Source organism: Desulfovibrio legallii, assembly GCF_004309735.1.
GTDB lineage: Bacteria > Desulfobacterota > Desulfovibrionia > Desulfovibrionales > Desulfovibrionaceae > Desulfovibrio > Desulfovibrio legallii.
Map to the genome: position 1 here is coordinate 57,672 of NZ_SIXC01000004.1, position 115,343 is coordinate 173,014.

91 protein-coding genes and 1 riboswitch (2 of these 92 cut by a window edge) are annotated in these 115,343 nt (G+C 62.7%); of the genes, 62 read left to right on the forward strand and 29 right to left on the reverse strand.

The genetic code is table 11. The features are described from left to right. The 5 genes from eno to EB812_RS03930 form a co-directional block, all read left to right on the forward strand. Positions 1–776, forward strand: partial view of a phosphopyruvate hydratase gene (eno, locus tag EB812_RS03910; RefSeq protein ID WP_118229329.1) — the 3' portion only. 526 nt of this gene lie to the left of the window's left edge; only the last 776 of its 1,302 coding nucleotides appear in the window; the start codon falls outside the window, past its left edge; the stop codon is at positions 774–776. Positions 777–918: 142 nt separating this feature from the next. Then, the gene (gene folD, locus EB812_RS03915; RefSeq protein WP_118229330.1) at positions 919–1,779 is read left to right on the forward strand and encodes a bifunctional methylenetetrahydrofolate dehydrogenase/methenyltetrahydrofolate cyclohydrolase FolD; all 861 of its coding nucleotides are present in this window, start codon (positions 919–921) and stop codon (positions 1,777–1,779) included. Further along, complete coding sequence (gene uvrA, locus EB812_RS03920; RefSeq protein ID WP_118229331.1) at positions 1,776–4,730, forward strand: excinuclease ABC subunit UvrA; 2,955 nt, start codon at positions 1,776–1,778, stop codon at positions 4,728–4,730. The genes folD and uvrA overlap by 4 nt, the downstream gene beginning before the upstream one ends. A gap of 248 nt (positions 4,731–4,978) precedes the next feature. Then, the gene (locus tag EB812_RS03925) at positions 4,979–6,181 is read left to right on the forward strand and encodes a saccharopine dehydrogenase family protein (RefSeq protein WP_118229332.1); all 1,203 of its coding nucleotides are present in this window, start codon (positions 4,979–4,981) and stop codon (positions 6,179–6,181) included. Positions 6,182–6,256: 75 nt separating this feature from the next. After that, the gene (locus EB812_RS03930) at positions 6,257–7,879 is read left to right on the forward strand and encodes a gamma-glutamyltransferase family protein (RefSeq protein WP_130957843.1); all 1,623 of its coding nucleotides are present in this window, start codon (positions 6,257–6,259) and stop codon (positions 7,877–7,879) included. A gap of 90 nt (positions 7,880–7,969) precedes the next feature. Here EB812_RS03930 and EB812_RS03935 read toward each other — a convergent pair whose 3' ends face one another. Together EB812_RS03935 and EB812_RS03940 are read right to left on the reverse strand one after the other, a co-directional pair. After that, positions 7,970–9,007 (reverse strand): CNNM domain-containing protein, encoded by a 1,038-nt coding sequence (locus EB812_RS03935; RefSeq protein ID WP_118229441.1) that lies wholly within the window; start codon positions 9,005–9,007, stop codon positions 7,970–7,972. A gap of 339 nt (positions 9,008–9,346) precedes the next feature. Next, the gene (locus EB812_RS03940; protein WP_130957844.1) at positions 9,347–10,147 is read right to left on the reverse strand and encodes a DNA/RNA nuclease SfsA; all 801 of its coding nucleotides are present in this window, start codon (positions 10,145–10,147) and stop codon (positions 9,347–9,349) included. 86 nt (positions 10,148–10,233) lie between these two features. On the opposite strand from EB812_RS03940, the gene EB812_RS03945 reads away from it, so the two are divergent. Then, positions 10,234–11,427, forward strand: coding sequence for a pyridoxal phosphate-dependent aminotransferase (locus EB812_RS03945; protein WP_118229335.1), 1,194 nt, complete (start codon positions 10,234–10,236; stop codon positions 11,425–11,427). 289 nt (positions 11,428–11,716) lie between these two features. Here EB812_RS03945 and EB812_RS03950 read toward each other — a convergent pair whose 3' ends face one another. Beyond that, the gene (locus tag EB812_RS03950; RefSeq protein ID WP_242621184.1) at positions 11,717–12,178 is read right to left on the reverse strand and encodes a nuclear transport factor 2 family protein; all 462 of its coding nucleotides are present in this window, start codon (positions 12,176–12,178) and stop codon (positions 11,717–11,719) included. Between the two features lie 242 nt (positions 12,179–12,420). On the opposite strand from EB812_RS03950, the gene cysK reads away from it, so the two are divergent. Further along, entirely contained in the window at positions 12,421–13,335 is a 915-nt protein-coding gene (gene cysK / locus EB812_RS03955) for a cysteine synthase A (RefSeq protein WP_118229443.1), read from the forward strand. A gap of 132 nt (positions 13,336–13,467) precedes the next feature. Here cysK and EB812_RS03960 read toward each other — a convergent pair whose 3' ends face one another. Further along, the gene (locus EB812_RS03960) at positions 13,468–13,692 is read right to left on the reverse strand and encodes a hypothetical protein (RefSeq protein WP_118229336.1); all 225 of its coding nucleotides are present in this window, start codon (positions 13,690–13,692) and stop codon (positions 13,468–13,470) included. Positions 13,693–13,875: 183 nt separating this feature from the next. Beyond that, positions 13,876–15,375, reverse strand: a complete 1,500-nt coding sequence (locus EB812_RS03965; protein ID WP_130957845.1) for a M23 family metallopeptidase — start codon at positions 15,373–15,375, stop codon at positions 13,876–13,878. Between the two features lie 240 nt (positions 15,376–15,615). Here EB812_RS03965 and EB812_RS03970 point away from each other — a divergent pair, with 240 nt between their 5' ends. The 12 genes from EB812_RS03970 to EB812_RS04025 all read left to right on the forward strand — a co-directional run bounded on the left by EB812_RS03970 (position 15,616) and on the right by EB812_RS04025 (position 32,990). Then, positions 15,616–16,941 carry a helix-turn-helix domain-containing protein gene (locus tag EB812_RS03970; RefSeq protein WP_118229338.1) on the forward strand — a complete coding sequence of 442 codons (1,326 nt, stop codon included), beginning with the start codon at positions 15,616–15,618 and terminating at the stop codon, positions 16,939–16,941. Positions 16,942–17,086: 145 nt separating this feature from the next. Then, complete coding sequence (gene dnaN / locus EB812_RS03975) at positions 17,087–18,241, forward strand: DNA polymerase III subunit beta (RefSeq protein WP_118229339.1); 1,155 nt, start codon at positions 17,087–17,089, stop codon at positions 18,239–18,241. Beyond that, positions 18,241–20,646 (forward strand): DNA topoisomerase (ATP-hydrolyzing) subunit B, encoded by a 2,406-nt coding sequence (gyrB, locus tag EB812_RS03980; RefSeq protein ID WP_118229340.1) that lies wholly within the window; start codon positions 18,241–18,243, stop codon positions 20,644–20,646. The genes dnaN and gyrB overlap by 1 nt, the downstream gene beginning before the upstream one ends. A gap of 81 nt (positions 20,647–20,727) precedes the next feature. Further along, the gene (gene gyrA, locus EB812_RS03985; protein ID WP_130957846.1) at positions 20,728–23,274 is read left to right on the forward strand and encodes a DNA gyrase subunit A; all 2,547 of its coding nucleotides are present in this window, start codon (positions 20,728–20,730) and stop codon (positions 23,272–23,274) included. A 51-nt stretch (positions 23,275–23,325) separates the two neighbouring features. After that, positions 23,326–24,102 (forward strand): tetratricopeptide repeat protein, encoded by a 777-nt coding sequence (locus EB812_RS03990; protein ID WP_242621185.1) that lies wholly within the window; start codon positions 23,326–23,328, stop codon positions 24,100–24,102. 6 nt (positions 24,103–24,108) lie between these two features. After that, complete coding sequence (purF, locus tag EB812_RS03995) at positions 24,109–25,512, forward strand: amidophosphoribosyltransferase (protein WP_118229343.1); 1,404 nt, start codon at positions 24,109–24,111, stop codon at positions 25,510–25,512. Between the two features lie 243 nt (positions 25,513–25,755). Next, on the forward strand, positions 25,756–27,015 hold the full coding sequence (gene hisS, locus EB812_RS04000; protein WP_130957847.1) for a histidine--tRNA ligase: 1,260 nt from the start codon (positions 25,756–25,758) through the stop codon (positions 27,013–27,015). After that, positions 27,008–28,882: an aspartate--tRNA ligase gene (gene aspS, locus EB812_RS04005; RefSeq protein WP_242621186.1), complete on the forward strand. Its 1,875-nt coding sequence runs from the start codon at positions 27,008–27,010 to the stop codon at positions 28,880–28,882. The genes hisS and aspS overlap by 8 nt, the downstream gene beginning before the upstream one ends. A 159-nt stretch (positions 28,883–29,041) precedes the next feature. Next, positions 29,042–29,560 carry a peptide deformylase gene (def, locus tag EB812_RS04010; RefSeq protein WP_118229345.1) on the forward strand — a complete coding sequence of 173 codons (519 nt, stop codon included), beginning with the start codon at positions 29,042–29,044 and terminating at the stop codon, positions 29,558–29,560. Beyond that, entirely contained in the window at positions 29,533–30,525 is a 993-nt protein-coding gene (gene fmt / locus EB812_RS04015) for a methionyl-tRNA formyltransferase (protein ID WP_118229346.1), read from the forward strand. The genes def and fmt overlap by 28 nt, the downstream gene beginning before the upstream one ends. A gap of 213 nt (positions 30,526–30,738) precedes the next feature. Beyond that, entirely contained in the window at positions 30,739–31,602 is an 864-nt protein-coding gene (locus tag EB812_RS04020) for a DUF116 domain-containing protein (protein ID WP_118229347.1), read from the forward strand. Beyond that, positions 31,602–32,990 carry an RsmB/NOP family class I SAM-dependent RNA methyltransferase gene (locus EB812_RS04025; protein WP_130957848.1) on the forward strand — a complete coding sequence of 463 codons (1,389 nt, stop codon included), beginning with the start codon at positions 31,602–31,604 and terminating at the stop codon, positions 32,988–32,990. The genes EB812_RS04020 and EB812_RS04025 overlap by 1 nt, the downstream gene beginning before the upstream one ends. Before the next feature lie 129 nt (positions 32,991–33,119). Here the strand turns inward: EB812_RS04025 and EB812_RS04030 are convergent, their stop codons facing one another. Continuing rightward, entirely contained in the window at positions 33,120–34,034 is a 915-nt protein-coding gene (locus tag EB812_RS04030) for a sirohydrochlorin cobaltochelatase (protein ID WP_118229349.1), read from the reverse strand. Positions 34,035–34,068: 34 nt separating this feature from the next. After that, a riboswitch (cobalamin riboswitch) is annotated at positions 34,069–34,270 on the reverse strand. A gap of 288 nt (positions 34,271–34,558) precedes the next feature. Here EB812_RS04030 and EB812_RS04035 point away from each other — a divergent pair. From EB812_RS04035 to EB812_RS04065, 7 genes are all read left to right on the forward strand, one after another. Continuing rightward, positions 34,559–36,274 carry a 30S ribosomal protein S1 gene (locus EB812_RS04035; RefSeq protein WP_118229350.1) on the forward strand — a complete coding sequence of 572 codons (1,716 nt, stop codon included), beginning with the start codon at positions 34,559–34,561 and terminating at the stop codon, positions 36,272–36,274. A 160-nt stretch (positions 36,275–36,434) separates the two neighbouring features. After that, the gene (locus tag EB812_RS04040; protein WP_130957849.1) at positions 36,435–37,001 is read left to right on the forward strand and encodes a helix-turn-helix domain-containing protein; all 567 of its coding nucleotides are present in this window, start codon (positions 36,435–36,437) and stop codon (positions 36,999–37,001) included. A gap of 216 nt (positions 37,002–37,217) precedes the next feature. Next, positions 37,218–38,903, forward strand: a complete 1,686-nt coding sequence (locus EB812_RS04045) for an AMP-binding protein (RefSeq protein ID WP_118229352.1) — start codon at positions 37,218–37,220, stop codon at positions 38,901–38,903. A gap of 356 nt (positions 38,904–39,259) precedes the next feature. Further along, complete coding sequence (locus EB812_RS04050) at positions 39,260–39,859, forward strand: MarC family protein (protein ID WP_118229353.1); 600 nt, start codon at positions 39,260–39,262, stop codon at positions 39,857–39,859. A 51-nt stretch (positions 39,860–39,910) separates the two neighbouring features. Next, the gene (locus tag EB812_RS04055) at positions 39,911–41,221 is read left to right on the forward strand and encodes an NCS2 family permease (protein WP_118229354.1); all 1,311 of its coding nucleotides are present in this window, start codon (positions 39,911–39,913) and stop codon (positions 41,219–41,221) included. A gap of 211 nt (positions 41,222–41,432) precedes the next feature. Beyond that, positions 41,433–42,056 (forward strand): signal peptidase I, encoded by a 624-nt coding sequence (gene lepB, locus EB812_RS04060; protein WP_118229355.1) that lies wholly within the window; start codon positions 41,433–41,435, stop codon positions 42,054–42,056. Between the two features lie 15 nt (positions 42,057–42,071). Continuing rightward, positions 42,072–43,601, forward strand: coding sequence for a YifB family Mg chelatase-like AAA ATPase (locus EB812_RS04065; RefSeq protein ID WP_118229356.1), 1,530 nt, complete (start codon positions 42,072–42,074; stop codon positions 43,599–43,601). A gap of 639 nt (positions 43,602–44,240) precedes the next feature. Here the strand turns inward: EB812_RS04065 and aroL are convergent. From aroL to EB812_RS04080, 3 genes are all read right to left on the reverse strand, one after another. Next, entirely contained in the window at positions 44,241–44,789 is a 549-nt protein-coding gene (gene aroL / locus EB812_RS04070) for a shikimate kinase AroL (RefSeq protein WP_118229357.1), read from the reverse strand. A gap of 210 nt (positions 44,790–44,999) precedes the next feature. Further along, positions 45,000–46,073, reverse strand: a complete 1,074-nt coding sequence (locus EB812_RS04075) for a M24 family metallopeptidase (protein WP_118229358.1) — start codon at positions 46,071–46,073, stop codon at positions 45,000–45,002. Between the two features lie 103 nt (positions 46,074–46,176). Next, on the reverse strand, positions 46,177–48,267 hold the full coding sequence (locus EB812_RS04080; RefSeq protein WP_165450885.1) for a methyl-accepting chemotaxis protein: 2,091 nt from the start codon (positions 48,265–48,267) through the stop codon (positions 46,177–46,179). Between the two features lie 630 nt (positions 48,268–48,897). On the opposite strand from EB812_RS04080, the gene EB812_RS04085 reads away from it, so the two are divergent. Then, positions 48,898–49,761, forward strand: coding sequence for a pirin family protein (locus EB812_RS04085; protein ID WP_118229360.1), 864 nt, complete (start codon positions 48,898–48,900; stop codon positions 49,759–49,761). A gap of 244 nt (positions 49,762–50,005) precedes the next feature. On the opposite strand, the gene purE is transcribed toward EB812_RS04085, so the two are convergent. The 3 genes from purE to EB812_RS04100 form a co-directional block, all read right to left on the reverse strand. Then, the gene (gene purE, locus EB812_RS04090) at positions 50,006–50,503 is read right to left on the reverse strand and encodes a 5-(carboxyamino)imidazole ribonucleotide mutase (RefSeq protein WP_118229361.1); all 498 of its coding nucleotides are present in this window, start codon (positions 50,501–50,503) and stop codon (positions 50,006–50,008) included. A gap of 90 nt (positions 50,504–50,593) precedes the next feature. Continuing rightward, on the reverse strand, positions 50,594–51,874 hold the full coding sequence (purD, locus tag EB812_RS04095; RefSeq protein WP_118229362.1) for a phosphoribosylamine--glycine ligase: 1,281 nt from the start codon (positions 51,872–51,874) through the stop codon (positions 50,594–50,596). Positions 51,875–51,945: 71 nt separating this feature from the next. Continuing rightward, complete coding sequence (locus EB812_RS04100) at positions 51,946–53,613, reverse strand: FG-GAP repeat domain-containing protein (RefSeq protein ID WP_130957851.1); 1,668 nt, start codon at positions 53,611–53,613, stop codon at positions 51,946–51,948. A gap of 158 nt (positions 53,614–53,771) precedes the next feature. Between EB812_RS04100 and EB812_RS04105 the strand changes: the two genes are divergently transcribed. Next, positions 53,772–55,136, forward strand: coding sequence for an RsmB/NOP family class I SAM-dependent RNA methyltransferase (locus tag EB812_RS04105; RefSeq protein WP_417038527.1), 1,365 nt, complete (start codon positions 53,772–53,774; stop codon positions 55,134–55,136). 133 nt (positions 55,137–55,269) lie between these two features. On the opposite strand, the gene EB812_RS04110 is transcribed toward EB812_RS04105, so the two are convergent. From EB812_RS04110 to EB812_RS04140, 7 genes are all read right to left on the reverse strand, one after another. Then, entirely contained in the window at positions 55,270–56,190 is a 921-nt protein-coding gene (locus tag EB812_RS04110) for a DUF2333 family protein (RefSeq protein WP_130957853.1), read from the reverse strand. 487 nt (positions 56,191–56,677) lie between these two features. Next, complete coding sequence (locus EB812_RS04115; protein ID WP_130957854.1) at positions 56,678–57,388, reverse strand: precorrin-8X methylmutase; 711 nt, start codon at positions 57,386–57,388, stop codon at positions 56,678–56,680. A 40-nt stretch (positions 57,389–57,428) separates the two neighbouring features. After that, complete coding sequence (locus EB812_RS11810) at positions 57,429–59,282, reverse strand: nucleotide-binding protein (protein WP_242621187.1); 1,854 nt, start codon at positions 59,280–59,282, stop codon at positions 57,429–57,431. An 11-nt stretch (positions 59,283–59,293) separates the two neighbouring features. Further along, complete coding sequence (locus EB812_RS04125; RefSeq protein ID WP_130957855.1) at positions 59,294–60,247, reverse strand: chemotaxis protein; 954 nt, start codon at positions 60,245–60,247, stop codon at positions 59,294–59,296. Between the two features lie 78 nt (positions 60,248–60,325). After that, positions 60,326–61,279, reverse strand: a complete 954-nt coding sequence (locus EB812_RS04130) for a PP-loop family protein (RefSeq protein WP_130957856.1) — start codon at positions 61,277–61,279, stop codon at positions 60,326–60,328. Between the two features lie 189 nt (positions 61,280–61,468). Then, positions 61,469–62,767 carry a glycosyltransferase gene (locus EB812_RS04135; RefSeq protein ID WP_130957857.1) on the reverse strand — a complete coding sequence of 433 codons (1,299 nt, stop codon included), beginning with the start codon at positions 62,765–62,767 and terminating at the stop codon, positions 61,469–61,471. Between the two features lie 165 nt (positions 62,768–62,932). After that, positions 62,933–63,979, reverse strand: a complete 1,047-nt coding sequence (locus EB812_RS04140; RefSeq protein WP_118229370.1) for an aspartate-semialdehyde dehydrogenase — start codon at positions 63,977–63,979, stop codon at positions 62,933–62,935. Positions 63,980–64,279: 300 nt separating this feature from the next. Between EB812_RS04140 and sqr the strand changes: the two genes are divergently transcribed. From sqr to EB812_RS04175, 7 genes are all read left to right on the forward strand, one after another. Then, complete coding sequence (gene sqr, locus EB812_RS04145; RefSeq protein ID WP_130957858.1) at positions 64,280–65,521, forward strand: type III sulfide quinone reductase, selenoprotein subtype; 1,242 nt, start codon at positions 64,280–64,282, stop codon at positions 65,519–65,521. A 14-nt stretch (positions 65,522–65,535) separates the two neighbouring features. After that, on the forward strand, positions 65,536–66,204 hold the full coding sequence (locus EB812_RS04150) for a DUF1641 domain-containing protein (RefSeq protein WP_130957859.1): 669 nt from the start codon (positions 65,536–65,538) through the stop codon (positions 66,202–66,204). A gap of 150 nt (positions 66,205–66,354) precedes the next feature. Next, positions 66,355–66,999, forward strand: coding sequence for an HDIG domain-containing metalloprotein (locus tag EB812_RS04155; protein WP_130957860.1), 645 nt, complete (start codon positions 66,355–66,357; stop codon positions 66,997–66,999). Further along, positions 66,962–67,876, forward strand: coding sequence for a D-alanine--D-alanine ligase family protein (locus EB812_RS04160; RefSeq protein WP_130957861.1), 915 nt, complete (start codon positions 66,962–66,964; stop codon positions 67,874–67,876). The genes EB812_RS04155 and EB812_RS04160 overlap by 38 nt, the downstream gene beginning before the upstream one ends. A gap of 191 nt (positions 67,877–68,067) precedes the next feature. Then, positions 68,068–69,306, forward strand: a complete 1,239-nt coding sequence (locus tag EB812_RS04165; protein ID WP_118229375.1) for a glycosyltransferase — start codon at positions 68,068–68,070, stop codon at positions 69,304–69,306. Positions 69,307–69,308: 2 nt separating this feature from the next. Continuing rightward, positions 69,309–71,831, forward strand: coding sequence for a peptidase domain-containing ABC transporter (locus tag EB812_RS04170; RefSeq protein WP_118229376.1), 2,523 nt, complete (start codon positions 69,309–69,311; stop codon positions 71,829–71,831). Next, positions 71,828–73,420 (forward strand): HlyD family type I secretion periplasmic adaptor subunit, encoded by a 1,593-nt coding sequence (locus tag EB812_RS04175; RefSeq protein WP_165450886.1) that lies wholly within the window; start codon positions 71,828–71,830, stop codon positions 73,418–73,420. The genes EB812_RS04170 and EB812_RS04175 overlap by 4 nt, the downstream gene beginning before the upstream one ends. A gap of 899 nt (positions 73,421–74,319) precedes the next feature. Here the strand turns inward: EB812_RS04175 and EB812_RS04180 are convergent. Beyond that, the gene (locus tag EB812_RS04180; protein ID WP_130957863.1) at positions 74,320–75,183 is read right to left on the reverse strand and encodes a hypothetical protein; all 864 of its coding nucleotides are present in this window, start codon (positions 75,181–75,183) and stop codon (positions 74,320–74,322) included. Between the two features lie 238 nt (positions 75,184–75,421). Here EB812_RS04180 and EB812_RS04185 point away from each other — a divergent pair, with 238 nt between their 5' ends. The 13 genes from EB812_RS04185 (at position 75,422) to EB812_RS04245 (ending at position 92,684) form a co-directional block, all read left to right on the forward strand. Further along, on the forward strand, positions 75,422–79,030 hold the full coding sequence (locus EB812_RS04185; protein WP_118229378.1) for an FAD-binding and (Fe-S)-binding domain-containing protein: 3,609 nt from the start codon (positions 75,422–75,424) through the stop codon (positions 79,028–79,030). Positions 79,031–79,255: 225 nt separating this feature from the next. Next, the gene (locus EB812_RS04190; RefSeq protein ID WP_118229379.1) at positions 79,256–79,513 is read left to right on the forward strand and encodes a hypothetical protein; all 258 of its coding nucleotides are present in this window, start codon (positions 79,256–79,258) and stop codon (positions 79,511–79,513) included. 94 nt (positions 79,514–79,607) lie between these two features. Beyond that, complete coding sequence (locus EB812_RS04195) at positions 79,608–80,417, forward strand: iron-sulfur cluster-binding protein (protein WP_130957864.1); 810 nt, start codon at positions 79,608–79,610, stop codon at positions 80,415–80,417. Positions 80,418–80,657: 240 nt separating this feature from the next. After that, a complete protein-coding gene (locus tag EB812_RS04200; RefSeq protein WP_118229381.1) occupies positions 80,658–81,587 on the forward strand; it encodes a dihydroorotate dehydrogenase in 930 nt (309 codons plus the stop codon). 2 nt (positions 81,588–81,589) lie between these two features. Then, positions 81,590–82,750, forward strand: a complete 1,161-nt coding sequence (locus tag EB812_RS04205; RefSeq protein ID WP_118229382.1) for a hypothetical protein — start codon at positions 81,590–81,592, stop codon at positions 82,748–82,750. Further along, positions 82,747–83,937, forward strand: coding sequence for an NAD-dependent epimerase/dehydratase family protein (locus EB812_RS04210; protein ID WP_130957865.1), 1,191 nt, complete (start codon positions 82,747–82,749; stop codon positions 83,935–83,937). Before EB812_RS04205 ends, EB812_RS04210 begins: the two co-directional genes overlap by 4 nt. Beyond that, positions 83,934–85,949, forward strand: coding sequence for an ABC-F family ATP-binding cassette domain-containing protein (locus tag EB812_RS04215; RefSeq protein WP_130957866.1), 2,016 nt, complete (start codon positions 83,934–83,936; stop codon positions 85,947–85,949). Before EB812_RS04210 ends, EB812_RS04215 begins: the two co-directional genes overlap by 4 nt. A gap of 215 nt (positions 85,950–86,164) precedes the next feature. Next, positions 86,165–86,593, forward strand: a complete 429-nt coding sequence (locus EB812_RS04220) for a (deoxy)nucleoside triphosphate pyrophosphohydrolase (RefSeq protein ID WP_130957867.1) — start codon at positions 86,165–86,167, stop codon at positions 86,591–86,593. Positions 86,594–86,690: 97 nt separating this feature from the next. After that, positions 86,691–87,788, forward strand: a complete 1,098-nt coding sequence (aroC, locus tag EB812_RS04225; RefSeq protein WP_118229387.1) for a chorismate synthase — start codon at positions 86,691–86,693, stop codon at positions 87,786–87,788. Positions 87,789–87,795: 7 nt separating this feature from the next. Further along, on the forward strand, positions 87,796–90,057 hold the full coding sequence (gene recD2 / locus EB812_RS04230) for an SF1B family DNA helicase RecD2 (protein WP_130957883.1): 2,262 nt from the start codon (positions 87,796–87,798) through the stop codon (positions 90,055–90,057). 439 nt (positions 90,058–90,496) lie between these two features. Further along, a complete protein-coding gene (gene rnhA / locus EB812_RS04235; protein WP_118229389.1) occupies positions 90,497–90,967 on the forward strand; it encodes a ribonuclease HI in 471 nt (156 codons plus the stop codon). Positions 90,968–91,315: 348 nt separating this feature from the next. Next, positions 91,316–92,284, forward strand: coding sequence for a hypothetical protein (locus EB812_RS04240; protein WP_130957868.1), 969 nt, complete (start codon positions 91,316–91,318; stop codon positions 92,282–92,284). A gap of 127 nt (positions 92,285–92,411) precedes the next feature. Next, positions 92,412–92,684 (forward strand): hypothetical protein, encoded by a 273-nt coding sequence (locus EB812_RS04245; protein WP_118229390.1) that lies wholly within the window; start codon positions 92,412–92,414, stop codon positions 92,682–92,684. A 386-nt stretch (positions 92,685–93,070) separates the two neighbouring features. On the opposite strand, the gene EB812_RS04250 is transcribed toward EB812_RS04245, so the two are convergent. From EB812_RS04250 to EB812_RS04265, 4 genes are all read right to left on the reverse strand, one after another. Beyond that, complete coding sequence (locus EB812_RS04250; protein WP_118229391.1) at positions 93,071–93,646, reverse strand: MerR family transcriptional regulator; 576 nt, start codon at positions 93,644–93,646, stop codon at positions 93,071–93,073. A 584-nt stretch (positions 93,647–94,230) separates the two neighbouring features. Beyond that, positions 94,231–94,725, reverse strand: coding sequence for a C40 family peptidase (locus EB812_RS04255; RefSeq protein ID WP_118229392.1), 495 nt, complete (start codon positions 94,723–94,725; stop codon positions 94,231–94,233). A gap of 964 nt (positions 94,726–95,689) precedes the next feature. After that, entirely contained in the window at positions 95,690–96,487 is a 798-nt protein-coding gene (locus EB812_RS04260; protein WP_118229393.1) for a DsbA family protein, read from the reverse strand. A 407-nt stretch (positions 96,488–96,894) separates the two neighbouring features. Then, the gene (locus EB812_RS04265; protein WP_118229394.1) at positions 96,895–97,320 is read right to left on the reverse strand and encodes a response regulator; all 426 of its coding nucleotides are present in this window, start codon (positions 97,318–97,320) and stop codon (positions 96,895–96,897) included. A gap of 57 nt (positions 97,321–97,377) precedes the next feature. Here EB812_RS04265 and EB812_RS11655 point away from each other — a divergent pair, with 57 nt between their 5' ends. Beyond that, entirely contained in the window at positions 97,378–97,542 is a 165-nt protein-coding gene (locus EB812_RS11655) for a hypothetical protein (RefSeq protein ID WP_165450887.1), read from the forward strand. Between the two features lie 693 nt (positions 97,543–98,235). Next, positions 98,236–99,024, forward strand: coding sequence for a ParA family protein (locus tag EB812_RS04270; protein WP_118229395.1), 789 nt, complete (start codon positions 98,236–98,238; stop codon positions 99,022–99,024). 606 nt (positions 99,025–99,630) lie between these two features. Here EB812_RS04270 and EB812_RS04275 read toward each other — a convergent pair. Then, a complete protein-coding gene (locus EB812_RS04275; RefSeq protein ID WP_130957869.1) occupies positions 99,631–100,035 on the reverse strand; it encodes a hypothetical protein in 405 nt (134 codons plus the stop codon). A gap of 271 nt (positions 100,036–100,306) precedes the next feature. On the opposite strand from EB812_RS04275, the gene EB812_RS04280 reads away from it, so the two are divergent. Then, the gene (locus EB812_RS04280) at positions 100,307–101,227 is read left to right on the forward strand and encodes a ParB/RepB/Spo0J family partition protein (RefSeq protein WP_118229397.1); all 921 of its coding nucleotides are present in this window, start codon (positions 100,307–100,309) and stop codon (positions 101,225–101,227) included. A 34-nt stretch (positions 101,228–101,261) separates the two neighbouring features. Here the strand turns inward: EB812_RS04280 and EB812_RS04285 are convergent, their stop codons facing one another. From EB812_RS04285 to EB812_RS04300, 4 genes are all read right to left on the reverse strand, one after another. Next, entirely contained in the window at positions 101,262–101,693 is a 432-nt protein-coding gene (locus EB812_RS04285; protein WP_165450888.1) for a DMT family transporter, read from the reverse strand. Positions 101,694–102,017: 324 nt separating this feature from the next. Beyond that, positions 102,018–102,968 (reverse strand): carbohydrate kinase family protein, encoded by a 951-nt coding sequence (locus tag EB812_RS04290; RefSeq protein ID WP_118229398.1) that lies wholly within the window; start codon positions 102,966–102,968, stop codon positions 102,018–102,020. Between the two features lie 40 nt (positions 102,969–103,008). Continuing rightward, on the reverse strand, positions 103,009–103,329 hold the full coding sequence (cutA, locus tag EB812_RS04295; RefSeq protein WP_118229399.1) for a divalent-cation tolerance protein CutA: 321 nt from the start codon (positions 103,327–103,329) through the stop codon (positions 103,009–103,011). A gap of 61 nt (positions 103,330–103,390) precedes the next feature. Beyond that, complete coding sequence (locus EB812_RS04300) at positions 103,391–104,086, reverse strand: aspartate/glutamate racemase family protein (protein ID WP_118229400.1); 696 nt, start codon at positions 104,084–104,086, stop codon at positions 103,391–103,393. A gap of 330 nt (positions 104,087–104,416) precedes the next feature. Here EB812_RS04300 and nth point away from each other — a divergent pair, with 330 nt between their 5' ends. From nth to ureC, 11 genes are all read left to right on the forward strand, one after another. Next, positions 104,417–105,109 carry an endonuclease III gene (nth, locus tag EB812_RS04305; protein WP_118229401.1) on the forward strand — a complete coding sequence of 231 codons (693 nt, stop codon included), beginning with the start codon at positions 104,417–104,419 and terminating at the stop codon, positions 105,107–105,109. 171 nt (positions 105,110–105,280) lie between these two features. After that, positions 105,281–106,234, forward strand: a complete 954-nt coding sequence (locus tag EB812_RS04310) for a chemotaxis protein (RefSeq protein WP_118229402.1) — start codon at positions 105,281–105,283, stop codon at positions 106,232–106,234. A 600-nt stretch (positions 106,235–106,834) separates the two neighbouring features. Then, complete coding sequence (gene urtA / locus EB812_RS04315) at positions 106,835–108,115, forward strand: urea ABC transporter substrate-binding protein (protein ID WP_118229403.1); 1,281 nt, start codon at positions 106,835–106,837, stop codon at positions 108,113–108,115. A gap of 136 nt (positions 108,116–108,251) precedes the next feature. Next, complete coding sequence (gene urtB / locus EB812_RS04320; protein ID WP_207287311.1) at positions 108,252–109,937, forward strand: urea ABC transporter permease subunit UrtB; 1,686 nt, start codon at positions 108,252–108,254, stop codon at positions 109,935–109,937. 1 nt (position 109,938) lies between these two features. Further along, on the forward strand, positions 109,939–111,123 hold the full coding sequence (urtC, locus tag EB812_RS04325; protein ID WP_130957870.1) for an urea ABC transporter permease subunit UrtC: 1,185 nt from the start codon (positions 109,939–109,941) through the stop codon (positions 111,121–111,123). Beyond that, positions 111,120–112,010, forward strand: coding sequence for an urea ABC transporter ATP-binding protein UrtD (gene urtD, locus EB812_RS04330; protein WP_118229405.1), 891 nt, complete (start codon positions 111,120–111,122; stop codon positions 112,008–112,010). Before urtC ends, urtD begins: the two co-directional genes overlap by 4 nt. Before the next feature lie 5 nt (positions 112,011–112,015). Continuing rightward, positions 112,016–112,711 (forward strand): urea ABC transporter ATP-binding subunit UrtE, encoded by a 696-nt coding sequence (urtE, locus tag EB812_RS04335; RefSeq protein WP_118229406.1) that lies wholly within the window; start codon positions 112,016–112,018, stop codon positions 112,709–112,711. A 9-nt stretch (positions 112,712–112,720) separates the two neighbouring features. Beyond that, on the forward strand, positions 112,721–113,773 hold the full coding sequence (locus tag EB812_RS04340) for an urease accessory protein UreD (RefSeq protein WP_207287312.1): 1,053 nt from the start codon (positions 112,721–112,723) through the stop codon (positions 113,771–113,773). 43 nt (positions 113,774–113,816) lie between these two features. Next, positions 113,817–114,119: an urease subunit gamma gene (gene ureA / locus EB812_RS04345; RefSeq protein WP_118229407.1), complete on the forward strand. Its 303-nt coding sequence runs from the start codon at positions 113,817–113,819 to the stop codon at positions 114,117–114,119. Positions 114,120–114,134: 15 nt separating this feature from the next. Continuing rightward, entirely contained in the window at positions 114,135–114,473 is a 339-nt protein-coding gene (locus EB812_RS04350; protein ID WP_118229408.1) for an urease subunit beta, read from the forward strand. Next, positions 114,470–115,343, forward strand: the 5' portion of a protein-coding gene (gene ureC, locus EB812_RS04355; RefSeq protein ID WP_207287313.1) for an urease subunit alpha. It continues 848 nt past the right edge of the window; 874 of the gene's 1,722 nt are visible here — the first part of the coding sequence; its start codon is at positions 114,470–114,472; its stop codon lies beyond the right edge, outside the window. Before EB812_RS04350 ends, ureC begins: the two co-directional genes overlap by 4 nt.

Below are 115,343 nucleotides of genomic sequence, written 5' to 3' on the forward strand. Positions count from 1 at the left end.
GCGACTCCCTGCGCATGGGCGCGGAAATCTTCCACACCCTGCAGGCCATCCTCAAAAAGGACGGCCACGTCACCAGCGTGGGCGACGAGGGCGGCTTTGCCCCCAACCTCAAAAACCACGACGAGGCCTTCACCTACATTATCAAAGCCATTGAAGAAGCGGGCTACAACCCCGGCCGTGAAGTGGCCCTGGCCATAGACGCCGCGGCTTCAGAATTTTACAAGGACGGCGCTTACGTGCTGGCCGGTGAAGGCAAAACCTTCAACAACGCCGAAATGAGCCAGTGGTTGGCCGAGTTTGCCGACAAATACCCCCTTATCTCCATTGAAGACGGCATGGCTGAAGGCGACTGGGACGGCTGGGGCATGCTCACGGGCGCTCTGGGCGACCGCATCCAGCTGGTGGGCGACGACGTTTTCGTCACCAATCCGGCCATTCTGGCCGAGGGCATTGACGCGGGCGTGGCCAACGCCATCCTCATCAAACTGAACCAGATCGGCACAGTCACCGAAACCCTGGACACGGTGGAAATGGCCAAGGAGGCCTCCTACAGTACGGTCATCTCCCACCGCTCCGGCGAAACCGAAGACAGCTTCATTGCCGACCTGGCCGTGGGCCTCAATGCCGGGCAGATTAAAACCGGCTCCCTCTGCCGTTCGGAGCGTATGGCCAAGTACAACCAGCTGCTGCGCATTGAAGAAGAGCTGGACGAGGACGCCGAATTCTTCGGCCCCATCATGGCGGAATACTACCTGCAGGAAGGGGGGGACGAGTAGCCTCGTCCGGTTTGCCCCTGTCGGCAGGGTACCAGCATCTTGTGCAGGGAAGACAGTTGCGGGGGAGGCGGCCCTTTTGCAAAAAGGGCTTCTTTCCCCGCAAAATTTTCGCCGCGCACGTTCCTTGTGTTCTGGAGACGACATGATTCTGATTGACGGCAAAGCAACGGCGGCGGCCCTGCGGGCCGAACTGGCCGAGGCCGTGGCCGCGGCGCGGTCTGACGGCGCGCGCGCGCCAGGCCTGGCGGTGATTTTGGTAGGCGAAGACCCGGCCTCGCAGGTCTATGTACGCAATAAGGAGCGAGCCTGCGCCGAGGCGGGCATAGTTTCCTTTCCGCACCATCTGCCCGCCCAGACCAGCCAGGCGGACCTGCTGGCCCTGATCCGCGCCTGCAATGCAGACGCCAACGTGGACGGCATCTTGCTGCAGCTGCCCTTGCCCGGCGGCCTGGACGCCCAGGCCTGCCTGCTGGCCATTGATCCGGATAAGGACGTGGACGGCTTCCACCCCATGAATGTGGGGCGGCTTTCCCTGGACCTGCCGGGATTTGTTTCCTGCACGCCCGCCGGGGTCATGGAGCTTTTGCGGCGCTACGAGCTGCCCACGGCGGGTCAGCGGGCCGTGGTGGTGGGGCGCTCCAACATCGTGGGCAAGCCCCTGGCCATGCTCTTGTCCCGCCCCGGCCCCTACGGCGACGCCACAGTCACCGTGTGCCACTCCCGCACGCCCGACCTGGCGGCGCAGTGCCGGCAGGCGGACTTTCTGTTTCTGGCCCTGGGTCGGCCGCGCAGCATCACCGCCGACATGGTGCGCGAGGGCGCTGTAGTTATTGACGTGGGCATCAACCGCACCCCGGAGGGCCTTTGCGGCGACGCGGACTTTACCGCGGTGAGCAAAAAGGTCCGGGCCATCACCCCGGTGCCCGGCGGCGTGGGGCCCATGACCATTGCCATGCTGCTGGCCAATACCGTGCAATCCTGGCGGCAACGCCTTTCCTTATGAGCGAAGCAAAAAAGCCCTGCATCCACATCGTCAAGGCCCGGCAGCACAATCTGCGCAACATCAGCCTGGATATCCCCAGAGACGAGCTGGTGGTGGTCTGCGGGCCTTCGGGTTCCGGCAAGTCCACCCTGGCCTTTGACATTGTCTATGCCGAAGGCCAGAGGCGCTATGTGGAATCCCTCTCCACCTACGCCCGCCAGTTTCTGCCCCAGATGGACAAGCCCGATGTGGAAAAAATTGAGGGCCTTTCTCCGGCCATTTCGCTGGAGCAGCAGAGCGTTTCGCGCAATCCGCGCTCCACAGTGGGCACGGTGACGGAAATCTACGACTTTCTGCGCGTGTTCTACGCCCGGCTGGGGCGCATGTACTGCCCCCAGTGCGGACGGCCCATTGAGGCCCGCGCCGCGGACGAAATCATTGCGGACATTCTGGCCCTGCCCCAGGGCGAAAAGTTTATGGTGCTGGCGCCGCTGGTAGAACTGCAGAAGGGCACGCATCAGGACAAGTTTAAAAAACTCAAGGCCGAAGGCTTTGCCCGTGTGCGGGTGGACGGCGCGTTTCATACTCTGGACGCCCTGCCGGAGCTGGACAAGAATAAAAAGCACAGCATTGACCTGGTGGTGGACCGCCTGGTCAACAAAGAGGGCCTCCGCGGGCGGCTGGCCGATTCTGTGGAACTGGCCCTGCGCTTCGGCGACGGGCGCCTGGTGGTGCACCGCCCCGGCCTGCCGGAAGCGGAGCAGGACGCGGTGCAGTCCACTACCTCGGTCTGCCCGCACTGCCATATTTCCCTGCCGGCCTTGAGTCCGCAGCTGTTTTCCTTCAACGGGCCGCAGGGGGCCTGCCCCCGCTGCGTGGGCCTGGGCGGGGTGGACTACTTTGAGCCGCGCCTCATTGCTCCCAACATGGGCCTGGCTCTCAATGCCGGGGCCCTCTTGCCTTGGACGGGCAAGTCCTTTGCCCGCTATGCGGCGGCCCTCAAGGCCCTGGGCAAACGCTTCCGGTTCAGTCTTGACACGCCGCTGGAAAAATTTTCCGAAGACGCCCTGGCCGCCCTGTTTTACGGCGAGGACGAGCATGGCCGCCCGGCGCGGACCTCGCTGGGCCTGCGCCGCAACTGGATGGGCGGCAGCGTGGCCCTGGGCGCGGCGGGCGACTACCAGAGCGAGCATTTTTCTGAAGTTCTCAAAACACAGGGCCGGGTGCAGGCCGACGAACACCGCTGGCCCGGCGTCATCCCCCTGCTGGAAAGCGGCATGCAGTACGGCGAAGCCTGGCGCGAGGCGCTGGCGCGCTTTCGCCAGACCATGGCCTGTCCGGACTGCCGCGGCGCGCGCCTCAACCCCGGCGCTCTGGCCGTACGCGTAGACGACCTGAACATCGCCCAATTCTGCGCTCTTTCCGTGGAACGCGCCCTGGACTGGCTGGCCCGGCGTCGCTTTACGGGCCGCCACGCCCTCATCGCCGAACCACTTTTGAAAGAACTCACCCACCGTCTGTCCTTCATGCGCAATGTGGGGCTGGAGTACCTCTCTCTGGGCCGCTCCATGGCCACCCTTTCCGGCGGCGAGGCCCAGCGCATCCGTCTGGCCTCACAGCTGGGCTCCGGCCTGGTGGGCGTCACCTATGTGCTGGACGAACCCTCCATTGGCCTGCACCCCCGCGACAACGAACGCCTGCTGGGCACCCTGCGTTCTCTGCAGGCCCGCGGCAACACCGTGCTGGTGGTGGAGCACGACGAGGCCACCATCTGCGCGGCGGACACAGTTATTGAGTTGGGCCCCGGCTCCGGCGCGCAGGGCGGCGAAATCATGTTCCAGGGCTCTGTGGACCAGCTCCTGCGGGCGGACACGCTCACGGCCCGCTACCTGCGCGGCGACGCCAGCATCCCCCTGCCCGACCAGCGCCGCGAGGGCAAGGGCGCGCTGCTGCTCCACGGCATTACCACCAACAACCTGCAGAACATCGACTGCCGCATCCCCCTGGGCGTGCTCACCTGCGTTACGGGGGTTTCCGGTTCGGGCAAAAGCTCGCTGGTGGTGGATACCCTCTACAAACATCTGGCCCTGAGTCTGGGCCAACGCGTGGATCAGCCCGGCAGCATAGCGGGCCTGAGTTATACCAAGGACGCCGCCCCTGTGGAGCGCATTGTGGCCATTGACCAGACCCCCATCGGCCGTACCCCGCGCTCCAACCCGGCCACCTACACCAAAATCTTTGACGAAATCCGCAACATCTTCGCCCTGACGCCCGACGCCCGCAAACGCGGCTACAAACCGGGGCGCTTCAGCTTCAACGTGCGCGGCGGCCGCTGCGAAGCCTGCGGCGGCGACGGCCAGATCCGGGTAGAAATGCACTTTCTGCCCGATATCTACGTCACCTGCGACGTCTGCAAAGGCCGCCGCTATAATCACGAAACCCTGGAAGTGCGCTACAAAGGCCTGAATATCGCCGACGTGCTGGAGCTTACCGTGCGCCAGGCGCGGGAGCTTTTCAGCAGCTATCCCGCCCTGGAGCGCCGCCTGGCCGTGCTGGAAGAAGTGGGCCTGGAGTACCTGCGCCTGGGCCAGCCCGCCACCACCCTTTCCGGCGGCGAAGCCCAGCGCATCAAAATCTCGCGCGAACTGGGCAAACGCTCCCTGCCCGGCACCATGTACATTATGGACGAACCTACCACCGGCCTGCACATGCACGAGGTGGGCAAGCTCATCAAGGTGCTCCACGCTCTGGTGGACCGGGGCGCCAGCGTGGTGGTCATTGAGCATAATACAGATATGATCCTGGCCGCGGACCATGTGCTGGACATGGGCCCCGGCGGCGGCGAAAACGGCGGGCGCATCGTGGCTGCGGGCACACCTGAGGCCATTGTGGCCGACCCGAACTCCGTCACCGGGCGCTTTCTCATGCAGGAACGCCTGGACAGGACCAAACGCCGGCCGCAGCCCGCGTAGCTGCAGCCAGAGAAAGAAAAGCCGCCGGAGGCGGCTGGGGGACACAGGCCCCGCTCTCCCCCTCCCCGGCGCGCAGGGCCTTGCGGTCAGCGCCATAGCAACATGAATGCCCGGCGACCCTCTTCCGCAGGCGCACAGGACGTTTCACAGACCTCCGCCCATTGCCTTCACGGGCTGCGGCGGTGTAGCCTGCGGGGCAGGCGCTTTCCTGTCCCAGGCAACCTTTGCAACAGATGAGGTTAGACATCATGGCCAATCTTCTGATCATCGGCGCGGGCGGCGTGGGCAGCGTGGTGGCCCACAAGTGCGCCCAGGCAGCCAAATACGAGCAGGCCTTCAGCAGCATCACCCTGGCCAGCCGCACCCGCGCCAAGTGCGACGCCATTGCCCAAAGCGTCAAAAAACGCCTGGACGTGGACCTCAGCACCGCGCAGGTGGACGCGGACAATGTACCCGAACTCTGCGCCTTGCTGCGCGACGTAAAGCCCGACCTGGTCTGCAACGTGGCCCTGCCCTACCAGGACCTGCACATCATGGACGCCTGCCTGGAATGCGGCGTGCACTATGTGGATACGGCCAACTACGAGCCCTTGGACACGGCCAAATTTGAATACAAATGGCAGTGGGCCTACAACGAACGCTTCCGCGACGCGGGGCTCACGGCCCTGCTGGGCTCCGGTTTCGACCCCGGCGTCACCAACGTCTACGCCGCCTGGGCCCTCAAGCACCAGCTGGACGAAGTGCACGTACTGGACATTATCGACTGCAACGCCGGCGACCACGGCCAGCCCTTTGCCACCAATTTCAATCCGGAAATCAATATCCGCGAAGTCACGGCCAGGGGCCGCTACTGGGAACGCGGCGAATGGGTGGAAACCGACCCCCTGTCCTGGTCCATGACCTACGACTTCCCCGACGGCATCGGCCCCAAAAAATGCTACCTCATGTACCACGAGGAACTGGAATCCCTGGTGCGCAACCTCAAGGGCGTCCGCCGCGCCCGCTTCTGGATGACCTTTTCGGAAAACTATCTCAACCACCTCAAGGTGCTGGGCAACGTGGGCATGACCCGCATTGATCCCGTCAAATTCCAGGGGCAGGACATCGTGCCCATACAGTTTCTGGCCAAGCTGCTGCCCGACCCGGCTTCCCTGGGCCCGCTCACCAAGGGCAAGACCTGCATCGGCGACGTGCTGCGCGGCGTAAAAAACGGCAAAGAAAAAACGGTCTATATCTACAATATCTGCGACCACGAAGTCTGCTACGCCGAGGTGGGTTCCCAGGCCATTTCCTACACCACGGGCGTACCCGCCATGATCGGCACCAAAATGGTGGCCTCAGGCCAGTGGCGCAAGCCCGGCGTCTGGAACATGGAACAGATGGACCCGGACCCYTTTATGGAAGACCTCAACCGCTACGGCCTGCCCTGGCAGTGCGTGGAGGTAAAATAACCCGCCAACGGCTTTGCGCGAACACGGGCGGCCCTTGTGCCGCAGGGGCCGCCCGCAAGACCAGGAAGTCCCGCCATGCGCCATCCCTTTGATTTTGACCCCCTTTACGCGCCCCACCCTTCCCGCAGAATACCCATCTACGCCCGCAACGGCATGGTGGCCGCTTCTTCCGCCCTGGCCTCCGCGGCGGGTCTGGCCATGCTGCGCCAGGGCGGCAATGCCGTGGACGCCATTGTGGCCACGGCCGCAGCCCTCACCGTGCTGGAGCCCACCTCCAACGGCTTGGGTAGCGACGCCTTTGCCCTGGTCTGGCAGAACAACGCCCTGCACGGGCTCAATGCCAGCGGCCCCGCGCCCCAGGCCATTTCCATCGAAAAGGTTCTGGCCCGCCACGGCGGCCCCGCCATGCCGCGCTACGGCTGGACGCCCGTGACCGTGCCGGGCGCGGTGGGGGCCTGGGCCGCACTCTCCGCCCGGTTCGGCAAACTGCCCTTCGCCACGCTGCTGGAACCGGCCATCGCCTACGCCAGTGAGGGCTACCCCGTGCCGCCCATGCTGGCCTTTCTGTGGGGCGAAGCCTTCCAGACCCTGCGGGAACACTGCACCGGGCCGGAATTTGCCGCCTGGTACAGCACTTTTGCGCCCCAGGGACGGGCCCCGCTGGCGGGCGAAATTGTGCGCCTGCCCCACCACGCCCGCAGCTTGCAGGCCATAGCCCAAAGCCGCGCCGAAGATTTTTACCGCGGCGACCTGGCGGCCCGTATAGCAGCAGAAAGCGCCGCCTTTGACGGCTACCTCTCGGCCGCGGACCTGGCGGCCTTCCAGCCCCAATGGGTAGACCCCATCAGCGTGAGCTACCGCGGCTGCGAACTGTGGGAAATACCGCCTAACGGCCAGGGCATCACAGCGCTCATGGCCCTGAACATCCTCAAGGAATTTCCCCTGGAAAGCCTCGACGCCGTGGAGGCCCGCCATCTGCAATGGGAAGCCATGAAGCTGGCCTTTGCCGACGCCCGCCACTACGTCACCGACAACCGCCACATGACCGTGGACTACCACAACTTTCTCGAGCCGGCCTTCGGCGCGGCCCGCGCCCGCCAGATCACCAGCCAGGCCGCCCTGCCCGCGCCTGTGCAGCTGCCCAAAGGCGGCACGGTCTATCTGTGCGCAGCCGACGCACAGGGCAACATGGTTTCCTACATCCAGAGCAACTATATGGGCTTCGGCTCCGGCATTGTGGTGCGCGACACGGGCATTGCCCTGCAGAACCGGGGCGCGGATTTTTCCCTGGACCCCCAGCACGCCAATTGCCTGCAGCCGGGCAAAAAAACCTACCACACCATCATCCCGGCCTTTATCACCAAGGGCGGCCGCCCCATAGGGCCCATGGGCGTCATGGGGGCCTACATGCAGCCGCAGGGGCACGTGCAGGTCATGTGCAATCTTGTGGATTTTAAGCTCAATCCGCAGCAGGCCCTGGACGCGCCGCGCTGGCAGTGGGTGGGCGACCGCCGCTTTCTGGTGGAGCCGTCCTTTCCTGTGGAAACGGCCCGCCAGCTGGCGGGCAAAGGCCATGAGGTGGAAGTGGCCCTGCAGAGCACGTCCTTCGGACGGGGCCAGCTTATCCTGCGCCTGGACAACAACGTGCTGGTGGGCGCTGCGGAACCGCGCACAGACAGCAATATCGCCTGTTATTAAGGTGGAATAGCTGTGGGGGGAAGGGGACTTTTGTGAACAAAAGTCCCCTTCCCCCCACGCCCCCCATCCCTCAAAAAACTTTTTTCTGCTCTAGATTTTGCCGCGTGTGGCGGCCTCCCTGCGGCGACGGGCCAGGGCGCGCAGGTCTTCCACATTGTCGCTTTCGTCCACAATTTCGCTGCCCAGAATCTCTTCCACCACATCCTCCAGCGAAACCACGCCCGCAAGGCCGCCGTATTCGTCCAGCACGGCAAACAGATGCTCGTGCGCCTCCAGCATCTCACGCAAAAGCACGTCCAGCGTCTGATTTTCCAGAATAAAATTAATGGGCCGCAGAACAGCCGCAAGCGGCAGCCCGCCCTGACCATCACGCAGGTTGCGGGCCAGGGCGCGGCGCTCCACAAAGCCCACAATATCCTCGTTATCGTCCCCGTACACCGGCACGCGGCTGAAATGCCAGATGCGCGGGTCATTATAGGCCGCTTCCACCGTTGCGTTTTCCGGCAGCGAAAAAACCACGGTACGCGGGGTCATGACGTCATAGACGCGCTTCTGGTCCAGGGCCAGCACGTTGCGGATAAAGGCTTCCTCATAGGGCTTGATGCGCCCGGCCTGGCGCGACAGGCTGGCGACGGCGCGGATGTCGTCCTCCGAAACCATCGGCCCGGAAGCGCGCGGCCGCACCACCAGGCGGCTGATACAGGTCGTGACCCACAACAAGGGCGCCAGCAGCCGGGTAAGCACAGCCAGAGGTCGGGCCATGACCACGGCCAGGGCCTCGGTATGGGCCACCCCCAGGCTCTTGGGCAGAATCTCGCCCAGAATCAGCAGCAAGCCCGTAAAGCCCACGGCAAACAAAGCCGTGAAGTCCGGCCCGAATTGCGCCAGAAAAGCCGCGCCAGCCACCGTGGCCCCGGCCGTATTGGCAATGGTGTTAAGGGTAAGAATAGCGGCAATGGGCCGGTTGACCTCCAGCCGCAGCTTGTAGAGCACCGCGCCCGCTGGCCGGCCGGACCGCCGCAGCCGCTCAATGGCAGACCACGGCAGCGTATAGAGCACGGTTTCCGCCAGGGAACACAAAAAACACACGGCAATGGCCAGAGTGATGGAAAGAACCAGGGTCAGCATAACGTCTTCCTGCATGAAGCCTGCGGGGCGCACGCGCCGCCGTCCGCCCAGCATAAGCCGCGCCCGGTCCGCTGGCAACGGCCTTCTTGCGGCCTCCGGGCGCATAAGCCCCGACCGCTGCGCGGTCATGGGGGGGCTCGCAATCCCTTTCAGAACACTGTGAAGCGCGGGAGAGATTGGGCTGCCAAGACGGCTTTGGGCAGGCAGGATACAGGAAGGCCGCGCGCAAGTGCGGGAGAAATTTTACGTTCAGACAAGGAATGGACTGCCCGCAACGGGTCTGGACCAAAGAGCGTTGTCCCCGTTTTGACGCCGCCTGAGCACAAAAGCCCCCCGCGCTCAGGCCAGGGGAAGCGCCTCCCCCAGATCCACCCCATTCTGACCAACCAAAGCGCGGAAGGGATATATTTCCACCCCGCTCCGCCTAGCGGCCGCATACAGGGCGGCGTACTCCGGGTCAATGCAGTCCGCCGGGGCAAAGCAACGGCCGTCGGGCCGCTGCACCAGATAAAACATGGCGGCCCTTTGACCGTGGGCCACAATATCCATGAGCTCCCGCAAATGCTTGCGCCCGCGTTCGCTGGCCGCATCCGGAAAACAGGCCGCATCGTCTTCCACCAGGGTGACGTTTTTGCACTCTACCCAAAGAGGCGGCAGGCCCGGCCCGCTGAACAGACCGTCCAGGCGGCTCTGGCCGCGCCGGGCCTCGCGGGTCAGCTGCGTATAGCCGATGGCAAAAGGCAGCCGACCGGCCTTGAAGGCCGCTTCAAGCATTTTGTTGGGCACGGAGGTATTGACGCCCACCCAAAAGCCGTCTTCCGCACCCGGCGGCAGATCAGGCGGCGGCGGACAGGCCGTACGGGCCAGCCAGACGCCTTCCTGGGTATATTTGAGCTTGCGGGCGGGATTGGCCGCCGGCGAGGCCAGCACAGGCGCGCCAGGCCGGGTCAGGCCCAGCATGCTGCCGGAATTGTTGCTGTGGATCCAGAGCGGCCCTTGCGCCGTACGTATTTCCACGCTAAAGCGGTTACGCCGCTGCACAAAGGCCCCCACCACGCAGCCGGACGGCAAAGGCAGCAAAGGCGGTCTGTCCGCGTCTGCTGGCGGCGCATTGCCGGTTCTGTTCTGGTTCTGGCGCATTTACACCCTGGGCTGAAATTGATAAAACTCTTCACGGTCCGCAGGCGCGGGCCGCAATCGCCCCCTTTGTGCCGCAAGGAGCCCCCATGCAGATATCGCACCGTCTGAGCAATATCAAACCTTCCCTGACCCTCAGCGTCAACAGCCGCGCGCTGGAGCTCAAAGCGCAGGGCGTATCCGTCACCAGCCTGGCCGTGGGCGAACCGGACTTTCCCACTCCTCCGCACGTCTGCGCTGCGGCCAAGGCCGCCATAGACGCCAACTTCTGCCACTATACCGCCGTGCCCGGCATCCCGGAGCTGCGCAAGGCCGCAGGCGACTACTTCGGACGCGCCTACGGCGTGCCCGTACCGCGAGAATCCATCATCATCGGCGCGGGCGGCAAACACTGCCTGTATAATTTCATCCAGACCACCATCAATCCCGGCGACGAGGTGCTTTTGCCCGCCCCCTACTGGCTGAGCTACCCGGACATGGTCATGCTGGCCGAAGGCGTACCCGTGCCCGTGTCCGCCGGGCCGGAGCAGAACTTCAAGGTCACCCCGGCCATGCTGGAGGCCCACCGCACGGCCAAGACCCGCCTGCTCATCCTCAATTCGCCCAGCAACCCCACCGGGGCCGTCTACACTGAGGCGGAGTTCACGGCCATCATGGACTGGGCCCTGAGCCAGGGCATCTTTGTACTCTCGGACGAAATCTACGACCAGCTCGTGTTTTCGCCGGCCACCATGACCAGCGCCATTGGCTGGTTTGCCGAATACCCCCGGCAGGTGGCCGTGCTCAACGGCCTTTCCAAAAGCTATGCCATGACCGGCTGGCGCGTGGGCTTTCTGGCCGCGCACCCGGATTTGATCAAAAAAATCTCCTCCATGCAGGGGCACAGCACGTCCAATATCTGCTCCATCGCGCAAAAGGCGGCCCTGGCGGCCCTTACCGGCCCCATGGACGGTGTGCGCGAAATGTGCCGGGCTTTCCAGCGCCGCCGCGACCTGGCCATGCATATTATCGAGGACTGGCCCTTTGCCGTCTGTCCCAGGCCGGACGGAGCCTTCTACCTCTTTGTGGACGTGCGCAAATGCTTCGGCCGCCTGGCCGCCAATTCCACAGACATCTGCACCCGGCTGCTGGACAAGGCCCATGTGGCTGTGGTGCCGGGAGCGGCCTTCGGCGACGATAACTGCATCCGCTTTTCCTACGCCGTGGCCGACGACGTGCTGGCCAAGGCCCTGGACAGGATTGGCGCGGAACTGGCCGTGCTGGCCGAAGCCGCTCAGAACTGATCCGCCGAACCGCATTGCGGTTATGCGAAAATCAAGGGCGCGGCACCGACTTACGGCCCCGCGCCTTTTTCATTGTACCGCCGCAGCAAGGAAAACGAGAGCAGATTACCTTTGAGAATATGCATTCTCCAAGGTTACGGCACGCTCGTTCCAGCGCTTCACCGCGCAACTACATAGCGCTGCTGTCTTGGCCCGTAACTTCCTTCGTCGTAACGGGCCAAGCTCCTGCGTCGCAACGGCTGAAGCTGTGCTTGCGCAACCGCCAGGGCATTGCAACGTTGCAATGCCGCTACTGGATTTTGCAGTTGCCGTCGGCGCAGTCCACCGAAGGAATGACCGGCGTGGCCTGGAACAACACCACTTCATCCCGCCCCTTGTCTTTGACCAGCACCAGCGTAAAGCGCATCAAGCCCTGCGGTAGTGGGGGTTCGGCGCGGCCCCTGAGGGTGCCGTTGCCGGTGATCAGCGTGGCGTCGCCGATAATGGTCGTGCGGGCATTGGTGAAGGAAAGGCGGTCGATGACCATTTCCTTGTTTTTAATGGTGGCGATAAAGTGCTCTTTGTCCTGAATATGCCCATTGGCGTTGATATGCCAGTAGTTGGGGGCCAGCAGGGTTTCCAGTGCCGGAATATCACCCGTCATGACGGCTTCCGTGTACAGCGCCACCGTGTCTGCCCTGGCCTGGGCCGCTACGGCCGAACCCAGCATAAGGGTAAAAATCAAGGCGGCGGCAGAAAAAATCTTCATCATATACGCTCCGGTGTTCCGCCGCGCAGTCGGCGCGGCACAAGGTGAAACGGCCCCGCCCCTGACGCCCGTACGCTCACGGCAGAGACCGCGCGTCTGCCAAACCCCGGTAGGGGAAAATTGCCAAGGCGGACGCTTTCCTCTATTCTACCCTTCAAGTTTCGGGTAAAAAACGTCCAATGTAAAGCAATCCCGAATTTTTCGGCGGCGTGCGCGCCGCCTTTGACGCAATGCGAGGCTTCACCATGCTGACCACAATTCTTCAAACCATCGGCAATACACCCATGCTGCGCGTGGAGCGCTCCAGCGATCTGCCGGGCACTGTCTGGCTCAAACTGGAAAACCGCAACCCTGGCGGGTCCATCAAAGACAGAGTAGCCTTCCATCTTATTGAAGACGCCCTGCAGGAAGGCAAAGTGGAACCGGGCGGCCTGCTGGTAGAACCCACCAGCGGCAATATGGGCATCGGCATCGCCCTGGTGGCCGCCGTGCGCGGCCTGCGCTGCATCCTGACCATGCCGGAATCCATGAGCATAGAACGCCGCAACCTGCTCAAGGCCCTAGGAGCCTCCGTCGTCCTCACCCCCGCCGCCCAAGGCATGAGCGGCGCCGTGACCGAAGCCCAACGCATCGCCGCCGCTGAAGACGGCTGCATCCTCGGCCAGTTCACCAACCCTGAAGCCGTCCAGGCCCACTACAAAACCACCGGGCCGGAAATCTTCAAAGACAGCGTGGGCCACATGGACGCTCTGGTGGCCGGCGTGGGCTCCGGATCCTCCATTACCGGCACCGGGCGTTTTCTCAAAGAACATATCAAAAACTTCCGGGTTATCGCCGTGGAACCTGCGGCCTCGCCCGTACTCTCCGGCGGCAAGGCCGCACCCCACCTCATCCAGGGCATCGGCGCGGGCTTTATTCCCAAAATCCTCGACCGCACCCTGCTGGATGAAATCATCCTCGCCGACGGCGAGGAAGCCATGCGAACCTCCCGCGAGCTCATGAAACAGGGCGTCGTGGCCGGCATCTCCACCGGCGCCAACGTCCGCGCCGCCCTCAGCGTGGCCGCCAGACCGGAAATGCAGGGTAAAAACATCGTTACCTTCGCCTGCGATACCGGCGAACGCTATATGTCTACCCGCTTGTTTACGGATATGCAGTAAACATCGTGTATTGTGGGGGAAGGGAACTTTTGTGCACAAAAATTCCCTTCCCCCCACACCCCATCCTTCAAAAAACCCCATTCTCCCACAGAACCGCGCCGGGCCTACCCTGACTGAAAAATAAAGATCTCCCTACGCCCAGCCGCCCGCTACTACCCCAATACCCAGAATATTGGCGGCAGCCAGACGCCACTGGGTCTGCATAAAAGAGGTGGCGCTGTCCTGAGAAAGCAGCTCATCCGCAGCTGCGGTACTGTCATTGATGATGGAAGGATAAAAACCGATGACCTCGGTGCTGTCCGGCGGCGTGTTCTGCAACACCAGTGTCAGCCCTGTCATGGGGACGAAGACGGTCATACGTCCTCCGAAGATGGAAATTCCGCGTAATTAAAGCCGAAACTTCCTAGAGCAGTTAACGAATGAAATGAGCTAACTGCTCTGCAAGGATTTTCTTGAAAATCCTTGCCACGAAATGCGAGAAGGCAGGCTTTTGCCTGCAGTAATCGAGCATTTTAAGTGTTAAATGCTCTAAAGACAACTTCAGCGATGCCGGCGGCGCGGCTTATCCCGCTGCGGCTCTTTGTCGGCGTCCTTATCCTGACTGATGACTACGGGAGCTTCCGGAACCAGACTGTCCACCGTGTAAAGCCCCAACGACTGTTCGCCATTGAGATAGGCCAGTTCCTGTTCCATCACCTTGTGAAAGGCGGACAAGGATTTTTTGCTCACCGGCGCGCCGCGAGGGTTAATGGCCTTGACCGGATTAATGAATTTGCCCCCCTGGCGTAGACGGAAATCCAGATGCGGCCCGGTGGAAAGCCCGGTGCTGCCCACAAAGCCGATAACCTGCCCCTGTCGCACGCTCTGCCCCTTACGCAGGCCGCGCGCAAACCCAGAAAGGTGGGAATACAGCGATTCCAGCCCGGAACCGTGCCGCACTATAATCTGGTTGCCATAGCCCCCGGCCCAGCCCTTATGCGTAACCACCCCACGACCCACGGCCTTGACGGGCGTGCCCGTGGGCGCGGCGTAGTCCACACCCTGGTGGGGACGACTATACCCCAAGATGGGGTGTTTCCGGCTGTTTGTAAAGCGGGAGGTAATTCGGGTAAAGGCCAAAGGGGCCTGCAGCAAAGTCTTACGCAGATTTTCGCCCTTGGCGTTGTAGTACTGGGCGGGATTATCGCCGTCGTGGAACAGGTAGGCTTCGTAGGTGCTGCCCTTGTTGGTGAAGTGGGCGGCCAGAATGCGCCCATAGCCCTTGTAGTCGCCATCGCGGTAGCGTTTTTCCACCAGGACGGAAAAGCTGTCTCCTGGCTGCAGATCGCGGATAAAGTTGATTTCTGCGCCAAAAAGTTCAGCCAGCCTGAGGGCCATTTGCGGGCTTTCGCCCACATCCGCCACGGCCTGAAAAAGGTTGTCGGTGATGGTGGCCGTTACCGTGTTCAGCAAGGTGACGTATTCAATGGCCTCTACCCTGGCGGAAGGCGCTTCCTGCCCTTCCACAACCAGACGGCGGCGGCTGTCGATCTCATATTCAAACCGCTTGACCCGGCCCGTACCCGCATCCGTGACAATGACATAGGGTTGCCCTTCACGGAAGGCCCGCATGGAAAACACCCGCCGGGCGGCGCTCACATATTCCTGTGCGCCGTCGCTGCCCGCCTCGGCCAGCAGCTTACCCACCGTATCCCCTTTTTCCAGGGTGCCGCGCACCACAGCTTCCCCCGGCGCAGCCCCCGCGTCCGCAGCGTCGGCCGCAGCATCCGCGGCTGCAGCGGCATTTTCCTCAGAATCGGCAGCAGACACGGCAGCATCCGCCGAAGGTCTGGCTGCCCCCTCCGGCGCTTCTGCAGGCTGTTCCGACGGCCCTTCCTCATTCTGTGCAGGGACCGATGAAGTGGGCGCATCCTGCACTGCCTCTGATACGGCAGTCTTGTGAATCTGCGGCCGCTGGCCGGCGTATCGCACCAGCACAACGGCCAGCAAAACCACAGCCGCCGCCAGTACCAGCCAGACCTTTTTCTTGGGGAACCACATCGTTGCAGCATACCCGCATCAAAAACCCTTGTCCAGATGTCCTTATGCCGATCCAAACGCCATAGCCCGGCACTGTGCGGCCCAGCGCTTCCCGCAGGCTGCAAGGGGCCACAAGAGCACACACTTGTTTCATGACTTCTTCTATGCTATGTGCTATCTTTGTTCTTCCAGACCGACGCCGTGCGGACAAAGGAAAAACACGACTTTTGCGCAGGGCCGCGGGCAGGGCCCGACCATCGTATGTTAAAACAATCATTGCGGGATATACTGGCGCGCCATCCGGCTCTGGCCGGGGAAACCTGGCTGGAGTGCCTTACCCTGCGCCAGGAGGAAGATATTCTGCGGGTGGGCTTTCCCCACAAATATTTCGCACTTTGGTTCGGCCAGCACAAACAGGCACTGTTTGAAGAGGTCTGCAAACGCTGTTTTACCGCGGGCAACAACCCTGCCATTGTCTACGAGCACGCTGCCCCGCACGCGCCGGCCGCCCGGCATGAATTTCAAGAATACAGGCCGCTGAACGAAACCGCCGCTTCCATAACCAACGGCATGGCCCAAGAGGAAGAAGACGTTTTTACGGCTTTTCTCTGCAACAACAAAAACGCTTTTCCCCTTACCGCGGCACGCCAGATAGCCGCAGGCCGCGCGGGGCGCAGCTATAACCCCTTTTTACTTTGCGGGCGCAGCGGTACGGGCAAAAGTCAGCTTTTACGCGCCATGGCCGCCATGCTCAGCAGAATCTGGGGCAAAACCAGAGTAATGCACGCCGATGCAGCCCGCTTTTGTACCGAAAATCCGGCCTGGGCCCGCAAGCCGGAACTGCTCTGGGAGCGCTACCAGGTTCTTTTGCTGGACGATATTCAGGATATTACCAATGAAACGGCCTGGCAAAACAAACTTATCGTCTGTATGGACGCCTGCCCCCGGGCCGTTACGACTTCAGACGTCGGCGCCGCTCCGCAAATGGTTTTTGCCTGTTCCGGCAGGCCGCAAACCCTCAAAGCCCTGGACGAGCGTCTGCGCTCCCGCCTGGAAAGCGGGCTGGTGGTGGAGCTTATGGAACCGGACCTGGACGTGCGCCTGCGCTATCTGCAGATCAGCTGCAAGGAGCGCGGCCTGCGCCTCACCCGCGACCAGCTGCTTTTTCTGGCCCAGCGCTGCACTCAGTTCCGTTTGCTGCAGGGGCTGTTGCTCAAGGTGGAGGCCTTTGCCACCGTCAAGGGATGCACCCTGACCCGCACGGACCTGGAAAATATCGTGCGCACGGGCCTGGTGGACAAAACTCCGGACTGCCGGGAAATTATTAATGAAGTGGCCTTTGCCCTGAATCTTGACCCAAAAGAGACCCTGACCGGAAAACGCAGGCCGGACCTGGTTCTGGCCCGGCAGGTGGCCATGTACGTTTGCCGCCGCAAACTGGGCCTCTCCTACCCGGAACTTGGCCGGGCTTTTGGCGGAAAAGACCACAGTACTGTCATCCATGCCATTAAAAAAATTAACAAACTTTTAGTTAGTGACAAAAGCGTCAGGCAATTGGTGACAAAGGTGGAAGCAAAGCTGCCCTGAAAGGAAAAAAACAAGTACAGCCGCGCAAATTGTGCCTTCCGTTCCTGGCCAGAGCGGTGGAGTGTTCCAAAAAAAATAAATAATTGTCAGTTGTTATATGGCTTACGCACAAACTGACAGCCCTAATAACAAGTAAGGAAATTTTATGAAACTTACTGTAAACAAAGAGCAGATCATCGAAGGTCTGCTGAAGGCCGCAGCTATTCTTCCTGCCAAAGCCGGCACGCAGTATCTGCGCTCCATCTGGCTCAAGGCCGAGGACGGCCGTCTGGAAGTGATGGCTACGGACGCCACCTTGGAATTTACGGGCCGGTATCCTGCGGAAGTGGAGGAACCCGGCCTGGTGGGCGTGCAGGGGCGCGCCTTTGTGGACTTGGTGCGCCAGCTGCCTGGCGGTCTGCTGCGCCTTTCTCTGGATGCGGCTTCGGGCAACCTGCACCTGGAGCAGGGTCGGCGCAGCTACAAGCTGCCCGTGAGCGGGGCGGAATGGTTTCAGAATGTTTCTGCCTTTCCGGAAGAAAACGCCGTGGCCTGGTCCGGGGATTTTCTGCAGGACGTGTTGGACAAGGTTTCTTTTTGCATTGACGATGACGACAGCCGCGACGCCATTGCCTGCCTCTGCATGAAGCCGCAGGAAAATGGCCGTATTGACGTCTGCGGGCTCAACGGCCACCAGTTTGCCCTGGTTTCCTTTACCCACGATGACTTGGCCGCCCGCCTGCCGCAGGAAGGCATGCTCATTCAGAAAAAGTATTTACAGGACATCAAAAAATGGCTGGGCGTGGACGAAATTGAGCTGAACCTCACGGACAAACGCCTTTATCTGCGCACGGTCAACGGCGATGAAACGCTGAGTCTGCCCCGGGCCGGTCACCAGTATCCGGACTACAATGTTTTTCTTGGCCGCCTTACGGACGAAAGCATGCGGCCCATGAGCCTGGATCGCAAAGAGCTCATGGAGGCCCTGGGCCGCATCCTCATTTTTAATACGGAAAGCGACCGCTGCACCTACATGGACCTGAGCGCCGCGGAAGTGCAGCTTTCCGCCCAGGGCCAGGACGTGGGTTCGGCTAATGAAAGCCTGGAAGTAAGCTACACGGGCGATATTCAGCGTATTGCCTTTCCTACCCGCAATCTTTTGGATATTCTGGGGCATTTTGTTTCCGCCAAGGTAGAGATGCTGCTTACCGGCACGGAAGGCCCCTGCGGCATCCGCGGTGCGGAAGACCCGGACTATACGGTCATCATCATGCCCATGCGCATTTCTGAAACGACCTATTACAGTGAGGAAGACGTTTAATGGCTCCTGACACCTCCGGCAACGGCGGCTACAACGCCTCTTCCATCACCATTCTTGAGGGCCTGTCGGCCGTGCGCAAGCGCCCGGCCATGTATATCGGCTCCACGGACGGGCGGGGCCTGCACCATCTGGTTTATGAGGTGGTGGATAACTCCATTGACGAGGCCATGGCGGGCTATTGTTCGCACATTACCGTCATTCTGCATGCGGACAACAGCGTTACCGTGCGGGACGACGGCCGCGGCATTCCCGTGGACCTCCATCCCAAGGAAGGCGTGCCTGCCGTTCAGGTGGTCATGACCAAGCTGCACGCCGGCGGCAAGTTTGACAATTCGAGCTACAAGGTTTCCGGCGGTCTGCACGGCGTGGGCGTGTCCTGCGTTAACGCTCTTTCTGAAGAGCTCACCGTCACTGTGCGGCGTGACGGCAAGCGCTATCGGCAGCACTATTCCCGTGGGGTGCCGCAGGATGAGCTTGCGGTCATCAGCGAGGGCGTGGAAGGTCACGGCACTACCGTGACCTTCAGGCCGGACGAAGAAATTTTTGAAGTCCTGGAGTTTTCTTACGAGACGCTCAAAAAACGCTTTGAAGAGCTGGCCTATCTCAACAAGGGCCTGACCATCGAATGCGTGGACGAACGTACCGGTGAAAACCACATGTTTCACGCCGAAGGCGGTATCCGGCAGTTTGTGGGCGACCTCAATTCCGGCGAACAGGGCATTCACCCCATTATTTTCGGCGAAGGCATGGTGGACAATGTCACCGTGGACTTTGCCCTGCAGTACAATGCGGGCTACAAAGAAAATATCCTCACCTTTGCCAACAACATCCGCACCAAGGAAGGCGGCACCCACCTGGTGGGCTTTCGCACGGCCCTGACCCGCGCCATCAACGCCTACATCAAGAGCCAGCCGGATCTTTCTAAAAAAATGAAAAACACGGCCCTTTCCGGCGATGACGTGCGCGAGGGCCTTACTGCCGTGGTCAGCGTCAAGCTGCCCCAACCCCAATTTGAGGGCCAGACCAAGACCAAGCTCGGCAACAGCGAAGTGGCCGGCCTGGTGGCCGGTGTGGTCTACGACCGCCTCAATGTGTATTTTGAAGAAAACCCCAAGGATATCCGCCTGATCATCGACAAGGCCGTGGACGCCGCCCGTGCGCGCGACGCGGCCCGCCGCGCCAAGGAGCTGGTGCGGCGTAAGGGAGCGCTTTCAGACAACGCCCTGCCCGGCAAGCTGGCCGACTGCCAGAGCAAAGATCCCGGCGAATCTGAATTGTTTATCGTGGAGGGCGACTCCGCAGGCGGTTCGGCCAAGCAGGGCCGTAACCCCAAAAATCAGGCTATTTTGCCTTTGCGCGGCAAAATTCTGAATACCGAGCGCACCCGTTTTGACCGCATGCTGGCCAACAAGGAAGTAAAGGCCCTCATCACGGCTATGGGCGCGGGCATTGGCGAAGAAGACACGGATCTGGACAAGCTGCGCTACCACAAAATCATCATCATGACTGATGCCGATGTGGACGGCGCGCATATCCGCACTCTGTTGCTGACCTTCTTTTTCCGGCAGTATCAGGAAATGGTGGAGCGCGGCTTTGTCTACATTGCCCAACCGCCTCTTTACCGCGTGCACAATTCCCGCATGGAACGCTTTATCAAGGATGACCCGGAACTGAACGAGTTTCTGCTTTCCCGCGTGAGTGAAGACGTGGCTGTGCTGGCCGCCAACGGCAAGGTTTACAGCGGCAAGGTCATGGTGGAGCTCATGGAGCGCATTGAAAAGCTGGAAAACCGCATCAACGATGCGGAACTGGGCGGCAACCCGCGCGAGCTCTTCCTCACCTTGGTCACCTATTCCCGGCAGATAGACCCGGAACTGCTCCAGAACAAGGACGAAGACCTGCTCCGGTGGCTCAACGAACACGATTATATGCTTACTCTGGAACGGGAACAGAGCGAAGACGAAGAGGAGCGCCTCTTCGCTGTCTTTGAAAATTCCGGCGGCCACCACACCAGGCGCGGTATGGAATTTTTTAACTCGCGCCTCTACCGCCAGACCTGGCAGATGTTTGACGACCTGCGCCAGGAATGCGGCGGGCTCAATTTCCGCCTGCGTCGTAAAGACGGCGAAGCTGAAGCGGAAAGCCTTTTTGCCCTCATGGGCATGGTGCTGGACGAAGCCCGCAAGGGCATCAATATCCAGCGCTATAAAGGCCTGGGCGAAATGAACCCGGAACAGCTTTGGGTCACCACTATGAACCCTGAAAACCGTGTGCTTCTTCAGGTTTCTGTGGAAGACGCCAATGAAGCCTCCGACGCTTTTGAAGAACTCATGGGCGACCGCGTGGAACCCCGCCGGGAGTTTATCGAGCGCAACGCCCTGGCTGTGCACGATTTGGATATTTAAGAATTGCGGAGGAAGAGCCTTTTTTAAAAAAGGCTTCTCTCCCATAAAAAGCATTGCAATTATCAAGCAGCGAGGCCTGTAGTGGCAGAAACGCAGCAGCAAGTCAGTATTGAGAAAGAGCTCCGCAAGTCCTATTTGGAGTATTCGCTTTCTGTAATCATCGGACGCGCCATTCCTGACGCGCGCGACGGTCTCAAGCCTGTGCACAGGCGCATTTTGTATGCGCAGTACGAGCTTTCCAACGCTTACAATCGGCCGCACAAAAAGTCGGCGCGCATTGTGGGTGATGTGATCGGTAAGTATCACCCGCACGGCGATTCGGCGGTATACGATGCTCTGGTGCGTATGGCGCAGGATTTTTCCATGCGCGATCCCCTGGTGGACGGACAGGGCAACTTCGGCTCCATTGACGGCGACGCCCCGGCGGCCATGCGTTACACAGAAGTGCGCATGTCGCGTCTGGCGCAGGAGTTTTTGAACGATATCGATAAAAACACCGTCGATTTCCGGCCCAACTACGACAATACCCTGCAAGAACCGGCGGTCATGCCCACCAAGGTGCCCAACCTGCTGCTCAACGGCAGTTCGGGCATTGCCGTGGGCATGGCCACCAATATTCCGCCGCACAATCTGGGCGAGCTCTGCGAGGCCCTGCTCTATTTGCTGGACAATCCCCAGTGCGGGGTGGACGACCTCATGGATTTTGTCAAGGGGCCGGATTTTCCCACCCGTGGCTTTGTCTATGCGGGCAAGGGTCTTTACGACGCCTACCATACGGGGCGCGGCACGGTGAAGGTGCGCGGCCGGGTGGAAATTGAAGACCGCAAAAAGGGCGCGCAGGCCATTATTATCCGCGAAATCCCCTTTGGACTGAACAAGTCCTCTCTGGTGGAAAAGATCGCCGCATTGGTCAACGACCGCAAAATCGACGGTGTTTCCGACCTGCGGGACGAATCGGACCGTAAGGGCATCCGCGTGGTTATTGACCTCAAGCGCGGCACCATTCCGGATCTGGTCGTCAATGCCCTGTACAAGTTCACGCCGCTGGAGACGAGCTTCGGCATCAACATGCTGGCAGTGGTGGACAACCGGCCGCAGCTGCTTACTTTGAAGACAGCGCTGGCCTGCTTTGTGGACCACAGGCGCGAGGTGGTTATCCGCCGCACGCGCTATGATCTGGAAAAAGCCGAGGCCCGGGCCCATATTCTGGAAGGCCTGCGCATAGCCATTGACAATATTGACGAGGTGGTGGCGCTGATCCGCGCTTCGGCCAATCCGGACGAAGCCAGGGCGGCCTTGATGGCCCGGTTTGAACTTTCAGAGTTACAGGCCAGGGCCATTCTGGATATGCGTCTGCAGCGGCTCACGGGCCTGCAGCGCGATGAGCTTATGGCCGAGTACAAGGATTTGCTGCAGAAAATCCAGTTTTATAAGTCTGTGCTGGACAATGCGGAAGTGCTGCGCGGGGAGCTTAAAAAAGAGATTACGGAACTCCGCGATACCTTTGCCACGCCCCGGCGTACGGAAGTGCTGCGCGAGGCCCTCAACAGCATAGACATTGAGGACCTGATTCCGGACGACGAAATGGTCATTACCCTTTCGCGGCGCGGGTACATGAAGCGTACGGCGCTGGAAAACTACCAGCAGCAGAAGCGCGGCGGCAAGGGCATTGCGGCCCTGCATACGTCGGAAGACGACTATGTGCAGGAATTTCTCACCACCACCAACCACCAGTATCTTTGCCTGTTTACTAACAAGGGGCGCATGCACCAGCTCAAGGTGCACCAGGTGCCCGAGGGCAGCCGCACGGCCAAGGGCGTGCATATCAACAATCTGCTGCCGCTGGAGGAAGGGGAATGGGTCACCACGGTGCTGGCCCTGCGGGAATTTGCCGAAGACAAGTTCTTCCTCTTTATCACCAAGCGCGGCATGGTCAAGCGCTCCTCGGCTTCGCTCTACGCCCGCTGCCGCAAAACCGGCCTTATGGCTGTGGGGCTGCGTGAGGATGACGAACTGGTGGTGGTGCGCTCCATCCGCGACAACAGTCATATTGTGTTGGTCACGGCCGACGGCTTTGCCATCCGTTTTGCCTGCCAGGACGTGCGGTCTATGGGCCGCGTGGCCACGGGCGTCAAGGGCATTGCCCTGCGGCGGCACGATGCGGTGGTGGCCGGGGTCATCCTCAAGGATGTGGACCAGACCACGGAAATTATGTCCATTTCGGCCAATGGCTTCGGCAAACGCACCAGCGTCAAGCTCTACCGCGTTCAGAGCCGGGGCGGCAAGGGCATTATCAACTTCAAGGTGACCGCCAAAACCGGCCATGTGGTGGGCGCCATGCCCGTGCGGGACAATGACGGCCTCATTTTGCTCACCTCCACCAACAAGGTGGTGCGCATCGGGGTGGAAGACGTGCGCAGCAAGGGCCGGGCCACCATGGGCGTCATGCTGGTGCGCCTAGACGAAGGCGCGCGCGTGGTGGGCTTTGACCGTGTGGACGAGGGCGGTCAGACCGGGCGCGATGTGAGCGAGGATATGGACGACGCCCCCGCCATGGCGGAACATCCCGCTGCGGATGGCAGCACGCCGCAAGCGCCGCAGAGCGAACCCGGAGATGGGGAGAACTAGCTCGTGAGGGCAGGGTCGGTCGGCGCGCCGGGTCTCCCCGTTCGGCAGGTTTTGTGGGCGCTGCTGGTTTTGTGCGGCTTTGCGTTGCTGACGGGCTGCAACCGGGATCTGACCGGAGACGATCTCACGGAGGCCCGCGCCGCCGTGGCCCGACAGGACTGGTCTTTGGCCGAACGGCTGCTGGAGCGGTTTTTGCGGGAAGAACAGAACCCGGATCAGCGTTGGGAAGCCTGGCGGCAACTGCTGGAGGTGGTCAACGCCGCGGGGCAGGAACCCAGGGCCAGTCTGGAGCTGCTGGAAACCATGCTTGAGGAATATATGGACAACGACGCCCGCGCTGCCGTGATTTTGCGGCGCATGGGTGAAGTGAACGAAAGCCTGCACCGGCACGAGGCCGCGGCCGACGCCTGGAATGCCTATGTAGGCCTGGCTGGTCTTTCTCCGGAGCAGAGCGTGGAAGGGTACCGCAGGCTGTCGGGCATGCAGTTCAAGTTGCGGCGCTTTGACGCGGCCGAAGACACCCTGCAGCAGTGTCTGGCCCTGCCCGTGGCGGAAAAGGAAACCCTGCTTTGCGCGTATGATCTGGCGGACCAGAACGTGGCGCGGCAACGCTGGCAGGAGGCTGCGGACCTTGCGCAGCAGATTCTGGACAGCGCGCCGGACACGCCTTTGAAGGGGCTGGCGGGCTATGTGCTGGCGGACGCTCTGGAACAACTGGGCAAAACCAGAGAAGCCCTGAAACAGTTTGAACTTGCGCGGGACGCGTATCCCAACCCCCCGGTCATTGACAACCGGATTATGCACCTGCGCGGGAAAATGAAGAAGTAACAGTGTATGATCAAGCACGAATGTGGCGTTTTCGGCATTTATGATCATGACGAGGCAGCGCGCCTGGCCTATTTTGCCCTTTATGCGCAGCAGCACCGGGGGCAGGAAAGCGCGGGCATTGTCACCTGTGACGCCGACGGCGTGCACGAGCACAAAGGTATGGGGCTGGTGCCGGACGTGTTCGACGAAGCGGACCTGCAGGCCCTGACCGGGCGCATGGCTGTAGGGCATGTGCGCTACTCCACCACGGGCCGTTCGGTCAGCGCCAACGCCCAGCCCTTTCTGGTGCGCTACAAAGGCCACGACGTGGCCCTGGCCCACAACGGCAACCTGGTCAATGCCGGGCAGCTGCGTCAGGATCTGGAAGACGAAGGGGCCATCTTTGCCACAGGCAACGATACGGAAGTGTTTATGCACCTGCTGGTGCGCGCCCTGCGCCACAACGATATGCCCGGCGCCATCAAGGAGGCCTGCGCCCGCGTGCGCGGGGCCTACTGTCTGCTGGTCATGATGGACGGCGTGCTGGCGGCCGTGCGCGATCCTTTTGGCTTCCACCCCTTGGCTATGGGGCGCAAAAACGGCAGCGTGGTTTTTGCTTCCGAGACCTGCGCCTTTGATTTGCTGGAAGCCGAATACGAGCGCAGCGTGGACCCGGGCGAGATCGTCATTGTAGACCAGACCGGTGTGCACAGCGACCGTTTGCTGGGCCAGCCCCCCGCCTGCAGGCGGCAGTGCATTTTTGAATTGGTTTATTTTGCCAGGCCCGATTCCTATATTTTTGACGAGCAGGTCTACCTTTGCCGCAAAAAAATGGGCTGGAATCTGGCGGGAGAATCCACTCCAGAGGTGGATTACGTCATGCCATTCCCCGATTCCGGCGTATATCCGGCTCTGGGTTTTGCCCAGCGTTCCGGTCTGCCTTACGAACACGCCATGATCCGCAACCACTACGTGGGCCGTACCTTCATCCAACCTTCCCAGAGCATGCGCAGCTTTGGCGTGCGGGTCAAAATAAACCCCGTGCGCGAAATGATCGAAGGCAAGCGCATCTGCATTATTGACGATTCCATCGTGCGCGGCACCACCATGACCACCAGGGTGAAAAAACTGCGCGAACTGGGCGCCAAAGAAGTGCACATCCGCATTTCCTGTCCGCCCGTGAAGTTTCCCTGCCACTATGGCATAGACTTTTCTTCGCGTGGCGAACTCATTGCCGCCCAGCACAGTCTGCCGGAGATAACCAGCAGTCTGGGCGCGGATTCTTTGCACTATCTGAGCGTAGAAGGCCTGCTGGGTTCCGTAAGTCGTCCGGACGATTACTGTCTGGCCTGCTTTACCGGCGACTACCCCGTGCCCTGCGAGGATTGCGGCGACAAATTCCGCTTTGACGCCCCTTGCGGCCAGCGCTAGTCCACGGTAACTATACCCCGTTTTGCAGGAGAAAAATCCTCAAATCTGCTGCAGAGGCCTGACGGAAAGCTGTCTTCGGCGGTTTTTTGGGCATGACCCTCAAAAAAATTTGCATTTTTTTGCGGCTTTTTTTGATATATTGGAGCACCAGAAAAAGTTTCAGGAGGCGGGGGCGCGGGGGAGGAGACCCTTTTACAGGAGTCCCTTCCCCGCACTTCTCCCTTCCCTTCCCCAGGGGACAGTATGAGCATTACGCGCATCAAGGGTTTTGCGGATATGTTTCCGCCGGAAAGCGATACGTTCACGCGCCTGGAAAACACGGCGCGGGAGGTGTTTTTTCGCTACGGTTTTGTGGAGCTACGCACGCCCATTGTGGAGTTTACGGAGCTGTTTCAGCGCTCCATCGGCGAAGAAACCGATGTGGTGCAGAAAGAAATGTATACCTTTGCGGATAGGAAGGGGCGTTCACTGACCTTGCGGCCTGAGGCTACGGCCGGGGTTATGCGAGCCTATATTGAGGCAGGTCTGGTCAACAGGGAGGCCGTCAGCCGTCTGTTCACCACGGGCCCCATGTTCCGTTACGAACGGCCGCAAAAGGGGCGCATGCGCCAGTTTCATCAGATTAACTGCGAGTGCCTGGGCAGCCACAGTCCGTACACGGATGCGGAGCTGATCAGCATGCTGCTGCGTTTTCTGGGCGCGTTGGGCCTGCGGGATCTGACCCTGAAGCTCAATTCTTTGGGCTGCGCTCAGTGTCGGCCCCGCTTCCGCGAAGCGCTGCTGGCCTATCTGGCCGGGGTGGACAAGGCGGCCCTCTGTCCGGACTGCGCCCGCCGGGTGGAGACCAACCCCCTGCGCGTGCTGGACTGCAAACAGCCCGGCTGTCGGACCATTACGGACGCGGCCCCGCATTTGCTGGACTACAATTGTCCGGAGTGCCGGGCGCACTTCGACACGGTGCTGGACCTGCTCACAGCGGCGGGCCTGCCCTATGAGCTGGACCACCGCCTGGTGCGCGGGCTGGACTATTATTGCCGTACCACCTTTGAGGTGGTGAGCGGCAGCATCGGCGCGCAGGCGGCGGTGGCTGGGGGCGGTCGGTACGACGGCCTGGTGAAGAGCCTGGGCGGGCCGGACGTGCCCGGCGTGGGCTTTGCCTGCGGCATGGAGCGCCTGGCGCTTATGCTGGAGGGGCGCGCGGCCGCGCCTCAGGATTTTTATCTGGTCTGCATGGACGAGCTCAGCCGCCGGGAAGGCTGGCTGCTGGCTCAGGGCCTGCGGGACGCTGGCCTGCGCGGCGTTATGAACAGCAGCGAAGGCGGCTTCAAGAGCCTTATGCGCCAGGCTGGCAAGTCCGGCGCGCGCTATTGTCTGATATTGGGGCCGGACGAACTGGCCCGCGGCGAAGTGGTGGTTAAACATCTGGAGAGCGGCCGGCAGCAGAGCATGGTCCGGGCCGGACTTGTGGACTTTTTGCAGGCGGGAGCCGAAAGCAATGACTGAGCAGATGGACGCGGCGGCGCAGGACCGCCAGCAGCAGGATGTGCAGCAGGAGCACCGTAAATACGTTACCGACCTGGGCGACTGGCGGCGCACGCAGCACTGCGGGCAGCTGACCATTGCCGACGATGGGGCGGAAGTCTGCCTTATGGGCTGGGTGCAGTACCGGCGCGACCACGGCGGGCTGATTTTTGTAGACCTGCGTGACCGCGAGGGTCTTACTCAGGTGGTCTTCAGCCCGGACATGGCCCCGGCGGCTCACGCCAATGCGCACATTCTGCGCTCGGAATACGTGCTGGCCATCAAGGGCAGGGTGCGGCCCCGCCCAGAGGGCATGGTCAACCCCAACCTGGTTACGGGTCAGATCGAGGTGGTCGTCTACGAATGGAAGCTGCTCAATACCTCCAAAACGCCGCCTTTCCCCATTGAGGACCGTTGCGATGCGGGCGAAAATCTGCGTCTGGCCTGGCGCTATCTGGATCTGCGCCGACCGCGCATGCAGGCCAACCTGCGTCTGCGCCACCGGGTGGCCCAGTGCGTGCGGCGGTTTCTGGACGAGAACGGCTTTACGGAGGTGGAAACCCCTGTGCTCACCAAGTCCACGCCCGAAGGGGCGCGGGACTTTCTGGTGCCCAGCCGGCTGAATCCCGGCGAATTCTACGCCCTGCCCCAGTCGCCGCAGATTTTCAAACAGCTGCTCATGGTGGCCGGTCTGGAGCGCTATTTTCAGATCGTGCGCTGCTTTCGTGATGAAGATCTGCGCGCCGACCGCCAGCCGGAGTTCACCCAGGTGGACATGGAGATGAGCTTTGTGGATGAAGAACAGGTCATGGCCGTGGCCGAGGGCCTGATGGAACGCGTGTTCCGCGAGGTCATGGGCCTGGAGATTCCCCGGCCCTTCCCGCGCCTGACCTGGGACGAAGCCATGAGCCGCTACGGCGTGGACAAGCCCGACACCCGCTTCGGGCTGGAGCTGGTGGACGTGACCGCCATTGTGCACGGTTCCGGCTTCAAGCTCTTTGCGGCGGCCCCCCTGGTCAAGGCCATGAAGGTGCCCGGCGGCGAGAGCCTGAGCCGTAAAGAAATTGACGGCTTTACTGAATTTGTGAAGATCTACGGCGCGCAGGGCCTGGCCTGGATCAAGATCAAGGCCGACGAATGGCAGTCGCCCATTGCCAAGTTCCTTTCTGCAGAAGAACGCCAGGGCATTGCCAAGGCTCTGGATCTGCAGGCGGGCGACATTGTCTTTTTTCAGGCCGGCGATCCGGCCATGGTCAACGCCGCCCTGGGCAATCTGCGCGTGCATCTGGCCGGGCGTCTGGGGTTGATTCCCGAAAACAGCTTCAATTTCCTTTGGGTGACGGATTTTCCCCTCTTTGAGTACGATGCGGAGGAAAAGCGCTACGTAGCCTGCCACCACCCCTTTACCGCGCCCGCGCCCGGCCATCTGGAGCTCATGCGCGAGGATCCGGCCAAGGCCCGCGCCCGCGCCTATGATATGGTGCTCAACGGCAACGAGGTGGGCGGCGGCTCCATCCGCATCCATACGGGCGAAGTGCAGCGTCGCATGTTTGCCGCCCTGGGCTTTTCTGCGGCGCAGGCCGAAGCCCAGTTCGGCTTTCTTATTCAGGCCCTGGAACAGGGCGCGCCGCCCCACGGCGGCCTTGCCTTCGGCCTTGACCGCCTTATCATGTTGTTGACAGGGGCGGGCAGCATTCGCGACGTCATTGCCTTCCCCAAAACCCAAAAGGCCACCTGCCTCATGACCGAGGCGCCTTCTCCCGTGTCGGCCAAACAACTGCGTGAGCTGGGGTTGCGCCTGCGCGAACAGCCTGCCCCGGCGGAGCAGCCAGCCCCGCAGCCAAGCTGACGCGCTGCAAGAAGGGCCAGGGGGCTTGTCCCCCGGGGCCCCCGCTTTCGGGATGCGTACGCATCCTTATGCACGGCGGCCATTGCTTTTCCGCTGCCTGTCGGCGGGAAGGACAATGGCCGTACCGCCTCGCGGGTGTGCCGCCACAAGGATACTGCCATGCTACTGGACATTGTGACTTACCCGGACCCGCGCCTTAAAGAGGTCTGCGCGCCCATTCAGGAAATAACGGAGGATATCCGCCGCCTGGCGGCGGATATGCTGGAAACCATGTACGCCGCGCCCGGCGTGGGTCTGGCCGCGCCGCAGGTGGGCCGCAATATCCGCATGCTGGTCATGGACCCTTCCGTGCAGGATGGCGAAAAAAATCCCCGCGTACTGATCAACCCCGTGCTCGCCCTTTCGGGCGAAGAAGTGCGCAGCGAGGCCGAAGGCTGCCTTTCCGTGCCCATGAATTACCGGGCCGACGTCAAACGCATGAGCAAGGTGCACCTGACCGCCACAGACCTGGATGGCAAGCGCATTGAAGAAGACCTGGAAGATTTTCCCGCCATTGTGCTGCAGCACGAATACGACCACCTGGACGGCATCCTGTTTATCGACAAAATCAGCCGCCTGCGGCGCAGCCTTTACGACAGCAAGGTAAAAAAGTGGCTCAAGCGCAAAACTGCCGCCTAGTGTTCATGGGCACGCCGGACTTTGCCGTGCCCACCCTGCGCCGTCTGGCCGTCTGGCCGCGCGGCAGCCTCGTCGCCGTCTACACCCAGCCGGACAGGCCCGCCGGGCGCGGCCACAAGCTCAGCATGCCGCCCGTCAAAAGCGCGGCCCTGGAACTGGGTCTGCCCGTCGAACAACCGGAAAGTTTTAAGGATCCCGCCGCCGTGGCCCGTCTGGCCGCCTACGCCCCGGACGTGCTGGTAGTGGCCGCCTACGGCCTGCTGTTGCCCCAGTCTGTGCTGGATCTGCCCCGTCTCGCCCCCCTTAACGTGCACGCCTCCCTTTTGCCCCGCTGGCGCGGGGCAGCGCCCATCCAGCGCGCCATTATGGAGGACTGGCAGCCCGATGCCCGCACAGGCGTTTCCATCATGCGTGTGGTGCGCCAACTGGACGCCGGTCCGGTATACGCCAGCGCCTCCCTGCCCCTCAATGACCACACTGCAGGCAGCCTACACGACGCCTTGGCCCAACTGGGCGCAGACCTCCTGCCCCAGGTGCTGGACGCCCTGCTGGAAGGCCGCGCCACAGCGGAGGATCAGGATGCCGGCCGCGTCACCTACGCCGCCAAAATGGGCAAACAGGATTCCGTCATTACCTGGAACCGCCCGGCGGTGCAGGTGCACGCCCATATCCGCGGGGTCACGCCCTGGCCCGGCGCGCGCGTAGTCCTGCACTTCAGCGGTCAGGACAAAACTTTTCCCTGCACTCTGGCTCCGGGCAGGTTGGCCGAGCCCTGCCCCGGCGTCAGCCCCGGCACGCTCGACCATGCGGATGACACGCTGCGCGTGGCCTGCGCCGACCGTTGGTACGCCCTGGGCGCGCTGCGTCCCCAGGGCCGCAAGACCATGTCCGCCCGCGACTTTGTCAATGGCGCGTTGCGCGGCCTGCGGCCCGGACCCTGCGGCCTGGTGGAACAGGGGGAATAAAAAATCTGCCTCCGGCTGTGCCGGGAGGCGCGGCTCCGGCATTCCGCTTTCGGGCGCGTGGCGGCAATGTGGGGCATTTTTTCTTCTGTACAGGGTACGTCAGCGGATTTTTCTGGAAAGAGAAAATTTTTTGCGGGGTGGGGCGTAGGCGAGGTTCGCGTTTTTCCAGCGAGCGCTCTCGCAGCCTCTTTTTCCCGCGCTGGATGAGGGTCTATGGCGTTTCTGCGCAAGTCTCCGTATTCCTTGCCGCCGGCGCAGTACGGCGGCGCGCGCAAGCGGGTCTTCATCGGGCTCATGCTGGGTTCGTGTCTGTTGCTGTGCCTGGCGCTGGCAGTGTTTTTGATTTTGCCCTGGACGGGGTTTCTGGGGGTGCGGCACTGGCTGCCGGCAGTGAGCGTCAGCGTGGCGGCGGCGGCCATGCTGGCGGTTTTGGGGCTGTGCCTGAGCCTGGTTTTTCATATCTATACGGGGCGGCCTTTGCCGGGCGGCGGCGGCGTGCGGCACATGACGGTGCGGCTGTTTTTTCCGCTCATGGAGATGCTGGCCAAGCTGGTGGGTCTGGACCGGGCGGCGGTGCGGCGGTCGTTTGTCAAGGTCAACAACGAAATGGTGCTGGCGGCGCGCGAACCGGTGCGGCCGGAGCAACTGCTGGTGCTCTTGCCCCATTGCCTGCAGCGCAGCGCCTGCCCACACCGGTTGATGCACAATGCGGACCACTGCCGCCGCTGCGGGGCCTGCCCGGTAGGGGCGCTGCTGGACCTGCGCGACGCCTACGGGGTGCGGCTAGCCATTGCCACGGGCGGCACCATTGCCCGGCGCATCGTGGTCCAGGCCCGGCCGCGCTGCATTATTGCCGTGGCCTGCGAACGCGACCTGACCTCCGGCATTCAGGACAGTTACCCTGTCCCTGTGTTTGGCGTGCTTAACGAGCGGCCCCACGGCCCCTGCCTGGACACTTTGGCGCCGCTGGACGCCATTGAGGCCGCCATCAGGCTGTTTCTGGGGCTGGGCCCTGCGCCGGGCCGGATGGTTGCCGGGTCTGTGGCGGCGGCAAGCAGCGCGCCGGGGAGCAAATAATGGGTTTTCCAAAAGGGTTCGGCAAGTTGCGGGTTACGGCCCGCAATGCGGCTTTGCGGACTTTGCTGCTGACGGACGCGGGTATGCCCGTGCAGGCGGCCCTGGATATGGCCTTAGGTGCGGCCCCGCACGCCCCTGCGGGACAGGTTGGCAGTGCAGCCTTTGGCACGGCTTTGGCGGCGCGGGACCGGCATTTGTGCGCAGAACTGGCTTACGGCTGTCTGCGGGCGGAAATCCGCATTGATTATGTGCTGGGACGGGTATTGCCCAGGCCAGGAGGTCTGCCGCGCCCCTTGCGGCACATTTTGGCTTTGGGGGTCTATGGACTGCTGCTGCAGGACAGAACGCCCCCCCACGCCGTGCTGCACGAGGCCGTGGAACAGGCGCGGACCCTGTACGGACCACGGCTGGCCGGTCTGACCAACGGCGCGTTGCGTTCCGTGCAGCGCTTGGGAGAAGCCCCGCGCCATGAGGATTTTTACCGTCAGGGGGCGGCGGACCCGCTGGGCGCGCTGGCCCTGTTCTGCGCGGCTCCGGACTGGCTGGCCCGGCTCTGGGCGCGGGCCTATGGCGAAGCGGACGCGGCCCTGTTGTTGCGGCGTTCCTGCGGCCGCCCCTGGAGTGGACTGCGGGTCAATGCCCGCCGCCCTGAAGGCGCCGCCTTGCTGACGGCCTTGCGCGCCCTGCCCGGCGCGGCGGCCGTGGGCGATTGGGGCGTGGCCTTGGGGCCGGGGGAGCTGCCGGAAAGCGTGATGGATCGGCCGTTAGCCCACTGGCAGGCCCAGGGGGCGCTTTCGTTTCAGTCCGCAGGGTCGCAGCGCGTCCTTGCGGCCTTGGACCTGTACGCGCTGGAGGGCCCGGTGTGGGACATGTGCGCGGGCTACGGCGGCAAAACTGCGGCTTTGCTGGAGCGCGGCGTGGCCGTGGGCCTTTGTACGGACAGCAGCTTCGGGCGACTGCGGGCCCTGCCGGGGCACTGCGCTCGTCTGGGTCTGCACCTGCCGTCCGTGTGCCTGCCGCCCGTGTGCCTAGCGGACGCCGCGCGTCCGCCCCTGGCCCGCTGGCCCGGCTCTGTGCTGCTGGACGCGCCCTGTTCCGGCCTGGGCGTGCTGGCCCGTCGGCCGGACATCCGGCGTCGGGGGCCGGAGCGCCTGGCGGCGCTGACCGCCCTGCAAGGCCGGTTACTGGAGCGGGCAGCTGCCTTGCTGGAGCCTGGCCGCTGCCTGGCCTACATCACCTGCACCCTCAACCCCGACGAAAACGAGGGGGTCGTGGCAGGCCTGTTGCGGCAACATCCCGACCTGCGCCTGGAACAGCGCTGGCAGACCCCTCACGACCATCCTTGGCTGGAAGGCATGTTTGGCGCGCTGCTGCGGCGGCGGGCATAGGGCGAATACTTTGCGGGGGAGGGGACTTTTTTACTAAAAAGCGTCCCCTCCCCCGCACGTCCTTCCTCACAAAAACTTTCCCCTGCCGCAAGGCGGGAGAAAGTTTTTGCAGGGTGCAGAAAGGATTTGTTACTGCTTTCTGGGTTCCTTGGTCAGGTCGTCGGAGGCGCTTTTGGCGTGCTGCACCAGCAGGGCGCGGGCGCCGGGCACCTGGCCCAGACCCTTAAGGTTGGCGGTCACCTTGAAGCCCGCGGCCTTGAGCTGAGAGGCCCAGGAATCGGCTTCGTCTCCGGCCAGGTCGTTGCGGGCATGGTCGCCGGCCACCAGCATGAGCGGCGCGATGACCACAGACTTGACCTTGGCGGCCTTAAGTTCTTTGAGCAGGTCGTCGAAGCTGCGTTCGCCTTCTACTGTGGCCATGAAAACATGTTTGTCCTGGTTGTGGAACAGGGCGCGCACGCCTTCAAAGGTCAGGCCGGCGCGGCCGTGTTCCTGGCCGTGCCCCATGAGGACAAGGGCGGCGTTTTTGCCGCGCAGGGCCTTGGTGTCCTCAAGAATGGCGGAGGCCAAGGCCTGGGCGTCGGCTTCAGATTCAAGCATGGGGCGGCCCAGATAGACGGCCTCAAAACGGCCGGGATTTTTTTGCAGGTCAATGAGCACGGCGCGTTCCAGAGCGGAAAATTCTTCGCCGGCCATGACGTGCAGGGACTGCACGCGCACTACTTTTACGCCGTCTTTGGCGAGTTTGGCGAGGCCGTCGCTGATGCCGCCCACAGGGCGGCCCTGAGCGGCGATTTTTTTGCGGATGATCTGCGAGGTATAGGCCCAGACCACAGGCTGGCCGGGGAAGGCCTGTTTAAACTCCTGGTCCACGGCCTGCATGGCGGGCAGGGCTTCGGGCACGCTGGTGCCGAAGGCCACCAGCAGAACGCCCTGCTGGGGCGCGTCGGCGGCGTGGGGCGCGGCGGGCGCGGCCAGGGCCGCAAGGAGCAGGAGCAGAAGCAGGAACAGACGGGAGCCCGCAAAGGGCGAAAAACGCGGCATGGCAACCTCCTCAATGGCGCGTTGACAGGTTGAAAAAGGGCATAAACGCCCAGCGGGTATTCGGACTTGAGGGGTTGGCCTCGGCTTCGCCTTCACCGCTTGCGCGACTGGCTGTCGCGCGCCTGCCGGGCTGCCCGACGGACGCGAAGAAGCCTTGTACCCTCTTACCGCAGCGCGACTGTTTCCGATTTGCACGGAATTCCCCGCAGCGCAAAACAGACCGTCTTTGCCGAAACATTTCAGCAAGGACGGCGCAATGCCGGGGCGCATGGCGCCGCATAAACGCGCCCGCGCCCGCCTGACGGACGGCCGCGGGCGGCAGCCTTCCGGGCACTACAGGCGTGACTGTTCTTACCGCAGAGGATACTAGGCCGGGGCAAAAGTCAAGGCCGGCGGCCTGCGCTGGAGCCGTTTTTTTGGCTTCCTGTGCCCATTTGCGCGGATTTTCCCTTGTTCTTTTGGTAAAATCCTGCTACTAAGTCAACCTCCCTGGTTGGGGGAAATCATGTTTGGAGGCTGGACATATGGCAGGTTTGGAAACCGGGCACGACAGCGAAATCAATTTCGAAAGCGCCCTTGAAAACTATCTCAATCCCGATTTTGGCGACCTTGAGGAAGGCTCCATCACCAAGGGCGAGATTGTCCGCGTGGACGACGACACGGTGCTGGTGGACGTGAACTTCAAGTCCGAGGGGCAGATCCCCGCGGCAGAGTTCCGCGATCCCGCCGGCAACATGACCGTCAAGGTGGGCGACAAGGTGGACGTCTATGTGGTTCGCAAGAACGAAAACGACGGCACCATCACCCTTTCCTTTGAGAAGGCCAAGCGCATGCAGGTCTTTGACCAGCTCGAGGCCGTGCAGGAGACCAACAAGGTCATCAAAGGCCACATTGTGCGCCGCATCAAGGGCGGCTACACGGTGGATATCGGCGGGGTGGAGGCGTTTTTGCCCGGTTCGCATGTGGACCTGCGCCCGGTGCCCGATATGGACGCCCTGGTCAACCAGGAGTTCGAGTTCCGCGTGCTCAAGATCAACCGTCGCCGCAGCAACGTCATTGTTTCGCGGCGCGTGCTGCTTGAGGAAGAGCGCGACTCCAAGCGGCAGGAGCTGCTGCGCACCCTGGCCGAAGGCCAGATTGTGCAGGGCAAGGCCAAAAACATCACCGAATATGGCGTGTTTGTGGACCTGGGCGGTCTGGACGGCCTGCTGCACATCACGGACATGAGCTGGAAGCGCATCCGCCATCCCAAGGAAATGATCACCATCGGTCAGGATCTGACCCTCAAGGTGCTTTCCTTTGACCGTGAAACCAACAAAGTTTCTCTGGGCCTCAAACAGCTGGTGCCCGATCCGTGGCAGGACATCTCCGCCCGCTTCCCCGAAGGGGCCAAATGCACCGGCAAGGTCACCAATCTGGTGGACTACGGCGCTTTTGTGGAACTGGAGCCCGGCGTGGAAGGCCTGGTGCACATCTCTGAAATGTCCTGGACGCGCAAGCTGCGTCATCCTTCCCAGATGGTCCACACCGGCGACGAGGTGGACGTGGTCATTCTGGGCGTGGACGGCGACAAAAAACGCATCAGCCTCGGCATGAAGCAGGTGCGGCCCAACCCCTGGGAACTGGTGGCCGAAAAGTACCCCGAAGGCACCATCCTTGAGGGCGTCATCAAGAACATTACCGAATTCGGCATGTTCATCGGCATTGAGGACGGCATCGACGGCCTCATCCACGTTTCCGACATTTCCTGGACCAAAAAGGTGCGCCACCCCAACGAGCTGTACAAGGTGGGCGACACCGTGCAGGCCAAGGTGCTGACCGTGGATCAGGAAAACGAAAAGTTCACCCTGGGCGTCAAGCAGCTGGTGGACGACCCCTGGGGCCATGTGCCCAACACCTACCCTGTGGGCTGCACGGTCAAGGGCATTGTGACCAACATCACCGACTTCGGCCTGTTTGTGGAGGTTGAAGAAGGCATTGAAGGCTTGGTGCACGTTTCCGAGCTTTCCAGCAAAAAAGTCAAGTCGCCTGCTGAAATGTACAAGGAAGGCCAGGAAATTCAGGCCAAGGTCATCCATGTGAGCGCCGAAGAGCGCCGCCTGGGGCTTTCCATTAAGCAGATCAAGGACGAGGACGACCGTCGCAAGCCCAAGGAATTCCATTCCGGACCGCAGGAAGCGGGCCAGAGCCTGGGCGATCTGCTCAAGCAGAAGTTTGAAGAAAGCGAAAACAACAGCTAGACCGCAGCGGCGCGCCACCGGCGTGCCACCGGTGCAGAACATATCCAAGAGGCGCGCCACCGGCGCGCCTCTTGGCATACCCCCCTTTCTTCATCTTTTTTCCCGCCCCGCGCGCCCCGCGCGCCCGTCGCAACTACAGCCAACGCCGCAGGAGGTCTGCATGTCCCCCCACACCATCGGTTCCCGCATCAGGGTTTTTCGTGAAGAACGCGAGATGGACCTGCCCACCCTGGCCCAGCATACGGGCTTGGCCGAAGCGTATCTGGAAAAGCTGGAAAACAATGCCATCTACCCTTGTATCGGTCCCCTGCAAAAGGTGGCTCGTGCTCTGGGCGTGCGTCTGGGCACCTTTTTGGACGACCAGTTCAGCCGCGACCCCATTGTGAGCAGCATCCAGAATGAAGGCGAGGCCGATGAGGCCCTGCATACCGGGCGCATTCCCCGGCCCAGTTATGTCTATCACGCCTTGGGCAAGGGCAAGAACGACCGTAATATGGAGCCCTTCCACATCCGTATTTTTCCGGACGGCGGTGAGCGCAAGACGACCTCGCACGAAGGCGAGGAATTTATTCTGGTGCTCAAGGGTCAGCTTCTGGTGGTGTACGGACGCGAAGCCCATATGCTCAAGCCCGGCGAAACCATCTACTACAATTCCATTGTGCCCCACTATGTGGGCGCGGCCGGCGACGAGCCAGTGGAGATTCTGGCCGTCACCTACAATCCCTAGAGCATTTAACACTTGAAATGCTCGCTTACGACAGGCAAGAGCCTGCCTTCTCGCATTTCGTGGCAAGGATTTTCAAGAAAATTCTTGCCGAACAGTTAGCTCATTTCATTCGCTAACTGCTCTAGACAACGCCATTCCGGGGCCTTTGCCCCGCGCAACGGCAGCGGCGTAAACTCGATTTACTGATCCCCCACAAGGATGCCTCAGGAGGAAAGCATGGACGAAAAAGTGCGTGAGCGCCAGGCGCAGTTTGAGCTGCGCGAGTGGACCCTGGGGCAGATTCTGGACCACACGGTGGCGCGGTATCCGGACAATGAGGCCGTTGTCTATGCGGACCGCAGCTACCGCCAGACCTGGCGTGAATTCGGGGAAATGGTGGACCGTTTTGCCAAGGGGCTCATGGCCCTGGGCGTGGAAAAGGGCGAAAAGGTGGCGGTGTGGGCCACCAATGTGCCCTACTGGGTGGCCCTGCAGTTTGCCACAGCCAAGATCGGGGCTGTGCTCATTACAGTGAACACCAACTACCGCGAGCACGAGCTGCGCTATCTGCTTACCCAGTCCGAATGCGAGAACGTCTTTCTTATTGATAGCCTGCGCGACCACGACTATCTGGAAACCTTCTACCGCATTGCCCCGGAGCTGCGCTTTCAGTCCCACGATTCTTTTGTCTGCAAAAATCTGCCGCACCTCAAGCGGGTTTTTTTTCTGGGTGCTGAAAAGCACCGGGGCATGTATTCCGTGCCTGAGGTTCTGGCGCTGGCCGATATGGTGGACGACGCGGACTATCTGGCCCGTCAGGCCTCCCTGGACCCCTGGGACGCCATCAACATGCAGTACACTTCAGGCACCACGGGTTTTCCGCGCGGGGTCATGCTCACGCATGTGGGCGTGGGCCTCAACGGCTACTGGATAGGCAAACACCAGAATTTCGGCCCCAACGACCGCGTCTGCCTGCCCGTGCCCCTGTTCCACTGCTTTGGCTGCGTGCTGGGCGTTTCGGCCTGCGTCAACCACGGGGCCACCATGGTCATCCTGGAATCCTTCAATGCGCTCAAGGTGCTGGCCGCTGTGGACAGCGAACACTGTACGGCCCTCTATGGCGTACCCACCATGTTTCTGGCCGAACTGGAACACAAGCTCTTCAAGCGTTTTGACGTCTCTCACCTGCGCACAGGCATCATGGCCGGATCCGTCTGCCCGGAACCTCTCATGCGCCGCGTGGTGGAGGACATGAATATGAAAGAGATCACCATCTGCTACGGCCTTACGGAAGGCTCGCCGGTCATGACGCAATCGGACATCCACGACCCCCTGCCCCTGCGCTGTGAAACCGTGGGCTGCGCCATGCCCGGCATTGAGGTGCGCGTGGGCGACCCGCAAACCTGCGAGGAACTGCCCCGCGGCCAGGTGGGCGAAATCCTTTGTCGCGGCTACAATGTCATGAAGGGCTACTACAATATGCCCGAAGCCACGGCCGCCGCCATCAGCCCAGAAGGCTGGCTGCACTCCGGCGATTTGGGCGTCATGGACGAAAACGGTTATCTGCGCGTCACGGGCCGCATCAAGGATATGATCATCCGCGGCGGCGAAAACGTCTACCCGCGCGAGGTGGAAGAATACCTCCTGAGCATGCCCGGCGTGCTGGACGTGCAGGTGGTGGCCGTGCCCAGCCGTAAATACGGCGAAGAAGTGGGCGCGTTTGTCATCCCCCGTCCCGGCGTGGACATCCGCCCCGAAGATGTGCGTGATTTCTGCCGCGGCAAAATCGCCTGGTTCAAGATCCCCAAATATGTAGAAATAATTACCGGTTTTCCACTCACTGCCAGCGGCAAAATCCAGAAGTACAAGCTGCGCGAAATGGCCGCCGCGCGCTGGCCTGAAGCTATGCAGGAAAAAAAGTAGTGCGCCTTCAGTGAAAAGATACCCGGCGATTTTTCCGCACGCCCCCCAACCGGCTATTCTGGACAGCCGCCCCGCACACTGGCATACTGCCTGCCTTTCAGGCAGGCAAATTGGCGTAGAGGACTGCGCGCGCACTGCACAAACCAACGCTGCCAATGCCGCCCCCGCTTCAGGGCGTTGCAACGTTGCAATGCCCTGGCGGTTGCGTAAGCAGACGCCCGCCGTGGAGGCGCAAGCGCACGTTATTTGCGTGCTTAAACGCCGGGACAAGCGTGCTGTAAACTTTGAGAATATGTATTCTCAAGGGTAATCTGCTCCGGGGGGCAGCAAGGCCCCGTGCTCCGTGAGGACGTTTTATGGACATCGTGGCCGACGTGGTGGGCACCAGCATCAAAATTTACGCGCTCATGACGCCGCCGGCGGTTTTGAGCGCCTTTATCAGCGGCACCCGCACCTTTGATCGCAGGCAAAAGGCCGCCGTGGCCGCCAAAACCTCCACGGCCATCTTCTGTATCGGCGTGACGCTTTTTCTGTTCGGGCCGCACCTGTTTGCGCTTTTCGGCTTTACCCTGGACGCCTTTCGCATTGGCGCGGGCGTGCTGCTTTTTCTTACCGCCGTTTCCCTTATGAACGATGACGGCAAGGAAGTGACCGCAGGCAAGGACGGCGACATCAGCGTGGTGCCCCTGGCCATTCCCCTGGGCATGGGCCCGGCCTCCATCGGTGCGGTCATGGTTATGGGCGCTTCGGCCAAGGGGCTGGAGCAGACCCTGGTAGGGGTGCTCTCCTTGCTTCTGGCCGCCTTGGGCATGTTTGTGCTGCTGCGCATGGCCGATACGGTGGTGCGCGCCCTGCACCGCACGGGCATTGCCGTGCTTTCCAAACTTACGGGCCTGCTGCTGGCGGCCATTGCCGCCCAGGTAATTTTTACGGGCATCCGCGCCTTTCTGGGCTAAGTTCGCCCTTGCGTGTGGGGCCATAATCCACATCCGAACGGAGGAAACGGCATGAGCCTTCTGGAAACCATTTTCCGGCCAGCGGCCAAGGGCAGCACAGTACGGCGGGAGCTGCTGGCAGGGCTGACCAGCTTTATGGCCATGTGCTACCTCATTTTTGTGGTGCCCAACATGCTGGCCGACGCGGGCATGCCCAGAGATGGGGCCGTGGCCGCCACCATCTGGGTGACCGTTATTGCCACGCTGATCATGGGCCTGTGGGCGCGCTTTCCTGTGGGGGTGGCGCCGGGTCTGGGCATTACCGCCTTTTTTGCCTACTACGTCTGCGGCCCGGCGGGCTACACCTGGCAGACGGGCCTGGGCGCGGTATTCATTTCCGGCGTGGTCTTTCTGCTTCTGACCGTGACCCGCGTGCGTCAGATGATCATTGACGCCGTGCCCATGGATCTCAAATACGCCATTGTGGTCGGCATCGGAGCCTTTATCGCCTTTATCGGCATGAAGAGCTGCGGCATCGTGGTGAACAGCCCCTCCACCTTTGTGACCCTGGGCAATCTGGCCCAGCCCGCCACGCTGCTCTCGGTAGCAGGGATATTCCTTATCGGCGGGCTACTGGCGCTCAACGTGCCCGGCGCCATGATCATCGGCATTCTGGTTGTGACCCTTGCGGGCATTGCCCTGGGTGTGACCCAACTGCCCGAAGGGCAAGTGTTTTCCTTCAGCCTGCCCCTGCCTACGGAAACTTTTTTGCAGATGGACCTCAAGGGAGCGCTGCACCACGGGCTCATTTCCATCATTTTTACCCTGACCATGGTAGATCTTTTCGACAACATGGGCGTGCTCATCGGCCTGGCGCAAAAAGCGGGCTTTGTGCGTGAGGACGGCCATATTGAAAATCTGGACAGGGCGCTCATTACCGATTCCGTGGCCACCATGACCAGCGCCGTCATGGGCGCCACCACCGCCACCAGTTATCTGGAAAGCGCCGCCGGCGTGGCCGAAGGCGGCCGCACCGGGCTCACGGCCGTGACCATTGCCGCGCTGTTCTTTCTGGCTTTGTTCTTTACGCCTCTGGTGGGTCTGGTGCCCGCCTACGCCACGGCGCCGGTGCTGATCATCGTGGGCGCGCTCATGATGCAGGAGGTGGGGCGCATCCGCTTTGACGACTTTACCGTGGCCCTGCCCGCTTTTCTCACCATCCTGAGCATGCCGCTTACCTTCAACATCGCCACGGGCTTCGGCTTCGGTTTTGTGAGCTGGGTGGGCGTCAAACTGCTGGCCGGGCGCTTTAAAGACGTGAACCTGGTCATGCTGATCATTGCCCTGTGCTTTGTAATCAACTTCGCCCTGCGGCTTGGCTAGCGCTCCTTGCCTTTGCCCGCGCCTGCGGGCATAGTAAGGTGTGGCGGCGCGCTCTGGTCGTTGGGGCGCGCCTGCCCCGACCTGACGTGGGCACGCCTGGCGCGTCCCCTGAGAAAAATAAAATTTCTGAAAGGTTGGGGGTGGCGGAAGGAAACTTGTGCGAACAAAAGTTCCCCTGCCGCCACAAAAAAATTAATCAAGAGGAACCCGCATGGCTACGCTGTTGCAGTCGTCCGCGCGTTACAAAAAGCCCCTGTGGCGCGAGTACGGCGAGGCCCTTCTGGTGGCCCTGGTCCTGGCCTTGTTCATCCGCACCTTTGTGGTGCAGGCTTTCAAGATTCCTTCCGAATCCATGTTGCAAACCCTGCTGGTGGGCGACCATCTGCTGGCCAGCAAGTTCGCCTACGGCGTTAAAGTTCCCTTTACCCACACCTACCTGTGGCGGGGGGACGATCCGCAAAAGGGCGACATCATTATTTTTGAATATCCCAACAACCCCAGCGTGGACTACATCAAGCGCATTATCGGCACGCCCGGCGACGTCATTGAAGTGCGCGACAAGCAGCTCTATCGCAACGGCCAGCCCGTGCGGGAAAGCTATGTCCGCTTTACCCAGCCGGGCATTGTGGAGCCCGTGCGCGATAACTTCGGCCCTGTGACCGTGCCGCCGGACAAGTTTTTTGTCATGGGCGACAACCGCGACAATTCGCTGGATTCCCGCTTCTGGGGTTTTGTGGACCGTACCGCCATCCGGGCCAAGGCCTGGCGCATCTATTGGTCCTGGGCTGGACTGGACGACATCCGCTGGAGCCGGTTGGGACAGAAAATTCAATAAAAAGGGGCAAAGGGCATGGTGGTCCGGCTGCTGAGCGGCGGCGTGGAGGGCGTGGACGCCTATCCCGTGGAGCTGGAAGTGGACTGCGTGCGCCAGGGGCTGCCGGGCTTTACCATGGTGGGCCTGGCCGAAGCCGCCGTGCGCGAAGCCAAGGACCGTGTATTTGCGGCCTTGCGCGCTTCGGGCTTTCGCCTGCCGCCGGCCCGCATCACCGTCAATCTGGCCCCGGCCTGGCGGCGCAAAAACGGCGCAAGTTATGACCTGCCCCTGGCCGTGGGGCTGCTGGCCGCTGCGGGCCTGCTGCCGGCAGAGCGCCTCAACGGCCTGTATTTGGCCGGGGAGCTTTCCCTTTCCGGACAAATCCGCCCCGTGAGCGGCATCTTGCCTCTGGCGCTGCTGGCCCGTACCCGCAAGGCGCGCGGTATGCTGGTCCCGCCGGGCAATGGCGCGGAGGCCGCCGTGGTGCGCGGGCTGAACGTCTTTGCCCCACGCGATCTGGCCCAGTGCGCCGCTTTTCTGGCCGGGGCCGAAAGTCTGGAGCCCTTGCCCCAGCCCCCCGACGACCTGCCTCCGCCGGTCTGCGGCTGGGACTACGCCGAAGTCAAGGGTCAGGAGGCCGCCAAACGGGCCCTGGAAGTGGCCGCCGCCGGTGGGCACAACGTGCTGCTGCTGGGGCCGCCCGGCAGCGGCAAGACCATGCTGGCCCAGCGCCTGCCCACCATTCTGCCGCCCCTGAGCTTTGAAGAAGCCCTGGAAGTGACCAAAATTTACAGCGTGGCCGGCTTGCTGCCCCCGGACGCCGGGCTGGTGCGTCAGCGTCCCTTCCGCGCGCCGCACCATACGATCTCAGACGTGGCCCTGGTGGGCGGCGGCAGCGTGCCCCGGCCCGGCGAAGTCAGCCTGGCTCATCGGGGCGTGCTTTTTCTGGACGAGCTGCCGGAATTTCATAAAACCGCCCTGGAAGCTCTGCGTCAGCCCCTGGAAAACGGCACGGCGGCCATTGCCCGCGCCAGCCACCGGGTGGTTTTTCCCGCGGCCTGCATGTTGGTGGCAGCCATGAACCCTTGTCCTTGCGGTTATTACGGCGACCCCACGCACCAGTGCACCTGCCGTCCGGACCAGCGGGCCCGCTACCGTGCGCGGCTTTCGGGCCCCTTGCTGGACCGCATTGACGTGCATGTGGAAGCGCCTGCCGTGGCCTACGCGGATTTTCGCGATACGGGCAGCGCCGGGGCGGACTCTGCGGGCATGCGGCGGCGCGTGTTGGCCGCGCGGCAGCGGCAGCACGAGCGCTATGGGCCTCAGGGGCCGCGCTGCAATGCCGAGCTCAGCGGCCGGTTGCTGGAGCGGCACTGCGCTTTGGACGCCACGGGGCACGCGCTTATGGCGGGTGCGGTGGATCGCCTGGCGCTTTCGGCCAGGGCCTGCGCGCGGGTGCTGCGCATGGCTCGGACCATTGCCGATCTGGAGGGCGCGGAGCGCATAGCTGCGGAGCATCTGGCCGAGGCCGTGTCCCTGCGGGTTCTGGACCGGGGAGAGGGTTAGGGACGCAAAGGTAGGAATAGCGCAAGCAGGAAGGGGGCGGGGCCGTCGGCAGGGGCCGGTCTGCGGGAAGCCCCGGAATGGAGAATGCCGTACCGCTTGGGCAAAAACAGTCTTTTTTGCGCCGACGGCGTCAACGGCGATTTTTTGCTGCTCACGGACTTGAGTCCGCTGCGCGCAAAAAATCGCCGTTTCCTTGTCGGAATCAAAAAACTCTTATTTTTTTCAAGCCTTACGACACCAGCCCCCGCCTCGCAAGCTCGGCGGTCCAAGGGGGCTTTGCTCAATAGATTGCTATTGTGCTGGGCTGTGGGGGCTGGAGGCAAGGCCCACGCCAAGGGACGCAAGGGCCGGAATGACGTAAGGGCCGGAATGATGTAAGGGGAGGAATAGCGCAAGCAGGAAAGGATCGGGCCCATCGGCAGGGCCGGTCTGCGGGGAAGCCCCTGAATGGAGAATGTCGTACCGCTTGGGCAAAAACAGTCTTTTTTGCGCCGATGGCGTAACGAACGCTCATGGCAACATATTTTTGCCTGGTTCAGTTTGGTTTGCAGCGACTTCTGGAGAAAAAGGGGTTCGCAGGGGGCTGTGCCCCCTGAGCCGCCGCCGGCATTTTTCAGCGCACGCCTCGTGCGCAAGCGCCTATTCCGCCGCCGGAGGCAAGAGCGCTGCGGCCGCTTCGCAGAGGTGTTCCAGGGGCAGGGCGGCGTCCAGGCGGTGGTGGGCCGCCTCCAGATAGAGGGGCGCGCGGTGGGCCAGCACTTGTTTCATTTCGGCGGCCACGCCCTTGCCGGTGAGGCTGGGGCGCTGGCTGGCCAGGGGGGAGCTGGTCAGCCGTGCGACCAGCAGAGGGGCTGTGGCCTCCAGATAAAAAACTACGCCCCGCTCTCGCATAAACCGGCGGTTTTCAACTGCCAGGACCATGCCGCCGCCCGTGGCGATGACCGCGCCCTGCGGGTATTTTGCCACCGTGGCGCGCAGAGCTGCGCTTTCTTGTTGCCGAAAGGCGGGCCAGCCTTTGGCAGCCACGATTGCCGCCACGGTTTTGCCTGCGGCGGACGTGACGGCCGCGTCCGTATCCACAAAGGGCAGCCCCAGCCGCCGGGCCAGGGCGCGGCCCACGGTGGTCTTGCCCGAAGCCCGCGCGCCCACAAGAAAAATCAGTATTGGCGAAACCGGGGGGTTTTGCATATCAGGCCCTTTGGTTGCAACGAGGGCATTGCAACATTGCAATGCCCTGGCTGTTGTGTCCGGTGCCGTCCGCCGTGGGGGCGCAAGTTGTTTGCGCGCTTACGCGCCGGAACGAGCGCGCCCAGCACAGGAGGGGCAGAAGGCGTGCCTGCACGGGGTGTGACCATGCTCCCGCACGGAGCAGCCTTTTGCGAATGCTCCTTCCCACATTTATAAGATCCTGACCCCGTCCTCTTCCACCAGGACCGTGTATTCCCAGCGCACGCCGCCCCACTGGGGGTAGTAGAGGCCCGGCTCCACGGTCACGGTCATGCCCGGTTTGAGCACGCCGTTGGCCCTGGGGGAAAGGCTGGGGGCCTCGTGGGTTTCCAGGCCCACCCCGTGCCCAAGCCCGTGGGTGAAGGCCTGGGCCACGCCCGCCTGCACAAATACGTTGCGGGCCAGGGCGTAGGCTTCGGCCAGGGGCAGGCCGGGGCGCATGGCTTTGAGGGCGGCCTCCTGCGCGGCGCGGGTCAGCTCCAGAGTGCGGCTGAAGTCCGGCGTGGGGGCTTCACCCACCCAGAAGGTGCGGGTCTGGTCCGAGCAGTAGGCGTCCACCCGGCAGCCCACGTCGATGAGCACCGGGCAGTTTTCCGTAATCTGGTCCGTGCCGGGCACGGCATGGGGCAGAGCCGCGTTTTTGCCCACGGCCACGATATTGGCGAAAGCCAGCTCCGAAGCGCCGTTTTCGCGAAAAAAGCGCTCAATGGCCCAGCTCAGATCGCTTTCGCTGCGGCCTGGGGTCAGTTCGCCCGCCACCCAGTGCAGCATTTTGTGATTGAGGGCAAAAGATTTTTCCAGGGCGGCGATTTCGTCGGCGTCTTTAATCAGGCGCAGGTCTTCCACCAAGCCGTCGGCGGCCTCCAGGCAGAGGCCCGGACCGGTCTGGCTCAGGGCGCGGACAAAGGCCAGGCTTACGCTGCTGGCCTCCAGCCCGACGCGGCCGCCGCAGCGGCGCAACAGGGCGTAGAGATCCTCCACGCCGTCGCCACCGTAAATGAAGATGCTTTCCGCGTCCCAGAGCCGGGCGGCGGCGTCGGCATAACGGGCGTCGGTGGCCAGCCAGTCCCGTCCGTCGGCGGTGATGACCAGACGGCCGGCGCTTTCATTGCACTGGGGGTCGTGCAGCTCAAAACCCGAAAGATAGTAGCGGTTGGCGGCGTGGCTCACCAACAGGGCGTCCAGGCCGCGGGCCCGCATGGCCCGGCGCAGGTTTTCGCGCCGGGCGGCGTAGGTCTGCTTCATTATGCGTGTTCTCCTGCGGGCAGTGTAGCGCCTCGGCGCGCAGTTGCAAAGAGCGCGGGACGGCCCCGCGCCCTCGGGCGTTGTTGTGTCCCGCGCCCGCCGTTCAGCTTTGCTGCATTTCGTTGATAAGTTCCTGCAGACGCTGGGCCTGTTCCGTGAGGTGGGTTACGGCTGCAGCGGCCTGGTGCATGGCTTCAGTGGTCTGGGCGGCAATGGCGTTGACCTGGACAATGGACTGGTTGATCTCTTCACTGGCGGAGGACTGTTCTTCGCTGGCGGCGGCAATGGCGCGCACCTGGTCTGCCGCGGCCTCCACATGGCTGACGATCTGCTGCAGGGCCTCGCCGGACTGGCTGGCAAAGCCGGTGGCGGTCTGCACTTCTTTGAGGGCATTGTCCATGCCGACCACGCTTTTGTCGGCGCTTTCTTGGATGGCCTGGATAGCGCTGCCCACATCCTTGGTGGCGGTCATGGTTTTTTCGGCCAGTTTGCGCACTTCGTCGGCCACCACGGCAAAGCCGCGCCCGGCCTCGCCCGCACGGGCGGCCTCAATGGCGGCATTGAGGGCCAGCAGGTTGGTCTGGTCCGCAATGTCCGAGATGACGCCCATAATCCTGCTGATGGACTGGGCGTGGGCGTCCAGGCGGGTCATGTCCTCTTTGAGTTCCAGTGAAACGGCCTGCACCTGATCGATGCTGCTTAGGGCCTGCCCCACGATATCCGCGCCTGATGCGGCCCTGGCTCTGGCCTCGGCCGAAACCTGCGAGGCGTCGGAGGCGTTTTTGGCCACTTCCTGCACAGTAGCGTTCATTTCGTTCATGGCTGTGGCGGCTTCGGCCAGGCGCTGGGCAGAGGCCCCGGTGGCCGTGTCGGATTGCTCAATGCGTGTGGCCAGCTGCTGCGCCGCAGCGGAAATAACGGCCACCACCTCTTCCAGATGGCCTGCGGCGGTCAGCATGCCGTCGCGCCTGGCCCGTTCTGCGGCCTGGCGGGCCTGTTCCGCCTCTTCTGTGGCAGCTTTGGCCAGACGGGTCTGTTCCTCGGCCTCGCCGCTTTTTTGTTCCGCCGTTTGCAGCATGTTTTTCAGGTTCTGCACCATTTCGGCCAGGGCCTGACGCAGGGCGGCCAGTTCGCCGTAAAAGCCCGCGCCGTCCAGTTGTACGCTCAGATCGCCGCCGGCCACCTGGTGGGCCATGCCTACCAGCCTGTCCAGCGGCCGGTTGATGGAGCGGACGATCAGCAGGGAGAGCCCCAGGGCCAGGATGGTGATGGCCGCGCTGATCAGCCCCATATTGCGGATATCCCTGTAGGTGGCGGCGAAAATTTCGTCCTTGGCCTGCAGCGCCGCGATTTTCCAGCCGTATTCCGTGGTGCGCAGCGTGGCCAGCATGGGGATGCCCCCCACGCTCACGGCCACCATGCCGTCCTTGGCTTGCTGCAGGGCCTCCAGGCCGGGGTCTTTGATGTCCTGACCAATGATGTTGCCTGCGGCGTCGGGGTGCTTGGGGTCCGAGAGGATGCGCCCCGTATGTTCAATAAGCATGAAGTAGCCGGTCTGGCCGAAGTTCAGCTCTTTGAAGCGGGCGGAAAGCCCGGCCAAGGACACGTCCACGCCGAGTACGCCGGTAAAGTTGCCGTCCGCGTCAAACATCTTGTGGGTGACGGCAAAAACCATTTCGCCGGTATAGGAGCGGTAGCTTTCCGAAATGCCGTACACGTCCGGCGAGGCTTTGCGGGCCACGTACCAGGGCCGTTTGGTCATGTCAAAGCCGGGGGCCACCTCCGCATTGTCAATGGAGGAGGCGTAGTTGCCGTCCAGGTACCCGGCGTAGACTTCGGCATAGTCCGCATAGCCCTTGTCCAGCCGCGTAAACTTCTCCAGCACGCGGCGCGCTGTCCAGGAAAGGTCCGCGTGGCGGAACAGGGACTTGACGGCGACATTTTTGTAGGTGGGGAAGGCATCGCCCGCACTGGCCACATCTTGGTCCTGGGCCAGAAGGGCGGCATTTCTTTCGGCCGTCTGCAGAAAACTCGTCACATAGACGGCCATAAGGCGGAGCTGGCGTTGGGCTGCAGTCTGGTAAGAGGATTCAGCCTCCTGCCGCAGCGAAAAAGCGGCGTTGATCATGATGCCCGCGGCCAGAACTACAGTGGTAAGAAGAAAACCCAGAATAATGCGTAGACGTATGCTCATGCCACACCTGCACTTGGCCTGCCCTACCGAAAATATGGGGAGCAGGATAGAGAAAATAAAAATACGGTCGCGCCGGACCGGGCGACTCCGGCTGCGCCTCTGTGCGCAAGCGGTGCGGTCACCGCTCCGCGCGCGGACCATGCGGCGCAGACCTTGCATCTGTACCCATATCGGCTTGTCATGAAAAAAAAATAGGGAAAGCAACACGGGTACGGCTGTGAAGAATTTTTTAATGTTATCGAAAATGAAATTCAAAGTAAACGCAGGAAAGTTGTCGTCCGCCCCTTGCGCCATTGCCAGAAGCAGCAGGAGCGTTATTATCAAAGCAGGATGGTGTGCCGTACGGCAGGCTTTTGCCTGCCGTAAGCGAGCATTTCAAGTGTTAAATGCTCTAGAGGCCGTTGCGCGCAGTGCGCCCTTCAGACCGGCAGCTGCGTACGCAGATGCCCGCCGTGGAGGCAAGCGTAGCTGCAGCCGTTATGACGCAGGAAGTTACGACAAAGACAGCGGGGCTGTATAGTTGCACGCGTAAGTGTGGAATGAGCGTGCCGTACACTTTGAGAATGCTTATTCTCAAAGATACTTTGCTCTAACGATAAAAGGACGGCCGTGAGCCGTTGCAGGTGTTGTATGTACTACAGAACAGTTACAGACGATGTTACCGGCCGCCGGACCACAGACGGCGCGGGCGTGCGGCTGGTCCGCGTGCTGGGCGACCCTACGGTGGCGCGGTTTGACCCTTTCCTCATGCTGGACGCCTTTGACTCCCGCGACCCGCAGGACTACATCAGGGGCTTTCCCCTGCACCCCCACCGGGGCATTGAGACCTTTACCTACCTTGCAGCCGGCAGGATCGACCACAAGGACAGCCTGGGCAATGCCGGAAGCATCAGGGACGGCGGCTGCCAGTGGATGACCGCCGGCAGCGGCATACTGCACGAAGAAATGCCCCGCGCATCAGAACGCATGCTGGGCCTGCAGCTTTGGGTCAACCTGCCCCGCAGGGACAAAATGGCGCCCCCCCAATACCGGGACATCACCGCCGACCAGGTGCCCGTGCTGGAGGAGGATGCCGCCCGCGTGGCCGTGGTGGCCGGCAGATATAACGAGGTGGACGGCGCGGCCAGGGGCGCATATGTGGCCGTGCGCTTTCTGGACGTGACCCTCAGGCCTGGCAAAACCTGGAGCGTAGCTGCCCCGCCGGAAGATACGCTGTTTGCCTATTTTATGGAGGGCGAGGCGAACTTGGTCCCTGCGGGCACGCCTTTGCTGGCCCGCCACGCCTATCTGCTGGGTGGGGGCGATACGGCGGCCTTTACCGGTGGCCCAGAGGGCGCACGCCTGGTGCTGGTTTCCGGCGCGCCCCTGCACGAGCCTGTGGCCTGGGGTGGCCCTATTGTCATGAATACAGAAGCGGAATTGCGGCAGGCCTACCAGGAACTGGAGGACGGCAGCTTTATCCGCCATGCGGCTCCTGCTCTGCGCCTGCCCTGACGGCCTTGCAACTCTGAGAATAGATATTCTCAAAGATGGTACTCCGTTCGCTTCGGTGTTTGCCGGCGCAAAAAAAATTGCGTCTACACCTGCGTGCCGGACGCGACACAACCCTGTGGCCCTGGGGCAATTTCATGTTGAAGTTGCTTCAGGCCCACAGGGTTGTACAAACGTGGCGCCATCTCGGCATCAAAGCCAGATCTGGGCCCACAGGGCACTGGGGGCAGACTTGCGCCCTTCGCGTTCAGGCGTATTTGCGGTTGATTTCTTCGCCCGCAGCGGCCACATCCGCGCACATCTTTTCGCGGGCGGCTGCAATTCCTGCTGCCAGAGCCGGGTCGTTGAGGGCCAGGATCTGCGCGGCCAGCCACGCGGCGTTGCGCGCGCCGGCCTTGTCCAGGGCCACGGTGGCCACGGGAAAGCCGGGAGGCATCTGCACGGTGGAGAAAAGAGCATCCATGCCTGCCAAGGTCGCGCCCCCAATGGGGATGCCGATGACCGGGCGCACGGTGCGGGCGGCTACGGCCCCAGCCAGATGCGCGGCCATGCCCGCCGCGCAGATAAAGACCTGCGCGCCTTCGGCCTCATAGCGGCGCACCAGCTCCACCGTGCGGTCCGGAGTGCGGTGGGCCGAACTGACGGTGATGGCGCAGCTTACGCCCAGCCCGCGCAACACGTCCACACAGGGGGCGACTTTTTCTTCATCCGACTTTGAACCCATAAAAATAACTACTTGCGGCATCTGCTTTATCCCCATAGCGACATATAGTTACTGCCGAAAAGCGCTTTCTGCAAAGAAGCCATCCCCCCTGCCCCCACAAAAAAGATCTCTTTATCCCAGCCGACGCAGGCCCTTATCGCCGATATCCCTGCGGCAGAAGCTGTCGGGCATATGGATGCGCTCCACGGCGGCGTAGGCGGCTTTTTGGGCCTGGGCCAGATCGTCGCCCAGGGCCGTGACGCAGAGCACGCGGCCGCCGGTGGAGAGGAGTTGCCCTTCCTTGAGGCTGGTGCCGCTGTGGAACACCTTGACCTGGGGCAGGGCTTCGGCCTCTGCTATGCCTGTGATGGGCAGGCCCTTGGGGTAGGCTCCGGGGTAGCCTTTGGCTGTGAGCACCACGCCCAGAGCGGTCTGCGGCTTCTGCCCCAGGGCGGCTGGATTCAGACGGCCGCGCACGGCGCCCAGCATGATGGCGGGCAGGTCGCCCGTGAGGCGCATAAGCAGGGGCTGGCATTCCGGGTCGCCGAAGCGCACGTTGTATTCCAGCACCTTGGGGCCCTGGGCTGTGAGCATGAGGCCCGCGTAGAGCACGCCCACAAAGGGATGGCCGTCCTTGGCCAGCGTGCGCAGAATGGGCCGCACGGTGGCTTCGGCCATGGCTTCCAGCTGGTCGTCGGGCAGGATGGGCGCAGGGCTGTAGGCCCCCATGCCGCCGGTGTTGGGGCCGGCATCGCCGTCGTAAACACGTTTGTGGTCCTGGGCCGAGGGCAGGGGCAGGGCGCGTTCGCCGTCGCAGAGGCAGAGGAAGGAGGCTTCCTCGCCCACCAGGCATTCTTCAATAACCACCAGGTTGCCCGCGTCGCCAAAGGCGCGTTGGCCCATGATTTCATCCACGGCATGCAGGGCTTCGTCTTCGGTCTGGGCCACAATGACGCCCTTGCCCGCGGCCAGGCCGTCGGCCTTGACCACCAGGGGGGCGCCCATGCGCCGGATGTGTTCGCGGGCCGCAGCCGCATCGTCGAATACGGCGCTCTGGGCCGTGGGCACCTGGGCGCGGCGCATGATCTCCTTGGCAAAGGCCTTGCTACCCTCCAGACGCGCGCCGTAGGCGTCGGGCCCGAAACAGGGAATGCCCGCCGCGCGCATGCGGTCGGTGATGCCCAAGGTCAGGGGCAGTTCCGGCCCAGGCACCACCAGGTCGATGTGCTCGGCCTGGGCCAGGGCTACCAGGCCGTCCAGATCGTCCACGGCTACGGGCACATTGCGCGCGCCGTCGCGCGCGGTGCCGCCGTTGCCCGGCGCGGCCAGCACGACGCTGACCTGCGGGCTTTGCAAAAATTTCCAGACCAGGGCGTGTTCCCGCCCGCCGGAACCTATTACCAGAATGCGCATGGTACTTTCCTGTTGCCGGTGAAAAAACAGGGGCGGCCCGGCATTGTCGGACCGCCCCGGAATCTGCCCGCCTAGCGGCCAGGCGTGACCTCAAAGTCGCTCAGGTCCGCAGGCACGTTGGGGTCTGTGGCCGAAACGTCCAGCGGATAGGCGGTGATCATGCTCTGGCGGCTGCCGATGCCCAGGTCGGGCGAAGTGTTCAGGCCTACCACCAGATCCAGCACGCCGTCGTTGTTCACGTCGGCCAGGTCCACTTCGGCCACGGAACCGCGGATGCGCCGGGTCTTCCACTTGAGGCCCAGGCCCACGCCATCCCAGTACAGGGCGTGGATTTCGCCCTGGGGGAAGTAACGGTAACGGTCAAAGATCTGTGAAGCCGTGGAAATGGGCTTGTTGACCAGCAGCACATATTCGCCGGTATTGCCGATGTCTGCGGCGATAAGGCGCATGGGCGCGTAGTATTTGCTGGGCAGCTGGTAGTTTTTGTCCACGCCCAGGCCGGGCATGCCCTTGTAGTGGTCCATACCCGTGGCGGAGCCGGAAAAGCGCTCCATGGTGGTGTGGATAAGGCTGTTGCCGTGGCCCTGAAAAACTTTGAGCCTTTCGGTATCCGTCAGCATGACGAGCTGGTCGCCCTTGTTCTGGCGGCCGCCGGGCAGCCAGACAATATTGAAGGGCGTGGCGCCGGAAGGCACGTCGATACGGGTACCCAGGGTGTATTTGCCGCCGGACTTGACCATAATGTGCACGCCGGGCGCGAAAAGTTTGATGGAATCCCAGCCCTGGCCCACCAGGGTGGGCGTGTAGGTGGGGGGCAGGCGCACCACGCTCATGAAGTAGGGCACACGCTCGGCAAACTGGCGCAGTTTGTTACCCTTAAAGGTGTAGATGTAGCTGTAGGGGCGGTTGCTGTCTTCCTCAAAGGTGGACACCACCAGCTCGGCCGCGCGGTCGCGATCCAGATCAATGGCCCGCATGGAAAAGCAGACATTGGAGCGGGAGATGGAGGTTTCGCCCAGCAGTTTGAGCTTGCCGTCGGCCTGCCAGCTGTAGATGCGCAGATTGTGGTCGCTCAGCACGGCGATTTCATTTTTGCCGTCGCCGTTAAAATCGGCCACGGCCATATCCACCATACTGTAAGGCAGGCGCTGGCTGCGCAGACGAGAGCCGTCCGCGGCTCCGGCGCCCTGATAGCGGAACTGGGGGTTAAGGTAGACCTGCTGCTGGCCCGTTTCATTGACCAGAATATCGCCGCGGGGCGCGGGACCGCCTGCGGCCGTCATGCCCGGCGTGCGCACGGCGGCCACGCCAAAGGCTTCCTGCCCCAGCGCGGCGGTCAGCTGCTGCACCGTGGCGGTGAGGGAACTCACCGGCCCTTGCCCGGTCTTGCTCCAGGTCTTGCCGGCCTTGTCCACGCTGTTGACCGTGACTGTGCACTGGCTGCCCATCACGCTCACCGAACCCCAGACAGCCGCGTCCGCCCCGGAGGCGGCAAGGGCCTGGCGGGCCTCGGCCTGTGAGGCGGCCTTGGCCTGGCCTGCACGCGCGTCCAGCACGCCGGGCTGGTTGAGGCGGCCCTGAATGGTGGCCGGCACCGCCTTGGAAAGATAGCTGTAGCTCTGGGGGGCATTGACCGCAAAAGGCAGGACTACGGCACTTTTGGCCGCGGCGCCGGAGGCCGTGACCAGACCCAGCGCCAGAAGGCAGAGCGCGAAGGCCAGTGACAGGGTATATTTCATTCCACACTCCTTGGGCATGGGCGCGCCCGGCACGGGGCACGGGCGGCAAAAGGGGCGGCAGGCCCCGACAGCGCGGGCAATCCGCACCCGGGCACTATACCCGCACTTGCCTCGGCACGCAATACGCCCGCTTGCGTCCGACGCCGCGTGTCCCTAGTATGCGCTCCATGAGCAATGCCGCCCGATCCTTTCGTCTGGTCTGTCCCCCTTCGGCCACGCCCCTGGTGGAGGCGCTGTTGCGCGCCCAGGGCTATGTTTTTGCGCCGGAGCCCTTTTCGCCCTTCTGCCGTCGCCTGCTGGCCGAACCGCGCCCGTTGGGGAGCTCTTTGGCGGCTTTTTTCGGCTACATCTACATCCAGGATCGCTCTTCCATGCTGCCGCCCCTGGCGCTGAACCCCGCGCCGGGCGCGGCCGTGCTGGATATGTGCGCCAGCCCCGGCAGCAAAACGGGATTTCTGGCCCAGCTCACCGGGCCCACGGGTTTTGTGCTGGGTAATGAACCCACCCCTGCCCGCCTGGGCACCTTGCGGGCCAATCTGCACCAGATGAACCTGCTGCACGCGGCCACCTGCGCCTACAGCGGGGACGCCCTGCCCCTGCGCCCGCAAAGCTGGCGGGCCATCCTGCTGGACCCGCCCTGCTCCGGCTGGGGCACGGCGGCCAAACATCCGCAGGTGCTCAGGCTCTGGCGCGGGGATAAGATTGACAACCTCACTGCGCTGCAGCGCCGCCTGCTGCGCCAGGCCGCGCGGCTGCTGGCCCAGGGCGGACGGCTGGTCTACTCCACCTGCACCACCAACACCGCTGAAAATGAAGCGCAAGTGCACTTTGCTGAAGAAGAACTGGGCCTTGTGCGCGTGCCGTTGCCCCCTTTCCCCGGTTTTGTCTGGGAAGAACAGCCCGGCGGGGAAGGCACGCTGCGCGTGGATGGGGAGCGCTCCGGCGCGCAGGGCTTTTATGTGGCTCTGTTGGAAAAACCCGGCACGGTCACGGGGCCTTTGCGGGACGTCGCTGCCCCTGACGCTGCAGTTGCGTCTTCCGGGGAATTTTCTGCCCCGCCGGATGCGGGCCCACGCGGCGGCCGAGCGCCCCGCCGCCACGGCAACCGCGCTGCGGGCCAGCCCCTGGGCCAGGAACTGCCCCGCACGGCGCTGGACGGCCCGGCCGGGACTGGAGCGCGCCTGCCGCCCGGAGCGGCGGTGGTTTTTGGAGATCATGTGCGCTTTGTGCCGGAGCAGGCCCCTGCCCTGCTGCCGCCGGAACTGGTCTGGCAAGGCGGGCTGCTGGGGCGGCGGCAGGGCAGCGGCCTGGACCCTGCCCCGCGCCTGCGCGCCTTGTTGCCGGAGCGGCCGGAACCGCGGGCCAGCCTGGTGCTGGACACGCCGGAGGAAGTGACGGCCCTGCTCAGCGGGCAGAGCCGTCAGACGGGCCTTGGCGGCCGTTGGGCCGCCCTGTGGTGGCGCGACCTGCCCCTGGGGTTGGTAGCCCTCAAACAGGGCCGGGCCGTGGCGGGCTTTCGCTGAGGCGTCCTGGCCCGGAGTCTTGGCGCAAGTAAGCAATCAGCCCCCGCCGCCGGTGCAGTACGCATGTCGGCGGCGGGGGCTGTTTTGGTCGGCTGCTTACGCAACCGTCAGGGCATTGCAACGTTGCAATACCCTACATGCGGATGCTGTCGCGAATGTCTTCCAGCCGGGCCTTAGTGAAGAGCAGATAGGAAAGAATCAGCTCGCCGGAATTGAAGGTGGAGGTGATATAGAGAGGATCATAAGTGGCGATGCGGTCCATATATGTCATGGCTGCAGCCATATTTTCCTCGTTGTTTTTGGCCTTGATCTCTGGATAGAGTTGGTAGAGGGCGTTGACGAAGTCGCGCAGCACCAGCACGATGCCCTGTACCTCATAGATGCGGTTGTCCAGCTCATAGAAGGGCAGGCTCTGGGCGTTTTCCAGCAGGCCCTGGGCGTAGCCCAGCATGTTTTCTCCGGTCATGGTCACAAAAGAGGCGTAGAGATCGTCCGTGCGGCAGTTGTAAACCCCTGTGCCTTTATCCAGAGAAGTCTTGTAGTCCTCCAGCAGTTTGAGCCCTTTTTTGTAGGAACCTTCGGCCGAAGGGAACATGAAGCTGCGTGGATCAATGGCGAAGCTGTTGATGCGGGCTTTGTAGAGAAATTCGCTTTCCCGGTCGCTGGAGCCCAGCTTGGCGATCTGGCTGGAATAGAGGTCCAGCAGAAACTTAGTGGCGTGGTACACTCCGTACTGGCGGTAGGCGCGGTTATCCAGAATAAAGCGGTTAAAAATAATGTCGTTGAAGCTCCAGCCAAAGGTGGAGTCGAGCTCGCGGCGCATCTGGTTGCTGATGGAATCCAGCAGAATTTTACCTTTTTCTGTGTCCGGCAGATCGGCGGCCGCGGCAGGCACGTTCATGGCCTGCGGAAAGGTGGTGCGGTCCACAAAGCTGTAGGCGCGCTGCAGGCCCCAAGCCACCAACAGCACGCCTACCAGCAGACAGGCCTGCACAGCCAGGGTTTTCAGTACCACCTGCAGTTTCAGGACGGCGGGAAGTTCGGGCAGTTTCATGGGTCTCCTCACTTGGGGCGGATAGGGAAAGGGAATCGCCGCATGGCGGTTGGAACACCGGCCCCGCTTGTACAAGCTAATACAGGGGCGGCCGTTAGTACAGGGGGGCGCCCCGGCGCGGGCGGCTTTTGCCCCCCGGCTGCGTCAGCGGGCCGTTGCGGTCCGGGGCTGTACCAGAAGAGCACTATCCCCGTCCCGCAACGGCCCACGTCCTTGCCGGAGAACAAAATTCATCCCGCACCGCAGTCGGAGGCGACAGATATATTGGGGTATCGGCGCGGCGTGTGCTGCGGGTGTGGAAAACATCGCAGCTATTCTGAACATATTCAATGTAACAGCAAGTTGTATTTCGGCCAGGGTATGCCTGGCGCAGTTCTGGGAGAGAAAAAGTTTTTTGAAGGATGGGGGGTGTGGGGGGAAGGGAACTTTTGTTCACAAAAACTCCCTTCCCCCCACAAAATCTCCCTTCCCCCTACAGATTCTTTTCTCACGTTTTTCGTTCGGCCAGGGCCAGTTCGGCCAGGGCGTTGACGCAGGTGGCGGCCAGGGCAGAGCCGCCCTTGCGCCCCAGGAGGGTGAAGTGGGGCCAGGGGCTTTGGTGGAGCAGGGCTTTGGATTGGGCGGCGTTGACGAAGCCCACGGGCATGCCGATGATCAGTGCGGGGACGGGCGCTCCGGCGGCCAGGGCGTCCAGCAGGCCCAGCAGGGCGGTGGGGGCGTTGCCAATGGCCACGATTTGGCCGCCCATGCGGGGGGCCAGCAGTTCCAGTCCGGCGCGGGTGCGGGTGGTATCGCGGGTTTTGGCCAGCTGGTCCAGGCCGGGCAGGCTCATAATGGGTGTAACGCTGACGCCCAGGGGGGTAAGGCGGCGCAGGGGCAGACCGGCGGCGGCCATGCGGGTATCGGTAAAGACCGTGCAGCCGCGCAGCAGGGCGTCCAGGCCGTTGCGCAGGCCCTGGGCGCTCAGGCGCAGGTCGGGCACGATTTCCGTATCGCCCAGGGTGTGGACGCAGCGTCGGGCCACCTGCCAGAGCGGACCGGAAAAAGGGCGAGGTTCGGGGATTTCCGCATCAATAACGGCAAAGGAGCGGGCCTCAATGGTGGCCGGGGTGTGGGCCGGATCCAGGACGATTGCAGACGGCGCGGCGGTGGGGGCGGGAGCCGGGCCATGGGAGGGGGCGGGAGCGATAGGGGGCATGGAATTTCCTTGCGGGCGATGTTGCGTCGGCCCGGCGGCTTCAGATTGGGGGCAGGGCGCGCAGCCAGGTCCGCCAGAAGCGGCGGGAGCCCTCCGGGTAGCAGTGCAGCCAGGATCCGGCCACGGAGCCCAGACGGCAGCCTTCTTCGCGCAGCAGACCGCCCGCGCTGTCGTACAGCCGCCAGAGGGGGCGGCAGGCGGCGGGCAGGGGGCCGTCCTCCTGAGCATAGTGGTATTCGTGTCCCCGCGTCCAGAGGGGGGCGGCGGTTTGGGTGGGGGCTGGCCAGTCCGGCAAGGCCAGGGCCGCGCGGTAGCCCAGGGCCGCACGACGGTCGGTGAGGGTGCAGGTCTGGGGCAGCAGACCGCTCATGGGGTAGTCCTGGCCGGAGAGGTGCAGGGAGCGCATGAGATAAATGTAGCCGCCGCATTCGCCGTAGATGGGCAGGCCTGCGTCGGCCAGACGGGTCAGGGCCGTGCGGAAGGACGTGTTGGCCGCCAGGGCGGCGGCGTGCAGCTCCGGATAGCCGCCGGGAAAGTAGAGACCCGCGCAGTACGGGGGCGGCGCACTGTCCCGCAGGGGCGAGAAAACGGCCACCTGCGCCCCCAGTTCCTGCCACAGAGCGGGCAGGTCGGCGTAACAGAAGCTGAAGGCCGCGTCCCAGGCCATACCCACTACGGGGCGTCGTCGGGAACGGCGCGAGGGGCGCCGGGCGCGCGCCGGGGCGGCAGGCGGTGGCAGGAGAGCGTCGGCTGAGGCCGCTGCGGCAGGGTTGGGGGCGCAGGAAGTTGCGGCTGGCGGCGGGGCCAGGTCCGGCGGCACGGCGCGGGCAGCCGCAAAGAAACGTGTGGCCGGCGCTGCAGCCGCAACGGGCGCAGTTGCGCGATCTGCGGGGCTGCCTGCCGCCGGCTTGGCGGGCGGCAGGGGGCTTGCAGTAGCGGTTTGCTTGGCGGTCAGAGTGCCGGTCGGGATGTCGGTCAGATTGGCGGACAGCGCGCGGGCCGGATTGACGGCTGGATCGGGGGGCAGGCTGGGAGTCAGGCTGAGAGCGTGGCAGGCTGTGAGCCTGGCGGCACTGCCAGCGGGCAGGTCAGCAGGGGCTGCGCGGCCCACGGCAAGACCCAGGCGGCGCAGCAGCTGATCCAGGCGGCAGTTTTCTTCCATCCAGCGGGCCAGTCCGGCGCGGTCCATGAAGGGCAGGGCCTCGCGGGCCTCTACCAGGCCCAGATGGCGGGAGCGCAGATCGGGCGCGCCCTGGCGCGGCAGCAGGCCCAGCAGGGGAAGATCCTTGCGCAAAGGGGCCAGGGCCGTGCGCAGCAGGTCAGCGTGGCGTGGGCTGCCCACATGGGTGCAGATCAGGCCCAGAAAGGCAAGGGGGGCTTCGTGGGCGGCCCAGGCCGGGCGGTGGCGCAAAAAACCTTCGGCCACGGCCGCTGCGGACTGCCCCAGGCCGCCGGCGTGCAGACAGAGCAGCACGGGCAGGCCCAGCCGGGCCGCCAGAAGGGCCGTGCTGCCTGCGCCCCTGTGTCCGCCGTCAAAAAGGCCCATGGCCCCTTCCACCACAATCAGGTCCGGCGGGCGGCCGGCCGCGTCGGGCGCGCAGAGCCGGGCGTACAGGCGGCGCAGGCCGGCGGGCAGTTGGCGGCCCGGCGTTGCTCTGGCCGTGGGCCGGGCCGCGCGGCACATCCAGGTATCCAGGTTGGCGGCGGGCTGGCCCGTAAGCGCGGCGTGGAAGGCCACGTCGATAAAGTCCGGGCCGGTCTTGGCGGCGCGCGCCGTCAGGCCTCTGGCGCGCAGGGCGCAGAGCAGGGCCAGAGTGCAGGTGGTCTTGCCGCTGGCGCTGCCCGTGCCGGCCACCACGCAGCCGGGGGGCGCGACAAGGGCGGGGGCGGACACGGGCGCTCCGTTCAGGCCCTGGCCGTGGCCAGCAGACGCGAAATAAGCTCGTGCAGCTTGACCGAAAGGGCCTTGAGGTCCGGCTTGGTGTACTGGGCGTCCGCACCCACCACTGCGCATTTGCGCGACAGACTCTCGTTGATCATGGAAGAAAAGATGGCCACGGGCAGCTGACGCAGCACGGGGTCTTCTTTGATGTGCTTGCACAGGGCCAGGCCGTCCATGGCGGGCATTTCAATGTCTGTGATGACGCCCTGCACAAAGTCGAAAATGGGGCGGTTTTCCTGCTGGCAGCGGTCGCGCAGTTCCTGCAGGTAGTTCCAGGCTTCCTGCCCGTTGACGCGCTGTTCCACCACAAAACGTCCCTCTTTGTTGAGCAGGTCCAGAAGCAGAGAGCGGATGCTGCTGGAATCGTCCACATGCAGGATGCGATAGGTTTTGCCGTCCTTTTCGGTGAGGCCCGCGCCGTCAAAGCGCAGGGCCATGGCCGGGTGCAGCTCGGCTACAATGGCTTCCAGGTCCAGCAGAAAGATGACCCGTTCTTCCAGGCGCACCACGCCGGTGATGGAGCTGCGGCTCATGTTCTGCAAGAACTGGCCGGGGGCCTCCACATCCGTCCAGCTCAGGCGGTAGATGCGGTTGACCCCGGAAACCAGAAAACCCGTGCAGACCTTGTTGAACTCCGTAACGATGACCTTGGCGTCTTCATTGGTGATGGGGCCGCTGCCCAGAAACTGGGCCATGTCGATGAGCGGCACAATGCGTCCGTTGCGGTGCAGAAAGGCTCCCAGAAGAGCCTTGTGGCGCATTTCTGGCATGGCGGTCACGGGCTGGCGGCGGCCGATCTCCACCACCTTGGCCACGTTGAGGCCATAGTGGGCCTCGTAGCCGTCCTGATTGACGAAAAATTCGACAATTTCCAGTTCGTTGGTGCCAGTTTCCAGCAGAATATTGGTCTGGGCCATGCTCCCCTCCTTGGGCGGCCTGCCAGCAGGGGCCGCATAAAGCGTATGCCGGTGTTATCGGTTGTCCGGCAAAAACGTTTAGGCCGCGCCTTCCACCCTGTTTTCCGGCAAGTCTGTCCGGTCCGCATCTGTATCCCGCAGGGCGGCCCGGATGCGGCACACCCCACAGAGATCGCCAGAAGACGTGGGATAGCCGCACTGCGGGCAAGGCCGCAATGCCTGCCCCTGCTCCGCCTCGCGACGGGCAAAAACCGGGCGGCCGCGGGCCAGAAAACCCTGGTAGTAGTCCAGCTTGCGGCCGGGCATGGCCGCCTCCAGCTGCTGCAGCAGGCCCTTGAGCACGCTGAAGCTGGCCCCGGGGCTGTAAGGGCAAGGGGCATAGTGGTTTTCTATGCCCATGAGGAAGGCGTAGTTGGCCGTTTCAAATTCCGTAAGCCGCCAGAGCGGCTTGACCTTGCGCACAAAGCCGTTTTCACTGTCCAGACGCGGCCCCTGGTCCGAGAGGTAGGCCGTGTCCCAGCGTAGGGTATTGCTGAACAGGCGCGCCACCTCGTCGTCCAAATTGTGGCCGGTGGCCAGGGCGTCATAGCCATCTTCCATGGCGATTTTATTGAAGAAATAGCGTTTTATCTTGCCGCAGGCGGAACAGATGGGCCGGTGCAGCCGAGCCTTGACCAGCGGAATGGCCAGACCTTCCGTCACCATTTCTTTGACCATGAGCCGCAGGCCGTGCTTGGCGCAGAAGCGCTCGGTCACGCCGCGCGCCGCCGCCGAAGAACCGGGAATGCCCAAGTCAATGTGCAGACCTGTGACGTTGTAGCCCTGGCGGGAAAGCTCCAGCATAAGCGCCAAAGAATCTTTGCCGCCCGAAAGCGCCACCAGCACGCGTTCTTCATGGCTGAAGAGGTTCTGTCCCTCAATGCCGCGCGTCACCTGCCGGGCAAAAAATTCTTTGTAGCACGCGGGGCAAAAGGCCGCATTGTGGCTGCGCAGGGCCACCGCGGCCTCGGCTTTACAGATTTTACACTTCATGAACGGTCCGTTGCATCCTGTCTTTTTTGTTATATGGGGGAGGGGTTTTGGGTGGGGAAAGGAAACTTCCCAAAAACTTTTCCGCGCCGTACCGCTTTGCGGATTTTGAGCCCGTATCGGTGCAAGGGTGTAATACTGTGACAGTGTGAGCGGCCCCTGGCTGAAGACGAGAAGGCGCAGCCCGCGGCGTCAGCTCTGCCCTGCGGGCGCGGCCTCCGGCGCAATCCAGCCCAGTTCGCGTCCCCAGATCGTATAACAGCGGCAGGCGCGGGCGGCAAAGGCGTTCAGCCCCACCAGGGGGCGCAGGGCCGCGCTGCGTTCCGCCAGGCGGCGGCGCAATGGAGCGTCGGTCATCATTGCTATCATGGCCTTGGCCAGGGCCTGCGGGTCGTCCGGCGGCACCCACAGGGCGGGGCCGTTTTCCTCCATGCAGAGGTCGGGCGGCGGCACAGCTGTGCGCTGGGCGGGGCAAGGGCCGTCTGGCTGCAGTGCGGCCGCGTCCAGCCGTTCGCGGTGCAGAGGCGTGCGGGTGCAGATGTTGGGCAGGCCCGCCGCCATGCCGGACCAGAGAGTTTCGGGCAGCTCTTCCGGCGAGGTGCCGGGGGCTATCCAGACCCGACAGGCGGGCAAGGCCAGGGCCGGGGGCTGATCGTTGAGCAGGCAGAGCCGCGCGGCCACGCCCAGGGTGAGGGCCTCATCCAGCAGTTCCTGATAGCGCGGGCCGCCGCCCAGGGCGCGCACCTCCCAAGGGGGGAGGTCTTCCCGCTGCCAGATGGCGGCCATGGCGCGGGTGACGATCTGCGCGCCGGAGCGCGGGGCCAGGGCCTCGCCCAGGCCGAAGACGCAGCGCGCGCCCGCAGGGGAATCTTCCCGCGCCAGGGGGTGCTCCTCGGCTTCCAGAGCCATGCCTGGGGCCAGCAATACCTGGCGCGGGCCTGGAAGCCGCGGCGCCGACGGATCTGCGCGCCCGCCCTGCTCGCCGGGATCTGCCGCCGCAGTCAGACGCGCGCGGACATGCCCGGACCCACAAAAAATTTTGTGGGCGGCGTGCAGGGCAGGATTTTTGCCGTCCAGGGGCGGGCGCAGCAAAAATGCGTGGGCCAGTAAGGTGCTGCCGCACGGCCTCAGGCGGAGCAGGCAATGGCCCAGGGCCAGCGCTTCCTCGCCCACGGTCTGCACCAGCAAGCGGGCATGGCGGCGCTGCCAGCGCCAGAGGCGGAACAGGGTCAGCGGGTTGGCCGGGTGTACGCCGGGCAAAGGCAGCACGGGCAGGTTGAGGGTCATGGCCCGGCGATGCAGGGCAGAGCCCTGACGGCAGGCCAGCATGGGGGCCAGGGGACCGCCATCGCGCATATGCAGGGCCAGGGCCAGGGCGTGGTCCTCTTCCAGACGGGCCGTGCGCCGGGGGGAGCCCAGCTCGGCCCAGAGGCGCTGCTCTTCCAGAGTCGGCGGCGGCGCGTTTTGCGGGGCCAGCAGCAGAACGCGCATCAGCGGTGCAGCGGCCTTGCGGGATCGGGGCGTGACCCCGGCCGGCTGCCGGAAGGGCTGGAGGAAGGGAAAATGGCCGGGGCGTGCATGGAGTTTCTCCGGGCGTCGGGAAGGCCCGCGGCCTTCCCGACATCCCTGTGGATACGCTGGCGGAGTGGATCTCCGTCAGCGCAGAAACACGTTTTTATCTCGCACGCGCACCAGGTCGCGGCGGAGCAGCTCTTCGCCAATCTGCACGGCGTTGAGGGCCGCGCCTTTGCGCACGTTGTCGGCCACAATCCACAGGTTCAGCCCGTTGGCGATGCTTTCGTCCTCGCGGATGCGGCCCACATAGGTGGCGTCTTCGCCCACGCAATAGGCGGGCATGGGGTACATGAGTTCGCGCGGGTTGTCGAAGACGCGCACGCCCGGAGCCTGCGAGAGCATGACGCGGGCCTCTTTGGGGGTGATTTTCTTTTCCGTTTCAATGTTCACCGATTCGGCGTGGCAGTAGAACACGGGCACCCGCGCGCAGGTGGCCGTGACCTTGATGGTGGGGTCGTCAAAGATCTTCACGGTCTCGTTGACCATCTTCATTTCTTCCTTGGTATAGTCGTTGTCCAGGAAGACGTCGATATGCGGCAGCACGTTGAAGGCAATGCGATAGGGATAGACTTTGTTTTCCGGGTCGCGGGAATTGAAGAGATCGCGCACCTGGCGCTCCAGCTCTTCCATGCCCTTCTGCCCGGTGCCGGACACGGCCTGATAGGTAGAAACCACCACCCGCCGGATTTTTCCGGCGTCGTGCAGCGGCTTGAGCACCACCAGCATCTGGATGGTGGAACAGTTGGGGTTGGCAATGATGCCCTGGTGCGCGTCCAGGGCCTGGGGGTTCACTTCCGGCACCACCAGGGGACAGCGCTCGTCCATGCGCCAGGCGGCGGAATTGTCCACCACCACACAGCCCGCGTGGGCCGCGTGGGGCGCAAATTTCTGCGAGGTGGCCCCGCCGGCGGAAAAAATGGCCATGTCCACGCCGTCAAAGACGTCTTCTTTCAGTTCGTGCACGGTGAGTTCACGCTCGCCGTAGGGCACTTTGACGCCCTCGGAACGGGCGGAAGCGAAGGCCCGCACTTCCGTGGCGGGAAAGTCCCGGTCGTGCAGGGTCTTGAGCATTTCTCGGCCCACGGCGCCCGTGGCGCCCACAACGGCAACGGTCAGCTTTTTGCTCATCTGGTCGGCTCTCCTTGGGTAGTCGCTTCCGCTCCAGGCGGAGGGACAGCCAGTATAGACGTCTCCGACGCAAAAGGGAAGGCACTTCGGCAAGGGGTTGCTGCCGCATAATCATACTATTATAGTATTATTAAAATCATACTTATCAAATTTTATTGGATTAAATGGTGCAATCAGGAATTTTTTGTGCTAGGCATAAAACATACCTGCTTGCTAAGATATGGCCGACAAAAAGATTGCGGCGCGTGTCGGGCAAGCCCTTCACGGCAGATTGCCTATTTGCAACCTTGGGTGAGGTTTATGAAAAAACTGCTTATTCTTGGCGCCGGCGCCGGCGGGACCATGATGGCCACGAAGGTGAGAAAGCTCCTGAGCCCACGGGAGTGGGAGATAACTCTCATTGACCGCGACCCCGTCCACCACTATCAGCCTGGCTGGCTGCTGGTGCCTTTTGGCGTGGATACGCCGCAGGGCTGCGTTCGCCCCAAAAAAGATTTTATGGTGCACGGCGTCAATTTTGTGCTGGACGCCATCAAGGCCGTGGATGCGGAACACCGTAAGGTAGTCTGCCAGGAAGGCACTTATGACTATGACTGGATCATCGTGGCCACCGGGGCCAGAATCGCCCCTGAGGAGGTTCCCGGCCTCACGGACGACTGGGGCGGCAAGATCCATAATTTCTACACCCCCGACGGCGCGGCCGCCCTGTACGACAAGCTGAAGCATTTCAGGAAAGGGCGGCTGGTGCTGCACATCTGCGAAACGCCCATCAAGTGCCCGGTGGCGCCTCTGGAATTTGTGTACATGGCGGACTGGTATCTGCAGAAGCTGGGCGTGCGGCAGGATGTGGAAATAGAACTGGTCACGCCCCTTACCGGCGCGTTCACCAAGCCGGTGGCCAACAACATCCTGGGGGCGCTCTGCGCCAAAAAGGGCATCAAGGTCACCACCAACTGGAGCGTGGACAGCGTGGACGCGGGCCGCGCCGTGATCACGTCGGTGACGGGCGATGAAATTCCTTACGACCTGCTGGTGTCCATTCCGCCCAACCTGGGGCAGCCTTTCCTGGTCGAATCCGGCCTTGCCGACGTCACCGGCTATATTGATACGGACAAGGAGCTGCTCAAAGCGAAAAAGTTTGAAAACATGTACGTCATCGGCGACGCCACCAATGTTCCGGCCTCCAAGGCCGGTTCCGTCGCCCACTTTGAGGCCGACGTCATTGCTCAGAACCTGATGGCGGATATCGAAGGCACGGACAACTACTACCGCTTTGACGGGCACACCAACTGTTTTATCGTTACGGGCTTTGAAAAAGCCTCGCTCATAGACTTCAGCTATGCCGTGGAGCCCTTGCCGGGCATGTTCCCCCTGCCGGGGGTGGGTCCCTTTGAGCTCTTGGGCGAAAGCCACATCAATTACTGGGGCAAGCTCATGTTCAAATGGGTGTACTACAACCTCATGATGAAGGGGCACGAACTGCCGTTTGAACCCAACATGTATCTTGCAGGGAAAGACACCTCCTTGCTGCGCAGCAAGTAGCCCGGAGGCGTCGTATGGCATCTGAAGACAAAATTCTGGAGCGTCTTGACGCTATTGAAAACAGGCTGGCGGCCCTGCAGGAACGCGGCGAAAACAGCCGCGCCCTTCTGGAACAGGCCGCGCCCATAGGCAACCACGCCTTCCGCCTGCTGGTTACGGAGCTGGAGTGTCTTAACGGCCGGGTTTCGCTGGACGACATCCTGGATCTGTGCCGCAAGGGGCTGCTCACCGTGCCCCGGCTCATCTGGCTGCTGGACCAGCTGGAGAACCTCACCGACCTCTGGCGCATTCTGCATCCTGCCATGGGGCCGACCTTTCCGCATCTTATTGAAAAAATGGATGCATGGGACAAGAGCGGCCTGTTCGCCAACCTCGCCGCCTTCAAAACTGCGGGGGGGAACTGGCTGGCGGCCCAGAGCCCTGAAGATATTGCCAGGCTGGGAGAAAGCCTTGTCTTTCTGACCAGTCAGCTGCAAAAACTGGCCGAACCCGCCCTGCAGGCCCGCATCACGGCCTTGCTGGAGGCGGTGGCGTCTTATGATCCCGCCCAGGCCCGACCCACGGGCTTGCTGGGACTTCTGGCGGTTCTGCGCAGCGCCGAAGGCCGACAGTCTTTGGGATTTTTGGCAGAACTGCTGAAAACGCTGGGCAAAACCGCACCGCCGCAGGGAGCAGCCTCTTAGGGCCTTGCAACTTTGCAATGGCTCTGAAATCGGGACGGGCCGCGCCTGCGGCCGTGGTCGTGATGCCAAGGGCGCGGGTCCGTCCCTTTTTCCCTGTCGCACAAAGTCATCTGCCTTGCCAGGTTCGGGCCTTGCTGGCATACTCCGGTCATGAACGCCGTCGGTTCCGCCACGCCTCCGGTCAGCCCGCTGTCCGCCCTGCCCTTTCTGCCGCAGCTCTGCGGCAAAAGCGGGGCCGCGCCCGGCGACGCGGCCTGTTTTGCCCTTTGGGACAAATACGCTATGTTGCCCAACATCCGGCGGCATTCCTTGCTGGTGGCCCACATCGCCACTACTCTGGCCCGCAAGGCCGAGGCTCTGGGCCTGCCCGTGCGGGCGGCGCAGGTGCGCGCCAGCGCTTTGCTGCACGATATCGCCAAAACCTACTGCGTCCGTTACGGCGGCAGCCATGCCCAGGTGGGCGCTGCCTGGACCGTGGCCGAAACCGGCAATTACGCCGTGGCCCAGGGTGTAATGCTGCACGTCTGGTGGCCTTGGTCCCTGCCGCAGGGAACGGACATCTGCGCTCTGCCCTTTTTTGTCATGTATGCCGACAAGCGCGTGCGTCACGACGCCTGCGTCACCCTGGAAGAGCGCTATGACGACCTCCTCCAGCGCTACGGCCGCACCGAGGAAGCCCGCGAAGGCATCCGCGCCGCCTACAGGCAGGGCAAAACCATTGAAGACGCCCTTGCGGTGTTGCTGGGATGGTCCTTGCATGAAGATTCTTTTGATAGCGGGCGGCTGGTCCACTGAGCGCGAAGTTTCGCTCAGCGGCGCGCAGGCCATGCGCCAGGCGCTCACAGCGCGCGGCCACAACGTCACCCTGTTTGATTTGCTGGAATCCTTCGACGAACTGCTCGCTACAGCCCGCGTTCACGACTTTGCCCTTATTAACCTGCACGGCGCGCCCGGCGAGGACGGCCTGGTGCAGGCCATGCTGGAGCGGGTGGGCTGCCCCTACCAGGGGGCAGGCCCGGCGGGCTCCTTTCTGGCCCTGAACAAGGCCGCGGCCAAGCAGATTTTTCGTCAGGCGGGCCTGCCCACGGCGGATTGGGAGTTTCTGCCCCTGCCCCCGCCGCTGGGCTGGCAACCCCGGCTGCCCTACCCCCTGTTTGCCAAGAGCAACACCGGCGGCTCTTCTCTGCGGCTGGGCCGCGCCCGAAATCGGCAGGAGCTGGACGCGGTGCTGGCGTCCGTTTTTGCCGCCGGGGATGAAGTTTTGCTGGAACCCGTGCTGCCGGGGCGGGAAGTGACCTGCGGCATCCTTGGCGAAGAAGCCCTGCCGCCCATTCTCATAGAACCCCTGGCCGGAGATTTTTTTGACTATAAAAGCAAGTACGCCAGCGACGGCGCGCGCGAGCTCTGCCCGGCCCCCATCGGGCCGGAGCTCACAGCCCTGGCGCAGCAGTTCGCCCTGGCCGCTCACCGGGCCCTGGGGCTTACGGGGTACAGCCGGGCCGACTTCATCCTGGGGCCGGACAACAGCCTGAACCTGCTGGAGGTCAATACCTTGCCCGGCATGACCGCCACCAGCCTGGTGCCGCGTGAAGCCCGCGCCCTGGGGCTGGACTTTGGTCGGCTTCTGGAGCGGCTTATAGAACTGGGCATGCAAAAACATCAAAAAAGCTGATTGTGCCACATGGGTTTTTGTGTTTTATAACCGCCGCCGGGGCAAGCCTGGCGGCGGTTTTCTGCGTCAGGCCGCGCTCTTGACCGGTGGAGGGCATTGGCATAGGTTGAACAAGTTTTCCCCTGACCACAATTAAAAAGGCTCTGGCTGTAGTCGATGTTGCGACATCCCTGAACGGTATATGGAAGCCTATGAATATTCTTTTGGCCCACAACAATTTTCCCGGCCAGTTTCACCGCCTGGCCGTGGAACTGGCGGCGGATCCGGCCAACAAGGTTCTGTTTCTTTCCCACTACCGGCGCAAGGATCTGAACGTGCCCAAGGTGGAGTGGCGGCAGGTGCCTCTCCCCGCTGAAGAAAACACCCCCAGTTCGCCGCGCAAAAAATATCTTACCCTGCTGGCGCAGGGCGAGCGTTTTGCCGACGCCATGGTGGCCCTGCGCAAGGAGGGCTACAGGCCGGACCTTATCTACGGCCATGTGGGCTTCGGCTGCTGCATCTACGCACCGGACATCTTTCCCGACGCGGCCCACGCCGGCTTTTTTGAATGGTACTATTCCGCCGACGCGGACACACGTTTTTTTGCCGGCAACAAGCCCGTGGCGCTGAATACCCGGGCCGAAAACCGCCAGAGCAACATGTGCACCCTTTCGGCCCTCAAGGAATGCGTGCTGGGCATTGCCCCCACCGAATGGCAGCGCATACAGCATCCGCCGGAATTTCTGCACAAAATCCATACCCTGCACGACGGCATAGACACGCAGTTTTTTTCGCCCCAGGCGAATAAAACACCCCTCAAGCTCAAGAGCCTGGATCTCTCCCAGGCCGAGGAAATCGTCACCTACGCCACGCGCGGGCTGGAGCCCTACCGCGGCTTTCCCACCTTCTACCGCAGCCTGCCCGCGCTGCTGGCGGCCCGGCCCAAGGCCCATGTGGTCATTATGGCCGACGACCGCGCGGCCTACAGCGGCAAGCGTAAGGACGGCAAAACCTGGAAGGACGTGCTGCGCGAGGAAGTGCACGTAGACGAAAGCCGCGTGCACTTTATCCCCTTTCAGCCGTATGATCAGTACCGCGCGCTCTTGCGCGCCTCGGACGTGCACGTCTACCTCACCGCGCCCTTTGTGCTTTCCTGGTCCATGCTGGAGGCCATGAGCTGCGGGTGCCTGCTGGTGGCCTCCAATACCGAGCCCGTGCGTGAAGTGGTGCAGGACGGCGTTAACGGCTTTCTGGCGGATTTCTGGGACCACGAGGCCTTGGCCCGGCGCGTGGTTGCCTGTCTGGCCAACCGCGCCAAACTGGACCAGGTGCGGGCCAATGCCCGCAAAACTATCCTGGCGCGCTACGCCCTGCACAAGCTGTTGCCCAGGCACGTGGCCCTGCTCAAGGCCGCCTGCTACCTGAATCAGGCGCAATTTCCCAAAAGGTAAGCATGCAATTTCCTACTTCTATTGTTCCTTGTCTGGCTCTGGCCGCGCATTTGTGCAAGCTGCCCGCCCCTGCCTCCATCAGCGTGCCGCAGAAAGGCACTGTGCCCGAAGCCGACCTTGAGGCTCTGGCCCAGCGCCTGGGGATCGGCATCAATGTGGTGCACGGGGAACCCTTGGCGGACATAGCCGCCAGGCCCCTGGCCGGCCCCGTGGCCCTGCCGCTTAAAAACGGCGCTTCCGTGTTGTTTGTGGGCAAGGTGCGGGGCAAGCCCCTGGCCAGTGTCATTGATCCGGCCCAGAAGCCCCTCAAGCAGGTCAATATCCCCTTTGCCGATCTGGAGCCCCAATGGACGGGCGTGGCCCTGCTGCTCACCCCCCAGCGCCAGCCCCACCGGCACGTCCAGGCCCTGGTGAGCATCGCCCGCCATTACAACAAAGACCTGGCCGCCGACGACCTTATCCATTCCTACCTGCTTCAGAACGGCGAGCCGGACCCCAAACTTTTTCTGCGCATGCTGGGCGACAACGGCTTTCAGGGCCACACCGCCGCCCTGGGCCTGGATGGCCTTGTGCAGATGCAATCCGCCCTGCCGGCCGTTCTGCACTGCCAAGGCGGCGGCCTGCTCATCCTCTGGCAGATCAACGAGGACGGCAGCCTGGAAATAGAGAACCCAGATCGCCCCTTTGCCGGGCACGTTTCTTTGCCCAGGGCCGAGGTGGAGCCCCTGCTTACTGGGCAGGTGACCTTTGTCAAATCCCTGCATGTGGAAAGCGCTATTCCGCCGCCGCCAAAGAAGTTCGGATTTTCATTTTTTCTTAATGAAATAAAGCAGATGAAGGCTAATATGGCCGAAGTGGGCCTGGCCGCCATTGCACTGCAGGTGCTGGGCCTGGCCATGCCCCTGTTTTTTCAGATTATTATTGACAGGGTGGTGACCCACCACGCGGAAATCACCCTCCATGTGCTGGCCCTGGGCATGCTGGCGGCCATCATTTTTGAGGCTGTCTTCGGCTGGCTGCGCTCCTACCTGCTGCTCTACGCCACCAGCGTTATTGACCTGCGCCTGGCCATCCGCACTTTTGAGCATCTCACCAGCGTGGCCCTGCCCTTTTTTGAGCGCACCCCGGCCGGCGTGCTCATCAAACATATGCAGCAGCCTGAAAAAATTCGTGAATTTCTTACGGGCCGTCTGTTCGGCGCCATGCTGGACAGCGTCTCGCTCTTTGTGGTGCTGCCCATCCTGTTTGCGTACAGCTGGCGGCTGACCGTGCTGGTGCTGCTTTTTTCCGGCCTTTCGGCTCTGATCATCTTTCTGGCCATGGGGCCCTTCCGTCAGCGCCTGCAGGATCTCTACGCCACTGAAGGCGAGCGCCAGGCTTTTTTGGTGGAAAATATCCGGGCCATGCCTACGGTTAAATCTCTTTCGCTGGAGCCCCTGCGCCGTCGCGGCTGGGACAATCGCGCCGCTGTGGCCACGGGCATGCGTTTCCGTGTGGGCAAAATGTCCATAGCCATCAGCACGTTTATGCAGGTCATGCAAAAGTGCATGACCCTGGCCATCATTTGGTGGGGCGTATACCAGGTTTTTGACAACACCATGACCGTGGGCGCGCTGGTGGCCTTCAACATGTACTCCGCCCGCGTTACGGGCCCCCTGGTGCAGATTGCCGGGCTTATCCAGCAGTATCAGGAAACGGGCATCTCCATGCGTATGCTGGCCCAGGTTATGGACGAACCTCCGGAAGACGGCGGCGCGCGCGGCGTGCTGCCCCGCATCAACGGGGCCATCCGCTGCCGTAACCTCACCTTTCGCTATACCAAGGACGGCGCCCCCGCCCTCTCGGATGTCAGCTTCGACTGCCCGGCGGGCAGCGTGTTGGGCGTCGTGGGCCGCTCCGGTTCGGGCAAGAGCACGCTTACCAGGCTTATCCAGCGGCTGCAGCCCTTGCAGGAAGGCGATATCTGGATTGATAACCACAATATCCGCGATATCGATATGGCCCATCTGCGTCGCTCCATTGGCGTGGTTTTGCAGGAAAATTTCCTCTTTCGCGGCCGCGTGCGCGATAACATCGCCATGACCAGGCCTACGGCCACTCTGGAGGAGATCGTCCACGCCGCCCGCATGGCCGCGGCCCACGAGTTTATTGAAAAATTGCCCGAAGGCTACAACACTGTGCTGGAAGAAGGCGGATCCAACCTCTCCGGCGGGCAGCGTCAGCGCCTGGCCATTGCCCGCGCCCTGCTCACAGATCCCAAGCTGATGATCTTCGATGAGGCCACCAGCGCCCTGGACCCCGAAAGCGAAGCCGAAATCCAGGGCAATATTAATACCATCGGCAGAGGACGTACCATGATCATTGTGAGCCACCGTCTTTCCATGCTGCGCCACGCCGATCAGATTCTGGTGCTGGACGGCGGCCGCCTGGTGGGCGCCGGCGCGCATGAGGACGTCTATGCCAACTGCCCCATCTACCGCTCGCTCTGGGACCGCCAGAACGCCGTCCAACAGGGGGCACTGTGAGTCTTTTCACCCTTCTTTCGCAGCTGCGCGAGCGCGCCATCGCCCTTGTGCCCGCCCGTTTCCGTCCCGCGCCGCCGTCGCCCCTGCCCTTGCCTGTCACCGAAAGCGCAGTTCAGGCGCAACAGCCTTCGGAACAGCAGGAACAACAAAAACCGGAGCAAAAAGCTCAGGAGCAACAGCCCCCGCAGCCGCGCGAGGTGCCCCGCGACATCCTGCGCTTTCAGCCCGACCGCGTCCTTCTGGAGCGCGCCACTCCCCCTCTGGGGGCCCGCTGGACCCTCTTTACCCTGGCGGGCGTGCTCTGTGTGCTCATCCTCTGGGCCATTGTGGGCAAAATCGACAAAATCGTTTCCGCCGAGGGCAAAATCGTCACCGTGGCCACGCCCGTGGTGCTCCAGTCCTACAGCATCTCGCTTGTCAAGGATATCCGCGTGGTCATGGGGCAGCGTGTGCACAAAGGCGACCTGCTGGTAGTGCTGGACCCCACCTTTGCCCAGGCCGATCTTTCCCAGCTGCAGGAGCGCATCATCAGTCTTACCGCCCACGCTACGCGCCTGCAGTGCGAAATGGACGAAATTCCTTACCCCCCGCCGGCCTCGGAAACATCGGCCCCAGAAACATCGGCCCCAGAAGCGTCGGTTCCCAACGCGCCGCCCCCCAGCGCCTCGCAGCAGCGCGAACAGCGTGTGCAGGCCGATATTTACAATAATCGCCACGCCGAGTTTGCGGCCCGCATCCGGACGTATGAGGAGCAGGAAAAACGCCTGGCCTCTGAAATCGCCTCCACCATTGACGACCTCCAGCGCCGCAAGGAACGCCTCAAAATTTATCGTGAATTTGAGGAAATGCGCCGCAAGCTCTACGAACAGGGCATTGAAGCCCGCGCGGGCTTTCTGGAAGTGAAAAAAGACCGCCTTACCGTGGAAAGCGACGTGCTGCGCCTGGAAAGCAGCATTCAGGAACTGCGCTACGAGGCCGCCAGCGTGGAGTCGGACAAAGCCGCCTACCTTACCGGCTGGCGCAGCAGCACGGCCCAGGAACTGGTCTCCGTGCGCCGCGACCTGGACCAGGCCCGCGAACAGTTCAATAAAGCTCAGAAAATGAACGAACTGGTTAACATCCGTGCGCCTATGGACGCCGTGGTGCTGGAAGTGGCCAAACGCAATGTGGGCTCCGTGGCCGACGAAGCCGAAGCCCTGGTTACCCTGGTGCCCCTCAACAGTCCTTTGGAAGTGGACGTGGAAATCCAGCCCCAGGATATAGGCTATGTGCGCGTGGGGCAGACCGCCCGCGTCAAACTCGCTACCATGCCCTTCCAGAAACACGGCAAAATTGACGCCACCGTCCTGGCCGTGAGCGAAGACGCCTTTCTTAAAAAAACTGCCGCCGGCGAACAAAGCGTCTACCGCGCCCGCCTTGAACTGCCCCCTGATCCCCTGTCCTCTATGCGTAATCTGCCCCAGGGATTCACGATCCTGCCCGGCATGACCGTCTCGGCCGAAATCAACGTGGGCGAACGCCGTATTATTGAATACTTCCTCTATCCCATTATCGCCGGCTTCGACCAGAGCCTGCGCGAACCACGCTAAGGGAAAGAGCAGAAGGATTTTGTGGGGGGAAGGGAACTTTTGTTCACAAAAGTTCCCTTCCCCCCACACCCTCCATCCCTCAAAAAACTTTTTTTCCTCACAGAACCGCGCTGGGCGTACCGTAGAGCAGATCCCTTTAATGGGTATTCTCAAAGGTTACGGCACGCTCGGTTCGGCGTTTAGCCGCGCAATACAGAGCACTGCTGTCTTTGCCCGTAACTTCCTTCGTCGTAACGGGCCAAGCTCCTGTGTCGCAGTCGGCCAAGCAACCCCAACGTGAAGTTTTCTCCAGGTGTTGCCAGTTGTTGGGGAAGTTGCGCGCGACATAAAGGGGTGCGGCGCTTGCGCGTCGCGTCCCAGCCGCGCCGGACACCGTTACGCTGTCGCCCAGCCGGCGTTGAGGAAAGGCGGAAGGCAAACGCTGTGACAGGTTGTGGGGCGACGTTGCCGGCTGGTCATGGGACGCGGTTGCGGCTACGGGCTATGGGGGCTGCGGTTGTTGTGCCCGGCATAAGGGGCGCGGCCGCGTGAGCGGTCGCGTCCCAGCCGCGCCGGCCATGGCCGGGCTGTCTTTGGAAGCGGGGGTTATGGGGGGTGTGGGGGGCCTAAGGGGGGACGCAGTCCCGCCCTTGGCCCCCTGCCCTCGCCGGAGGCGGCCCAAACACTGTATGCAGAAAAACCGCCATGCCCGCAGGGCAGCAAAAACTTCCGGCCGGGGTACGGCCTGGCCCAGCCCCGCGGCCTCATGCGCAGCCCCTGCCCTCGCCGGAGGCGGCCAAACACTATATGCAGAAAAACCGCCATGCCCGCAGGGCAGTAAAAACTTCCGGCCGGGGTACGGCCTGGCCCAACCGGCCAACCTAACCGAGCCCAGCCGTCTCCTCCTTCTCCCGCAGACGTCAGCGAGCGGATTCCGCCTCAGGGGTGAAATAATTGGTGCCCCAGGTTAGGGCCAGAACAAATACGGCGGCAAACAGCCCGATGACGGGGCTCCACAGAGGGCTGGCGGAAAGGGCCAGCCGCATGAGCAGGGTGCCGATGACAAAGCCGGAATTGCGAAACACGGCGTGAAAGGCGGGCATGTAGCGCTGCGCGATGAGCACCAGGGCGATATCCGCAACGATGAGCACGGTATAGAGAGTTTCAAAGAAGTTCTGGTCTGCACCGGTACGGATAAAAAAGATGAAATCCCGCACGCCGATGAATAAAAAAACGCAGAACAGAGTCAGGGCCAGCAGTTTTTTGCTCAGCACATAGCCCATACGCAGCTGGGGGCCCTGGATAAAGTGCGGATGGCAACGGGCCATGCGGCGGTACAGGCCCAGACACAGATAAACGCAGAGCGCGCCCGCGCCGGAAACGGCAATGTTGTACACGGGCTGCATATCGTTGACCACGCTGACCGGCTCCGGCAGGTTGGCCAGTTCTTTGAAGGCATTGCGCAACAAAATGAGGGTGAGGATTTCGAACTGTTTGCCCATGGATTGGGACAGGGAACTGGGAATGACCAGAATAAGGCTCATGACCTCCAGCCCCAGAATGAGGGTGAAGGCCAGATGGATGGCATAGAAATGGCTGAGGGGCGTCACGGCGGCCAGCCAGGGGGGCAAAAGCCCTTGTCGGCGCAGTTCTACGCCCAGCAGGGCCAGCAAATAGACCCAGAGGATGCAGAAGGCTACGCGGCGTTGGGTGGTGGCGTGCTCCCAGGCCACATGCAGCCAGTCAAAGGCGTCGGTGAGAGGTTGCAGTTTGAGGATAAGCATAAAAACCGTGCACCTCCGTTTGGACGCGGGCACATGGCGCAGCATAGCCGCTCCGGGGCAAAAGTCAAAGGGGCGACGGGCTTGCCAAGCGGCGGCTTACAACGTAGAAAAAAGGCTTCCCCCGCAACCGGGCGAAGCGCCATACGGGCTGTTTCGCCTGCCGTCCAGGGCGATGCCCGCCCGGTCGGGCACCGGCCCGAACCGAGCGCCCCCGCCGGAATTCACGAGGTACGCTGTCATGCCCCACAAGGGTCCGCACATTTCTATTGCTCCAGATTATGTGGTGAACCGTATTCTGCGCATCAATATCGACGATTTTGCCGAATGGCCGGAATCGGTGCGCAATCTGGCCATCGCCATTGCCGAAGAGCTTTTTCTGGTGGCCTATAATCCCTTCATCGACGCGGAAACCGTGCGCCAGAGCGTGCGGGAAAGTTTTGAAAAGGAATCCGTGTCCCTGGCTCACTATTATGCCACGGCCATTGGCGAAGGCATTACCATGTTCTGGTCCGCCTACGAGGCCGAGGCGGATTTTCGCGACAAGCTCATTGAGGCCCTGCAGCGCATGCTGCCGGCCGAGTGCGTGCTCACCGACCCGGCGGCTTTGGTGGAATCGGCCACGGACGCCACGGACCTGCGTATGGAGCTGCCTTTGCTGGTGGTGGAGCCGGACAGCACGGAACAGGTGGCCCACCTGGTGCGCCTGGCCAATGAGATGAAGTTTGCCCTTATTCCGCGCGGCGGCGGTTCGGGCATGACGGGCGGGGCCGTGCCCGCGCGCAAGCGCACGGTTATTGTCAGCCTTACCCGCCTTACCCGCATCGGGCCTGTGGACCTTGAAACCATGACCGTCACCTGTGAGGCCGGGGCCATTACCCAGGCCGTGGCCACGGCCGTGGACCAGGCAGGCGCGCTTTTTTCCGTGGACCCGGCTTCCAAGCAGGCTTCCAGCATTGGCGGCAACGTGTCGGAAAATGCCGGCGGCCCCATGGCCTTTGAGTATGGCACCACTCTGGACAACCTGCTCTGGTGGCGCATGGTCACGCCCACGGGCGAGATCATCACCGTGGAGCGAGAAAATCACCCCCGCCACAAGATCCTGCCCGACGAAACCGCCGTCTTTGTGGTCAAGGACGTGAGCGGCGGCGTACGCAACGTGGTGCATCTGCGCGGCGACGAAATCCGCCTGCCCGGCCTGGGCAAGGACGTGACCAACAAGGTGCTGGGCGGCCTGCCCGGCATGCAGAAAGAGGGCGTGGACGGCATCATTACCGAGGCCTGTTTTATCGTCCACCCCAAGCCCAGGTACAAGCGGGTTATGGTGCTGGAATTTTTTGGCCGCTCCATGCACCCGGCGGCCGTGGTGGTGCGCGAACTGGTGGCCCTGCGCAACCGCATCCGTGAGGAGGGCGACTACGCCCACCTTTCGGCTATGGAAGAATTTAACGCCAAGTATGTGCAGGCCATCGACTACAAGCGCAAATCCGAGAAGTATGAAGGTCTGCCCATTTCGGTGATTATCCTGCAGGTGGACGGCGACGACCCCTATCTGCTGGACAAGTGCGTGGGCGACATTGTGAGCGTGGTGGAACGCCAGGAAAACGTGGATATTATTGTGGCCGAGGACGACAAAGAGGCTGAACGCTTTTGGGAAGACCGCCACAAACTTTCCGCCATTGCCAAGCGCACTTCGGGCTTCAAAATGAACGAGGACGTGGTCATCCCCATGAACCGCATCCCCGATTTCGCCCTTTTCCTGGAGCAGATCAACCTGGAGTGCACGGCCGCAGCTTACCGGCACGCTCTGCAGGAGGTGGGCCGTCTGCCCGGCTTCCCGCTGGAGGATAAAGATTTTAACCGCGAGTTTTCGCAGGTTTCCAAGGCCGCATCGGGCGACGTGCCGGCCGGTGAGGTTTCGGATACGGAAATGTCCGCCCGCGCCACGGCTTTTTTGGAAGCTCTGCAGGAAAAATATCCTCATCTGGCCAAGAAGATTGCGGGCCTGCGCGACTACATGGAGGCCAGCCGCATTGTGGTGGCCAGCCATATGCACGCGGGCGACGGCAACTGTCATGTGAATATCCCGGTCAACTCCAACGACGCCCGGATGCTGGAAGAGGCCGAGGAAACCGCGGCCCGCGTCATGGCCGAATGTCAGGAAATGGGCGGCGAGGTTTCGGGCGAGCACGGCATCGGCATCACCAAGATTGCCTTTTTCGGCAAGGAAAAAATGGACGCCCTGCGGGCCTTTAAGGAGCGTGTGGACCCGCGCGACGTCATGAACCCCGCCAAGCTCGTCTACCGCGAACTGCCCGTGCGGCCCTTTACTTTTTCCTTCAACCGGCTCATTCGCGACATCCGTGAAAGCGGCCTGCCGGATAAAGATAAGCTCATCAGCCTGCTCACGGCCATCCAGGTCTGCACGCGCTGCGGCAAGTGCAAGCAGGTCTGCGCCATGTGCTATCCGGAACGCTCCATGCAGTACCATCCCCGCAACAAAAACATGGTGCTGGGCATGCTGCTGGAGGCCGTCTACTACAGTCAGGTCAACAAGGGGCGCATTGACGAGCGTCTGCTCAAGGCCATGCGCGACCTGGTGGAGCACTGCACGGCCTGCGGCCGCTGCATGGCCAACTGTCCGGTCAAGATCCCTTCGGGGGAAGTGGCCTTGACCCTGCGCGCGCTGCTGGAGCACGAAGGGGCCAGCGGCCATCCCATCAAGGACCGCGCCCTGGAGTGGCTTGCCCGCGATATTGCCCACCGCGCGCCCAAGGCCGCCAAAATGGCCTCTCTGGGGCAGAAGATGCAGAACAAAGTTCTGGGCTTTGTGCCGGAAATATGGAAGCGCCGCATGCAGAGCCCCATGTTTTCCGGTCGAGGCCCCAAAATGGGCTACACCAACCTTTACGAGGCCCTCAAGCTGCACCGCGGCTCTGTCTTTGCGCCTGCGGAGCCCGCGCCCGGCATGCCCTGCGTGCTTTATTTTCCTGGCTGCGGCGGCGCGCTTTTCTATGACCGCATCGGCATGTCCTCCATTATGCTCCTGCTGCGGGCGGGCTTTGCCGTGGCGGTGCCGCCCCGGCACCTTTGCTGCGGGTTCCCCCTGCTGGCCGCGGGTCTGGATACGGCCTTTGAGGACAACCTGGCCCAGAACCGCCAGTACCTGACCTCCATGCTGCGCGGCCTGACCAAACAGGGCTTCAGCGTCAAACATCTGGCTACGGCCTGCGGCTCTTGCCGCGACGGACTGGAACGTATGCACATGGAAGCCCTTTTCCCGGACGTGACCATCCGCGACGTGGGTCAAATCGTGCTGCCCTTGCTGCACAAAGAAGATCTGGCTGCGCCCCTGCCGGCAGGGACGGAGCTTATTTATCACGGGGCCTGCCACTGCGAATGGGCCGACGTGCACAAAAGCAAGGGGCAGAACCAGATTGTCCGGGCGCTTGCCGATTTCAGCGGGGCCAAGGTGCGCCTCAACCCCGGCTGTTGCGGCGAATCGGGCATGGGCGCGGTAACTTCACCGCAGATCTACAACCTGCTGCGCGCCCGCAAGCAGGAGCGGCTCGCCAAAGAGTTTGCAGGCGGCTATGCAGGCCCGGTGGTGGTGGGCTGCCCATCGTGCAAGATCGGCATTGCCCGCGGCCTGATCAATATGCACGACAAGCGCCCGGTGCTGCACGTCATGGAATGGCTGGCCGGTCTGCTGGACGGCGAGGACCGTCGTCAGAGCTTCCGCAAAAAAGTTAATGAAACCCGCGGCGAAGTCCGCGTGGTGGACCTGACCGGCACGGCGCCCGTGGCCGGGGCAGCGGTGGAAGAAAAGCAGGAGGACAGCGACGCCTGAGGGCAACGGTCTTTGCCGCAGCCCGGCCGCTGTGGGGGCAATCGTCCGCCGCGCAGGCATGAGCGCAGATAACATGCAATCCGGCCCCCGCAACGCCTGCAGCGCGTTGCGGGGGCCGGATTTTTGTTTGGCCCGCAACTTGCAGCTATTTTGAGCGTCCGCATCCTGTGCGGCAAATTTGACCCCTACGCCCGGCTTGGGCGCGCAACACGCGAGGACGCCAGCATGGAAATTTCCAATATCAACGCCGCCAATCCGTTCAATTTCGTTCTTCCGGAAAAAGACGGTTCGGGTTCCGCCGCTCCAGCCGCGTCGGCCGCTGTGGGCGATGTGGTCAGCCTGAGCACCGCCGACCTTTTGACCGACGCAGAGGCCGAGGGCGTGCTGCACGAAACCCAGGGCATGATCCTGGGGGACAGCGCTGGCGCACTGGCCGCGCACAGCCTGAACCAGAGCCGGGTTTTCGCCCTGCTGGGCCTGTAGGGCAGAGTATTTTCAGATTGCGCATCCCGCGCCGCTGGTCCGCTTCCTGCTGCGCGCTGTTGACCGGGCCGGACTCTGCGCCTATAGTCGACGCATGTCGCAACCAACCTCCTGCGAGCTTGAGGTTCTGGATCTGGTGCCTTTTGGCCAGACAGGCCATGAAAGCCGCTTCTTCGCCCTGCGGCTCGCCCGTCCGGAATGGACGCAGTGGAAGCCGGGTCAGTTTGTGATGCTCCGTCCCCACAACTTCGGGCTGGACATCCCTTGGGCGCGTCCTCTGGGCATTTGCCACATGACGGCCCGTCATATGATTTGCTTCTTCCAGGTGCGGGGCAAGGGCACCAAACGCATGGCCCAGCTCAAGGCTGGGGACAGCGTGCGCGTCTGGGGCCCCTTGGGCAACGGCTTTGTTATGGAGCCGGATACCCCCACCCTGCTCCTGGCCGGGGGCATGGGCATTGTGCCCTTTGTGGGCTATGTGAGCGAGCATCCCAAGCCCTGGAATCTGACCATGCTTTTCGGCCACCGGGAGCCCCTCAGCTGCTACCCCGTGGACAGCATTAACGAGCATGTGCCCCTGGACTCCCTGCGGGAAACCGTACCCGGCGATCTGGACAACTTTATCTTTACCCTGCAGGAACGCATGGGCGAATATGCCGAGCAGAAAGGGCTGGTGCTGGCCTGCGGGCCCGCGCCTTTTTTGCGCACGGTGCAGAAGTTCGCCGCCGAAATGGGCGTGCGTTGTCAGCTTTCGCTGGAAAACCGCATGGCCTGCGGCGTGGGCGCATGCCTGGGCTGCGTGACCAAAACAACGGAGGCCTGGCCCGTGCCCGAAAAGCGCGAGGGCTATGTGCAGGTGTGCAACCACGGGCCGGTGTTCTGGTCCAACCAGATAGAACTGTAACGCCCGCGCGCGGAGCCGTTCGCACGCCGGGCGCGGGTTCCCTTTTTGGGGGGCAGTCCTGATCGGGGCAATTTGCCCCCGGCCGAGGCTGAGCCGGCCGCAACGGGTCCGCCTGCCTGGGCCCCTGCCCCGAACCGACTTGTCTGAACCTGCTCCTGGGGTCGCCGTTTTGCGGCTTCCTTCCGGAGCGTTGCGGACGGTTTTAAGAATGCGCGCAATGCTGCGGACGGTGGAGAACGCATGAACCTTTCCGTCACTCTCAAGGGCCAGACCCACGATCTGACCTTGAAAAATCCTGTACTTACGGCTTCCGGCACGTTCGGCTACGGGCTGGAGTTCGCCTCTTACGGCGACCTGGCCTCTCTGGGCGGACTGGTCACCAAGGGCCTTTCACTCATGCCCCGGCCCGGCAACCCCACGCCGCGCATTGTGGAAACCACGGCCGGCATGCTCAATGCCGTGGGCCTGCAGAACGACGGCGTGGAGGACTTTTGCGCCCGCAAACTGCCTCTGCTGCCCTGGCAGGAAACGGCCGTCATCGCCAATATCTATGCCGCTACGGTGGAGGAATTCAGTCAGCTGGCCGCGCGCCTCAATGCGGAGGAAGGCGTGGCCGCGCTGGAGGTCAACGTCTCCTGCCCCAACGTGCGGCAGGGGGGCATTGCCTTCGGCCAGGATCCCGGCATGGCCGCCCAGGTCACGGAAGCTGTGCGCAAGGCCGCGCCGGACAAGCACATCATGGTCAAACTTTCGCCCAATGTCACGGACCTGGCCCTCATGGCCCGCAGTGTGGAGGCCGCCGGGGCGGACAGCATTTCCTGCATCAACACACTGCTGGGCATGGCAGTGGATCTGCAGGTCCGCAAGCCCCGGCTGGCCAACGTGGTGGGCGGGCTTTCCGGTCCGGCCATCAAGCCCGTGGCTCTGCGCTGCGTGTGGCAGGCCGCGCGGGCGGTGCGCATTCCAGTGGTGGGGGTGGGCGGCATTCTCACCGCCGAGGACGCTCTGGAATTTCTGCTGGTGGGCGCGCAGGCCGTGCAGGTGGGCACGGGCAACTTTTTGCGGCCCGACTGCGCCTTTGCCCTGGCCCAGGATCTGCCCGGCGCCTGCCAGAGCCTGGGCATCGACAACCTGGCCGCCTTTTGCGGCAGCCTTGAGCTGGACTGCTAGGCATGGGGCTTTGCATCCAACCTGTGCGTTCGGAGCGTGAGCTCACGAGCTTTGTGGACCTGCCCTTCGGGCTGTACGCGCCCGATTCCCCTTGGGTGCCGCCTCTCAAAAGCCAGGACCGCCGCCTGCTGACCCCCGGCAAGCACCCCTTTTGGGAAACGGCCCGACGCGAGCTTTTTCTGGCCCTGCGCGACGGCGCGCCTGTGGGGCGCATTGCCGCCATTGTGGACGAAAAAAGCAATGCCTACACGCAGGAAAACTGCGGAGCTTTCGGCTTTTTTGAGTGCGCCGACGACCGCGAAGCCGCCCACGCTTTGCTTGCAGCCGCACGGCAATGGCTGGCTGACCAGGGCATGGCCTTCATGCGCGGGCCGCTCAACCCTTCCACCAACTATACCTGCGGCCTGCTGGTGGACGGCTTTGCGCTTGCGCCCACCATCATGATGCCCTGGAACCCGCCCTACTACGCCGAACTGCTGGAAAGCTGGCATCTGCGCAAAGAGCAGGATCTTTTTGCCTACCTCATTGAGCGCAATCACATGACCACGCCTTCATGGCTCAGTACGGAAGTGGCCCGGCTCAAGGCGGAGTCCCGTTTTACCTGCCGCACTTCCAGCAAGGCCACCTTGAAGGAAGACATCCGGGCCATGCTGGAAATCTACCGGGTTTCCTGGGCCAAAAACTGGGCTTTTGCGCCTCTTTCCGAGGGCGAGGCCAATGAGCACGTCAAGGAGCTCTCCGGCATTCTGGACCCGGAGTTTTTTGTACTCTTTTTCCATAAGGACGAGCCCGCTGCGGGCATGGTGGCCTTGCCGGACATGAACCCCCTGCTCAAGCGGCTCAACGGCGGTCTGGGCCCCCTGGCCCCCTGGCACTGGTGGCGCTCCCGCGCGGCCATCCGCAGCGGCTACCGCATCATCCTGTTTGGCATCAAAGAGGAATATCGCCTGCTGGGCCTGCCCTTGCTGCTGCTGGACTATATGCTGGAAACGGCCCGGCGCAAGCCGGAATTCCAGTGGGTGGAAGGCTCCTGGGTGCTGGAGGACAATGTGGCCATTGATGAACTGATCGAGGATTTTTCCGGCCGCATCACCAAACGCTACCGCATTTACCGGCGGGAAATAGCGGCGGAAGCGCCGGATACGGACGGAGCCGCAGTATGACGCCTTCCCCGTCCACGCCGCAGAGCGCTCCCCCCGTATCGGAGTCGCGCCGCGAGGCTGCGGGGCACGCTTCTCCGGCAACCGCTTCCGCCGACCCTTCCGCGGTGGCCGCCCCGGAAGCCGCCGGGGCGGGTCTGTCCGGCAAAAACGTGCTGCTTACGGGCGGCACGGGCTTTGTGGGGCGGCATCTGTTGCCGCAGTTGCTGGCTGCGGGCGCGCGGGTCACCTGCCTGGTGCGGGCCACGTCCCGCACAGACCGTCTGCCGCAGGGCGTGGCCACGGCCCAGGCGGATCTGGCCACCGGCGCAGGGCTTGCGGCGGCCCTGAAAGGGCAGGACGTGTGCATCCACATGGCGGCCATGCTCTTTGGCCTGGGCTGGCAAGACTATCTGCGGGCCAACGCCCTGGCGGCCCGTACCCTGGCCCAGACCTGCACGGCTTTGGGCGACGCGGGGCCGGCGCGGGTGGTGCTGGTTTCCAGCCTGGCGGCCACAGGGCCCTGCGCCACGGCCCCCGGCGTTGCGGACGCGACGCCCCCGGCCCCGGTTTCGGCCTACGGCTGGTCCAAGCTGCTTGCGGAACAGATTCTGGGCCGTGCCTTGGGCGAACGGCTGGTGACGTTGCGGCCTCCCATCATTTATGGTTCCGGGGATAAGGGGCTGTTGCCCGTCTTTCAGGGCGTGCGGCGCGGTCTGGCCGTGAGCCCCGGCGCGGGACGTGATTTCCCTGTCAGCGCCGTGCACGCCGAAGACATGGCCCAAGCTGTGCTCTGCGCCTGCAAACCGCAGGCGCGCGGGGTCTACCACCTCAGCGACGGCGGGGTCTACACCATGGGTGGCTTCTGCCAGGTCATGGGCGCGGCCGTGCGCGCGGTCACGGGGCGGCCCAAAGGGCCGGTGCGCATCCTGCGTCTGCCCTTGCCGGTCATGGCGCTGACCGCCGGCGGCTGCTCGGCCCTGGCCTGCTGCGCCGACGCGCTGCTGGCCCGCTGGCCGCGCTCCCTGGGCGGCGGCCGTCTTAAGCGCGCGCCCAACTGGAATCTGGACAAGTACCGCGAAGCCCGCCAGGTCGGCTGGCTGTGCGACAACAGCCGCCTCTGCCGCGAACTGGGCTTTGCCCCGCAGGTAGGCCTGGAGGCGGGCATGCAAGAAGCCGCGGAGGGCTATCACCGCGAGGGTCGTCTGTGAAGATTACTATCCAAGAACTTTCCAAATCCTTTGGTGGACGGGACATTTTCAACAATTTTTCGCTGGAGGTGGATTCCGGCGTGCGGCTCTGCGTGTGCGGTCCCAACGGCACGGGCAAATCCACCCTGCTGCGCCTGCTGGCCGGGGTGGAAAGCCCGGACGCGGGGCGGGTCATTTTGCCGCGCGGCTGCCGTCTGGGCTTTGTGGAGCAGGAACTTTCCGACGCCGCCCTGGATACGCCCCTGCTGACCTTTGTGCTGGACGTGCTCCACGACTGGAACGACTTCTGGGCCCAGTGGGAGGACGCCGCGGCTCGCAAGGATGAAGCTCTGCTTGCCGGGCTCATGCAGCGTCAGACCGAGCTGGAAGCGCAGTACGGCTACAATCCGGAGCACCGGGCCAAGGCCGTGCTTTCCGGTCTGGGCTTTTCCGAACGCAAGTGGGGGCGCACCCTGCGAGAGCTTTCCGGCGGCTGGCGCGAAAGGGCCAAGCTGGCCCGCGTGCTTACGGCCGGGGCCGACGTGCTGCTGCTGGACGAACCCACCAACCACCTGGACGTGGAAGCCGTGGAGTGGCTGGAGTCCTTTCTTCTGGACTTCAAGGGCGCGCTGGTTTTTGTGGCCCACGACAGGGTTTTCATGGACAATGTGGGCAGCCATGTGCTCTATCTGGGCCTTTCCAAGCCTGTGTTCCGCAAGGCCACCTATACGCAGTTCCTGGCCCTGCAGGAGGAATACAACGCCCAGCGCGAACGTGAGGCCCGCGCCCTGCAAGACGACCTGAACCGTAAAATGGCCTTTGTGGAGCGCTTCCGGGCCAAGGCCACCAAGGCCCGTCAGGCCGGTTCCCGACAAAAGATGGCCAAGAAGCTGGAAAAACAGCTGGAAGACTACCGGCCGGAGCCCAAGCGCAAGGAGCTCAGCTTCACCTGGCCCGAAGCCCCGCACCTGGAAAAGGTGGCCTTGGCCGCAGCGGACCTGGCCTTCCACTTTGAGGACGGTCGCGAACTCTGGCCCGCGCTCACCTTTACCCTTTATCGGGGGCAGCGCGTGGCCCTGGTGGGCCCCAACGGCTGCGGCAAATCCACCCTGCTGCGGCTGCTGGCCGGGCGGCTGGAGCGCTGCGGCGGCAATGTGGTCACGGCCCCGCAGCTGCGCCTGGGCTTCTACACCCAGCACCAGATGGACACCCTGCGCCCGGACACCACGGTGCTGGGCGAAATCCGCCGCCTGGCCGACCCGCGCACCACGGAAGAAGAGCTCATGAGCGTGCTGGGCCTTTTTTTGTTGGGGCAGGAATATTTCGACCGTCAGGTCAGCGCCCTTTCCGGCGGCGAAAAAAGCCGGCTGGTGCTGGCCAGCCTGTTCCTCAGACGCTGCAACTTCCTGCTGCTGGACGAACCCACCAACCATCTGGACCTGGAAAGCCGCGAGGCCCTCATCAGCGCCCTGCAGAAATTTGACGGCACGCTGCTGATGGTGGCCCACGACCGCTGGCTGCTCTCCCAGGTGGGCGCGGAAGCCTGGGAGCTGACCCGGCGCGGCCTGGACCTCTACCCTGATTTTACTTCCTATGACACGGCCCGGCGCGCGCGGTTGGCCCAGCCCTTGGGCGCGGCCAAATCCGGCCCGGCTGCCGCCTCTAAGGCAGGTCCGAAGGCAGGTCCGGGCGAACAACCCGTATCCGCCCTTTCCCGCGAAGAGCAAAAGCGTCTCAAACGCGAACAGGCCGCACGTCGCAACGCCCTGCACAAGGAACTCAAGCCCCTGCAGGAGCGCTATGCCGCCCTGGAAAAGGATCTGGCCGCCGTGCTGGAGGAACAGAGCGCCGTGGAAGCCCAATTGGCCGACCCGCAGGTTTACGCGGACCACAACCGTTCCAACGAGCTGCTGCGCGCCTTTGACGCGCATAAGCAGCGCAGTGAACAGCTTCTGGAAGAGATGACGGCCCTGGAAGAATCCCTGCAAGAAACCCGCGTCCGCTGGGGCGAGGATAACAGCGCTGCGGAGTGAGGCGGTGCGGCCTCCGGCGGCCCAAGGGCGCGGCCCCTTGGGAATCCCTTTCTGCTCTGCTGCGGTGTGGCTGGGCAACGCATGGGGGTCGGGCCGCGGGGCGTTACGGCAGAGAATAACGTTTTGTGAAAGGCTGGGGGTGTGGGGAAGTTACAACTTTTGTTCACAAAAGTTCCCCTTCCCCCACGGATACCTTCCTGCCAAGGAGGGAACGCATGCGGCATATTGAAGTGGCGGCGGGCATTGTCTGGCGCGGCGGGGCGTTTTTGGCGGCGCAGCGGCCTGACGGCAAGCCCATGGCGGGCTACTGGGAGTTTCCCGGCGGCAAGGTGGAAGGCGCGGAACGGCCGGATCAGGCCTTGCGGCGAGAGTTGGCCGAGGAACTGGGCATAGGCGTGCGCCAGGCCGCCCTGTGGCGCACGGTGGAACACTGCTATGCCGAGCGCGACCTTCTGGTGCGGCTGCACTTTTTTCATGTGACGGCCTTCAGTGGCGAGCCCTGCCCTGCCGAGGGGCAGAATCTGCGCTGGATCAGCCCGGCAGAGGCCCCCAGGCTGGATTTTCTGCCTGCGGACGCGGGCCTGCTGGCGCAGCTGGCGCGCATGTCGCCGCCGGAGGCAGGGACAGCAGACCCTGGAAAATAGCATTTTTTGCAGAGTGGGGAGGGAAACGTTTGTCCACAAGAGTTCCCTCCCCCCTCACAAGAGAATTGCATAACCTCCTCACCATGCGAGGACGCACATGGCTGGCAACACCTTTGGGCGCGCGCTGCGCCTGACCACATTTGGCGAGTCCCACGGTCCCGGTCTGGGCGGCGTGCTGGACGGCTGCCCGGCGGGCATTCCTCTTTGCGAGGCGGACATCCAGAAAGAGCTGGACCGCCGCAAGCCCGGTCAGGGCCCCACGGCCACCAAGCGCAAGGAGGCGGACGCGGTGCGCCTGCTTTCGGGCGTGTTTGAGGGCGTGACCACGGGCACTTCCATTGCTTTTTATATTGCCAATGAGGACCAGCGCTCTCACGACTACGGCAATTTGGCCGAGGTTTTCCGGCCCGGGCAGGCCGACTGGGCCTATTTCAGGAAATATAACGGCGTGCGGGATTATCGCGGCGGCGGCCGGGCTTCGGGGCGGGAAACGGCCGCGCGGGTGGCGGGCGGCGTCATTGCACGCAAGATTCTGGCCCTGCGCGGCGTGGAAGTGCTGGGGGCCTGCGTGGCCCTGGGCGGCGTGGCCGTGCAGGACTGGGCCGCTCTGGACCTGGAAGGCGCGCGCAACCGCCCCTACTGCGCGGCTACGGACGCCATGCCGGCCTTGTGGGACAAGGCCGTGGCCGCAGCCCGCAAGGCCGGGGATACTCTGGGCGGCATTGTGCGGGTGGAGGCCCGGCATGTGCCCGCCGGTCTGGGCGAGCCTGTATTTGACAAGCTGGAAGCCCTGCTGGGGCACGCTATTATGAGTGTGGGCGCGGTCAAGGGCTTCAGCGTGGGCGAGGGCTTTGGCGCGGCGGCTTTGCGCGGTTCGCAGAACAACGATCCCTTGCTGCCGCAGACGCCGCCGTGCCCCGGTGCGGCAGATTTTGCCTCCAACCACGCGGGCGGCATTCTGGGCGGTATTTCCAGCGGGCAGGATATTGTACTGCACGCGGCGGTCAAGCCCATTGCCTCCATAGCCATCCGGCAGCGCACCGTGGACAAGCAGGGCCAGGCTGCTGAGGCGCTTATTGGCGGGCGGCACGATCTGGCCGCCATTCCGCGCATTGTGCCTGTGCTGGAGGCCATGACCGCCCTGACCCTGGCGGACGCCCTGCTGCTGCAGCTGCGCATGGATCTGACCCGGTAGAAACGTGATGGATACGCCCAGGAATGACCTGCCCCTGCTGCGCAATCCCGATGCCGCGGAACTGACCGGCACGGTGGAACGCGTGGTCTTTCACAACGAAGAGAACGGCTATACCGTGCTGCGCCTTGCGCCCACCCCGGCCGAGGGCGCGCGTGAGCGCGACGCCGTGACCTGTGTGGGGCATATGGTCAGTCCGCAGGCGGGCGTACAGCTCAAGGTGGAGGGGCGCTGGGTTAACAATCCGCGCTTTGGCCGCCAGCTGGAATTCAGCGCGGCCGAAGAGGTCTTGCCCGCCACCAGCGAGGGCATCCGCCTGTATCTGGCTTCGGGCCTGATCAAGGGCGTGGGGCCGGAAATGGCCGGGCGCATTGTGGCGGCCTTCGGCACGGAAACCATCAATGTGCTGGATGCGGCCCCGGAACGCCTGCTTTGCATCCGCGGCGTGGGCAAAAAGACGCTGGAGCGCATCCGGGCTTCCTGGGCAGAGCACCGGGGCATGCGCGATCTGCTGCTTTTTTTGCAGCCCCACGGCATCACGCCGGCCTACGCCGTGCGCGTTTATCGGGCCTACGGCGCGGAAGCGCTGGAGATCGTGCGCGAGAACCCTTACCGCCTGGCCATGGACATCCACGGCATCGGCTTTGTGACGGCCGACGCCGCGGCCCACAAGCTGGGCTTTGCCCACGACAGCCCATTGCGGGTACAGGCGGGCACGCTTTACACGCTGCAAAAGGCCACGGACGAAGGCAACGTTTATTTGCCGCAGCCCGTGCTGCTGGACGCTGTTTGTGCCCAACTGGGCGTGGATGCGGACCTGGCCCTGGAGGCCCTGGACGCCCTGGAGGCCGACGAGCGCATTGTCCGCGAAACGTTGCCTGTGGAAAGCGTCGCAGCCGAGCAGGACGCCCCTGCGGACGACAGTGAGGAAACCGGCGTTTACCTGCGGCGCTACCACCATTGCGAGTCCAAAACAGCCTTTTATTTGCAGCGCCTGTTGCGTTCGCCCAAGGCCGTGCGTTTTGAAAATCCCGACAGCCTGGTGGATACGGTAGTGGCGGGCCTGGACATTGCCCTTGCGCCGGAGCAGCTTGAGGCCGTGCGCGCCGCTGCCCGCAGTAAGGTCATGGTGCTTACGGGCGGGCCCGGCACGGGCAAAACCACTATTATTAACGCCATCATCCGGCTGTTCGGTCAGGTGCGTTCCCGCATCCTGCTGGCCGCGCCCACGGGCCGCGCCGCCAAGCGCATGGCTGAAACTTCCGGACGCGAGGCCTGCACCATCCACCGTCTCCTGGAATACAGTCCCAAGGAGGACGGCTTCGCCCGCAACGAGGATAATCCCCTGGCCTGCGGTCTGCTGGTGGTGGACGAAGCCTCCATGATGGATACCCTGCTCTTCTACCACCTGCTCAAGGCCGTGCCCCTGGGCGCTACCGTGGTTCTGGTGGGCGACGTGCACCAACTGCCCTCGGTGGGCCCCGGCAATGTGCTGGCCGACATCATCGCCTCTGGGGCCGTGCCTGTGGTGGAACTGACTGAAATTTTTCGCCAGTCGGCGGAAAGCGCCATTATCTGCAACGCGCATATGATTAATCGGGGCGAGGTGCCTTCTTTGGAATCCAGCAAAGAGCGCCTTTCGGACTTTTATTTCATCCATCAGAACGACCCGGAACGCGCCGCCGACCTTATGGTGGACCTGGTGCGCAATCACATTCCCCGCCGCTTTGGTCTGGACCCTGTGGACGATATCCAGGTGCTCACCCCCATGCACAAAGGGGCCGTGGGCGCGGGCCGCATGAACGCCCGTCTGCAGGAGGCCCTTAATCCCCACGGCCTGGAAGTGCGCCGAGGCGACCGCGCCTTTCGCCTTCACGACAAGGTCATGCAGGTGCGCAACAATTACGATAAAGACGTGTTTAACGGCGATATGGGCCGCATTACCCATATGGACCCCGAAGAACGCAGCCTGAGCGTCACCTTTGACGACCGCGTGGTGCCCTATGATTTCAACGAGCTGGACGAACTGGCCCCGGCCTACGCCATTTCCATCCACAAGTCGCAAGGCTCGGAATACCCCGCCGTGGTTATTCCCATTATGATGCAGCACTACGTTCTGCTGCAGCGCAATCTCATCTATACCGGCGTCACGCGTGGCAAACGCCTGGTTATCCTTGTGGGTGAGGCCCGCGCCCTGCATATGGCCGTCAAAAACAACCGCACCCGCAAGCGCTATACCCGCCTGGCCCGCCGCCTGCGCCCGGAGGGGTGAGAGAAGGAGAAGATCTTGTGGGGGAAGGGAACTTTTGTGAACAAAAGTTCCCTTCCCCCCACACCCCCATCCCTCAAAAAACTTTTTTCCCCACAGAACCGCGCTGGGCGTACCTTAGAGCAGTTATCGAATGAAATGAGCTAACTGCTCTGCAAGGATTTTCTTGAAAATCCTTGCCACAAAATGCGAGAAGGCAGGCTTTTGCCTGCCGTAAGCGAGCATTTCAAGTGTTAAATGCTCTAAGGGGGCGCAGTCCTGCCCTCGGCCCCCTGCCCTCACCGGAGGCGGCCCAAACGCTGTATGCAGAAAAGCCGCCATGCCCGCAGGGCAGCAAAAATTCCCGACCAGGGCGCGGCCCGGCCCAGGCTGGGCCCGCCGAATCCAGCCCGGCCTGGCCAACCCGGTTTGCACAACAAAAAATTTAAGGTAACAGCATCATATGAAAAAAGTTGTCATCCATACGGACGGTTCCTGTTTGGGCAATCCCGGCCCTGGCGGCTGGGCCGCTGTTTTGTGCCTGGAGGGCGCAGCCCACCGCAAGGAGCTTTCGGGCGGCTACGCCCGCACTACCAACAACCGTATGGAGATTCTGGCGGTGGTGGAGGCTTTGTCGGCCCTGACCGAGCCCTGCGAGGTGGACCTTTTTACCGATTCGCAGTACGTGCGCAACAGCGTGGAAAAACGCTGGCTGTGGGGCTGGCAGAAAAAAGGCTGGATCAAGGCGGACAAAAAGCCCGTGCTCAATGTGGATTTGTGGCAGCGCCTGCTGCCGCTGCTGGAGCGCCATCAGGTGCGTTTTCACTGGCTGCGTGGGCATTCCGGCCATGTGGAGAATGAGCGTTGCGACGTGCTGGCCCGGGCCCAGGCCGGGCGGCGCGATCTGCCCCCGGATACGGCCTATGCGTGCTGAGGGCGGATCAGAGCGGATTTCCTTTGCGAATATAAAGGGTCCGGCACGCCCGTTTTGGCGTTTACGCGCGCAAAGACACAGCGCTGCTGCCTTGGCCCGTAACTTTCTTTGTCATAACGGGTCTGGCTCCTGTGCCGCAACGGCTGCAGCTGTGCTTGCGCTCCCACGGCGGGCGTCTGTTTACGCAACGGCCAGGGCAGGGTAAAGGTAACATGCCCAAGTCTGGCGCGCAGGTTTTTTGTTGACGCCGCGCGTGTTGTGCGGGCGGGTACGGTAAGGCTCTGCGGTGCGGGTATGGGCGGCGTGCCCAGAAATCTTTGTGACAGGGGCGTTGCCTGGGAATGTTTGATGGACGGTCTTTCATTGGTTGAAATCTGGTCAGCTTTGGGGCGGCCGCTGCTGCGGCTGCTGTTGGGCCTGGCTTGCGGCCTGCTGGTGGCCAATCTGCTGGAGGCCCTGCGCTGGACGCGGCATCTGGCCCGTCTGGCCGCGCCCCTGGCCCGCGCCGCCCATTTGCGGGAGGTGGCGGGCGCGAGTTTTTCTTTGGCCTTTGTTTCTCCGGCGGCGGCCAATGGCCTGCTTTCGCAGAGTCACCAGCAGGGCGAGATTTCTGACCGGGAGCTTATGCTGGCCAATCTTTTTAACAGCCTGCCGGCCTATCTGGTGCACACGCCCACCATTTTTTTGTTGACCTGGCCGGTATTGGGCTGGCCGGCCCTGGTTTATGTGGGCCTGACTTTGCTGGCGGCAATCGGGCGTACGGGCTTTACCGTGCTGCTGGCCCGGCGCGTGCTGCCCGTGCCGCCGCGGGGCTGTATGGTCTGTCTGACAGACGAGGCCCCCCCCACCGACTGGGGCGCGGCTCTGCGCAAGGCCTGGCGGCGGTTTTTGCGCCGTCTGCCCAAGCTGGTCTATTTTACTGCGCCCATCTATGTGCTTATGTTTTTGCTGCAGCGCTACGGTTTTTTTGACCTGGCTGAGCAGTGGCTGGCCGAGCACATGGACTGGCTGGGATTTCTCAAACCGCAGGCCATGGGCATTATTGTGCTGCATCTGGCTGCGGAGCTGGGCGCTGCCTTGGGCGCGGCGGGCAGCGTGCTGCACGCCGGCGGGCTTTCCGCCCGCGACGTGGTGCTGGCCCTCATGGTGGGCAACATCCTTTCCACGCCCATGCGCGCCGTGCGGCACCAGTTCCCGTCCTACGCCGGTTTTTTCCGTCCGGCGCTGGCATTGCGTCTTATTTTGGCCAACCAGGGCCTGCGCGCCGCCAGCATGGCCCTGGTGACCGTGTTCTACTACTATGCCGGGCGGGCGTAAGGCTCTGTGCCTTGCGGACGTTTTGCAGCCCCCCCAATAAACGGCTTTTGCCGGAGGGTTGCGTGTTCTGGCTTCAGCCTGCAGGCAGCGCAAACAGTACATAGTAAAATTCAAGGATATCCACAAGATGCAAGCAAATCCCTCTGCCGCCATAGCGGCGCAGCCGCAGCCCAAGGTTCTGCGTCCGGAACACACGGGCGCACGGGTAACGGTGCTGGTGCAGCCGGAAGAAAGCCTGCTCTCTTTGCCCCGGCCCAAAACTGCCCGCCAACTGCTGGAAGTGCTGGGGCTGGCGGAAGAGACCGCCCTGGTGGCTCGTGAAGGCCAATTGTTGACGCCGGACCGGCGGGTCTGGCCGGGCGACAACCTGCTGGTGCGCAAGGTTACGTCCTCAGGCTAGAGCCAGAGTATCGTTGAGAATATGTATTCTCAACGGTTACAGCACGCTCGGTCCGGCGCTTAAGCGGGCATGGACATAGCGCTGCTGTCTTTGTCCGTAACTTTCTTCGTCGTAACGGGCCAAGCTCCTTCGCCGCAATGGCTGAAGCTGCGCCTGCGCCTCCACGGCGGGCCGGCGGGCGTCTGCTTCCGCAACCGCCAGGCATGGTAACGTTGCAATGTCCGCGTTTTTGCTGCAGGTTTGCTGTTTTGCAAGCCGGGTTTCAGGGAGAGTTTGGCGGCGCGGCTTTGGACTTGCGCCGTTTTTTTGTCGTGGGACGGTGCGGCATGCGTTATTTTTATGCCTGCAATATTTATTAATTATAATACATAGTTATCTTGTTGTGGTTATGGTGCGTCGGCATTGCGGTTGCGCAGCGCCCGCCCCATCCACTGCCGCAGCTGTTCCAGGTCGGCTTGCTGTGTCTTTTCAGAGGATTCCAGTAAAATGCGCAAATGCGCAAGCTCGCGCTGCAGCGCGTCAACGGAGGCCGATGGCGTGCTTGGAGGCGATGCGGGCAGGCGTTCCACCAACAGGCGCAGCACGGCAGCAATGGCTTCCACGGCGGTGGTTTGCCGTTCCAGAAGTTGCAGGGCTGCGTCGGGAAAGGCGGTAACGGCTGCAGCGGTGTTCTGGTCCGGCGGCTGCGCCGGGGCCACCACCAGCGCATTGCGGGGAAAGCGCGTTTGCAGGGCTTCTTCCACTGTGGCGGCGGTGCGGGATTTTTGCATCTGTTCCAGAATGGCGGCAATAACCGTAAGGGTTTCGTGCCGGTAGCGACGGCGGCGGCCTTCGCCCACACTGGGAATATAGGCGGCAAAACGTTTGCAGTAGTATCTGGTGGTGGATTCCGGCAGGGAGAAATGGCGCGAAATATCCGCAATGCTCAACAGGCTTGCCGTCGCTGTAGCTTTGCGTGGCATACGTCCTCCCTCGCTGCGGGCGTTCGGATCAGGCTTTTTGTGGCCTTGCGGACCGGCATTCTGAAACGCATTTTCACTACGCTGCTGCGTTTAGAAAAAACGTAAGCAAAATCCTCTGCCTTGGCAAGCTGCCCGCTTTTTTTGCGCAGCATTCAGCGTTTTTTGAGGGCTTGCGGCCTGGCCGACATATGTGCCTTGCGGTTTGCTGCACTGGTGCACGGTCGGAGCCGTCCTTGATCTTTTGCCGCTTTTCTGGTGCGGCGTGGAAGCGTCCACACGGCCTGAAAGGACAGGATTGCAGAACGGGGCTGCAAGCGGGCTTGCCCCCTGCGCGGTCCTTGTTGTGGTTTGACGGTCTTGTGGCTGTTTTGAGCTTGCAGAAAAAACGAACGACAGGGCCTGCCGTTGGGTGGAGTTGTGCTGCCTGGATAGCTTGCGGATTGGCGCGGGGGATTGCGACGTTATGCGGCGAGATGCCCACGAGGCAAGGCTTTTTTCTACGCTTTTTGCAGGGACGGGAGGGCACTGTCCGTCTCGCCCTGCTTGCGGTGATGCGAGACGGCAGAAGGACGTGGCGGAGAGGCTCAGCGCACGACGCGCCGCACTGAGACAAGCCGGCTGCGCCAATAGGGGATGTCCATATTCTCCATACGCACTTTTTCGCCCCTGCGCGGGCTGTGGATAAAGGAGTTGCCCCCGGCGTAGATGCCGGTGTGCAGTCCACGCGGGCTTGCGCTCGTGCGGAAGACCACGATGTCGCCGGGGCGCACTTGCTCGCGCGGCACAGACTGCCCGATTCTGGCCTGGTCCACGGTGATGCGGGGCACTTTTACGCCGTTTTTGTTGTACACCCACCAGATGAGCCCGGAACAATCAAAACCTTTTTGTGGCGAAGCGCCGCCAGATCGGTAGTTTTTTCCCATCTGGGCATAGGCGGTGCGCACCACCCCTTTGGCGGCCTCTGGCGTGGGGCCTGTGTCCACATTGCGCCCCAGCAGCCCGCAGCCGCTCAGCAACAGCACGCTGAGGCCCACCAACAGGGCGGAGCGTACCGTTTTGGCAACCGCGTGTCCTTGCATTGTCCTTCCCTTCCTTCGCCTACGCGGGGGCCTTGCCAGCCCCGGCGTGTTTTGCCTTTGTGCCGCAAGGCCTTGCGGGCTTCTTTGCACCTGTGGCTTCCCTCGGCTACAGGCTGTGCCGCGGCCATAAGGCTTTTTTATTGAGAGCTGTATGTTGCGCTTCTGCGGCGCTGGCCCTTTTACCGTATTTCATGGCCTGAGGCGTTGCTTTTTTGACACAACTGCCTGTGCGTATTGCATAGCAAATCTCGTGCCGCATTTTTCCCGCTGCTATAACTTCTATCTCCTATAAGCCGGGAATCGTCAAAAAGGTCAAGTCCCATTTTCTCTAGAGATTTGATATAAAAGTTACAGACACAGTGCGTCATCTGCCCTGTTTTTGCCAGCCTGCAGGGAAGTGTTATTCCATCCCCCCCCCCGTTATTTTGCCGACTTTGTAGCGCTTGCCGTATGGCGTCGCTGTTCTTGTTCCAGTGACGCTTTACCCAGAGCGTATTCTTGTTGTTGTCGAGGAGTGGATATGTTTTGCCCCCCAGCACTTTTACCGTGAGGTTTCGGCAGCTTTTTTGTCTCAACCTCACGGTATGCAGCGTGGCGCCGGCGCCTACGTCTTTGTTCCTGGTAAAATTTCAGTTGCACTGGCTTTGGTGAAGGCGTGCACAGACGTCCACAGACACCCGGGGGGCATCGGCGCTGCTTTTGGGGGCGGGAAAGCGTCTGCGGGAGCGTTTAAAAGTTGTACGAATATGCTTGCAACATGGAAATGCGCAGACGCTGCAAGCCCCCAGGCCGCACTGCGCGGTATGGGGGCTTGCAGGAGCTTGTTTGTCTGGATGTGGCGCGTTGGGGGCGAACGGCCCGCGTATGGTTCCGTTGCATGCGCGCGTGCGGTGGTCAGCTCTGCCGCCTGCGTCTTGTCGCAGGGTCTGGCTCCTGACGGGCACGGGCTTTGCCCGATCAGTTCTTATTTGTCGGCTTGTTTTTTGAGGGCCATGTCCACAGCGTCTTTAAACAGATCCAGGGGCAGGGCTCCGCGCAGCACCATATTGTTGACCAGAAAATAGGGGGTGCCTTCCACGCCCAGTTTTTGCGCGTCTTCCTGGTCTTGGGCTAAAATGGTTTTGACCTTTTTGCTGTGCAGATCTTTGACCAGGGTTTTCATATCGACGCCCAGTTCCTGGGCCGTTTTTTTCAAATACGCTTCACCTTCCGTTATTAACTGGTCCCGGTTGGCAAAAAGCGTTCGGTAAAAGGCCCAGGCCTTATTTTCGTCCTGTTGCGCAATAGCCGTAAAGTAGGCTGCAGAGGTGGCCCCCGGACCTTTTTCGTCCAGAGGCAGATTTTTGAAAACCAGGCTCACGTCTTTGCCGTATTGCCGCATGAGGGCGTCCAGGGTGTGAGACGCCTGCTGGCAAAAATGGCAGGTGAAATCTGAAAACGCCACGATCCTGACCTTGGCGTTGGCCGGTCCCAGTACGGGCCTGTCCGCCGTGCGTACGGACTTGGGCGTTTTCATGTCTTCTGCCCACTGGGCCTCCATGCTGCGCTTGCGCCGTAGGTTGGAACCTTGCTGTGCGATATCCAGGACAGATTCGCTGTTGCGGCGCAGCACGTCCATGACCAGATCCGGACGTTCTCGAAAGATTTTTTCCAGAGCCTGGGTCAGATTTTCATCACTGATGGGCGCAGCTTTGGTCTGCGCCCCCCAAAGCAGGCCTGCCGCCATAAGGGCTGCCAGCACAAATGTTTGCATAGTCCGCATAGATACTCCGCTCTGTTACTCTGTCCTTTTTTGCTGCTGTCGCTTGTGGCCAGGGCTATTCTCTGACGCACGCCGCTTTGCCCGTGCTGACGGTCACGACAGGCCTGCGCCTTGCCCCGGCGCTGTGTGCGTTTTTTGGGGGCGCGCAGTTCTCCCCCCTTCTCAGGCGGGACAGTCATGTTTAGATTGTTACGTCCGCGCTGTCCAGAGCACGGCAGCCGCATTTTTGGCAGTGCGTTGTTGCCCCGCCCCTTCCCCCCAATCAGGGGCTTGCCCGTCTTCTGCCTGTTCTGCAGAGTTCTTTTTTGGGGGGGGCTGTGCCGCGACCGAGGACCCTTTGCGGCAGTAATCCATGGTCATATTTTCCCCCGAATGCCCGCCACCAGCCCTGCAGGTCCGGATAAATTTCACCTTTGCATTTGTTGCCTGGTGTTTTCCGGCGAGGTGTCCGCCCCGACTTCAAGGCTGCTTTGGGTGAACGCATCTTCCAGCTTGAAGATCAATTCGTCCAGATCTACGGGCTTCATGAGATAGCCAAAAGCCCCTTGGCTCATGGCCTGCACTGCCAGCTGCATGTCAGCGTGTCCCGACAGCAGAATAACTTTAATCTGCGGCCACTGCTGGTGGATTTGCTGCAGAGCGGCCATGCCGTCCAGCACCGGCATCTTCACATCCATGACAACCAGGCCGCAAGGGTCGTTGGTTAGGGCCGCTAAAGCCTCTTGGCCGTTGCTGGCCATTGCGCAGACATACCCCCTCTTGCCCAGGCGCTTGGCTAAAATGCGCGTCACATCCGGTTCGTCATCCACCAGCAGGATTTTTTTTGTCCCCATAGTTGCTCCCTGTTCTGCGCCGTCCGTCACGTTTCACGTGAAACGGAGGTAAACATCGTGGCGTGCAGCCAGCGGTTGTCATTGCAAAAATTTTATACTTTTACCATGGTATTTGCCATAAGAATTTTTACCGCCCTGCAAAACGAATCGCAAGTGTTGGGCCTGGCCGGTACTCTGCTGCCTGTTGCTGTAGAAGAAATTTTTTATACAAAACATCGCTGAGCGCAAAGGGCTGTACGACGGTGGCTGGTGCGTGGCTTTGGCAAACGTGTGCACCTGTCTGTCATGATAGGTGGGGTGGCCTGCTGGCTCTGGTTTTAAAGGATAACTACACTCCCCCACTGCAAAAAGGTCAGGCCAGGGCACTCTCTCGCTGTTTTGCTTCGGTACATCAAAGCTAACATCGGTTGCCGCAGTGGAATATCCCCCCGTCCGTGCGTGTGCCGCATGTCCACATTCTTCCACACACGCTTGACGAAAGGTTTGCAATGCACTACAAAAAAGTCGGCTTGTTTTGCGGCGTTTCATGAGAAACATGTTTGTTATTGCGTTTCACGTGAAACGTTGCCCGTGGTCTGATTTTTAAAGCAGCTCTGGCTTGTTACGCCTGCCAGACAAGATGGTTCGCCTTGAGAACATTCTGACGGCTGCGCAAAAGAACACCGTCACAGAAGCGTAAACGCAGCTTGTCCTGTTACGAAAGGGCCCTGGCCCGTTATGCTGCAGCAAGCCAGGGGCCAGAATCGCCTCGTGGTTGCTTGCGCTGCTGTACGTCAAGGGCGGACATCGTACAATTTTGAGGACGTCTGCGCTCAACATGGCAAGCATTGGCGTTTTGTGCGCGCCGCGTTTGCGCGCCGTGGCGGTTGTCCGCTTACCTGCATCATTTCAGACCCCTGTGACCGGGAGGGACGCATGGCGCGCATTATTTCCATCGCCAACCAAAAGGGCGGCGTGGGCAAAACCACTACAGCCATCAATCTTTCGGCCGCTTTGGCGGTCATGGAAAAAAAGGTCTTGCTGGTGGATTGCGACCCTCAGGCCAACAGCACCAGCGGCCTGGGCCTGCAGCAGGAGAATCTGCACGGCGATCTGTACGGGGCCTTTTATGAGCCGGAAAAGGTGCGCCATTGTATTGCCAAAACCCGCTCTCCCTTTTTGGATATCCTGCCAGCCAGCACCAACTTGGTGGCGGTGGAGCTGGAATTAGTGGACAAGATGGCGCGGGAGTTTTTTTTGGACGAATGTCTGAAACCCATCCACAATGACTACGAATATATTATTCTGGACTGCCCTCCTTCACTGGGGCTGCTTACCCTCAACGCCCTTTGCGCCGGGCGTGAACTGCTTATTCCCCTGCAGTGCGAATTTTTTGCTCTGGAGGGCATCGTCAAGCTGTTGCAGACTTTTGAACAGGTCAAAAAGCGCCTGAACCCGCAGTTGCGATTGTTGGGCGTTGTTTTGACCATGTACGATACGCGCAACCGGCTGACCCGCGAAGTCAAAAACGAAGTGCGGCGCTGCTTCCCCGACCATCTTTTTGAAACCGTGATTCCGCGCAACGTGCGCCTCTCGGAAGCGCCCAGCCACGGTAAATCCATTATCCATTATGATATCAAATCCAAAGGGGCGGACGCCTACCTGGGTTTGGCCAAAGAGGTGGTATTGCGCCGTCCCGCAGCGCAAAGCCCCGTGTTGCAATAGTGCGGTATGCTAACGTAGTCATTATGTCGCGGTTTATTTGTATTTTCCAGAACCGCAATGTGCTTGCGTTGTTTGCTTGGGGAAAATTCTCGCGTCTGATGCGCCCAAGCGGTTCAGGCGCGCGGTCCCGCTGCGGCGCAGGCAAACCGGTTTTTGCAGCGTCGGCATATTCCTGAAGGATCTGTCGGCTTGAAAAGGCGCAAAGGGACGTCGGCAAAAGCTCACGAGGTCGCGCAGCGTCCATCAGAGGGCCAGCCCCGGAGCGAGTTTCGGCACGGCCCCTTACGGTCCCTTGTGCCGCCCACTACGCCCACATGGGGCAGAAAGTGCGCCCGCGGCGGTCAACAGGTTGCGCCAAAGGGGCAGACACAACGGCAAGGCCGAGCGCCGTAGCCGGGTTTTGCCCGGCGGTGCTTCGGCGCGCGGGTTCGACATCGACGCGGCTGTGCCAGGAGGCAGCGGAGGGCGTTTCCTTTGGCCCAAGCGCCTTGGGCTGCGGCGCCATGTGGTTGGGCCATCCTCACCGACCGTGGTCGCGTGGGTTTGCCCACACTACCCCCCGCCTGTGTTGTCGGCCCGACGCTGACGCCCCAGGCGTGTGTTCGCTCAGCAGTGCGGCGTACTGTGCTCCAGGGCCTGGTGGTCGCGGAAATGCTTTTGTCGGATGGTGGTGCCGCAGGCCCGGCAATGGAAGACCAGCAGCCCGCCGATATTGGCGTTGGTCAGTACAAAAGGCTGGGCTGGGTCCGTGCGCCAGTCTTCGGTGGCCGCGCCGCAGTGCGGGCAGGAAACGGCCGGGCTGTAGGGATAGCGAAAGTCCCAGGTCCGCAGCAGCGCGTCAAAATCGGCCAGCGGACCTAGGGGCTGCTCCAGATTTTCCGGCTGTTGGGGCTTAGCGTGCAGAGCGGCGGCCTGCGGCTCCAGGCGACGCCAAAGATCCCAGGGCAGGATCACATATTCCACATTGCCTTTGGCGTCGGTGACATAACGCAGCGCGTCTTTATACGACATGGTTTGCATCCCCTTTAATGATAGGCCGTAAGATGACGCGCGGCTGTAAAAAAAGTCAAGGCCCAGCCCGTCATCGGCGCACATCCGCAATAGCGCAAGATAGGGGCCGGTCAGCCTGGATAGACGGTAGCCTACATGGCATCTTAGTGATATATCGCACTATTATGCATGGTTCGGCGCGGCATGGAACGCAGGAAGAGCCCTTGGCAGAGCAAAACCGCAAGGGAAATAAAGAAATGCTATTGCAAAATGCAGTGTACAAGGAGCAGCCATGAGCGGCAGCAGCAAAGGACTGGGACGGGGGTTGGACGCCCTTTTCGCCGGCTCGGCGGCACAGAAGGAAGTGAGCAGCGCTGTGGCGGAGGTGGCGGTGAAGGATTTGCACCCCAATCCGGATCAGCCCCGGCGGCGGTTTGACGACGCGGGCCTGCAGGAGCTGGCGCAATCCATCAAAATGCAGGGCATTATGCAGCCTTTGCTGGTGCGGCCCCTGCCCGGCGGTCAGGGCTATCAGATTGTGGCGGGCGAACGGCGCTGGCGGGCGGCGCAGCTGGCGGGCCTGCAGCAGGTGCCGGTCTATGTGCGCCAGATGTCGGAAGAAGAGGTCATGGCCGCTGCGCTGATTGAAAATCTGCAGCGCGAAGACCTGAACCCCATTGAAGAGGCCGAGGCCCTGCAGGCCCTGCGCCGGACCCTGAATTTGACGCAGGAGGAATTGGCCCTGCGCCTGGGCCGCAGCCGACCTTCGGTGGCCAATGCCCTGCGGTTGTTGCAGCTGAGCCCGCAAGCGCGCAAGGATCTGGAGGAGGGGCGGCTCACCGCCGGGCACGCCCGCTGCCTGTTGGGCGTGGACGAGGCCGCGGCGGCGGAAAACCTGCGTTGCCGCATTGTGGAACACAATCTTACTGTGCGCGAGGCCGAGGATGCGGCCGCCTACTGGCGCGGCAACAACGCCCTGCCCTGGGATCTGGCGGATGCGGCGCCCGTTGTGCCGAAGGCGCGTGTTCCCCGCAAAAAAAGCCCGGAGCTGAAGGCCCTGCAGCAGGACCTCAGCCGCAGTCTGGGCTGTCGGGCCCGCATCAGCGGCGACGAAAACGCGGGACGCATCGCCCTGCCCTACGCCAGTCGCGAAGAACTGGGCGCCCTGCTGCACAGGCTGGGCATGGATGCGGACAAGGGCGAACAGGTCTGATGCGGGCCCGGCGGCTATGTCATTGACGGCGCTATCAGCGCCGCATGACCAGTACCAGGCCGGCCAAAATGAGCAGCAGGCCCACGGCTCTGCGCCAGTCCAGCGGCATGGGGGTCAGGCCAAACCAGCCAAAATGGTCGATGACAGAGGCCATGAACAGGTTGCCGAGGATCATGGCCACGCCCGTGGCCAGAGCGCCGATGCGCGGCACGGCCAGTACCGTGCTGAAGACCATGCAGGCGCCCAACACCCCGCCCACCCACTGCCAGGCAGGGGCTTCGGTCAGGCGCAGAACGTGCCCGCGCCCCAGAACCAGACTCATCAGCCCCAAAAACAGGGCCCCTACCGTAAAGGAAATAAAGCTGCTTTCCAGGGTGCCCACGGCGCGGGCCAGGGCCGCGTTGATGGGGGCCTGCAGGGCCACCATGCAGCCGGCAAAGATCATCAGAGCGAGGGTCGGCAGCATTGGGGCCTCCTAGAGCATTTAACACTTGAAATGCTCGCTTACGGCAGGCAAAAGCCTGCCTTCTCGCATTTCGTGGCAAGGATTTTCAAGAAAATCCTTGCAGAGCAGTTACCTTTGAGAACAGGTATTCGCAACGTTTACGGCACGCTCGTTTCGGCGCTTAAGCGCGCAAATGCATAGCGGTGCTGTCTCCATCCGCAGCATTCTGTGTTGCAACGGCTGAAGCTACGCTTGCGCCCCATGGTGGACATCTGCTTACGCAGCCGCCAGGGCATTGCAATGTTGCAGTGCCTGGCGGCTGCGCCAAGCGGCGCAGAACCGTGCTTACAGAATGCCCTGGGGCAGGGGGCCGAAAGCCGCTTCGTAGCGCTGACGAAATTGCTCCGGTGTGTAGCTGTGTTCCTGCGTGCCCAGTTTTTCCAGGGCAAAGCTGGCGCTTACAGAGCCCAGTCTGGCGGCTTCGGGCATGGTCAGGCCGTGGGTGAGGCCCTTGAGCAGGCCCGCGCGGTGCGCGTCGCCGGCGCCGGTAGGATCCTGTACGGCAGTGCAGGGCACGGCCGGAATGCGCGTTTCCGTGCCGTCTGCGCCGCGCACCACGGCCCCGTCCGCGCCCAGGGTGGTGACCAGCCAGAGGGTGCGGCCCACGAGTTCGTCTTCGCTTTTGCCTGTGGCCTTGCAAATCATGTTCAGCTCATAATCGTTGGTGATGCAGGCAAAGGAGCCTTCAATGGCGGCCAGCAGGTCCGCGCCGGAAAGTACGGGCAGCTGCTGACCGGGGTCGTAGATGTAGGGCACGCCCTGCTCACGGAAAAAGCCGGGCAGGCGGCGCATGTCTTCCACATTGCCGGGAGAGATGATGGCCATGTCCGCTTCGGGGTCCAGATGGGGGAAGGCGTAGTGGGCGGGCAGCGTCATGGCCCCGGGATAGAAGCCGGTGATTTGGTTGCTGTTGAGGTCTGTGGTGATGTAGCAGAGGGCCGTGAAGATGTCGTCCTGACGGCGTATGCCTTCCAGCGGCAGGCCCAGCCGCTCCAGCGCCGTGGCGTAGGGGCCGAAGTCCCGCCCGGCGGCGGAAATGATGACCGGCTTTTCGCCCAGCAGGGCCAGAGAATAGGCGATGTTGCCCGCGCAGCCGCCCCGCCGTTCGTCCATGCCGTCCACCATAAAGCTCACATTGATCATGTGCAGCTTGTCCATAAGGATGTGGTCCTGAAAATTGCCGGGAAAGGTCATGATGCGGTCAAAGGCCAGCGAACCGGAAACGTAGATGGACATGGTTGCCTCATTGCCGAAAAGGACAAGGGTGAAAGAAACGTTATGCCAGGGGCCGACTGTTGCGTTCGATCCAGCGCAAAAAGGGTTTGAGGCCGTCTGCCAGGGGCAGGGCCAGCACGCAGGGCAGCTGGTAGGGGTGCCCGCTGCGGACAAAGGCCTGCACGTCCGCAAAGGCCGCATCGCTGACCTGCGCAAGCAGCAGACACTCTTCGGCCTCGTGCACCCTGCCCTGCCAGCGGTACACAGATTGCGCGCCGGGCAGCACGTTGACCCCGGCGGCCAGCCGGCGCTCCACCAGGCCGCGGGCCAGACGCAGAGCCGCTTCACGGCCTGGTACGGTCATATAGACAAGGTAGGGCACTCGCGCCTCCTGCCCCGCATTCTACACGCAGACTGTGGAAAAACAAAGGGCGAACCGGCCGTCACGCTGCGGTCAGGGCAAAGGCAACCGCGCTCAGGGCGTGGATTTCCGTGGTGTCAAAAAGGGGAATGGGCGTGTCGCTCTGGCGCAGCAGCAGGCCGATTTCCGTGCAGCCCATGATAATGCCCGCACAGCCGCGCACCGCAAGATCTTCCACTGCACGCAGATAAAATTCGCGGGAGCGCGCGGCAATGACGCCGTGGCAGAGCTCTTCAAAAATGATGCGGTTTATTTCCCGGCGCTGTTTCTGTGGGGGAACTATAACCTCAATGCCCGCCGCCATGATTTTTTCTTTATAAAAAGTCTGCTCCATGGTGTAGGCCGTGCCGAGCAGGCCCACCCGGCGCAGACCGCGCGCCAAAACCGCTTCGGCCGTGGCGTCGGCAATGTGGATCAGCGGCAGGCTTACGGCCGCCCGCACCTGGTCAAAAACTTTGTGCATGGTGTTGGTGCAGATAAGCAGCACTTCTGCCCCGCCCCGTTCCAGGGCTTGACCCGCCTTGGCCAGGATGCGGCCGCTTTTCTCCCATTGCCCGGACTTCTGGCAATCCTCAATGGCTTGAAAATCCACACTATAGAGAAGACATTGGGCGGAATGCAGTCCGCCGAGCCTTTGGTTTACGGCCCGATTGATGATTTGGTAATAGCTGACCGTGCTTTCCCAGCTCATGCCTCCCAGCAAGCCTATGATCTTCATAATTTACACCTGTTAAATCGGCATGTTGTGAAAAATCCGTCGCGGCAGGGCCGGTGACGGCCAAACGTCCGGGGTGGCGTCGGGTGAAGTGCCCCGAAGCAAGCCAAGGTTAAGGGAGAACAGCGCCAGCATGCCAAACCCCGGGCCCAAGGTCGAGCAAAAAACGCTTGCCTCTATGGCAGGAAAGGGTTGCCGTATGGCGAAAACGTTCCGGCGCGGGCACGGGAGACACAGCTGCTGCCCGTAGCGGCCCGGATATTTTTGGGAACGTCCCGCGCGGGCACGGAGGACGCCCTTGCGGCGGGCAACAGGCTATGGCATAGCAGGCCCATGAGCACAAAAAACGACCGCCAAGAGCGGGCTTCCCGCACGCTTGCGGCCCTGCAGGCGCGCTATCCCGCGCCGCACACCCACCTGGACGCCCGCAACGCCTGGGAACTGCTGGTGGCCACAGTGCTGGCCGCTCAGTGTACGGACGCGCGGGTCAATACCGTCACCCCGGAGCTGTTCCGGCGCTGGCCGGACGCCGCGGCACTGGCCGAAGCCGCGCCGGAGGAGCTGGAAGCCGTCATCCGGCCTACGGGCTTTTACCACAGCAAGGCCAAAAACCTGCTGGGCGCGGCGCGCCGCCTGCGGGATCAGTTTGGCGGCTCGGTGCCGCAAACCCTGGCGGAGCTGGTGACCCTGCCCGGCGTGGCGCGTAAGACGGCCAACGTGGTGCTGTTCGGGGCCTTTGGCATCAATGAGGGCCTGGCCGTGGACACGCACGTCAAGCGCATCTGCTATCGGCTGGGCCTTACGGACGCCACAGACCCCGTAGAAGTGGAGCGCGACCTCATGGCGTTGCTGCCCCGCGAGGAGTGGGGTGACTTCAACCACCGCATGGTCTGGTTCGGCCGGGAGGTTTGCGCGGCGCGCAAGCCCCAGTGCGGGCAATGCCCCATGGAAGGGTTTTGCCCCAGGCGCGAGCCGCCCCGTGCGGGCGGCAAGGGCGCGCCGGGGCGCAAGGTTGTCCTGTCCTGATTTTTTTCTGGCGGCGGTCTGGGGCGTCTTAAGAAAATCGCGGCCTTGCCGATGAGCTTTACAAGTCGCAATATACAGCTTTGCCAAGGACGCAGACCAGTGCCGGCGTGGGTGACGCAAGCACCGGGGAAGCCTTCTTCCCGAAGTGAAACTGTTTGAGGGTAGGACGCCATGTCGCAGAACAGCTTGCTCAACGTCAGCAATAACGAACTGGAAATCATTGAATTTCTTATTGACGAAAAGCAGCCGGACGGCAGCGCCTACAGCGGGCGCTACGGCATCAATGTGGCCAAGGTGCTGGAGATCATCCGCCTGCCCAGCATCACCAGTGTGCCCAGCAAGCACGACCCCTCGGTGCTGGGCACCTTCAATCTGCGGGGCAAGGTGCTGCCTCTGCTGGATCTGGCGGCCTGGCTGGGCAAGGAGATGTCCACGCGAGAAAACGCCAAGGTCATCGTCACAGAATTCAGCGGCGTGCAGGCGGCCTTCCTGGTGTCTTCGGTCACCAGCATCCACCGCATGACCTGGGACCGCATTGAGCCGCCCAACCGCTATGTGCAGACGTATTCGCGCGACAGCATCACTGGCGTGCTGCGCATCCAGGACCGCGTACTGTTCATCCTGGATATGGAAAAAATTCTGGCCAATCTGGACAGCAGCCTGGACATGTCCAAGGTGGAGCTGGACAGCAGCCCGGTGGAAGGGGCCGCACAGTTCCACCTGCTGGTGGCGGACGACTCTAACTCCCTGCGGCACATTATTCGATCTTCACTGGAAAAATCCGGCTTTCAGGTCACGGCTGTGGGCAGCGGACGGGAGGCCTGGGAATTTTTGCTGAAAACCCAGGCCGAGGCGCAGGCCCAGGGCAAGGAACTCACCGACCTGGTGCACCTGGTGGTTTCAGACATCGAAATGCCTGAAATGGACGGCCACATGCTCACGGCCAAAATCAAGGAAGCGCCGGGCATGCACCACCTGCCCGTCATCCTGTTTTCTTCGCTCATTACCGAAGCGCTCTACGCCAAAGGCGTCAAAGTGGGGGCGGATAAGCAGGTTTCCAAACCCGACCTGCCGGGCCTGAGCACCATCATCCGCGAACTCATCGCCCAAAAGCTGCACAAATAGCGCAGTTTACGAATGAAATGAGTTAATTGCTCTGCAAGGATTTTCTTGAAAATCCTTGCCACGAAATGCGAGAAGGCAGGCTTTTGCCTGCCGTAAGCGAGCATTTCAAGTGTTACATGCTCTAGAGCAACGCACCGTTGCGAATAGGTATTCGCAAAGGGTAAGGCACGCTCGCTCCGGCGTTTCAGCGCGCAAATCAATAGCGATTGCTTGCATCCGCAGCATCCTGTGTCGCAACGCTGAAGCTGCGCTTGCGCCTCCACGGCGGGTGTCTGCTTACGCAACCGCCAGGGCATTGCAGCATTGCCATCCCTGACAGCGGCAAAAAGCCGTCGAAAGCCCATTTGAGAGCCCATTGCCCTGCACCGCCTTTTGCGGTGCAGGGCTTTTTTGTGCGGTAGTATAAAACAAAAATGTTTTATACTCGGGGCAAAAAAACAAAAATGTTTCGGTAAAGCGGGATACTTTAAAAAAATATTATTACATATCGCACTGATATAAAAAAATCCAAGCTGGCACATCGCTTGCTACCCAAAGGCAACAACGCACCGCGTCCCATGGGGGCCGGGCGCGTACACCCCGTGTTCCCAGGAGGAAGCGATGTTGAAGAAAATGTTGGCACTGCTGGCGCTGGCCCTGACCCTTGGCGGCGTTACCGGCGCACGCGCGGCAGACACCATCAAGGTGGGCATTCTGCATTCATTGTCCGGCACCATGGCCATCAGCGAAACTACGCTCAAGGACGCCATGCTCATGCTCATTGACGAGCAGAACAAAAAAGGCGGCCTGTTGGGCAAAAAGCTGGAGCCTGTGGTGGTGGACCCCGCCTCCAACTGGCCCTTGTTTGCGGAAAAAGCCCGCGAACTGCTGAGCAAAGACAAGGTAGCCGTGGTCTTTGGCTGCTGGACCTCGGTTTCGCGCAAGTCTGTGCTGCCCGTGTTTGAGGAGCTCAACGGCCTGCTCTTCTATCCCGTGCAGTATGAAGGCGAGGAGTCTTCACGCAACGTCATCTACACCGGGGCCGCGCCCAACCAGCAGGCCATCCCCGCCGTGGACTATCTGATGAACGACCTGGGCGTGCAGCGCTGGGTGCTGGCCGGCACGGACTATGTCTTTCCCCGCACGGCCAACAAGATTCTGGAGGCCTACCTCACCGCCAAGGGCGTGAAAAAGGAAGATATCCTTATCAACTATACGCCCTTTGGCCATTCCGACTGGCAGTCCATTGTGGCGGAGATCAAAAAATTCGGCAGCGCCGGCAAAAAGACCGCCGTGGTTTCCACCCTCAACGGCGACGCCAACGTGCCCTTCTACAAAGAGCTGGCCAACCAGGGCGTTTCTGCGGCGGATATTCCGGTCATGGCCTTTTCTGTGGGCGAGGAAGAGCTTTCGGGCATCGACACCAAGCCCTTGGTGGGCCACCTGGCGGCCTGGAACTACTTCATGAGTGTGGACACGCCCGCCAACAAGGCCTTTATCAAAAAATGGCACGCCTACATCAAGAATAACAAGCGCGTGACCAATGACCCCATGGAAGCCCACTACATCGGCTTCAACCTCTGGGTCAAAGCCGTGGAAAAAGCTAAAAGCACGGATGTGAACAAGGTGCTCAAAGCCATTGTGGGGCTGGAAACCCCCAACCTCACCGGCGGCATGGCCAAGGTGCTGCCCAACCACCACATTACCAAGCCCGTGCTGATCGGCGAAATCCAGGCCGACGGTCAGTTCCAGGTGGTCTGGGAGACGCCCAAAGTGGTGCCCGGCGACGCCTGGTCCGATTACCTGCCCGGCTCCAAAGACCTGGAAGCGGACTGGACCGACCCCATTAACTGCGGCAACTACAACGTAAAAACAAAACAGTGCGGCGGCGCTGCCAAGTAAGGCCGCACGTCCAAAGCTCATAGAGCCTCCACCCTGCAACCGGAGGGGGCCGACCCTGCCCGCGTCGGCCCCCCTCCCCCACCGGCTGTCCCCTCCGGCTGTCATGCCGGAGAGCCCCCCGGACAAGGATATGTCTATGCGCGCGGTGTTATCCCTTCTTTTTTGCATCCTGTGCGGCTTGCCCTTGGCAATGCCCACTGCCGCTCCGGCGGCGGGCGCTGCCTCCGGAGACGCGGCGCTGACTCCCGCCACGACTCCGGAGCCCAGCCCGACCCAGGAGCAGGCCGGGCTGTCCACAGCCCTGCCTGCGGAACTGCTCCGGGCTTTGGTCAGCCCCAAGGTTATGGACAGGGACAAGGCCCTGGACCTGTTGGACACCCTGCCCGTCGACCTTCAGGACAGGCTGCTGCGCGCCCTGCTCCACGGCCGTCTGTTGGCGGATCAGGAAACCCGGACTCTCTATGTGGCGGCCGCTGATGGTGCCGCCCGGCCACTGCTTGCGCCGGAAGCGTCGGCCCGGCCCGCTGAAGGACTGCGCCGCGTGGGCACCAGCAACCGTCAGCGCCAGCGCATCACCGATGTTCTGAACGCCCGCGCCCTCACTGCGCCCAACGTGCTGCGCCGCCGCGCCGCGGCCGCCGCACTGATGGAAAGCGCCGTACCGCCGCTCAAAGCCCCGGCCCTGCGCGCCTTGCTGGATGTGGAAAAGGACGCTCCCACCCGCGCCAGCCTGGAAGCCGCCCTGGCCCTGCACACGGCGGCGGACAAAAGCGCCACCCCTGCAGACCTGCTGCAGGCCGTAGCCGCGCTCGACGCCAACGGTGCGCCCACGGCCTGTAACGCCCTGAACGCCCTTGCCGACAGTGCTGACCCGGCGGTGGCCAAGGCGGCGCAGGACGCCCTGTACAGACAGCGTGTGGCCGCCCAGTGGGGCGGGTTTTTTGAAATGTTCTTTTTCGGCCTCAGCCTGGGATCCATTCTGGTGCTGGCGGCCACTGGTCTGGCCATCACCTTTGGCGTCATGGGCGTCATCAACATGGCCCACGGCGAATTTATCATGCTGGGGGCCTACACGGCCTGGGGCGTGCAGCAAATGCTGCCCGGCCGCCCCGGCCTGGCGCTGCTGCTGGCCGTGCCCGCCGCCCTGCTGGTCAGCGGCGGCATGGGCGTGCTGCTGGAGCGCACGGTCATCCGCTTTCTCTACGGCCGGCCGCTGGAAACCCTGCTGGCCACCTTTGGCGTGAGTCTGGTGCTGCAGCAGGCCGTGCGCAGCGTGTTTTCGCCCCTCAACCGGGCCGTGCAGACCCCGGACTTCATGAGTGGCGTGTGGCAGATCACTCCGCACTTTGCCCTGACCTGCAACCGCGTCTACATCATGCTGTTCTGCCTGGGAGTCTTTGCCTGCATCCACGCGGCCATGCACCGTACCCGACTGGGGCTGGAGGTGCGCGCCGTATCGCAAAACCGGCCCATAGCCCGCTGCATGGGCGTGCGCGCCGCGCGGGTGGACGCCCTGACCTTCGGCCTGGGTTCCGGCGTGGCCGGCATGGCCGGCGTGGCTCTGAGCCAGGTCACCAACGTGGGGCCCAACCTGGGCCAGGGCTACATTATTGATTCCTTCATGGTGGTGGTCTTCGGCGGGGTGGGCAACCTCTGGGGCACGCTCACGGGCGGCCTGGCCCTGGGCGTGGCCAACAAGTTTCTGGAGCCCGTAAGCGGGGCCATGCTCTCCAAGATCATCATTCTGGTCTGTCTTATCCTGTTTATCCAGAAGCGGCCGCGCGGGCTCTTTCCGCAGAAGGGCCGGGCGGTGGAGGCATAATATGCGCACGCTACTCTCCACGGCGCCGGTCCTTCGCGCCGGGCAGGATCCTCTGCCGCACGAAGGGCTCTTCAACCGCTCCACCCGCGTTTTTCTGCTGCTTACGGCACTGTTCGCCCTGGCGGTCTGCGGCGGCAGCCTGCTGCCCCAGGCCAGCGCCCTGCATGTGCCGGGCTATCTGGTCGCCTTGCTGGGCAAGTACCTGACCTACGCCCTGCTGGCCCTTTCCGTGGATCTGATCTGGGGCTACATGGGGGTGCTCAGCCTGGGGCACGGGGCCTTTTTTGCCTTGGGCGGCTATGCCTTCGGCATGTACCTCATGCGCCAGATCGGCGCGCGCGGCGTGTACGGCAATCCGGACCTGCCGGATTTCATGGTCTTTCTTAACTGGAAGGAACTGCCCTGGTTCTGGACCGGCAGCGAGCATTTCTGGGCGGCGGCTCTGCTGGTGGCGCTGCTGCCGGGCGTGACGGCCTATGTGTTCGGCCGACTGGCTTTCGGCTCGCGGGTGTCGGGGGTCTATTTTTCCATCATGAGTCAGGCCATGACCTACGCCCTTATGCTGGCCTTTTTCCGCAACGAAATGGGCTTCGGCGGCAACAACGGGCTTACGGACTTTAAGTCCTTGCTGGGGTTTGACATCCAGACCGATGGCATGCGCACGGCGCTCTTTGCCTGTTCGGCGCTGGCCCTCATGGCGGGCTATTGTCTGTGCCGGGCCGTGACGGCCTCGCGCCTGGGGCGGGTCTGCGTGGCCATCCGCGACGCCGAAGACCGCACGCGCTTTCTGGGCTACAGGGTGGAGCGCTTTCAGGTGGCGGTGTTCACCCTTTCCGCTGTGCTGGCGGGCGTGGGCGGCGCACTCTATGTGCCGCAGGTGGGCATTATCAACCCCGGCGAGTTTTCACCCCTCAATTCCATTGAAGTGGTGGTCTGGGTGGCCCTGGGAGGCCGCGGCAGGCTTTACGGCGCGGTATTGGGGGCCATTGCGGTCAATGCCTTCAAAACCTGGTTCACGGGCGTGCTGCCGGAGGTCTGGCTATTTGCCTTGGGCGGGCTGTTTGTGCTGGTCACCGTGTTCCTGCCCCAGGGGCTGGCGGGACTGCCTGCGCAACTGCGCGCATGGCTGCGTCGTCAAAGGCCCTCTGCGCCTTCCGAGGCCGCAACGCAAGGAGGCGCGGCATGAAATCCTCTCGCGACTATCTGCAGGGCCGTAGCCTGGAGGAAGTGGAAGCAGCGGCCAAAGCCTACGAGGCCAGCCACACGCCCTTTGACAAGCGTCCGCTCCGGGAGCGCGTGCAGCCTCCCCGCGCCATGCTGGAAAAGCCGCGCATCGCCCTCTATCTGGAACGCATCGGCGTGAGTTTTGACGGCTTCAAGGCGCTCAATGACCTGACCTTCTATGTGGACGAAGGGGAGCTGCGCTGCGTCATCGGCCCCAACGGCGCGGGCAAGACCACCATGATGGACGTCATCACGGGCAAGACCCGCCCCGACGCGGGCACAGCCTGGTTTGGCCGTGACTGCAACCTGCTGCAGATGGACGAGGTAGCCATTGCCCAGGCGGGCATCGGCCGCAAATTCCAGAAGCCTTCGGTCTTTGCGGCTTTGACGGTGGCCCAGAATCTGGAGCTGGCCCTGGCGGGCCGTAAAACCGTGTGGGGCGCTTTTCGCGCGCGGCTCAACGGCGAACAGCGCGACAGCCTGGAGGAAGTGCTCACCCGTATTCGCCTCGCGGAGCAGGCCCGCATGCCCGCGGGCAGCCTTTCCCACGGGCAGAAGCAGTGGTTGGAAATCGGCATGCTGCTTATGCAGAAGCCCCGCCTGCTGCTGCTGGACGAACCTGTGGCGGGCATGACCCCGGAGGAAATGGATCGCACCATTGAGCTGTTGCACGAGCTGGAAGGTAAGCAAAGCATCATGGTGGTGGAACACGATATGGAATTTGTTCGGGCCATTGCCCACAAGGTCACGGTGCTGCATCAGGGCAGCGTGCTGGCCGAGGGCAGCATGGAGGCCATGCAGAACCATCCGGCCGTGGTGGAGGCCTACCTGGGCGAACCCTTGGAGTAAACGTCATGCTGCGGATAGAAAATCTCAATCAGTATTACGGATCCAGCCACATCCTGCGGGATGTGGAGCTGGAAGTGGCCGCCGGTTCCTGCGCCTGCCTCATGGGCCGCAACGGTGTGGGCAAAACCACGCTGCTGCAGTGCGTCATGGGCGTGCTGCCCGCGCGCTCCGGCCATATTTTCCTGGAAGGGAAGGACTTGCTCCCGCTGCCTGTGGAGCGTCGTGCGGCCCTGGGCATAGGTTATGTGCCCCAGGGCCGCCAAATCTTCCCCTTGCTTACCGTTCGGGAAAACATGGAGCTTTCCCTGCCCATGCGCCGGGACGGCCTGCGCAGCATTCCGTCCTTCATCTTCGACTTTTTCCCGGTGCTGGGCGAAATGCTCTCCCGTCGGGGCGGCGACCTTTCCGGCGGGCAGCAACAGCAGCTGGCCATTGCCCGCGCCCTGGTTCTGGAACCGCGCCTGCTCATCCTGGACGAACCCACCGAAGGCATCCAGCCCAATATCGTGCGGGATATCGCCGTCGCCATCCGGCGGCTGAACGCGGAGCTGGGCCTTACCGTCCTGCTGGTGGAACAAAAAGTGCCCTTTGCCCGGCGTATGGCCGATACCTATATGATCATGGACCGGGGGCACATTATGGCTCAGGGCCCCATGCAGGGCCTGGACGCGGCCACGGTCAAAGCCTTTTTGAGCGTCTGAGGCCCCGCTGTGCTGCCCCCTTCCCCCCTTGCCCCTTCCCCCTGCTTTGCTGCGCCTGCGGCGCACGACGACGCCGGGCACGGGTTCGGGCCGGACCGCCGCTGGAGCGCCGGGCTGGACCTTATTTTTGAAGCGCGGCTGGCGCGCAGCGTGCTGACCAGGATGTCTTTTCACGGTCCCCTGCGCGTGCAGCGCCCCTTTTACCCGGAAGGGCCTTTGCCGGGCGCGCCCCTGGCCGCAGCTGCCTTGGCCGAGCCCTGCCACTGCTGTTTGCTGCATCCGCCCGGCGGCCTGGTAAGCGGTGACGATCTGCGCATAACCGCCTTGGTGGAGCCCCAGGCCCATGTGCTGCTTACCACGCCCTCGGCCGCCAAGTGTTATGCCGCGGACGCCTGCCAGGTGCCCCAGGCCCAGCATGTGGCGTTGCGGGTGCGCGGCGGCCTGCTGGAGTGGCTGCCGCGTGAAACCATCGTCTATGACGGCGCGCGGGCCGAGCTGACAACGGCCATTGACCTGGATGCCACGGCCTGTTGCCTGGGCTGGGAGGCCCTTTGTCTGGGCCGTGCGGCGGCTGGAGAACGCTTTACGCGCGGCCGTCTGCGTCAGCGATTGAGCCTTTGGCGCGCGGGCCGCCCCCTGCTGCACGAGACGTTGGACCTCACGGCCGGGGATGAGCTGCAGCACGGGCCTTTCGGCCTGCAGGGAGAAACCGTGTGTGCCACGCTGTTTGCCGTGGGCCGGGCAGAGGCGCAAGGCGGCCCCGGCCCGGACCAGGCGGCCCTGGAAGCGGTCTGCGCCCAGTTGCAGGAAGGGCTGGCCCCGGAGAGCCCCTGTACGCCCCTGATCTCCGGTGGCCGTCCCGGCCCCGGCCCGGTTCGCGCGCTGTCCCCCGCGTCGGGGCGGGCCGGGGCCACCCTGCGCCAGGGCGTGCTGTTGTTGCGCTATCTGGGGCCGGATATGGAAGCGGCCCGGCGGCTGTTTTTTCAGGTCTGGGCCTTGCTGCGTCCTGTACTGGCGGGCCGGGCGCCCTGCCCGCCGCGCGTCTGGGCCGGAGCTTTTTGAAAAGATGGGTGGGGGTGTGAAATTCTCCATCCAAGGAGGCATTATGGAACTGCTGCCCAGAGAAAAGGACAAACTTTTGCTGTTCACGGCCGGGCTGCTGGCGGAGCGGCGCAAGGCGCGCGGGCTTCGGCTCAACTATCCGGAAGCCGTGGCCTACATCAGCCTGGCGGTATTGGAAGGCGCGCGGGATGGGCGGAGCGTGGCCGAGCTCATGGGTTCGTGCCGCAATCTGCTCAGCCGTGAGGACGTCATGGAGGGCGTGCCGGAGATGGTCCGCGAGGTACAGGTGGAGGCCACCTTTCCCGACGGCACTAAGCTGGTTACGGTGCACGATCCCATTTTGTAGCAAGGAGAGGGCCTTATGATCCCCGGCGAATACATGCTGGCGGCGGGCGAAGTGGTCTGCAACGCCGCGTCGGAAGGGCGCGAAGTGGTGCTGGAAGTAGCCAATACGGGCGACAGGCCCATTCAGGTGGGTTCGCACTACCATTTTTATGAGGTCAATCCCGCGCTGGTCTTTGAGCGGGAAAAGGCGCGCGGCATGCGGCTGGATATTCCGGCCGGCACGGCCGTGCGACTGGAGCCGGGGCAGAAGCGCGAGGTGCGGCTTATTCCCTATGGGGGGCTGCGGCGCGTCTACGGCTTTCGGGGGCAGGTGATGGGGCCGCTGGACGTTGTGGTCGGGGAGGAAGAAGCATGATCCGCATACCAAGAAGCCAGTACGTCGAGCTGTACGGCCCCACCACGGGCGACCGCATCCGCCTGGCGGATACGGACCTCTGGATTGAGGTGGAGCGCGACCACACCGTGCCCGGCGAAGAAGTCTGCTTTGGCGGGGGCAAGGTCATCCGCGACGGCATGGGGCAGAGCCAGCGCGGCAATGCCGAAGGCGCCATGGACACGGTCATCACCAACGCCGTTATTCTGGATGCGGCGCTCGGCGTCATCAAGGCCGATCTGGGCATTCGGGACGGGCGCATAGCCTGCATGGGCAAGGCCGGCAACCCGGACGTGCAGCCGGACGTGGACGTGATCATCGGCCCCGGCACGGAGATCATTGCCGGCGAAGGCTGCCTGCTCACAGCCGGGGGCATGGATTCCCACGTCCACTTCATCTGCCCGCAGCAGGTGGAGGAGGCGCTGGCCAGCGGCATTACCACCATGCTGGGCGGCGGTACGGGCCCGGCCACAGGCACCAACGCCACCACCTGCTCGCCCGGCCCCTGGCATCTGGAGCGCATGCTGGCCGCCACGGACCTGCTGCCCATGAACTTCGGCTTTCTGGGCAAGGGCAACGCCGCCCTGCCCGACGCCCTGCGCGAACAGCTGGAGGCAGGAGCCTGCGGCCTTAAGCTGCACGAGGATTGGGGCAGCACCCCGGCGGCCATCGACAACTGCCTGTCTGTGGCCGACGAATACGACGTGCAGGTGGCCATCCACACGGATACGCTCAACGAGGCCGGTTTTGTGGAAGATACTCTGGCCGCCTTCCGGGGGCGAACCATTCACACCTACCACACGGAGGGCGCGGGCGGCGGACACGCGCCGGACATTCTGCGGGCCTGCTCTC

Bases quoted from the DNA above. Each gene is read 5' to 3' on its own strand.
- folD (WP_118229330.1), top strand. From the start codon at position 919: ATGATTCTGATTGACGGCAAAGCAACGGCGGCGGCCCTGCGGGCCGAA.
- uvrA (WP_118229331.1), top strand. From the start codon at position 1,776: ATGAGCGAAGCAAAAAAGCCCTGCATCCACATCGTCAAGGCCCGGCAG.
- EB812_RS03930 (WP_130957843.1), top strand. From the start codon at position 6,257: ATGCGCCATCCCTTTGATTTTGACCCCCTTTACGCGCCCCACCCTTCC.
- EB812_RS03935 (WP_118229441.1), bottom strand. From the start codon at position 9,007: ATGCTGACCCTGGTTCTTTCCATCACTCTGGCCATTGCCGTGTGTTTT.
- EB812_RS03940 (WP_130957844.1), bottom strand. From the start codon at position 10,147: ATGCGCCAGAACCAGAACAGAACCGGCAATGCGCCGCCAGCAGACGCG.
- EB812_RS03945 (WP_118229335.1), top strand. From the start codon at position 10,234: ATGCAGATATCGCACCGTCTGAGCAATATCAAACCTTCCCTGACCCTC.
- EB812_RS03950 (WP_242621184.1), bottom strand. From the start codon at position 12,178: ATGATGAAGATTTTTTCTGCCGCCGCCTTGATTTTTACCCTTATGCTG.
- cysK (WP_118229443.1), top strand. From the start codon at position 12,421: ATGCTGACCACAATTCTTCAAACCATCGGCAATACACCCATGCTGCGC.
- EB812_RS03960 (WP_118229336.1), bottom strand. From the start codon at position 13,692: ATGACCGTCTTCGTCCCCATGACAGGGCTGACACTGGTGTTGCAGAAC.
- EB812_RS03965 (WP_130957845.1), bottom strand. From the start codon at position 15,375: ATGTGGTTCCCCAAGAAAAAGGTCTGGCTGGTACTGGCGGCGGCTGTG.
- EB812_RS03970 (WP_118229338.1), top strand. From the start codon at position 15,616: ATGTTAAAACAATCATTGCGGGATATACTGGCGCGCCATCCGGCTCTG.
- dnaN (WP_118229339.1), top strand. From the start codon at position 17,087: ATGAAACTTACTGTAAACAAAGAGCAGATCATCGAAGGTCTGCTGAAG.
- gyrB (WP_118229340.1), top strand. From the start codon at position 18,241: ATGGCTCCTGACACCTCCGGCAACGGCGGCTACAACGCCTCTTCCATC.
- purF (WP_118229343.1), top strand. From the start codon at position 24,109: ATGATCAAGCACGAATGTGGCGTTTTCGGCATTTATGATCATGACGAG.
- hisS (WP_130957847.1), top strand. From the start codon at position 25,756: ATGAGCATTACGCGCATCAAGGGTTTTGCGGATATGTTTCCGCCGGAA.
- aspS (WP_242621186.1), top strand. From the start codon at position 27,008: ATGACTGAGCAGATGGACGCGGCGGCGCAGGACCGCCAGCAGCAGGAT.
- def (WP_118229345.1), top strand. From the start codon at position 29,042: ATGCTACTGGACATTGTGACTTACCCGGACCCGCGCCTTAAAGAGGTC.
- EB812_RS04020 (WP_118229347.1), top strand. From the start codon at position 30,739: ATGGCGTTTCTGCGCAAGTCTCCGTATTCCTTGCCGCCGGCGCAGTAC.
- EB812_RS04025 (WP_130957848.1), top strand. From the start codon at position 31,602: ATGGGTTTTCCAAAAGGGTTCGGCAAGTTGCGGGTTACGGCCCGCAAT.
- EB812_RS04030 (WP_118229349.1), bottom strand. From the start codon at position 34,034: ATGCCGCGTTTTTCGCCCTTTGCGGGCTCCCGTCTGTTCCTGCTTCTG.
- EB812_RS04035 (WP_118229350.1), top strand. From the start codon at position 34,559: ATGGCAGGTTTGGAAACCGGGCACGACAGCGAAATCAATTTCGAAAGC.
- EB812_RS04040 (WP_130957849.1), top strand. From the start codon at position 36,435: ATGTCCCCCCACACCATCGGTTCCCGCATCAGGGTTTTTCGTGAAGAA.
- EB812_RS04045 (WP_118229352.1), top strand. From the start codon at position 37,218: ATGGACGAAAAAGTGCGTGAGCGCCAGGCGCAGTTTGAGCTGCGCGAG.
- EB812_RS04050 (WP_118229353.1), top strand. From the start codon at position 39,260: ATGGACATCGTGGCCGACGTGGTGGGCACCAGCATCAAAATTTACGCG.
- EB812_RS04055 (WP_118229354.1), top strand. From the start codon at position 39,911: ATGAGCCTTCTGGAAACCATTTTCCGGCCAGCGGCCAAGGGCAGCACA.
- lepB (WP_118229355.1), top strand. From the start codon at position 41,433: ATGGCTACGCTGTTGCAGTCGTCCGCGCGTTACAAAAAGCCCCTGTGG.
- EB812_RS04065 (WP_118229356.1), top strand. From the start codon at position 42,072: ATGGTGGTCCGGCTGCTGAGCGGCGGCGTGGAGGGCGTGGACGCCTAT.
- aroL (WP_118229357.1), bottom strand. From the start codon at position 44,789: ATGCAAAACCCCCCGGTTTCGCCAATACTGATTTTTCTTGTGGGCGCG.
- EB812_RS04075 (WP_118229358.1), bottom strand. From the start codon at position 46,073: ATGAAGCAGACCTACGCCGCCCGGCGCGAAAACCTGCGCCGGGCCATG.
- EB812_RS04080 (WP_165450885.1), bottom strand. From the start codon at position 48,267: ATGAGCATACGTCTACGCATTATTCTGGGTTTTCTTCTTACCACTGTA.
- EB812_RS04085 (WP_118229360.1), top strand. From the start codon at position 48,898: ATGTACTACAGAACAGTTACAGACGATGTTACCGGCCGCCGGACCACA.
- purE (WP_118229361.1), bottom strand. From the start codon at position 50,503: ATGCCGCAAGTAGTTATTTTTATGGGTTCAAAGTCGGATGAAGAAAAA.
- purD (WP_118229362.1), bottom strand. From the start codon at position 51,874: ATGCGCATTCTGGTAATAGGTTCCGGCGGGCGGGAACACGCCCTGGTC.
- EB812_RS04100 (WP_130957851.1), bottom strand. From the start codon at position 53,613: ATGAAATATACCCTGTCACTGGCCTTCGCGCTCTGCCTTCTGGCGCTG.
- EB812_RS04105 (WP_417038527.1), top strand. From the start codon at position 53,772: ATGCGCTCCATGAGCAATGCCGCCCGATCCTTTCGTCTGGTCTGTCCC.
- EB812_RS04110 (WP_130957853.1), bottom strand. From the start codon at position 56,190: ATGAAACTGCCCGAACTTCCCGCCGTCCTGAAACTGCAGGTGGTACTG.
- EB812_RS04115 (WP_130957854.1), bottom strand. From the start codon at position 57,388: ATGCCCCCTATCGCTCCCGCCCCCTCCCATGGCCCGGCTCCCGCCCCC.
- EB812_RS04125 (WP_130957855.1), bottom strand. From the start codon at position 60,247: ATGGCCCAGACCAATATTCTGCTGGAAACTGGCACCAACGAACTGGAA.
- EB812_RS04130 (WP_130957856.1), bottom strand. From the start codon at position 61,279: ATGAAGTGTAAAATCTGTAAAGCCGAGGCCGCGGTGGCCCTGCGCAGC.
- EB812_RS04135 (WP_130957857.1), bottom strand. From the start codon at position 62,767: ATGCGCGTTCTGCTGCTGGCCCCGCAAAACGCGCCGCCGCCGACTCTG.
- EB812_RS04140 (WP_118229370.1), bottom strand. From the start codon at position 63,979: ATGAGCAAAAAGCTGACCGTTGCCGTTGTGGGCGCCACGGGCGCCGTG.
- sqr (WP_130957858.1), top strand. From the start codon at position 64,280: ATGAAAAAACTGCTTATTCTTGGCGCCGGCGCCGGCGGGACCATGATG.
- EB812_RS04150 (WP_130957859.1), top strand. From the start codon at position 65,536: ATGGCATCTGAAGACAAAATTCTGGAGCGTCTTGACGCTATTGAAAAC.
- EB812_RS04155 (WP_130957860.1), top strand. From the start codon at position 66,355: ATGAACGCCGTCGGTTCCGCCACGCCTCCGGTCAGCCCGCTGTCCGCC.
- EB812_RS04160 (WP_130957861.1), top strand. From the start codon at position 66,962: ATGAAGATTCTTTTGATAGCGGGCGGCTGGTCCACTGAGCGCGAAGTT.
- EB812_RS04165 (WP_118229375.1), top strand. From the start codon at position 68,068: ATGAATATTCTTTTGGCCCACAACAATTTTCCCGGCCAGTTTCACCGC.
- EB812_RS04170 (WP_118229376.1), top strand. From the start codon at position 69,309: ATGCAATTTCCTACTTCTATTGTTCCTTGTCTGGCTCTGGCCGCGCAT.
- EB812_RS04180 (WP_130957863.1), bottom strand. From the start codon at position 75,183: ATGCTTATCCTCAAACTGCAACCTCTCACCGACGCCTTTGACTGGCTG.
- EB812_RS04185 (WP_118229378.1), top strand. From the start codon at position 75,422: ATGCCCCACAAGGGTCCGCACATTTCTATTGCTCCAGATTATGTGGTG.
- EB812_RS04190 (WP_118229379.1), top strand. From the start codon at position 79,256: ATGGAAATTTCCAATATCAACGCCGCCAATCCGTTCAATTTCGTTCTT.
- EB812_RS04195 (WP_130957864.1), top strand. From the start codon at position 79,608: ATGTCGCAACCAACCTCCTGCGAGCTTGAGGTTCTGGATCTGGTGCCT.
- EB812_RS04200 (WP_118229381.1), top strand. From the start codon at position 80,658: ATGAACCTTTCCGTCACTCTCAAGGGCCAGACCCACGATCTGACCTTG.
- EB812_RS04205 (WP_118229382.1), top strand. From the start codon at position 81,590: ATGGGGCTTTGCATCCAACCTGTGCGTTCGGAGCGTGAGCTCACGAGC.
- EB812_RS04210 (WP_130957865.1), top strand. From the start codon at position 82,747: ATGACGCCTTCCCCGTCCACGCCGCAGAGCGCTCCCCCCGTATCGGAG.
- EB812_RS04220 (WP_130957867.1), top strand. From the start codon at position 86,165: ATGCGGCATATTGAAGTGGCGGCGGGCATTGTCTGGCGCGGCGGGGCG.
- aroC (WP_118229387.1), top strand. From the start codon at position 86,691: ATGGCTGGCAACACCTTTGGGCGCGCGCTGCGCCTGACCACATTTGGC.
- recD2 (WP_130957883.1), top strand. From the start codon at position 87,796: ATGGATACGCCCAGGAATGACCTGCCCCTGCTGCGCAATCCCGATGCC.
- rnhA (WP_118229389.1), top strand. From the start codon at position 90,497: ATGAAAAAAGTTGTCATCCATACGGACGGTTCCTGTTTGGGCAATCCC.
- EB812_RS04240 (WP_130957868.1), top strand. From the start codon at position 91,316: ATGGACGGTCTTTCATTGGTTGAAATCTGGTCAGCTTTGGGGCGGCCG.
- EB812_RS04245 (WP_118229390.1), top strand. From the start codon at position 92,412: ATGCAAGCAAATCCCTCTGCCGCCATAGCGGCGCAGCCGCAGCCCAAG.
- EB812_RS04250 (WP_118229391.1), bottom strand. From the start codon at position 93,646: ATGCCACGCAAAGCTACAGCGACGGCAAGCCTGTTGAGCATTGCGGAT.
- EB812_RS04255 (WP_118229392.1), bottom strand. From the start codon at position 94,725: ATGCAAGGACACGCGGTTGCCAAAACGGTACGCTCCGCCCTGTTGGTG.
- EB812_RS04260 (WP_118229393.1), bottom strand. From the start codon at position 96,487: ATGCGGACTATGCAAACATTTGTGCTGGCAGCCCTTATGGCGGCAGGC.
- EB812_RS04265 (WP_118229394.1), bottom strand. From the start codon at position 97,320: ATGGGGACAAAAAAAATCCTGCTGGTGGATGACGAACCGGATGTGACG.
- EB812_RS04270 (WP_118229395.1), top strand. From the start codon at position 98,236: ATGGCGCGCATTATTTCCATCGCCAACCAAAAGGGCGGCGTGGGCAAA.
- EB812_RS04275 (WP_130957869.1), bottom strand. From the start codon at position 100,035: ATGTCGTATAAAGACGCGCTGCGTTATGTCACCGACGCCAAAGGCAAT.
- EB812_RS04280 (WP_118229397.1), top strand. From the start codon at position 100,307: ATGAGCGGCAGCAGCAAAGGACTGGGACGGGGGTTGGACGCCCTTTTC.
- EB812_RS04285 (WP_165450888.1), bottom strand. From the start codon at position 101,693: ATGCTGCCGACCCTCGCTCTGATGATCTTTGCCGGCTGCATGGTGGCC.
- EB812_RS04290 (WP_118229398.1), bottom strand. From the start codon at position 102,968: ATGTCCATCTACGTTTCCGGTTCGCTGGCCTTTGACCGCATCATGACC.
- EB812_RS04300 (WP_118229400.1), bottom strand. From the start codon at position 104,086: ATGAAGATCATAGGCTTGCTGGGAGGCATGAGCTGGGAAAGCACGGTC.
- nth (WP_118229401.1), top strand. From the start codon at position 104,417: ATGAGCACAAAAAACGACCGCCAAGAGCGGGCTTCCCGCACGCTTGCG.
- EB812_RS04310 (WP_118229402.1), top strand. From the start codon at position 105,281: ATGTCGCAGAACAGCTTGCTCAACGTCAGCAATAACGAACTGGAAATC.
- urtA (WP_118229403.1), top strand. From the start codon at position 106,835: ATGTTGAAGAAAATGTTGGCACTGCTGGCGCTGGCCCTGACCCTTGGC.
- urtB (WP_207287311.1), top strand. From the start codon at position 108,252: ATGCGCGCGGTGTTATCCCTTCTTTTTTGCATCCTGTGCGGCTTGCCC.
- urtC (WP_130957870.1), top strand. From the start codon at position 109,939: ATGCGCACGCTACTCTCCACGGCGCCGGTCCTTCGCGCCGGGCAGGAT.
- urtD (WP_118229405.1), top strand. From the start codon at position 111,120: ATGAAATCCTCTCGCGACTATCTGCAGGGCCGTAGCCTGGAGGAAGTG.
- urtE (WP_118229406.1), top strand. From the start codon at position 112,016: ATGCTGCGGATAGAAAATCTCAATCAGTATTACGGATCCAGCCACATC.
- ureA (WP_118229407.1), top strand. From the start codon at position 113,817: ATGGAACTGCTGCCCAGAGAAAAGGACAAACTTTTGCTGTTCACGGCC.
- EB812_RS04350 (WP_118229408.1), top strand. From the start codon at position 114,135: ATGATCCCCGGCGAATACATGCTGGCGGCGGGCGAAGTGGTCTGCAAC.